95 protein-coding genes, 4 tRNA genes and 1 pseudogene (2 of these 100 cut by a window edge) are annotated in these 115,343 nt (G+C 41.7%); 35 read left to right on the top strand and 65 right to left on the bottom strand.

Annotated features, from left to right (window positions below; genetic code table 11):
* The 8 genes from DWW52_RS03975 to DWW52_RS03940 form a co-directional block, all read left to right on the top strand.
* On the top strand, positions 1-282 hold the end of the coding sequence (locus DWW52_RS03975; RefSeq protein WP_118714147.1) for a sodium-translocating pyrophosphatase. 1,902 nt of this gene lie to the left of the window's left edge; only the last 282 of its 2,184 coding nucleotides appear in the window; its start codon lies off the left edge, out of view; its stop codon occupies positions 280-282.
* Between the two features lie 247 nt (positions 283-529).
* On the top strand, positions 530-727 hold the full coding sequence (locus tag DWW52_RS03970) for an HU family DNA-binding protein (RefSeq protein ID WP_118714146.1): 198 nt from the start codon (positions 530-532) through the stop codon (positions 725-727).
* A 42-nt stretch (positions 728-769) separates the two neighbouring features.
* Positions 770-3,136 (top strand): TonB-dependent receptor, encoded by a 2,367-nt coding sequence (locus tag DWW52_RS03965; RefSeq protein ID WP_118714145.1) that lies wholly within the window; start codon positions 770-772, stop codon positions 3,134-3,136.
* Positions 3,137-3,193: 57 nt separating this feature from the next.
* On the top strand, positions 3,194-4,252 hold the full coding sequence (locus DWW52_RS03960; protein ID WP_118714144.1) for a sensor histidine kinase: 1,059 nt from the start codon (positions 3,194-3,196) through the stop codon (positions 4,250-4,252).
* Entirely contained in the window at positions 4,249-5,307 is a 1,059-nt protein-coding gene (locus tag DWW52_RS03955; protein WP_118714143.1) for a sensor histidine kinase, read from the top strand. Before DWW52_RS03960 ends, DWW52_RS03955 begins: the two co-directional genes overlap by 4 nt.
* Positions 5,304-6,011 (top strand): LytTR family DNA-binding domain-containing protein, encoded by a 708-nt coding sequence (locus tag DWW52_RS03950; protein ID WP_118714142.1) that lies wholly within the window; start codon positions 5,304-5,306, stop codon positions 6,009-6,011. The genes DWW52_RS03955 and DWW52_RS03950 overlap by 4 nt, the downstream gene beginning before the upstream one ends.
* Positions 6,012-6,089: 78 nt before the next feature.
* Positions 6,090-6,692 (top strand): nitroreductase family protein, encoded by a 603-nt coding sequence (locus DWW52_RS03945; protein ID WP_118714141.1) that lies wholly within the window; start codon positions 6,090-6,092, stop codon positions 6,690-6,692.
* A 229-nt stretch (positions 6,693-6,921) separates the two neighbouring features.
* Positions 6,922-7,488, top strand: coding sequence for a hypothetical protein (locus DWW52_RS03940; protein ID WP_118714140.1), 567 nt, complete (start codon positions 6,922-6,924; stop codon positions 7,486-7,488).
* 66 nt (positions 7,489-7,554) lie between these two features.
* Here the strand turns inward: DWW52_RS03940 and ftcD are convergent, their stop codons facing one another.
* The 8 genes from ftcD to purH all read right to left on the bottom strand — a co-directional run bounded on the left by ftcD (position 7,555) and on the right by purH (position 17,968).
* A complete protein-coding gene (gene ftcD / locus DWW52_RS03935; RefSeq protein ID WP_199691949.1) occupies positions 7,555-9,255 on the bottom strand; it encodes a glutamate formimidoyltransferase in 1,701 nt (566 codons plus the stop codon).
* 185 nt (positions 9,256-9,440) lie between these two features.
* A complete protein-coding gene (gene hutI, locus DWW52_RS03930; RefSeq protein WP_118714139.1) occupies positions 9,441-10,694 on the bottom strand; it encodes an imidazolonepropionase in 1,254 nt (417 codons plus the stop codon).
* An 83-nt stretch (positions 10,695-10,777) separates the two neighbouring features.
* Positions 10,778-12,202 carry a rod shape-determining protein RodA gene (rodA, locus tag DWW52_RS03925; RefSeq protein WP_118714138.1) on the bottom strand — a complete coding sequence of 475 codons (1,425 nt, stop codon included), beginning with the start codon at positions 12,200-12,202 and terminating at the stop codon, positions 10,778-10,780.
* A complete protein-coding gene (mrdA, locus tag DWW52_RS03920) occupies positions 12,195-14,036 on the bottom strand; it encodes a penicillin-binding protein 2 (RefSeq protein WP_118714137.1) in 1,842 nt (613 codons plus the stop codon). The genes rodA and mrdA overlap by 8 nt, the downstream gene beginning before the upstream one ends.
* 33 nt (positions 14,037-14,069) lie before the next feature.
* A complete protein-coding gene (locus tag DWW52_RS03915; RefSeq protein ID WP_118714136.1) occupies positions 14,070-14,576 on the bottom strand; it encodes a rod shape-determining protein MreD in 507 nt (168 codons plus the stop codon).
* The gene (mreC, locus tag DWW52_RS03910) at positions 14,569-15,396 is read right to left on the bottom strand and encodes a rod shape-determining protein MreC (protein WP_118714135.1); all 828 of its coding nucleotides are present in this window, start codon (positions 15,394-15,396) and stop codon (positions 14,569-14,571) included. Before mreC ends, DWW52_RS03915 begins: the two co-directional genes overlap by 8 nt.
* A gap of 4 nt (positions 15,397-15,400) precedes the next feature.
* Entirely contained in the window at positions 15,401-16,423 is a 1,023-nt protein-coding gene (locus tag DWW52_RS03905) for a rod shape-determining protein (protein WP_118714134.1), read from the bottom strand.
* 6 nt (positions 16,424-16,429) lie between these two features.
* On the bottom strand, positions 16,430-17,968 hold the full coding sequence (gene purH, locus DWW52_RS03900; protein WP_118714133.1) for a bifunctional phosphoribosylaminoimidazolecarboxamide formyltransferase/IMP cyclohydrolase: 1,539 nt from the start codon (positions 17,966-17,968) through the stop codon (positions 16,430-16,432).
* A 201-nt stretch (positions 17,969-18,169) separates the two neighbouring features.
* On the opposite strand from purH, the gene DWW52_RS03895 reads away from it, so the two are divergent.
* Positions 18,170-18,634: a hypothetical protein gene (locus DWW52_RS03895; RefSeq protein WP_118714132.1), complete on the top strand. Its 465-nt coding sequence runs from the start codon at positions 18,170-18,172 to the stop codon at positions 18,632-18,634.
* A gap of 354 nt (positions 18,635-18,988) precedes the next feature.
* Here DWW52_RS03895 and DWW52_RS03890 read toward each other — a convergent pair whose 3' ends face one another.
* Positions 18,989-20,263 carry an outer membrane beta-barrel protein gene (locus tag DWW52_RS03890; RefSeq protein ID WP_118714131.1) on the bottom strand — a complete coding sequence of 425 codons (1,275 nt, stop codon included), beginning with the start codon at positions 20,261-20,263 and terminating at the stop codon, positions 18,989-18,991.
* Positions 20,256-20,789, bottom strand: coding sequence for an RNA polymerase sigma factor (locus DWW52_RS03885; RefSeq protein ID WP_118714130.1), 534 nt, complete (start codon positions 20,787-20,789; stop codon positions 20,256-20,258). The genes DWW52_RS03890 and DWW52_RS03885 overlap by 8 nt, the downstream gene beginning before the upstream one ends.
* A gap of 192 nt (positions 20,790-20,981) precedes the next feature.
* Here DWW52_RS03885 and DWW52_RS03880 point away from each other — a divergent pair, with 192 nt between their 5' ends.
* Positions 20,982-21,719, top strand: coding sequence for a hypothetical protein (locus tag DWW52_RS03880; protein WP_148315324.1), 738 nt, complete (start codon positions 20,982-20,984; stop codon positions 21,717-21,719).
* 246 nt (positions 21,720-21,965) lie between these two features.
* Here the strand turns inward: DWW52_RS03880 and DWW52_RS03875 are convergent, their stop codons facing one another.
* Entirely contained in the window at positions 21,966-23,747 is a 1,782-nt protein-coding gene (locus tag DWW52_RS03875) for an aminopeptidase P family protein (protein ID WP_118714128.1), read from the bottom strand.
* A 650-nt stretch (positions 23,748-24,397) separates the two neighbouring features.
* Here DWW52_RS03875 and DWW52_RS03870 point away from each other — a divergent pair.
* Positions 24,398-24,835: a helix-turn-helix domain-containing protein gene (locus DWW52_RS03870; protein ID WP_118714127.1), complete on the top strand. Its 438-nt coding sequence runs from the start codon at positions 24,398-24,400 to the stop codon at positions 24,833-24,835.
* Positions 24,836-24,957: 122 nt separating this feature from the next.
* Here DWW52_RS03870 and DWW52_RS03865 read toward each other — a convergent pair whose 3' ends face one another.
* From DWW52_RS03865 to DWW52_RS03820, 10 genes are all read right to left on the bottom strand, one after another.
* Entirely contained in the window at positions 24,958-25,863 is a 906-nt protein-coding gene (locus tag DWW52_RS03865) for a dihydroorotate dehydrogenase (RefSeq protein WP_118714126.1), read from the bottom strand.
* Complete coding sequence (locus DWW52_RS03860; protein WP_118714125.1) at positions 25,851-26,612, bottom strand: dihydroorotate dehydrogenase electron transfer subunit; 762 nt, start codon at positions 26,610-26,612, stop codon at positions 25,851-25,853. Before DWW52_RS03860 ends, DWW52_RS03865 begins: the two co-directional genes overlap by 13 nt.
* A 29-nt stretch (positions 26,613-26,641) precedes the next feature.
* On the bottom strand, positions 26,642-29,404 hold the full coding sequence (gene uvrA, locus DWW52_RS03855) for an excinuclease ABC subunit UvrA (RefSeq protein WP_118714124.1): 2,763 nt from the start codon (positions 29,402-29,404) through the stop codon (positions 26,642-26,644).
* A gap of 564 nt (positions 29,405-29,968) precedes the next feature.
* Positions 29,969-30,409 carry a 50S ribosomal protein L9 gene (gene rplI, locus DWW52_RS03850; protein WP_118714123.1) on the bottom strand — a complete coding sequence of 147 codons (441 nt, stop codon included), beginning with the start codon at positions 30,407-30,409 and terminating at the stop codon, positions 29,969-29,971.
* 21 nt (positions 30,410-30,430) lie between these two features.
* Positions 30,431-30,700 carry a 30S ribosomal protein S18 gene (gene rpsR / locus DWW52_RS03845; RefSeq protein WP_118714122.1) on the bottom strand — a complete coding sequence of 90 codons (270 nt, stop codon included), beginning with the start codon at positions 30,698-30,700 and terminating at the stop codon, positions 30,431-30,433.
* A 3-nt stretch (positions 30,701-30,703) separates the two neighbouring features.
* Positions 30,704-31,051, bottom strand: coding sequence for a 30S ribosomal protein S6 (gene rpsF / locus DWW52_RS03840; protein WP_199691956.1), 348 nt, complete (start codon positions 31,049-31,051; stop codon positions 30,704-30,706).
* A 166-nt stretch (positions 31,052-31,217) separates the two neighbouring features.
* Positions 31,218-32,255, bottom strand: coding sequence for an endolytic transglycosylase MltG (mltG, locus tag DWW52_RS03835; protein ID WP_118714121.1), 1,038 nt, complete (start codon positions 32,253-32,255; stop codon positions 31,218-31,220).
* A 12-nt stretch (positions 32,256-32,267) separates the two neighbouring features.
* On the bottom strand, positions 32,268-33,314 hold the full coding sequence (locus tag DWW52_RS03830) for a nucleoid-associated protein (protein WP_118714120.1): 1,047 nt from the start codon (positions 33,312-33,314) through the stop codon (positions 32,268-32,270).
* Positions 33,315-33,319: 5 nt separating this feature from the next.
* Entirely contained in the window at positions 33,320-34,924 is a 1,605-nt protein-coding gene (locus tag DWW52_RS03825) for a DUF3078 domain-containing protein (protein ID WP_233556684.1), read from the bottom strand.
* 9 nt (positions 34,925-34,933) lie between these two features.
* Positions 34,934-35,743: an SDR family oxidoreductase gene (locus DWW52_RS03820; protein ID WP_118714118.1), complete on the bottom strand. Its 810-nt coding sequence runs from the start codon at positions 35,741-35,743 to the stop codon at positions 34,934-34,936.
* Positions 35,744-36,103: 360 nt separating this feature from the next.
* On the opposite strand from DWW52_RS03820, the gene DWW52_RS03815 reads away from it, so the two are divergent.
* Positions 36,104-36,523 (top strand): hypothetical protein, encoded by a 420-nt coding sequence (locus tag DWW52_RS03815; protein WP_118714117.1) that lies wholly within the window; start codon positions 36,104-36,106, stop codon positions 36,521-36,523.
* A 205-nt stretch (positions 36,524-36,728) separates the two neighbouring features.
* Here DWW52_RS03815 and DWW52_RS03810 read toward each other — a convergent pair whose 3' ends face one another.
* From DWW52_RS03810 to DWW52_RS03800, 3 genes are all read right to left on the bottom strand, one after another.
* Positions 36,729-37,952 (bottom strand): tetratricopeptide repeat protein, encoded by a 1,224-nt coding sequence (locus tag DWW52_RS03810; RefSeq protein WP_118714116.1) that lies wholly within the window; start codon positions 37,950-37,952, stop codon positions 36,729-36,731.
* Positions 37,953-37,995: 43 nt separating this feature from the next.
* The gene (gene gyrA, locus DWW52_RS03805; protein ID WP_118714115.1) at positions 37,996-40,518 is read right to left on the bottom strand and encodes a DNA gyrase subunit A; all 2,523 of its coding nucleotides are present in this window, start codon (positions 40,516-40,518) and stop codon (positions 37,996-37,998) included.
* Between the two features lie 195 nt (positions 40,519-40,713).
* Positions 40,714-41,475: an MBL fold metallo-hydrolase gene (locus tag DWW52_RS03800; RefSeq protein ID WP_118714114.1), complete on the bottom strand. Its 762-nt coding sequence runs from the start codon at positions 41,473-41,475 to the stop codon at positions 40,714-40,716.
* A 121-nt stretch (positions 41,476-41,596) separates the two neighbouring features.
* On the opposite strand from DWW52_RS03800, the gene DWW52_RS03795 reads away from it, so the two are divergent.
* Positions 41,597-42,304, top strand: coding sequence for an SAM-dependent methyltransferase (locus tag DWW52_RS03795; RefSeq protein WP_199691948.1), 708 nt, complete (start codon positions 41,597-41,599; stop codon positions 42,302-42,304).
* A 14-nt stretch (positions 42,305-42,318) separates the two neighbouring features.
* Positions 42,319-43,128 carry a bifunctional hydroxymethylpyrimidine kinase/phosphomethylpyrimidine kinase gene (gene thiD / locus DWW52_RS03790; protein WP_118714113.1) on the top strand — a complete coding sequence of 270 codons (810 nt, stop codon included), beginning with the start codon at positions 42,319-42,321 and terminating at the stop codon, positions 43,126-43,128.
* Positions 43,129-43,184: 56 nt separating this feature from the next.
* On the opposite strand, the gene DWW52_RS03785 is transcribed toward thiD, so the two are convergent.
* The 3 genes from DWW52_RS03785 to DWW52_RS03775 form a co-directional block, all read right to left on the bottom strand.
* Positions 43,185-43,769 carry an alpha/beta hydrolase gene (locus tag DWW52_RS03785; protein WP_118714112.1) on the bottom strand — a complete coding sequence of 195 codons (585 nt, stop codon included), beginning with the start codon at positions 43,767-43,769 and terminating at the stop codon, positions 43,185-43,187.
* 175 nt (positions 43,770-43,944) lie between these two features.
* Positions 43,945-44,493: an NADH peroxidase gene (locus tag DWW52_RS03780; RefSeq protein WP_118714111.1), complete on the bottom strand. Its 549-nt coding sequence runs from the start codon at positions 44,491-44,493 to the stop codon at positions 43,945-43,947.
* An 11-nt stretch (positions 44,494-44,504) separates the two neighbouring features.
* Positions 44,505-44,948, bottom strand: a complete 444-nt coding sequence (locus tag DWW52_RS03775) for a Fur family transcriptional regulator (RefSeq protein ID WP_118714110.1) — start codon at positions 44,946-44,948, stop codon at positions 44,505-44,507.
* 177 nt (positions 44,949-45,125) lie between these two features.
* On the opposite strand from DWW52_RS03775, the gene DWW52_RS20990 reads away from it, so the two are divergent.
* From DWW52_RS20990 to DWW52_RS03755, 4 genes are all read left to right on the top strand, one after another.
* Complete coding sequence (locus DWW52_RS20990; RefSeq protein ID WP_118714109.1) at positions 45,126-45,446, top strand: hypothetical protein; 321 nt, start codon at positions 45,126-45,128, stop codon at positions 45,444-45,446.
* Between the two features lie 65 nt (positions 45,447-45,511).
* Positions 45,512-47,647, top strand: a complete 2,136-nt coding sequence (locus DWW52_RS03765; RefSeq protein ID WP_118714108.1) for a TonB-dependent receptor — start codon at positions 45,512-45,514, stop codon at positions 47,645-47,647.
* Positions 47,648-47,664: 17 nt separating this feature from the next.
* Positions 47,665-48,327 (top strand): hypothetical protein, encoded by a 663-nt coding sequence (locus DWW52_RS03760; protein WP_118714107.1) that lies wholly within the window; start codon positions 47,665-47,667, stop codon positions 48,325-48,327.
* A gap of 252 nt (positions 48,328-48,579) precedes the next feature.
* Positions 48,580-49,236 (top strand): superoxide dismutase, encoded by a 657-nt coding sequence (locus DWW52_RS03755; protein WP_305036203.1) that lies wholly within the window; start codon positions 48,580-48,582, stop codon positions 49,234-49,236.
* Positions 49,237-49,276: 40 nt separating this feature from the next.
* Here the strand turns inward: DWW52_RS03755 and DWW52_RS03750 are convergent, their stop codons facing one another.
* Genes DWW52_RS03750 through DWW52_RS03725 form a run of 6 tightly spaced genes read right to left on the bottom strand, consistent with a single transcriptional unit; the run spans position 49,277 to position 54,919 of the window.
* A complete protein-coding gene (locus DWW52_RS03750; protein ID WP_118714106.1) occupies positions 49,277-51,448 on the bottom strand; it encodes a S46 family peptidase in 2,172 nt (723 codons plus the stop codon).
* 29 nt (positions 51,449-51,477) lie between these two features.
* Positions 51,478-52,059 carry a Maf-like protein gene (locus DWW52_RS03745; protein ID WP_118714105.1) on the bottom strand — a complete coding sequence of 194 codons (582 nt, stop codon included), beginning with the start codon at positions 52,057-52,059 and terminating at the stop codon, positions 51,478-51,480.
* 7 nt (positions 52,060-52,066) lie between these two features.
* On the bottom strand, positions 52,067-52,999 hold the full coding sequence (locus DWW52_RS03740) for a geranylgeranylglycerol-phosphate geranylgeranyltransferase (protein ID WP_118714104.1): 933 nt from the start codon (positions 52,997-52,999) through the stop codon (positions 52,067-52,069).
* A 46-nt stretch (positions 53,000-53,045) separates the two neighbouring features.
* Complete coding sequence (locus tag DWW52_RS03735) at positions 53,046-53,573, bottom strand: HAD family hydrolase (RefSeq protein ID WP_118714103.1); 528 nt, start codon at positions 53,571-53,573, stop codon at positions 53,046-53,048.
* Between the two features lie 21 nt (positions 53,574-53,594).
* Positions 53,595-54,440, bottom strand: a complete 846-nt coding sequence (locus DWW52_RS03730) for a Rossmann-like and DUF2520 domain-containing protein (RefSeq protein ID WP_118714102.1) — start codon at positions 54,438-54,440, stop codon at positions 53,595-53,597.
* Positions 54,440-54,919, bottom strand: a complete 480-nt coding sequence (locus DWW52_RS03725; RefSeq protein ID WP_118714101.1) for a hypothetical protein — start codon at positions 54,917-54,919, stop codon at positions 54,440-54,442. The genes DWW52_RS03730 and DWW52_RS03725 overlap by 1 nt, the downstream gene beginning before the upstream one ends.
* A 334-nt stretch (positions 54,920-55,253) precedes the next feature.
* Between DWW52_RS03725 and DWW52_RS03720 the strand changes: the two genes are divergently transcribed.
* From DWW52_RS03720 to DWW52_RS03695, 6 genes are all read left to right on the top strand, one after another.
* Entirely contained in the window at positions 55,254-56,060 is an 807-nt protein-coding gene (locus tag DWW52_RS03720) for an aminotransferase class IV (protein ID WP_233556682.1), read from the top strand.
* Between the two features lie 109 nt (positions 56,061-56,169).
* On the top strand, positions 56,170-57,537 hold the full coding sequence (locus DWW52_RS03715; RefSeq protein WP_118714100.1) for a serine hydrolase: 1,368 nt from the start codon (positions 56,170-56,172) through the stop codon (positions 57,535-57,537).
* Positions 57,538-57,540: 3 nt separating this feature from the next.
* A complete protein-coding gene (locus DWW52_RS03710) occupies positions 57,541-58,662 on the top strand; it encodes a glycerate kinase (protein WP_118714099.1) in 1,122 nt (373 codons plus the stop codon).
* A gap of 120 nt (positions 58,663-58,782) precedes the next feature.
* Positions 58,783-59,856: a butyrate kinase gene (gene buk / locus DWW52_RS03705; RefSeq protein WP_118714098.1), complete on the top strand. Its 1,074-nt coding sequence runs from the start codon at positions 58,783-58,785 to the stop codon at positions 59,854-59,856.
* Positions 59,857-60,089: 233 nt separating this feature from the next.
* The gene (locus tag DWW52_RS03700; RefSeq protein WP_233556680.1) at positions 60,090-61,394 is read left to right on the top strand and encodes a hypothetical protein; all 1,305 of its coding nucleotides are present in this window, start codon (positions 60,090-60,092) and stop codon (positions 61,392-61,394) included.
* Positions 61,395-61,477: 83 nt separating this feature from the next.
* A complete protein-coding gene (locus DWW52_RS03695) occupies positions 61,478-62,509 on the top strand; it encodes an endonuclease/exonuclease/phosphatase family protein (protein WP_118714096.1) in 1,032 nt (343 codons plus the stop codon).
* A gap of 22 nt (positions 62,510-62,531) precedes the next feature.
* On the opposite strand, the gene DWW52_RS03690 is transcribed toward DWW52_RS03695, so the two are convergent.
* The 6 genes from DWW52_RS03690 to DWW52_RS03665 form a co-directional block, all read right to left on the bottom strand.
* Positions 62,532-63,674 (bottom strand): M20 family metallopeptidase, encoded by a 1,143-nt coding sequence (locus DWW52_RS03690; RefSeq protein WP_118714095.1) that lies wholly within the window; start codon positions 63,672-63,674, stop codon positions 62,532-62,534.
* Between the two features lie 53 nt (positions 63,675-63,727).
* A complete protein-coding gene (xpt, locus tag DWW52_RS03685; protein WP_118714094.1) occupies positions 63,728-64,294 on the bottom strand; it encodes a xanthine phosphoribosyltransferase in 567 nt (188 codons plus the stop codon).
* Between the two features lie 60 nt (positions 64,295-64,354).
* Positions 64,355-65,860 carry a PQQ-binding-like beta-propeller repeat protein gene (locus DWW52_RS03680; protein WP_118714093.1) on the bottom strand — a complete coding sequence of 502 codons (1,506 nt, stop codon included), beginning with the start codon at positions 65,858-65,860 and terminating at the stop codon, positions 64,355-64,357.
* Between the two features lie 221 nt (positions 65,861-66,081).
* Positions 66,082-69,771, bottom strand: coding sequence for a phosphoribosylformylglycinamidine synthase (gene purL, locus DWW52_RS03675; protein ID WP_118714092.1), 3,690 nt, complete (start codon positions 69,769-69,771; stop codon positions 66,082-66,084).
* Between the two features lie 92 nt (positions 69,772-69,863).
* Complete coding sequence (locus DWW52_RS03670; protein ID WP_118714091.1) at positions 69,864-71,177, bottom strand: MATE family efflux transporter; 1,314 nt, start codon at positions 71,175-71,177, stop codon at positions 69,864-69,866.
* The gene (locus DWW52_RS03665) at positions 71,174-74,626 is read right to left on the bottom strand and encodes an AAA family ATPase (RefSeq protein WP_118714090.1); all 3,453 of its coding nucleotides are present in this window, start codon (positions 74,624-74,626) and stop codon (positions 71,174-71,176) included. Before DWW52_RS03665 ends, DWW52_RS03670 begins: the two co-directional genes overlap by 4 nt.
* A 98-nt stretch (positions 74,627-74,724) precedes the next feature.
* Between DWW52_RS03665 and DWW52_RS03660 the strand changes: the two genes are divergently transcribed.
* Positions 74,725-75,027 (top strand): Dabb family protein, encoded by a 303-nt coding sequence (locus tag DWW52_RS03660; RefSeq protein WP_118714089.1) that lies wholly within the window; start codon positions 74,725-74,727, stop codon positions 75,025-75,027.
* A 49-nt stretch (positions 75,028-75,076) separates the two neighbouring features.
* Here DWW52_RS03660 and DWW52_RS03655 read toward each other — a convergent pair whose 3' ends face one another.
* The 4 genes from DWW52_RS03655 to DWW52_RS03640 form a co-directional block, all read right to left on the bottom strand.
* A complete protein-coding gene (locus DWW52_RS03655) occupies positions 75,077-75,964 on the bottom strand; it encodes a HEPN domain-containing protein (RefSeq protein ID WP_118714304.1) in 888 nt (295 codons plus the stop codon).
* Positions 75,965-76,304: 340 nt separating this feature from the next.
* Positions 76,305-76,377: transfer RNA gene (locus DWW52_RS03650), tRNA-Gly, on the bottom strand.
* Between the two features lie 11 nt (positions 76,378-76,388).
* Positions 76,389-76,461 (bottom strand) — tRNA-Gly (locus tag DWW52_RS03645).
* A gap of 188 nt (positions 76,462-76,649) precedes the next feature.
* On the bottom strand, positions 76,650-77,009 hold the full coding sequence (locus tag DWW52_RS03640) for a hypothetical protein (protein ID WP_118714088.1): 360 nt from the start codon (positions 77,007-77,009) through the stop codon (positions 76,650-76,652).
* 202 nt (positions 77,010-77,211) lie between these two features.
* Here DWW52_RS03640 and DWW52_RS03635 point away from each other — a divergent pair, with 202 nt between their 5' ends.
* From DWW52_RS03635 to DWW52_RS21350, 3 genes and pseudogenes are all read left to right on the top strand, one after another.
* On the top strand, positions 77,212-77,724 hold the full coding sequence (locus DWW52_RS03635) for a gamma carbonic anhydrase family protein (RefSeq protein ID WP_118714303.1): 513 nt from the start codon (positions 77,212-77,214) through the stop codon (positions 77,722-77,724).
* Between the two features lie 61 nt (positions 77,725-77,785).
* Complete coding sequence (rpe, locus tag DWW52_RS03630; protein WP_199691947.1) at positions 77,786-78,442, top strand: ribulose-phosphate 3-epimerase; 657 nt, start codon at positions 77,786-77,788, stop codon at positions 78,440-78,442.
* A gap of 109 nt (positions 78,443-78,551) precedes the next feature.
* Positions 78,552-79,211 (top strand): annotated as a pseudogene (locus tag DWW52_RS21350) (cell division ATP-binding protein FtsE); the annotation flags it as partial.
* Between the two features lie 437 nt (positions 79,212-79,648).
* Here DWW52_RS21350 and DWW52_RS03620 read toward each other — a convergent pair.
* Positions 79,649-80,107 (bottom strand): SPOR domain-containing protein, encoded by a 459-nt coding sequence (locus DWW52_RS03620; RefSeq protein ID WP_118714086.1) that lies wholly within the window; start codon positions 80,105-80,107, stop codon positions 79,649-79,651.
* A 272-nt stretch (positions 80,108-80,379) separates the two neighbouring features.
* Between DWW52_RS03620 and DWW52_RS03615 the strand changes: the two genes are divergently transcribed.
* Positions 80,380-80,931 carry an RNA polymerase sigma-70 factor gene (locus tag DWW52_RS03615; RefSeq protein ID WP_118714085.1) on the top strand — a complete coding sequence of 184 codons (552 nt, stop codon included), beginning with the start codon at positions 80,380-80,382 and terminating at the stop codon, positions 80,929-80,931.
* 17 nt (positions 80,932-80,948) lie between these two features.
* On the opposite strand, the gene DWW52_RS03610 is transcribed toward DWW52_RS03615, so the two are convergent.
* The 16 genes from DWW52_RS03610 to DWW52_RS03535 form a co-directional block, all read right to left on the bottom strand.
* Complete coding sequence (locus DWW52_RS03610) at positions 80,949-83,279, bottom strand: TonB-dependent receptor domain-containing protein (protein ID WP_158582473.1); 2,331 nt, start codon at positions 83,277-83,279, stop codon at positions 80,949-80,951.
* Positions 83,280-83,304: 25 nt separating this feature from the next.
* Positions 83,305-84,696 (bottom strand): thioredoxin-like domain-containing protein, encoded by a 1,392-nt coding sequence (locus DWW52_RS03605; protein ID WP_118714083.1) that lies wholly within the window; start codon positions 84,694-84,696, stop codon positions 83,305-83,307.
* Between the two features lie 36 nt (positions 84,697-84,732).
* A complete protein-coding gene (locus DWW52_RS03600) occupies positions 84,733-85,623 on the bottom strand; it encodes a retropepsin-like aspartic protease (protein WP_118714082.1) in 891 nt (296 codons plus the stop codon).
* Between the two features lie 62 nt (positions 85,624-85,685).
* Positions 85,686-89,051, bottom strand: coding sequence for a hypothetical protein (locus DWW52_RS03595; RefSeq protein ID WP_118714081.1), 3,366 nt, complete (start codon positions 89,049-89,051; stop codon positions 85,686-85,688).
* Positions 89,052-89,083: 32 nt separating this feature from the next.
* On the bottom strand, positions 89,084-89,515 hold the full coding sequence (locus DWW52_RS03590; protein WP_148315323.1) for a hypothetical protein: 432 nt from the start codon (positions 89,513-89,515) through the stop codon (positions 89,084-89,086).
* Between the two features lie 45 nt (positions 89,516-89,560).
* On the bottom strand, positions 89,561-89,908 hold the full coding sequence (locus DWW52_RS03585; protein WP_118714079.1) for a hypothetical protein: 348 nt from the start codon (positions 89,906-89,908) through the stop codon (positions 89,561-89,563).
* Positions 89,909-89,919: 11 nt separating this feature from the next.
* Entirely contained in the window at positions 89,920-90,360 is a 441-nt protein-coding gene (locus DWW52_RS03580; protein WP_118714078.1) for a hypothetical protein, read from the bottom strand.
* Between the two features lie 25 nt (positions 90,361-90,385).
* The gene (locus tag DWW52_RS21340) at positions 90,386-91,462 is read right to left on the bottom strand and encodes a redoxin domain-containing protein (protein ID WP_118714077.1); all 1,077 of its coding nucleotides are present in this window, start codon (positions 91,460-91,462) and stop codon (positions 90,386-90,388) included.
* A gap of 155 nt (positions 91,463-91,617) precedes the next feature.
* Positions 91,618-93,189 (bottom strand): PKD-like family lipoprotein, encoded by a 1,572-nt coding sequence (locus tag DWW52_RS03570; RefSeq protein WP_118714076.1) that lies wholly within the window; start codon positions 93,187-93,189, stop codon positions 91,618-91,620.
* A 13-nt stretch (positions 93,190-93,202) separates the two neighbouring features.
* Entirely contained in the window at positions 93,203-94,021 is an 819-nt protein-coding gene (locus DWW52_RS03565; RefSeq protein ID WP_118714075.1) for a DUF4843 domain-containing protein, read from the bottom strand.
* 12 nt (positions 94,022-94,033) lie between these two features.
* Positions 94,034-95,518, bottom strand: coding sequence for a RagB/SusD family nutrient uptake outer membrane protein (locus tag DWW52_RS03560; protein ID WP_118714074.1), 1,485 nt, complete (start codon positions 95,516-95,518; stop codon positions 94,034-94,036).
* A gap of 12 nt (positions 95,519-95,530) precedes the next feature.
* Complete coding sequence (locus tag DWW52_RS03555) at positions 95,531-98,857, bottom strand: SusC/RagA family TonB-linked outer membrane protein (protein ID WP_118714073.1); 3,327 nt, start codon at positions 98,855-98,857, stop codon at positions 95,531-95,533.
* Positions 98,858-98,944: 87 nt separating this feature from the next.
* Entirely contained in the window at positions 98,945-100,111 is a 1,167-nt protein-coding gene (locus DWW52_RS03550) for a FecR family protein (RefSeq protein WP_158582472.1), read from the bottom strand.
* Positions 100,112-100,391: 280 nt separating this feature from the next.
* A complete protein-coding gene (locus DWW52_RS03545) occupies positions 100,392-100,616 on the bottom strand; it encodes a hypothetical protein (protein ID WP_118714071.1) in 225 nt (74 codons plus the stop codon).
* Between the two features lie 5 nt (positions 100,617-100,621).
* On the bottom strand, positions 100,622-101,068 hold the full coding sequence (locus DWW52_RS03540) for a DUF3990 domain-containing protein (protein ID WP_370449476.1): 447 nt from the start codon (positions 101,066-101,068) through the stop codon (positions 100,622-100,624).
* Between the two features lie 20 nt (positions 101,069-101,088).
* Positions 101,089-101,310 carry a DUF3791 domain-containing protein gene (locus tag DWW52_RS03535; RefSeq protein WP_118714069.1) on the bottom strand — a complete coding sequence of 74 codons (222 nt, stop codon included), beginning with the start codon at positions 101,308-101,310 and terminating at the stop codon, positions 101,089-101,091.
* Between the two features lie 375 nt (positions 101,311-101,685).
* Between DWW52_RS03535 and DWW52_RS03530 the strand changes: the two genes are divergently transcribed.
* The 5 genes from DWW52_RS03530 (at position 101,686) to DWW52_RS03510 (ending at position 107,606) form a co-directional block, all read left to right on the top strand.
* Positions 101,686-104,235 (top strand): prolyl oligopeptidase family serine peptidase, encoded by a 2,550-nt coding sequence (locus DWW52_RS03530; protein WP_199691946.1) that lies wholly within the window; start codon positions 101,686-101,688, stop codon positions 104,233-104,235.
* Positions 104,236-104,312: 77 nt separating this feature from the next.
* Positions 104,313-104,780 carry a CYTH domain-containing protein gene (locus DWW52_RS03525; RefSeq protein ID WP_118714068.1) on the top strand — a complete coding sequence of 156 codons (468 nt, stop codon included), beginning with the start codon at positions 104,313-104,315 and terminating at the stop codon, positions 104,778-104,780.
* A 34-nt stretch (positions 104,781-104,814) separates the two neighbouring features.
* The gene (locus DWW52_RS03520) at positions 104,815-105,261 is read left to right on the top strand and encodes a hypothetical protein (RefSeq protein WP_118714067.1); all 447 of its coding nucleotides are present in this window, start codon (positions 104,815-104,817) and stop codon (positions 105,259-105,261) included.
* A gap of 71 nt (positions 105,262-105,332) precedes the next feature.
* Positions 105,333-107,363 carry a transketolase family protein gene (locus tag DWW52_RS03515; protein WP_370449475.1) on the top strand — a complete coding sequence of 677 codons (2,031 nt, stop codon included), beginning with the start codon at positions 105,333-105,335 and terminating at the stop codon, positions 107,361-107,363.
* A gap of 170 nt (positions 107,364-107,533) precedes the next feature.
* A tRNA-Met gene (locus DWW52_RS03510) sits at positions 107,534-107,606 on the top strand.
* 38 nt (positions 107,607-107,644) lie between these two features.
* On the opposite strand, the gene DWW52_RS03505 is transcribed toward DWW52_RS03510, so the two are convergent.
* Together DWW52_RS03505 and DWW52_RS03500 are read right to left on the bottom strand one after the other, a co-directional pair.
* Positions 107,645-108,613, bottom strand: coding sequence for a hypothetical protein (locus DWW52_RS03505; protein ID WP_118714065.1), 969 nt, complete (start codon positions 108,611-108,613; stop codon positions 107,645-107,647).
* 166 nt (positions 108,614-108,779) lie between these two features.
* A tRNA-Met gene (locus DWW52_RS03500) sits at positions 108,780-108,852 on the bottom strand.
* Positions 108,853-109,051: 199 nt separating this feature from the next.
* On the opposite strand from DWW52_RS03500, the gene DWW52_RS03495 reads away from it, so the two are divergent.
* On the top strand, positions 109,052-110,449 hold the full coding sequence (locus DWW52_RS03495) for a DUF5723 family protein (protein ID WP_233556678.1): 1,398 nt from the start codon (positions 109,052-109,054) through the stop codon (positions 110,447-110,449).
* Between the two features lie 143 nt (positions 110,450-110,592).
* Here DWW52_RS03495 and DWW52_RS03490 read toward each other — a convergent pair whose 3' ends face one another.
* From DWW52_RS03490 to DWW52_RS03480, 3 genes are all read right to left on the bottom strand, one after another.
* Positions 110,593-113,778, bottom strand: coding sequence for an exodeoxyribonuclease V subunit beta (locus DWW52_RS03490; protein WP_118714063.1), 3,186 nt, complete (start codon positions 113,776-113,778; stop codon positions 110,593-110,595).
* A 112-nt stretch (positions 113,779-113,890) separates the two neighbouring features.
* Positions 113,891-115,048 (bottom strand): iron-containing alcohol dehydrogenase, encoded by a 1,158-nt coding sequence (locus DWW52_RS03485; RefSeq protein ID WP_118714062.1) that lies wholly within the window; start codon positions 115,046-115,048, stop codon positions 113,891-113,893.
* Between the two features lie 13 nt (positions 115,049-115,061).
* A protein-coding gene (locus DWW52_RS03480) for a DUF6340 family protein (protein ID WP_148315322.1) crosses the window boundary here: on the bottom strand, positions 115,062-115,343 show its 3' end. It continues 702 nt past the right edge of the window; the window shows 282 of its 984 coding nt (coding positions 703-984); its start codon lies off the right edge, out of view — the gene reads right to left on this strand; the stop codon is at positions 115,062-115,064.

Here is a 115,343-nt window from a genome sequence, read left to right as displayed (position 1 = left end):
TCCGGCGTGATTGGTTTGCTTGCAGGAGGTTTGGGTACGGGTTTCGTACTGGCTATTTTCATGGCCAACGCTGGTGGGGCATGGGATAACGCTAAAAAGTATATTGAAGAAGGCAATCTGGGCGGGAAAGGCTCTGATAATCACAAGGCCACGGTGATTGGTGATACAGTGGGTGATCCGTTTAAAGATACGTCCGGTCCGAGCTTGAACATCCTGATCAAGTTGATGAGTATGGTGGCTATCGTGATGGCAGGAGTAACTTGCGCATACAGTCTTTTGTAGAATTTCATACGATAAATAGTAGAGCGAGTGTCTAACAAGTCAATTTACATAGAACTACCACCCTTAACCCCTCCTTACAAAGGAAGGGAAAACGTTTGGTAATCAACACTGCCCTACATATATTCTTTTTTATCAAGTAGTAGTAATGCCCGGTTTCGTATGCAAAACCGGGCATTTCGTATATTCTTTTCCCAGAGCTTTCTGCGGAAACCTACCTTTGGCATGTAATCATTAAAACAAATCAGTTATGAATAAGACAGAGGTTATATCACGGGTTGCGGAAATGACGGGAATTGATCCTATCGCTTGCACGAAAGTATTGGATGCGTTTGAAGAAGTCTTAAGTAAAGAATTGGCCCGTAAAGGGTGGAAAAACGAGATATTTGAAACGGTTTTCAAAATCATGAGTAACGTCAAGAATAAAAGGAACACGCAACAGGAGTAGGAATCGGAAAGATATGTTTCATCAATAATAAAAATCAAATATATGAAGTGTGGAATAAAAAAATGGAGTGTGTTCTTTGTTCTTTTGTGTTTGTCTGTGAACGTGATCGGGCAAAAGAATAACAAGATTTTGACTCAGGTTGTACGAGGTTTTGTCGTGGATGCGGCTTCGGGTTATCCGGTGGCTTATGCGACAGTGAATTTGGTGGATAAACCTGAAATCGGGTCTGTGACAGATAGTTTGGGACGTTTTGTTATTAAAAACGTCCCGATAGGGCGACATAATATACAGGCTTCTTTCGTGGGATACGAGCCGACTATTTTCCGGGAAATACTGGTAACGTCCTCGAAAGAAGTCAGTTTGAATATTCCATTGAAAGAAAGTATTAAAGAGCTGGATGAAGTTATGGTGCGACCGCAATTGAATAAAGAGCAACCGTTAAACAAGATGGTGACCACGGGAGCCCGGATGTTTAGCGTGGAGGAGGCAAGTCGTTATGCCGGAGGAATGGATGATCCGGCACGTTTGGCAAGTTCTTTCGCTGGAATCTCGCCTAGCATGTCGACAAACGGGATATCTATTCATGGAAATGCCCCGCATCTGCTACAATGGAAATTGGAAGACGTGGAGATACCGAACCCCAATCACTTCGCGGATTTGTCCATTCTTGGTGGAGGTATATTGTCGGGATTAAGCAATCATGTACTGGGCAATTCGGATTTCTTCACGGGTGCTTTCCCCGCCGAGTATGACAATGCCGTATCGGGCGTTTTCGATATGAAATTGCGGAACGGGAATAACCGGAAGATTGAAAATACTTTCCAGTTGGGTTTACTAGGGATAGACTTTGCCTCGGAAGGCCCATTGACACGGCGACACAATTCTTCTTACATTTTTAATTACCGTTACTCCACCACGGGGTTGTTGGGAGAACTGGGGATGATGGATATCGACGGAACGTTGGATTACCAAGATTTGAATTTCAAGTTTAATATGCCTACACGCAAGGCGGGTGTGTTCTCGGTTTGGGGAACGGGCTTGGTTGATAAATCGAAAGGGGATTTCGAGGAGGATACCGATAAATGGGAAACCACGGGTGATATGACGAAATCAAACACGAGCCAGTATATGGGAGCAGGCGGTATAAGTCATCGCTATTTCTTTAACAACGAGACTCAACTGAAAACGACGTTGGCCGTGACCTATTTCCGGCACGAGGGAACGATAGATAGTTATGACTGGAATCTGAAGTCGGCTCCTTATCTCGATCTGAACCGGAGCAATACGAATTTGATATTCACTACTGCACTGACCCGGAAGTTTAGTGCCAAATTTTCGAATAAAACAGGATTTACTTATACGAAGATGTATTACAACATGGATATGAACTTGGCCCCGCATCTGACGCAACCCTTGGAGTTAATTTCCGAGGGGAAGGGCAACACGGATCTGATTTCCGCTTACACGAGTTCATCTATCGGATTAAGTGATCAGGTGACGTTGAATGTGGGGATTAACGCACAAATACTGACATTGAATAATAGCTGGATGCTCGAACCCCGTGCAGGTGTTAAGTGGCAGGCCTCGCCGAAAAGCTCTTTCGCTCTCGCTTACGGGTTGCATAGCCGGATGGAGAAAATGGACGTGTATTTCGTGAAGACGCAAGGCACGGGCGATCGTTCCGTGAATAAAGACCTGGATTTCACGAAAGCTCATCATGTGATGTTATCTTACGGATTCAAGGTGTCGGACAACGTGAACGTGAAGATAGAACCTTATTTTCAATACTTGTATGATGTTCCGGTTATTGCAGACAGTTCTTATTCCGTGCAGAACAGGCGTGATTTTTACGTGGAAGATGCTTTGGTAAACCGGGGTAAGGGACGTAATATCGGGGTGGATCTCACGCTGGAACGCTATCTGAACAAGGGACTTTATTACATGGTGACAGCCTCTATCTTTGATTCGAGATATTACGGCGGTGATCGGAAGTGGCGTAACACGTTGTACAACCGGAATTATATTGTCAACCTGCTGGGAGGTAAGGAATGGATGGTCGGTCGGGATAAACAGAACATGTTCAGCGTGAACTTGAAGATGACGATACAGGGCGGTGATCGTTACGCTCCGGTAGACGAGGCAGCCACGCTGCTTGATCCGGATAGGGTGGTGCAACACGATGAAACCAAGGCTTTTTCCCGACAATTCTCTCCCATGTTTATCACAAATTTATCGGTGGGATACAAGATTAACCGGAAAAGAGTGTCGCACGAATTCGCTATCAAGAGCCTGAACACGACTGGATGCAAGGAATATTACGGTCACGAGTACAATTTCAAGACTAACCGGATAAAACCTATCCGTGGAGCCACATCCTTGCCGAATATCAGTTATAAGTTGGAATTTTAAGCCGGGCTAAGAATAAAGATCGTACATTTGTATTATTGAAAAAAGCACACACACGGGATGTTTAAGATCAACTTGAGGGGACAAACCTTTCTTTATAATCTTTTGGTGAATTCAAAATTGCGGGTATGGCGGCACGTCCTGTTTGTCGTGGCGCTGACTGCCATATCTTTCAACCAGACCTATGTTATTTTTCAACAGGACGTCACGGAACTTGGGACAGACTTGTACTGGATAACTCTTTGTAACCTGGCCTCCTATCTGGTTGTAGCTTATTTGAATATCTATCTGTTGATACCCCGGTATCTTATGCGGAAAAGATACCTGCTTTACACAATCGTGTTGTTCGTTATCGTGTTTGTACTCATGTGTTTGCTGACGATTATCGAGGAGGGGGTACGTGTCATGTTGGGTCAGGATGTATCCTATTTTCTCAATCCGGTATTTATCCTGAATTACGTGTCTTCTTTTGCCACGATTGTTTTGTGCCTGCTTGGAGGAGCGATCACGATTGCGTTAAAACATTGGACGATAGATAATAAACGAGTGAACCAGTTGGAGAGGATACATATTCAATCGGAAGTGGAACAATTGAAAGCGCAGGTGAATCCTCAATTGCTGTTCAATATACTGAATCGCACGGCTGTCTTGGCTCGTGGCGAACCGGATGAAGCTTCCGGAATGTTGTTGAAGTTGAGCCAGATATTAAGATACCAACTTTACGATTGCAGCCGGAAAGCGGTGTTGTTGAAGGCTGAGATTAATTTTCTGACAAACTATCTGGCCTTGGAACAATTGTACTCGAAACGTATCCGGTATTCGGTTTCCGCGGAAGGAGAGGTTGACCGGACTTTCGTGCCCCCCTTGTTGTTTATCCCTTTCGTGCAGCAGGCTGTTGTTCATGTTTACGGGCAGGATACGTTTACCGCTATCGATCTCCAATTTCGGGTCGAGAATAGCCGGATACATTTTGTTTGTAGCTTTGATAACGGGAATTTGCCGGATCAGAATGATTTTTCGAGCATCAGACAGCGATTGGAATTATTGTACGGGGATAACTATTCCCTGTCAATATCCAAAAGGATTATTATGTTGAAACTTAATATGCTAAAACTATGAGTAATCTTGTTGATAGTCGTGTCCCAGATTTCCTGCTGGCTCCCCGCTTCAAGTTCGCGAGACACTTCCTGTTGTTATTGACTCTTTTCTGTATCACGATCAGTATATTTGCCAACCAGTCGGGAGAACTTGTACTAACACTGGAACGCTTTTACGGGTGGCTTTATTATTTCGTGATCACGAGTGCTATTATTTATTTCAATTTGTACGTATTGGCCCCTCGTTTCCTGATCAGGGGACAAATATTGAGTTATTTGATTTCGGTCGCATGTTTGATTTTGTTGTCACTTTGTCTTATCGTGGTATTGCAGAGTTGGTTTCACGATGTTGGCGGAACGTACGAGGAGGGTAACCTGTATATCATATTGAACGTGCTGGCATCAATGGTCTCTTTGAGCTTATTGATATTTGGAACGTCGGCCCTGCTACTATTTAAATACTGGATCGGTTACAACCAGCGGATTGATGAGCTGGCTTCTTCCACGTTACAATCGGAGTTAAAGTTCCTGAAAAAACAGATCAACCCGCATTTTCTGTTCAACATGTTGAATAATGCGAACGTGTTGCTCCGAAAGAACCCGGAAGAGGCTTCACGGGTGCTTTTCAAGCTTGAAGATATGTTGCGTTACCAGATCAACGATAGTGCGAAGGAACAGGTATTATTAGACTCTGAAATCCGTTTCCTGAATGATTTCCTGAACTTGGAAAAAATACGACGGGATAAGTTCGAATACGTTATTTCAAAAGAGGGCAATATCAGCGAGGTGTGGCTTCCACCGCTTCTGTTTATCCCTTTCGTGGAGAACGCGGTGAAACACAACGTGGATAGTGAAAATTCCTCCTACGTTTATCTCGGTTTCAAGGTATGGGACAAAAATCTGGAATTTCAATGTATAAATTCAAAACCCGTGATCGCCTCGAAGAAGAATGAAGTAGGTGGATTGGGACTAAAGAATATAAAACGTAGATTAGAACTATTATTTCCGGAACATTACACGCTGGATATAAGAGAAGACGAGACAAGTTATACCGTATATTTACACTTGACATTATGAATTGTATTATTGTAGATGATGAACCTTTAGCGCGTGAAGCGATAGAAATACTAGTAAAAGATACTAGCCAACTAAATTTGCTCGGTATGTTTAATAACGCTCTTTCCGCATCAAAATTCATGGAAGAACATCCGGTAGATTTGATCTTTCTCGATATTCAGATGCCGGGAATTTCCGGGATCGAGTTTGCCAGAACGATATCCAAAAGAACGTTGGTGATTTTCACGACAGCATACACGGAATATGCTTTAGATAGTTACGAGGTGGACGCTATCGACTATTTGATAAAGCCCGTTGATCCGGACCGTTTCATGAAGGCGGTCAACAAGGCAACTTCTTATCATTCTCTATTATTAACCGGGGAGAAAGAGAATATCGAACCGGTTAACGCGGAATATTTCTTCGTGAAATCAGAGAGGAGGTATTTTAGAATTTATTACAAGGATATCTTGTTTATCGAGGGGCTGAAAGATTACGTGATTATTCAATTGGCTGATCAACGTGTGATTACTCGTATGAACTTAAAGAATATATTCGAGTTGTTACCCAAGCATGATTTCCTGCGGGTGAATAAATCGTATATCGTGAATACTATACATATAGATTCTTTTGACAACAATGATATCTTTATCAGAACGCATGAAATCGCCATTGGCAACACTTACCGGGATGCTTTTTTCGATGCCTTTATGAAAATGGGATAAGCTTATCTTTAAAAAGGTGGTGGGAAGTAACTATCTTTGAAAAAATGCGTATATTATAAAAATTAAATTTATAGCATAATGGAAAGAAAATTGAAAGAAGCATTAGCACATAGAAGAAGTTATTACTCTCTTACCAATAAATCTTCGATTTCCGATCGTGAAATCGAGGACATCGTGAAATTCGCCGTGAAGCATGTTCCTTCAGCCTTTAATTCCCAGTCCACGAGATTGGTCCTTTTGCTGGGAGAGCAACACGTGAAATTATGGAATATTGTTAAGGATACCCTACGGAAAATTGTTTCCCAAGAAGCTTTTAAAGCCACTGAAAACAAGATCGACAAATCGTTTTTAGCGGGGTACGGAACAGTTCTTTTCTTTGAGGATCAAACAATTGTAAAGGGTTTACAGAAGGCATTTCCTCTTTATCAAGAGAAGTTTCCGGTATGGTCAGAGCAAACTTCTGCCATGCATCAACTAGCCGTGTGGACCATGTTGGAAGATGCCGGTTTTGGGGCTTCTTTACAACATTATAATCCATTAATTGACGAGGCGGTCATTCGTGAATGGAAATTACCGGAGAATTGGATATTGAATGCACAAATGCCTTTCGGGGTTCCCTTGCACGAACCGGATATGAAGGAATTCAGACCGATCGAGGATAGAATTCGGATTTTTAAGTAAGTCAATTATATAGAAGGTATTCACAAGATTATTTGCGTGAAAAACCACTACTCCCTCCAACTCCCTTAGACAAGGATAGAGCTGATCACCAGACAGTTTCTCCTCCTGTGTAAAGAGGGGGTGAGGGGGCGTGGATGTATGCTGATTTATAGAACATTCTTATTTTGTGTATACCCGCTACATAACAATATTTTTATTAGCTTTGCATAGAATATGAATAGCAAAGCGCATGCGTGTAATTAATTGTTTCGTAATCATTTGCCTGTTATTTGTGGTAAATGCTTGTAGTGATAGTGGTGATAGTATTCCGAAGACCGGGGATTATTTTGTAAGAGCGAATCCTTGGCTTTTCTATTTCGTGGACGGGGAGGGGAATGACCTGTTATCTTTAAAACAAGGGAGTGTGTTACCTATGGTTTACGAGGAGAAAGGTGGGAAGCCGCAAATTGTTCCGGAAAATGTAGATGAAGATAAGTCATACAGTTACAAGGGCAATCAACATACAGTAGGATATGATTCTCGTGTTGGAAAGCATTTTTGGACAACAAGTATTTCAGGTAATCAAGGATACGTGGATAAGAAACTTTACGTCGTGTTCAACGAGACAGAAATAGACTCTATTCAGGTGAAATTTAAATTTTATCGGGAGGGATGTGTCGGCGGAGATGGTATCTGTGTAGATATTGTTCGTTTGGATTACAATAATACCACCGTGATCAAAAATGATGATTACGTGTCGGGAAAAGGAATTTGGATTACACGTGAGGCTGGGAAAGTTTCGGTGACGACAAAATAACTGAAATAGAATAAACAAAAAAAACGATCTTCTGAGGAAGATCGTTTTTTTTGTTTATTCTATATATCAAATCTTGGAATTCACGATATTCAAAATATCCGTTTCCAGTTGTTTAGCCATTTCAACAACTTTTTCACCTCTGGCGATGATGTCGTTAGCATATTCCTTGTCATCCAAGCCGGCAGCGTTGATTTTTACATTCAGGAAAGCACCGATTACACCGGAACGAGCAGCCAATGCACCAACCCCGGCATCGGTTACTGAATTCGGATTACCGATTTCGGCCATCGCTTTCACTACTTCCATACACTCGTAGCAAAGCATCATGGTCTTGAACGGAACTTCCGTCGCAAACTTGGTTGCATCTTGGATAGCCTGGTGACGAGCGGCTTTTTCTTCCTCGCTCTTCTTTGGTAATCCGAAAGCATCCATGATACGGTTGAAAGCGTTGGTATCCTCGTCAACCATTTTGATCAATTCAACTTGATAAGCTTTTCCTCTTTCAGCCCAATTGCTGAATTCTTCCCAACGTTCATCCCAACCGCGTTTGTGAGAGGAGAGATTGGCTACCATCGTTGCCAATGAAGAGGCTAATGCTCCCATGTAAGCGGAAATAGAACCACCTCCAGGTGCGGGAGATTCGGAAGCTGTTTCGTCAGCAAATTCACGGAGATTCATGTCAATCAAGAATTTCTTGCCTTGATTCATTTCATCTTCCAGGATATACTCGATAATTTTCTTTCTGGGTTCAAAAGGATAAAGTTCGTCTAGACCTAAGGATTTCACGGCGATCTTGATCAACTCTTTATCAGAAACTCCGGTAGAACGTTGTTGTTTGCGCAAGAAATAACGTCCGGCATCCAACATGGCTTTTAACGGAATTACTCCCACCAACTCAGAACCAGTTACGCGGATTCCGCGATCCTGTGCTTTGCGACAAACTTCATCAAAAGCTTCATGCACGGAGGTAACGGAAATATCTGTTAAGTTCATGGAAATCTGAGCGATTCCATATTCTTCGATAAACCAACCGATGGCTTTTACTGATTTCAGTGTTCCCGGAATCATCACGTTCTTTCCCTTCTCGTCTTTCACGATCTTCCCGGTAATAGGGTTACCTTCTCTTTTGGCTCTTCCTCTTTCGCGTACATCGAAAGCGATAGCATTAGCACGACGGGTAGAGGTACTATTCAAGTTTACATTATAAGCAACCAAGAAGTTACGGGCTCCCACGGCAGTTGCTCCCGTTTTAGCCGTCCACTCGTTCAATTCACGAGGCCCGAAATCCGGGTGCCATTGCTCGCTGCTCAAACGTTCGCCTAAAGCCTCATATTCTCCGGCACGACAAGTTGCCAAGTTTTTCCTTTCTGGAGTGAAGGCTGCATTTTCATAGCAATACACGGGGATATTCAATTCTTCACCGATACGTTTAGCCAAAGCACGGGCGTATTCTACGGTTTCTTCCATGGTGATGTTAGACACCGGAACCAAAGGACACACGTCTGTTGCTCCAAAACGGGGGTGTGCTCCTTTATGTTTTTTCATGTCAATCAATTCAGATGCTTTCTTCACGGCACGGAAGGCTGCTTCGCAAACCTCTTCCGGGGTACCGACCATGGTTACCACCGTGCGGTTCGTTGCTTTTCCCGGGTCCACGTCAATCAAACTAACCCCTTCAACAGCCTTGATTTCTGCTGTAATCTGATCTATAATGTGCATATCGTTCCCTTCACTGAAATTCGGAACGCATTCTATTAATTTTTTCATATCTATTATTAAGTTGTAATTTGACAAAGTAAATAAAGTAAATCCCCCACGATCTTTCAATTCGGACCGCCAATTTCGTAATCACTAAATCACAAAATCGTAAATCACAGAATCACTATGGGTACCTTATCCGGTAAGCTTTCCGGATCCATATTTTTTTGTAATGTGAATAGGGCATAGCTTCCTTAAATTTGTTCCCCGTTCAGGAATACGGTTTCAACCAGATCGCTTCCGTAAGCGTAAGGCAGATACTCGATTCCCGTGATAGGAATGGTGATATAAAAATTTGCTTTCTTACCCACGGCAATACTTCCCAGTTCATCTTCCACACCCATGGCGTATGCCGTGTTTATTGTTGTCGCGTTGATAACCTCTTCGGGGAGCATTTTGTAATTAACACATCCGAGAGACATCACGAATTTCATATTTCCGGAAGGAGAGGAGCCTGGGTTAAAATCTGAGGCCAGAGCAACAGGCAATCCGGCGTTAATCATTTTACGCACGGGAGAATAAGGCATATTCAGGAAGAAAGCTGCCCCCGGCAGAACGGTCGGCATGGTTTCGCTTCCTTTCAACGCGGCAATCTCTTCATCCCCGACATATTCAAGGTGATCGACGGAGAGAGCGTTATATTTCACCCCGACTTGTATACCACCCGAGTAGTCCAGCTCGTTTGCGTGTATCTTCGCACGTAATCCGTATTTCATTCCTGCGTTCAGCATCCTGTCCGTGTCTTCCACCGTGAAGAATCCTTTATCGCAGAACACGTCTATATAATCGGCCAAATCTTCACCTGCCACGGCTGGAATCATTTCGTTAATGATCAGATCCACGTATTCGGTCTGACGTCCTCTATATTCCAGTGGAACGGCATGTGCACCGAGGAACGTGGCTTTAATTGTCAAGGGTGTTTCTTCTTTTAATCGTCTGATAACCCGTAACATTTTGAGCTCGCTTTCAGTATCCAGCCCGTAACCGCTCTTGATCTCCACGGCTCCGGTTCCTAGGGAAGCGATTTCCTGCAAACGCCCGTAAGCAGAATCATATAACTCTTCTTCCGAAGCTTTACGGATACGTTCCGATGAGTTCAGGATTCCACCGCCTCTTTTGGCGATTTCCTCGTAAGAAAGTCCTTTAATTTTATCAATATATTCTATTTCACGACTTCCGGCGTACACCAGATGCGTGTGGGAATCACAATAAGCGGGGAGAACCAAGCGGCCCGTGGCGTCAATCTCTTGCACGGTATCCGTTCCCTCGTATATCGCCTCCTGATTCAATTCGCTCATTTTACCGAATGCTTCAATACGATCTCCGTCGATTAAGAGGTAAGCATCGTCGATTGTTCCCAATTTTGCCATGTCGGCTCCAGCCACCCATTTACGCGGTTCATCCTCAACCTGAACGAGTTGCTTGATGTTTATAATTAATGTCTTCATCCTTATCGTGTTTAATTCATTTGGGAACGAATGTATTAAAATCCTTGAAAATCCACAAGGAAAGCGTTCAGAAAGTTTTCCGATTATCTGAATACTTGTAAACGATTGGCATCCAGTCTTAAAAATATGAATATAAGTATGGTAAAAGACCATAGGGATGATCCCCCGTAACTGAAAAAGGGGAGTGGTATACCAATCACTGGTGCCATACCTATAGTCATCCCGATATTGATAGCCAGATGAAAAAATAGGATAGAGGCTACCCCGTAACCGTATATCCGGGAAAAACTGGAGCGTTGACGTTCTGCCAACTTGATAATTCGTAAAATAAATGCCAATAATAGCACGATCACGAATGTACTTCCGATAAATCCCCACTCTTCGCCGACAGTACAGAAAATAAAGTCGGTACTTTGTTCCGGAACGAAATTCAATTTGGTCTGCGTACCTTCCAGAAATCCCTTTCCGAAGAATCCCCCGGAACCAATAGCAATTTTAGATTGAGTAACATTGTACCCGGTTCCCTTGGGATCCACCTTTATACCCAATAATTCATTGATACGGTCTTGTTGATGGGGTTGAAGATGATCAAAAGCGTAAGTCACGGAAGGAGCGGCACCCACGCAAAGCCACGAGATAGCCAGCAACGTTATCATGTGCTTCATTTTTCGCTTGTAAATAGGAAATATAGCCGCGATACTGGTGATTGCGTAAACAATCAACAACATGTAGTAATCGGATATAGATAAATGGAAAATCCATTTTATACCTTCAAAAAGGGCAAATCCACCCCCGATAAACAAGATTATCTGGAACAACTCCCGGATATCATGTCTGTAATAATAAAACGCGATTAACGTTCCCCCGATGATCACGAGTAAAACCGTGAAAGGGGAGTATAATAACGCCATGATAAATATGGCGGCGGCAACAAAACAAAGCAATAGTATTGATCCGTGCAGGCCTTCCCGAAAAAGTACAAGGATAAAACTGCTATATACCAGGGCTGACCCCGTATCGTTTTGCAATATGATCAATCCCGCCGGAAGAGCCAGGATCACGCCTATTGTCACGAGACTGGAGAAACGCATCACCTTAAAATTGTGGCGACTCATGACGTAAGCAATGGCCAGGTTGGTCGCGAATTTGGCAAACTCGGCGGGTTGTATCCGGAAATCCCCGACTTCAAACCAGGAACGGGCTCCCTTGGTTTCCGTACCAAAAAACAAGACGGCTATCAACAGGAATATCATGATGCCATAAATCACCATCGAGAAAGTCGTGAAGAATTTACTGTCCGTGAGCAGAACCAGAAAGGCAAGCACGAATGCGGCCCCGATCCAGATCAACTGTTTTCCGTATTTTTGGGATATATCAAAGATACTACTGTGATTTTCATCGTAAACGGCGGCATAAATATTCAACCATCCGATTAGCACGAGCAGCATGTATAATAGGATGGATATCCAATCAATATTGGCAAGTAAGTTATTGGATCTGCTATTCATTGCTCTCTTCTTTTACTTTGTTGGGTATAATATCTATCAAGCTCGCTTCGAACATTTCCTTTTCGAGCGGTTTCTTTTTATCTGAAATCTTCCCTTTCAGATATTTCTCGATCAGCAAACCGGCAATAGGAGCGGCATAACGTGATCCCCATACTCCTTTTTCAACATACACGATTAAGGCGATTTTGGGATTTTCCACGGGTGCGAAGGCGATAAACACGGAGTGATCATCACCATGCGGGTTCTGTACCGTACCCGTTTTTCCCGCTATTGTGATAGAATCCACTTGTGCCCGTCGTCCGGTACCTCCTTTAATAACCATTTGCATCCCTTCGATAATCGGGTCGAAATGTTTCCGGTCAATAGGAATAACGTGCTTCTCGATCCGGTTGGCAACCAAATCTTCGGTAGGCCTTACAATATGAGGAGTCATGTAATATCCTCGATTAGCCAGGATGACGGCCAAATTGGCCATTTGAATCGGCGTGATCATCAATTCTCCCTGACCGATTGAAAGAGATATCATGTAAGAGGGATACCACTTTTGGGTTTTAAACACTTTATCGTAATATTCTTGCGTGGGGATAGAACCTGGAACCTCAAAGAAATCCGGACATATTTTGCTGCCGAATCCAAAGGATGTTACATATTTCCGCCATTCCCCGTACGCGTTCCGGACAGTTTTATATTCGGGTAATTCCAGTATTCGTTTGAATACATTCGCGTAGTAAGGATTACATGAATTCTCTATAGATTGCAATAAATTAACCGGAGAACTATGATGGTGGCATTTCATGAATTTTCCTCCCACGATAATAGCTCCCCCGTTACACGTGCATGTCGTTTGTAGGGATATGGCTTTTGTTTGTAATCCGATCAGGGCTTGTACGGTCTTGAAGATAGACCCCGGAGGATACTGGGCCTGCGTCGTTCTGTCAAACAGTGGTCTCAACGGATCATTCGTTAATTTCGCGTAATTTTTTCCCCGATCCAAACCGACCATTAATTGTGGGTCATAACCGGGACTCGACATTTTTACCAGAATCTCACCCGTGCTGGGTTCAATGGCGACAATCCCCCCCGTTTTATTACGCATCAACTCGTAGGCATATTCTTGCAGATCAACATCCAAGGTTGTATGTAAATCTTCTCCCACGATAGCTTCTTCATCGTATGCCCCGTCCGCGAATGAACCTTTAATCCGGTTCTTATTGTCTACCAGCACGATTCGTTTCCCCTTTGTACCGCGAAGATGCTTCTCGTACGTTTTCTCCAGACCACTTATCCCGATATAATCGCCCATGGCATAACAAGTATCCTGTGCTATTTGATCCGCATTTACCTCGCTGATATAACCGAACACGTCGGCAGAGTGGTTTACATTATATTTTCGTAACGTTCTGGTTTGTATGTAAAAACCGGGATAACGATAAAGTTTTTCTTGAAGGACAGCGTACTTGTTACCCGGAATTTGCGAAACCAGTATGGAAGGTTTAAAAGTCGAGTAGGTCCGACAACGTTGGATACTCTTGTCCAGTGCTTCTCGCGTGATTTCAAGAATCGAAACTAATTCCAGCGTGTCGAATGTTTTTACCTGATTAGGTATAATCATTAGGTCGTAAGCTGCCTGATTATCTACTAGGAGTTTATTATTCCGATCATATATTAACCCCCGTGCCGGATATTCAGTTTCCGTGCGCTGGGAATTATTTTCAGCCAAGATTTTATATTTGTCGGATACCACCTGATAAGTAAACAATCGTAGAATGAATACGACGCATACACTAATCATGATCCCTGATATGATCCCTTGTCTATATCCGAATTTATTCATTTCAAAAGTCTGTTATTTGATTCGAATCCACGGTTACTTCTGCGCTCTTTTGATCCCGATGAAATAATAAAGCAACATGAACAACATGGAGATAAAAGTACTTAAAATAATCCGGATCATCGTGATAAGTATATCTCTAAAAGTAAAGGCCTCTGCAAAAATGAGTACCACGTTAAATAACAGCGTGGACATGAAAGAATATTTAAGAAACCATCTGAAATCCGTCAGTCCTTGTACTCCGTGAGCGTCTTCCAATTCTTCCCGGGTAGAGGTTAGTTGCAGCAGTCGGGGACGAATGTATGCTACAAAAGTTGAAGCGGCCGCGTGTATACCAACCGTGTTATCAGCAAAGTCCATAAGCAGACCAAGCAAGAACCCGAACAACAAGAGTGGTACACCTTTCAACTTGTAAGGAAGAAGGAATATGGCGAGAATATAAATATTCAAGTAAAAATAGGAGCCAAGGTGGATGTTATCCACGATCACGATCTGCAAGAGAGATAGTATCAACAAATGAATGAGATAATTTATATTATTCATGATAGTTTATGGCTTCTAATCCTGTTTGCTCGTTTTTCTTGTTGTTTAATATGACATACACGTAATCCAGACGTTTAAAATCAACAGCCAGCCGGACTTTTATTTTCAAGAAGTTTGCCGTCTCTTTGTCGACAGATTCAACATAGCCCACCGTAATCCCTTCCGGGAATATTTTTGAAAGACCGGATGTGACAATCGTGTCCCCTTCGTTTACTTCCACGTGATAAGGAATATCATTCAAGTAAGAGTAACGGTAATCAACTCCATCCCATTGTAAGGAACCGTAATAGCTATTCTTTTTTATTTTAGCCGAAATACGGGAGTCCACGTTAATGAGCGGGATCACGATAGCAAACTGGCCACTCAAATCCTGTACTAATCCAACAATACCGTCAGGACTGCAAACGCCCATTTCCTTCCAGATTCCATTTTTAAGCCCGCGATCCAGCGTTAAATAATTCTTGGTCCGATTGAATGTCGCATTAACCAACTTTGCCCCGATATATTCGTATACGGGTATACTGTCCTGCATGAAAGTGCCTTGGACAATCGTATCCCGTGATAGTTCGTATTGCTCTAAACGGTTTTTCAACAAAATATTCTCGTTTGCTAAAGATTCATTGGTCTCTTTCAAACGAAAATAATTTTTCACGTCGGTAGCAATTGCCGATATGTTACCGAATAGTATAGAGGCGCTTTCTGAGAAAATTGCTCTCTGATATTCGTTGTGGCGAATGATCAGAGAGAAACTTACGATTTCCAGTAATATAAAAATTATAGTAAAGTGATACTTTAATATCAGTTTTATAATCTCTTTCACATCACTATCTTATAAGGAATGAGAACTTATCTACGTTCTTTAACGCAATTCCCGTACCTCTGGCCACGGCCCGTAACGGGTCTTCTGCTATATGGAATGGAATATTCAATTTATCTGACAGACGTTTATCCAAACCGCGAAGCAATGCACCACCTCCGGCCAGGTATATTCCCTTATTCACGATATCGGCATACAGTTCCGGTGGCGTTTGTTCCAACGCGGCCAGAATAGCAATCTCAATCTTTGAAATTGATTTTTCGATACAGTGGGCAATCTCCTGGTAGGATACGGGTACTTCCACCGGAAGAGAGGTCATCTGGTTCGGTCCCTGTACCACGAAATCTGCAGGCGGCTCGTCTAGTTCGGATAGAGCAGAACCCACGTGAATCTTGATTTCCTCCGCCGTACGCTCACCGATCTTGATGTTATGCTGGTGTCTCATGTATTCCTGGATATCATCCGTCAAATCATCACCCGCGATACGGATAGATTTATTCGTAACGATACCACCCAAAGAAATCACGGCAATCTCTGTTGTACCACCACCTATATCCACGATCATGTTTCCTTCCGGGGCTTCCACGTCCAAGCCGATACCCAAAGCGGCAGCCATCGGTTCGTAAATCATATAAACGTCACGTCCCCCGGCATGCTCTGCCGAGTCACGAACGGCACGTAATTCGACCTCGGTACTTCCGGAAGGTATACAAACCACGATCCGCAAAGAAGGAGAGAAGAACTTGCTTTTCCCGTTGGCCATCTTTATCATTCCCCGGATCATCTGTTCGGCAGCGTTAAAGTCCGCGATAACACCATCCCGGAGAGGACGTATGGTTTTAATATACTCGTGTGTCTTACCCTGCATCTGGCGCGCTTTCTCGCCGATGGCAATTACTTTTTCCGTTTTTTTGTCGACTGCAACAATGGAAGGCTCATTCACAACCATTTTATCATTCATGATAATGATCGTGTTCGCCGTTCCCAAGTCGATCGCTATATCTTGTGTTAAAAAAGAAAACAATCCCATATTCAATTAATGTTTGAAGTGTCTCATTCCTGTGAAAATCATCGCAATATTGTACTTGTTCGCCGCGTCAATCGAATCCTGATCATGGATAGACCCACCCGGTTGAATGATCGCGGTGATACCGGCCTTGTGGGCGGCTTCAACACAATCGGCGAAAGGGAAGAAGGCATCCGATGCCATCACGCTACCGGCAATACGCTCGCCGCCTTGACGAATCGCGTTCTCCAAAGCCCAGATCCGACTGACCTGTCCGGGACCGACTCCCGTGGTACATTTGTCTTTTGCAATCGCAATAGCGTTAGATTTAGTATGCTTCACAACTTTCCACGCGAACAACAAATCTTCCAGTTCTTTTTCTGTCGGACGACGATTAGTCACGTATTTTAATTCCCCGTCAAGCAATTGCAGGTCCATATCCTGTATCAATAGCCCTCCCAAAACGGTCTTGGCTTTTGGTGCGGTGTAATCCCGTTTACTAATATTGGACACCTGTAATAATCTCAAATTTTTCTTTTTCGAGAAGATCGCCAACGCTTCTTCCGAGAAGGAAGGAGCGACAATTACCTCCAAGAAAACGGGAGACATGATTTCAGCCGTGGCCTTATCAATTTCCCGGTTGGCAGCAACAATTCCGCCGTAAATAGAAACTGGGTCTGCGTCATAGGCTTTCTTGAAAGCTTCCGCCAGAGTGGCAGCACTACCCACACCGCAAGGATTAGCATGTTTGGCAGCCACCACCGTCGGTTCTTCGAATTCTTTCAACGTCTCCAACGCACCGTCGGTATCCCCGATATTATTATAAGATAATTCTTTTCCATGTAATTGAACCGCACCCGTCAACGTTCCCTCTGTTTCCTGTACTTGGGCGTAGAACGTGGCAGACTGGTGAGGATTTTCCCCGTAACGAAGGTCCTGTTTTTTCTCGAAAGTAAGCGTCAGGGTCTTCGGAGATTGAATGTTCAATCGTTTAGAGAAATAGTTGGCTATTAGAGCATCGTAGTGTGACGTATGAATAAACACTTTCGCGGCCAATAGCTCTTTAGTTTCGAGTGAAGTGTCTCCTTGTGCTCGAATTTCCTCGATAACTCTCGAATAATCTTCCGGATCGGTAATCACCGTCACGAAAGGATAGTTCTTCGCGGCAGCACGAATCATGGTCGGCCCGCCGATATCAATATTTTCTATAATTTCTTCGTGTGAAACTCCTTCTTTAAGGATAGTTTCCTTAAAAGGGTATAGATTACAAACGACCATGTCGATCGGTTCGATTCCTAACTCGGTCATTTGCTGTTTATGCTTTTCGTTGTCTCGTATCGCTAAGATACCTCCCTCTACATTCGGGTGGAGAGTCTTTACTCTACCGTCAAAACACTCTGGGAATTGGGTTAAATCTGAAATATCTTTTACCTGTATTCCCTCTTCTTTCAATTTCTTAGAGGTTCCTCCGGTAGAAATAATTTCCCAACCCATAGAATTTAGCGATTTAGCAAAATCAACAATCCCACTTTTGTCAAATACACTGATTAATGCTCTTTTCGTTCTCATCCGGATATTTAATTTTATATTGTTCCAAACGTAATATTACTTGCAGACAAAGGTAAAAAAAGAATACTATTTTTTTACACAAAAAATAATTTCATGTAATATTTTTCTTGCGATCGTTTCCGAATGTCCAAAAAAAGAGTATATTTGGTAAAAATTTGAATCTTTCACAAGGGTGTTTGTCACCGTTTATTTATTGATATTATGAGCGATAACGGGCTTGATTTGATCATTTACTTGGCATTGACTATTGGAGCGAGTGCTATTGGCTTTTTTAAATCTTCGAAAGAGAAGAAAGCAAAAGCCACACCACCTATATTTCATTATCCGGAAGAAGAGAATGAAGATTTGGAAGACGACGTGATTATCACGCGGGAACCAGAAATGACATTCCCATCCGTGCTGCCTATTGATGATGCGCTTTCCGAGAAAATGAAGAAAGAAAAAGAGGTAAGTATAGAAGGGTTCGGGAAAACAGACGAAGAACGTTATGCCATGTTAGAAAAATTACAGCAAGCCAGAAGAGGACGGGAGAAGAAGACAACCGTTATCTTTAAAGATGACGAGGAAACGTCTAACGAGCAACCAAAAGAAAATGGTTTTAGCGATTTTGAATTCGATATCCGTAAAGCTATTATTTCCAGTGAAATTTTGAATCGCAAATACTAGGCCGGTCTAAATATCCTTTAATAAGCTTTCCGCCTCACCGATTTTCTTGCCTTTCGGTTGAATTTACATTCTATCCCCATGAGTCTCCGGTAATCTAACTGTTGTTTGGGGAGGAGCTACCTTTTCTCTTGCTCATGAACACAACAAGTACATAACAACAACAATGTATAAACGACGACGAGGGTATATGTTCCGTTGTTATTGTATATGGATACCTTTAATGTTCATGGGCAACCGTAAGTATAGCCAAGGGATGTGTCATTTCGTGGATAGGCCTCGATAAATCGAATTTCGGTAATAGCCTAAATCCAATATTTAATCGGATTCTTGTGAAGTTGAAAACAAGTTTTGATCTTAGAAGTTTATCCCGATACCCGTGGAGAATGTGAACGAGTAAGGTTTGAAATCAATAAACTCGCTTTTGCTCAAAGATTGCAAGTAGTATTTGAATCCGGGTTCCAATTTTATTGCAATCGACTTGGTGATCGGGTATTCTATCCCGAAACCGATGTTTGTGCTGATATTAAAAGTTCTGATATCCTCCGCTTCGCCCATAAACTCTTTTTTCCCGTTATAATTCACGTACGTGTGGTTGCGCACCATGAAACTGGCTCCGAATCCACCAAGAACGCTGAATCTTACTTTATTGTCATTCAGGTGATAACGGAAAATCAGAGGGATTTCGATGGCATCAAACTGTTGTTCAATACTTCCTTCTTTATCTTGCTCTCCTTTCAACGAAATAAAGTTTTCCGGGGTGGAAACCGTCGCGGTGGCTTTATTTTTCACGCTTCCCAGTGGGGTATAGGCGTGTGTATTGGCATTATAGGAAACCATATCGCCACTCGGCACGTAGACTTGCGCGTCATCCGTTTTTTGTCCCAGGCGGGAGTACCCCAATCCTGTCTCGATAGAGATTCGTTTTGTAGGTTTTACGGCAAAAGTCAACCCTCCACCTATGTTAAGAATACCGCTCATCTGACTGCTTTCGTATTGAGCGGAACGGGTATTGGAGCCACTGGTGCGATAATTACCCGATGAATATCCCGGTGAAATATACCCGCCGACACTAAATATCTTAGCTTCATTCTCGGATTTTACCTTAGTTGTCTTGACAGGGGTACTACTTTTTCCCTCAAGAAGTTCCGTGTATTTTCTTTGATTCTCAATGGCACTCTGGTTAACCAATGGTATAAATTCGGAGCGAATGGCGTTGTTTTTCAAATCACCTTCCGGCTGCTCGTTTTCCAACCCTTCCCATACCGACGTTGACGTGGGCACCGGGACAAGATTTTTATTTGAATATTGTACGATTCTCTTTTTAATTTCTGGTATTGAATGAGAAGTTGAAGTAAATGCTAGTATCTTATTGCTATCTTGATTATTGTCAAAATTCAATGCCACGATAGAGGAGGGGGTATAAATATTAGCGTGCTGGTTTTGCATGAAATATCCCACGCAGAATAATAGAAGCACGGCGGCGGCGACACCGCTATACGTGTAAATTCGCCTCATGCGTCTCTGTTTCATCGCGAAATGGGAATTTATGCCTTCCCACACTCGTGACGGAGGTTCAACGGAAACTTGTTCCAAGGCGTTTTTAAATAGTTTTTCTATCTTCTCACTCATCTCTCAAATATGCATTTATCTTCTTCTTCAAAATATCCTTTGCCCGTGCCAGGTTAGACTTCGATGTACCGTCGGATATACCCAACAACGCTGCTATTTCCTTGTGTTGCATGTCTTCCATGACGTACAGGTTAAATACCAACTTGTATTTCTCCGGTAATTGATTGACAAATTCAAACAGCACCTCAGGAGGTATACTCAGATCATCATCAATATCATCTTCGTCCGCTATCTCCGGGACTTCCTCGACAACTTGTACAGTACGATTTTTCCTGAATTTCTCCAATGCCGTGTTGATAAAAATACGCTTCATCCAGCCTTCAAATGAGCCTTTACTCTTGTATTGTCCGATCGACTCTAGCACCTTTATAAAACCATCCTGCAAATTATCTTCAGCCTCTTCGCGTGATTTGGAGTATTGAATACATACGGCAAACATTTTAGCCGAGAACATGTGATAAAGTTGTTCTCCCGCTTTTCTGTCTCCTTTCTTGCATCGCTCTACTATTTTGTCCAAATTACACATCGATAACTATTGGTTAGATGCACCGTTTTATAAATGGTTGCGTTCACTGCGCAAAAAAATAAAAAAAAATCATTATCAACTAAAAAGCTGTCGTTTTTTTTGCATAGTATTATTTTTTTGCGAATCTTCGCAGTAAAATTACATAAAGTGGTGCGTAATCACGAATATTTTGAAACTATAAAACAACTAAAAATGAAAACAATTTTAAATTTAAAGCAGTATGTGGTTTTGCTGATCGCGGCTTTTGCGATGACATCATGTTTGGATAGCGAGGATGATCCGTTTACAATAGGTGGAACTGGATATATTCAACAAGTCGTAATCACAGAAGGAGAAGATGGAAAAGCAACATCAAGTGAATTTACACCCGTTATCCTAGTAATGGGAAATGAAGTTATAAATTCTTGCTCAGGAACATTCCCCTCAGGCAATAAATTTACAATGACCCAAACGACTGGCAATCCGTATTATTGGATTACAAATACCTCTTTAGTTATGCCGTCTTCAACAATCCCAAGTGGTACTTTTACAATAAGTGCTTCTAATCAAGAAGGAGAAGGTGCAACGTTTCCTGTATCTATAAATAATACTACTGAAATGAAAACGAGGCTGGTAGGTAACATCCAATTGGAGAGTAATACTATCAAAGCTGAATTTAATAAGGTAGAAAATGCAACAAATTATTGGATCATCTTGAAACAAAAAAAATCTGATTCTTACTTTGAATCTGTTGCTATTATAGCAAGCTATTCAGAGTCTCAACTTGCAACAACAAGAGCTGTAACTATAGATGAAAATACTTACGCGTCAAAAGTTAGTAATTTGACAGCAGGAACCTACTATTTAACAATAGCCGCGACTATAAATTCTTCTTCGCAAATCCTTTTATATCAAGAAAGTGATAAAACTGCAGTCTTTGAGAAAAAATAAAATACTTGCTTAAAATTATAAATAAAAAGAACGCTATCTGATAGCGTTCTTTTTATTTAAAAGAGTTCTAATTGAAATCCATAAGTGATAAGGGAGAAATAAGGAAATACGTATGTAGTACAAATGTTTAATCTACAGTCCAAAGCCGTTCTATCAAACGGGTATTCCACGTAGGCGAAACGGCTGTGATCTGTTTATGTAGCCTTATCTGTATGGGAACTCTTCCTTAACAGTAACAGAACTCTGTTACAATATGGCTTTCGTTTTATCCCGTAGCCAAGTTTTCACCTGTTCTTCCAAATAAGGAGAAACCTCTTGATAAACCCGCTCGTTATAAGCGTTCAACCAACTAATTTCCTCTTTAGTCAACAATTCAACCAACAGGGCAGAGGTATCAAAATAACAAAGGGTTATTGTTTCAAACTGGTAAAATTCACCGAACTCGTTTATCGCTTTCGGTTGACAGACGATCAGGTTCTCGTGGCGGATGCCATGCGAACCTTCCCGATACAATCCGGGCTCGTTCGAGGTCACCATACCCGGTAACATTTCCTGATTTTTTAAATCCGGCCGGATAGATTGAGGGCCTTCGTGTACATTTAAGAAATGGCCGACGCCATGCCCGGTTCCATGCCCGAAATTCCTCAGATTCATATACAAAGGCAACCTTGCAACCACGTCAATGTTACATCCCTTGGAACCTTTCGGGAAATACAGCATACTCAGATCAATCATTCCTTTCAACACGAGCGTGTAATCTTCTTTTTCTAAAGAAGTTAATTCTCCTAAAGGCATCGTTCGGGTAATGTCTGTCGTGCCATGCATGTATTGAGCACCGGAATCAACCAGATACAAACCTTTCGGGTGTATATCCGATTGTTGTTCGGGTGTTGCGGAGTAGTGCGGTAGTGCTGCATTTTTCCCGTAAGCAGAAATGCAACCGAAACTATCTGAAATATACTCTTTGTCTTCCGCACGGAATTTGGTTAACTGTTCCGCTGCCTCAATTTCTGTAATCGTTTGAGTCGACAACTTGTTTTCCAGCCAATAATAGAATTTTGTCAAGGCAACACCGTCTTTACGGCAAGCTAATCTGAATCCTTCTAATTCTATTTCATTCTTCACGGATTTCATCAATGGAATCGGGGATTCTATCTCTCGTACGTTGAATTTCTTTGCCAGATAATTAAAAACGGCATAGTTGCAGGTATTAGTATCCACCAAATACCTGTTATCTTTGTCCTGTTCATCCAAGAAGAGGAACAAGTGGTGATAATCGTGTAATTCAATCCCGTCCGCTTCCAGTTGTCCGGCGACCTCACGAGACACTTTATCCAGTTTTATAAAAAGGTGTGCCTTGCTTTCCTCCACGATAGCATAGGATATTGCAACCGGATTGTAAGAAATATCATTACAACGAATATTGTATAACCAGGCTATTTCATCCAGACAGCTGAACAACATGGCATTTCCTTGATTACGTCGGATGAACTCTCTTACCTTGGCTATTTTACTGGCAGCCGTTTCCCCGGCATATTTCGTATCCAGACGAATCAATTTTCCCATGGGGAAAGCCGGACGATCCAGCCACATTTCTCCCAACAAATCAGTTTGTTCCTGAATTGATATATTTTTAGGGGCTAACGTGTTTTTCAAATTACGTACATCACTAACGGACATACAGAAACCATCTATACCCACTTTCGTGTTCGGTTCCAACACTTCGGCCAACCATTGAGGATAATCTACAGCTCCGGGAATCCGTAATTTATGAAGTTTTATGCCGGACCCGGCCAATTCCAGTTCTGCTTGGATAAAATAACGGGTATCAGTCCACAGGCCGGCATCGTTTGCCGTCACGACGACTGTTCCAAATGATCCTGTAAAGCCGGAGATCCATTTCCTCTGTTGCCACGGGGCGGGAAGATATTCACTGTTATGAGGGTCTGTTCCGGATATAATGTAAGCCGCAATATTTTCACGATCCATAATGCGTCTCAATTCTCTTAAATTTTCGGGTATATTCATGGTTTAATTTTTTAGTTCTTCAAATGTAAAGTTTTTAAAGGAGATTACAAAATAGAAAAATATTACATTTGTAAAGTGGAATGAATGAGAAACGAGGATTACAAATGTAACACGATAAAATCGCAAGGGGAGGGGTGTTCTACACAAATGTAATAATTACATTTGGAAATGAGTCGGGATAAAATTGTACATTAACAAATAGAAACATTTAATTCTAAATCATTTATTTCCAGTATATAATAATGTATATTGTATTGTAATTGTTTAAGTATATCCTAATCATAACGTGAATCTTTCATGATAATTCGAGTGAATAAATGTGAAAATGATATATTATGTTATTGAAAACCATGCTATTATGTGTCATTATTTGAAGTTTAAATAACACATAAGAAACAACGTTTTCTATATAGTAACATGCAGTAAATAAACATTTTAGTAAAAACAAAACTATTGTTTATTATTTTAAGAGGCATTTTTATTGCAAACATCTTGATAGCGAGCGTTTTACAGTTCTAAACAATAACATTACAAATGACCACGTCTTTCTCGTGTTACATCTGTAATTCTCGCATATTACAAATGTAATTTTGAATTCTCGAATCGAATCATTACATTTGTAAATTCAAGATTTACAATATAACATACTTATGCAAGAACGTTTAAACCAAATTATCGAGAAAAAGGGATTAACTGCCACCAAATTTGCAGCTATGATTGGTGTGAATGCCTCGACAATATCTCATATTCTTGCTGGCAGAAATAAACCGGGGTTTGATATTATAAGTAATATTGCGAAAGCTTACCCGGATATTAGTCTGAATTGGTTGATCACGGGTAATGGCTCGATGGATGATTCAACCGTAGAGAAAGAAAAAAAAACTCCGGTACAGGAACCGACGTTATTTAACTTGGATGAAAATTCCGAGAAACAAGTGACTCCAGTTATTCCGGAAAAAAGTAGTATAATTTCAGAGGAAGACGATCAGGTAAAAATGATCAAGACTCTCCCGAAAACATCGAAGAAGATCAAACGAATTATTTTGTTTTTTGAAGACGGGAGTTTTGAAGATTACGAGAAAGAATAAAAAGAGGCCGCTCGAAACCGTTATTTGGCGATAGGCCTCTTTTTTGAATCTTTATCAGAATTTTTTTCAAATATCCAATTCTCGCTGAGTTGTTTTACGACATGAAACACTCCCTTTTTCTTTTATATCAGTCCGATGATGTCCTTGACAGATTTGAATCCGTTTTGATTCAGGTATTCGTTTATCCCGTCAACAACTTTCACGGAAATCGTCGGGTCGATAAAATTGGCCGTACCGATTTGGATGGCTGATGCCCCGGCCAACAAGAACTCGATCGCGTCATTCGCGCAACTGATTCCTCCTAAGCCGACAACCGGAATTTTAACCGCTTTAGCAACCTGCCACACCATACGAAGAGCAACCGGTTTCACGCAAGGACCGCTTAATCCCCCGGTAATCGTGCTTAATACCGGTTTACGGGTTTTGACATTAATTGCCATCCCCATTAGCGTGTTGATCAAAGACACGGAATCCGCACCAGAGGCTTCTGCCGCCAAGGCAATTTCCTGTATACTCGTGACGTTAGGGGATAACTTGACCATTAAATGCTTCTTGTATACTTTCCTAACTTCCGTTACGACTTCCGAGGCTGAAGCACAGCTAGTTCCGAATGCCATACCACCTTCTTTCACGTTCGGGCAGGATATATTCAATTCTATAGCGGGAATATGGTCCAACGCGTTGATTTTCTCTGCGGTTGTGACGTAATCAGCCACGGTAGAACCGGAAACGTTTACCAGAATATTACTTTTTATATCTTTAATCGTCGGGTAGATATGCTCGATGAAGTAGTCAACTCCTTTATTCTGTAATCCCACGGCGTTCAACATCCCGGCCGGGGTTTCGGCCATGCGGGGATAAGGATTACCTTCCCGGTGTTTGAGAGTCGTACCTTTCACTATAAATCCACCGAGACGTTCCAGATCAATAAAATCCTGAAATTCAGTTCCGTACCCGAAAGTCCCGGAAGCGGTTAACACGGGGTTCTTTAATGATAAACCGTTGATATTTATACTTAAATCTGCCATTTTAATTCTTTTATATTAAAAACAGGACCTTCCGTACACACGCACTTGTGACCTTCCTTCGTGTCAGTGACACAACACAGGCAAGCTCCGATTCCGCATGCCATGGTATTTTCCAGGGAGACTTCACAATCAATATTATTTTGGGCCGCGTAACTTGCAACCGCTTTCATCATAACCTCCGGCCCGCAGCAAAAGATATGGTCGAACTTTTCATTCAGCACGGAATGTTGCGTGACATAACCTTTCTCCCCAAAAGAACCGTCTTCCGTGGTATAGTATACCTCGGCGTATTTTTCAAATTCTTCTCTCCGAAGGATATCCTTATCTGTCCGGGTCCCGATTAATACCACGGGCGACAAGCCGTTAGCTTTCATGATCCGTGATAAATGTAACATCGGGGCCACGCCGCACCCCCCGCCGATCAGTAAAGGCCTGCCGGAGTCGGGTATAGAGAAATGATTCCCAAGAGGCAGCATCACGTTTACCTTGTTTCCGGGTTGCAATTCTCCCAACGTCGAAGTGCCGCAGCCCACGATCTTGATAAACAGGTAGAGCAATCCACGTGTCTCGTCCACGTCATGCACGGAAATAGGTCTTCTTAAAAAAGTCGAAGGGGAATGATCCACCCGTACATTCACGAATTGCCCCGGTTGTATATCCGGGAGTTCATCCGAATGTAACACCAGTAACAGGGTGTCCTGGTTCAATCTTTTGTTTTCTGTGACTGTGAAATCTATTAGCTTCTTCATATTTTAGTGTTTCCAAATAAGCGTGTTCATTATTTCTGATCCCGTAATTTTTCCGCGAGATATTTACCCGTGTAGGATTTCTTACACTTGACCAGCGCTTCGGGAGTTCCCTCGAAAACAAGGTACCCGCCTTCACTTCCCCCTTCCGGGCCTAAATCAATAATGTTGTCGGCACACTTGATCACGTCCATGTTATGCTCGATGATCAATACCGTGTGTCCCCGGTCTATCAAGGCATTCAGCGAATCCATCAGTTTGTGGATATCGTGAAAATGCAGTCCGGTAGTCGGTTCGTCAAACACGAAAAGAGTCGGTTCCGCGTTTTCCTGACTCAAGTGATAGGCCAGTTTAACACGTTGACTTTCACCTCCGCTTAACGTGCTGGATGCCTGACCCAGTTTGATATATCCTAACCCGACATCCACTAGTTTCTGCAACTTGCTGACGATGCTTCGTTCACTGTGACTTGTCCCGGAAGAAAAGAATTCAACTGCTTGATTCACGGTCATTTCCAGGATATCGTATATGTTTTGATCCTTGTATTTGACTTCCAGCACTTCATCCTTGAAGCGCTTGCCTTTACAATGTTCACATTCCAGGTAAACATCCGCCATGAATTGCATCTCTACCTTGATAATCCCTTCACCCTGACACTCTTCGCAACGTCCTCCCGGAACATTGAATGAGAAATGTGCCGGCTTGAAATTATTTAACTTGGACAACTTCTCGTCCGCGTATATTTTACGAATGTCATCCCACGCTTTCAAGTAGGTGACCGGGTTGGAACGAGAGGATTTACCTATAGGATTTTGATCTATAAATTCCACTCCATGCAACAAATCAACGTCCCCGCTCAACTGGTTAAAGCTTCCCGTGCGATCGGAATAATCCCCGTAGTATTTTTTCAAGGCGGGAACCAAGATCGTTTTTATCAGCGTGCTTTTACCGGAACCACTGACCCCGGTAACGGCCGTCATGACTCCTAGGGGAATTTTAACGTCTATATTCTTCAGGTTATTTTCCGTTGCCCCGGTGAGAAGCAAGTAACGGTTTGATTTTCTTCTCGTTGTCGGGACAGGAATATTCTTTTTGCCATATATGTAATCTGCCGTGAGAGTGTCGGCCTTTTTCAGGTCTTTCAATGTTCCCTGGTAAACAATTTCTCCTCCCAATCTTCCCGCCAGTGGACCGACATCAATGATTTCATCGGCCGCATTGATCAGGTCTTCATCATGTTCCACGACAACAACCGTGTTCCCGATATCCCGGAGACGATGTAGCACTTGTATCAACCGATCCGTGTCCCTGGAATGAAGCCCGATACTCGGTTCATCCAGAATATACAGAGAGCCGACCAAGGCTGAACCTAACGAGGTCGCCAGGTTGATTCGTTGGGATTCCCCCCCGGAAAGAGAAGAAGATAAACGATTGAGTGTCAAGTATCCCAACCCGACATCCAACAAGAAGTTTATCCGGTTATGGATATCGGGAAGCACCCGTGCCGCGATAACCTTGTCGTGATCGGATAATTGTAAGTTATCGAAATATTCTTTCAGTTCCGTGATCGGCATATCCACCAATTCGGTGATGGACCGTCCGTTTATCTTCACGTAGGTAGCTTCTTCTTTCAGGCGAGTACCGTGACATACGGGACATTTGGTTTTACCCGTATAACGTGCAATCATCACTCGGTTTTGTATTTTGAATTTCTTGGATTCCAAATACTCGAAGAACGCGTAAATGCCGCTTTCGCTGTTCCAGAGAAGATCTTTCTCTTTCGTTGTTAGTTCATAATAGGGTTTGTGAACCGGGAAGTCTATCTTGTGAGCGTTCTGAACGAAATAGTGTTTCCATTCACTCATCTTTTCGCCCCGCCAACACATGACCGCGTCATCGTAAACACTTAAAGATTTGTTCGGTACAACCAAATCCTCGTCTATTCCTAATATTTTTCCGTATCCTTCACACTTGGGACAGGCACCTATCGGGGAGTTAAAGCTGAACGTGTTGATTGTCGGGATCTGAAATGTGATTCCGTCGGCCTCGAATTTATTGGAGAACGAACGAACCACACCGTCCAATTCAATATAACATGTACCTTCACCCTCGTAAATGGCTGTCTCGATAGAATCTTTTATACGAGAAACCGTGTCTTTTTCATCATTTACACGTGTCCGGTCAACCACTAGAAACACCTCTTTCGAGAGATCAAGTGGAATATTTTTCTCCAGTAAATCGGAGATTCGTATAAATTCGTTCCCGTATTTTATCCGGGAAAATCCCTGACTGATCAAGAGGGGAAGATTATCAGTAGTGGCCTCAACCAGTTTGGCCATGATGATCACCGTCTGATCGGTATGTCCTTCCAGAACGTAGTGACTGATGTCATCCACGCTATGGCGTTTGACCTCTTCTCCCGAAATAGGGGAATAAGTTTTACCGATCCGGGCGTATAATAATTTGATATAATCGTAAAGTTCCGTGGAGGTCCCGACCGTAGAACGCGGGTTTGAAGTGTTCACTTTTTGCTCGATAGCCACGGCGGGAGGAATACCTTTAATATAGTCACATTCCGGTTTGTTCAGCCTGCCGAGAAATTGGCGGGCGTAAGAAGATAAACTTTCCACGTAACGCCGTTGTCCCTCTGCGTATAAAGTATCGAAAGCCAATGATGATTTGCCGCTTCCGGAAACCCCGGTAATGACAACAAACTGGTTTAACTTGATATTCAGATCTATATTTTTCAGGTTGTGGACCCGTACACCTTTCAACTCTATGCTCTGCTTGCTCATGTTTTTTTCCTTCCCAAAATATGTACAAAGGTACCGATTTTCATGCAATATCCCAAGACTTCGTTCAAATTCACGAAATTCGCCTTTGGCGAGTTGCAAGTTACAGGTTGCAGGTTACTATCCCCTCCGGCTCCCCCTTACACGAGGCTGCTGAAAAAGTCCCATTACCTTGACTACCACCCCTAGCCCCTCCTTACACAGGAGGGGAAACCGCTTGGTAATCAGCTCTCCCCCTGTGTAAGGGGGAGCCGGAGGGGGTAGTTATTTATCACAATAGATAACCTGCAACTTGCCGAGGGCAAATGCAACCTGTAACTTACTAAAGGCCTTGGCTTACATATTCTTCGTTATCTTTTCGTTATACTTTCGTTAAAACTAGCTCTATAGGAACGAAGAGATAACGAAGAGATAACAAAGACATAACGAAAAGATGTAAGCCTTGGCCAAACGAAAGAAGGAGCGAGTTCCGGGGGGAAAAAATAAAAAAGCACCCTTGCGAGGGGTGCTTTAGCGTTTGGAATATGTTTGGAAATACGTTTAAGTCTTGTTTATGACTCGTTTTAATTATTCGGAAATTACTTCGAACTCAACGTCAACTTTCACTTCTCTGTGAAGTTTGATAAGAGCGGTGTAAGTTCCAACCTCTTTTACATCTTTCAGCATGATCTTCTTGCGGTCGATATCGAATCCTTTCTCTTTCAGACTTTCAGAAATCATAATGCTGTTTACTGAACCGAAGATCTTACCGGTAGAGCTGGTTTTAGCCCCGATAGTAAGTTTCACTTCAGCCAATTGTGCTGCTAATTCTTCAGCTTCAGCTCTCAATTTAGCTTCTTTGTGAGCTCTTTGTTTCAAATTCTCTGCAACGACTTTTCTTGCAGAAGGTGTTGCTAAAATAGCATAACCTTGAGGGATAAGGTAGTTACGACCGTAACCTTGTTTTACATCAACGATGTCATCCTTATGTCCTAAGTTTGCTATATCTGTCAATAATATTATCTCCATTTGTGTCCTCCTTCCTTAAAATTATTTCATCAAGTCGGTTAAGTAGGGCAACAAAGCAAGATGTCTTGCTCTTTTCACGGCAGTTGCTACTTTCTTTTGGAACTTAACAGAAGTTCCGGTAATTCTTCTGGGAAGAATCTTACCTTGTTCGTTCAAGAATTTCTTTAAAAATTCCGGATCTTTGTAGTCGATAAATTTGATTTTCGCTTTTTTGAATCGACAGTACTTTTTCTTTTTGATTTCAACCGTTGGGGGGGTTAAATATCTAATTTCGCTTTCGTTCTGTGCCATGGCTTATTTCTCCTCTTGTTTTACTTGATTTTTAGCTCTTCTTTTCAATGCATACTCGTAAGCATACTTGTCTAATCTGAACGTCAAGAAACGAATCACTTTTTCGTCGCGTCTGTAAGAAGTTTCCAGTTTGTCAACTAGAGTACCTTCTCCTTCGAATTGGAACAAGTGATAAAAACCTGTCGTTTTCTTTTGGATTGGATAAGCCAGCTTGCGTAGACCCCAAGCTTCCTCGTGCTCGATATTACCTCCATTCTCGGTAATAACAGCCTTGAATTTTTCTACCGCTTCCTTTACCTGTATTTCAGATAAAACGGGAGTTGTGATGAAAACGGTTTCGTAATGATTCAACATAACTGATTGTTTATTAATACATTAATGTAAATAAATTTTATTTATCGCCCGCAAAGTTACGATTTTACTTCGGAATTACAAAAAAATCTTCAATTTATTCGTCTGTGGCGAGTTACAAGTTGACAGATTACAAGTTGTAAGTTATTTTGTATTCTACATTCGATCATTTCCAAATCTTGCGTTTATTCAGCTCCTGGTGATACTCTCGGGCATAGATGTTGTGTTGGCGGAGTGTTTTCGAAAAGTTGTGATAACCCGAAAAATCACTCTTGGCGCAGAAGAATAGATAATCGTGCTTCTGGTAGTTTAACACGCTGTCAATCACTTTGATTGAGGCCATGCGAATAGGGCCGGGGGGAAGTCCGGCATACATGTAAGTATTGTAAGGAGAATCTATTTTCAAGTAACGATCTAGAATTCGGCTAATCGTGAAATCACCCAACACGTATTTCAGCGTGGGACAGGCGTCCAGTTTGATTCCCCGGTTCAACCGATTCACGTAAACCCCCGCGATGACAGGGTATTCTTCCGGTTTGACGGTCTCTTCTTCAATAATAGAAGCTAACGTGATGACTTCTTCCGGCGATAACCCCATGGCCGTGGCTTTGGCCATTCGATTTTCATTCCAGAAGCGATCATATTCTTTCTTCATACGTTTCAACAGATCGAGGGCCGAAGTATTCCAGTATATCTGGTAGGTATTGGGAATAAACATGGCCATAATCGTGCAGGAATCGAATCCCAGGTTAGCGAGCACGTCGGTATCTTTTAGTAAAGTCAACAATTCATTCTTCGAAACGGCTAATTCTTCGGTCGCTTTTGTCGCAAACTCTTCCAGCGTGCGCATATTGTTGAACGTGAAAATCACGGGATACTGGTTCCCGGCTCGGAGCATGTTGATCAGTTCATTATTATTCATCCCGTCCCGGATTTTGTATCTTCCGGGTCTTACCTGGGAAACAAAGCGTTTTAACTTCGCCACGCCACTGAGGGTGTGTATGCTTTTAATATACCCCTGCCTTCGCAACGTTTCAAACACCCGGGACACGCTATTCGCTGAATCCCGCACGTATACAATCCCGTCATCATTCACGGTTGTGTTGGGAGCCAGAATATAATAGTAGCCCAAGCCTCCAGCCGCGATTACAATCACGACCAGCAATACTAGGGCGATAATTATTCTCCTGATCTTTTTACTCATAGAACCGGAATGTTAGTTTTCTTCTCTGAAATATAGTTTGTAAAAATTCATATCTCGCTCGGCATCATAACCTTTCTCTATATATTTCTTTTGCCCGTGAATGTAGACATGAAAATTTTTATCCAGTTTCAGGATGTGCTTGAAGTATTTTTTCTCGTCCTTTACCGCACTGCTTGATACATCAAACTGATCCTTCAGGGCAAGCTCGTTCTTTTCCTCGTAATAGTTCTTGAAATTCTCGAAAGCATTAATCACTTGTGGGTCCGAGACAACTTCTTCCTTGAACAGACTCTCGTTGAACGTGTCGGCCTTTTTAAAATAGTCGAGCGAACGATTGAGCATGTCGATCTGATCCGCTTTAGGGATATCATTCTCCTGATTATATACCTCTTGCACGAAGTCTTTGCAGAGTTTTAGATAGTTGGAAGTCTGGAAATAGTTGTCCTCGCACTGTTCCAGTCCCAAGAAATCCGTTGTCCAGTAAACAGCCTCCGTGGAGTTCGTTTTATCCAGAATACTTACCCGGTAACCGTTTTCGCTTTCAATATTGAAGACAAGACATGCTTTATCCAGTTTCTTGATATTAATCCCGGACTCGCTCTCCAGCTGATAGCTGTTCTCGTTCATGATGATTTTCAAAAAGGTATCTTTTGTTTCCGACTTGAAAATGCCGATAGCATCACAGGGGCCTTCTTCCAACACGCAGTCCTTGAAATGTACCATGTACAATTCCCCGGCTTTGATGTTGGGGTGATTGGATTGATCGAACAAGTGTTGTGCTATATTCAACGAGGCCTCGTAAAAATTCGTGTTATCCTCGAAAATAGAATTTACCGCGTTATAGATCAAGTTGTGGAACAGGTTATCCTCGATGGGAGCGAAGCGGTAATATGCATCCTTTTTAAAAGGAGCCAAAAAATAGCTTTTCAGCAAATTATGAACATCCATGTCATCCGGCAAAAAACAAGACTCGGAAAGACGTAATTTCCCGTCCTCGTATTTATTACCAATATCATGGATCACGATATTATTTATTTCACAAGTATCAAAATTCATCATATTGTTTAAAATCTAAAGTATATTCCTAAATTAAGTGTCTCTTTCATTTGTATCTTTTTCGAATCATTCTGATTATATACGGCATTGGCGTAGACAGAGGTCTGCATGAAATAATTTATCTTGAAAGTCAATGTCAGACGCCAGTCTAGCGTTAATTTCTCCGGTTGCTCGTAATAACTGGAGAATATTATCAGGTGATTGTCTAGTTTCAAAAAATTGAAAAAATCATGCTGGTTCTTCAACTCAATTTTAGCACCGGCATCACTTTTGATTTTTTTGCCTTTTTCCAAGCCGTAACGACTGGGTTCCACCAGGTTCGTATCCCGCATATAAATCCATTGTCCGGCAATAGGAGAAAGGTATAATGAAATATTATTCCGTGGCTTGAAATCCAAACCCAGTGACAAGGTGAAATTTCCGGGAGTCAAGAACGTGGCAATCACTTTTTTATCTTTGGGGTTATTGTAACTCTTGAACAACACCGTATTCATGTCAAACTGGGTAGCATAATTCCAGTGTCTGAAAGCCTTCATTCCCAGCTTGGATTGGATTTCCAACTTGTCCTCGTTTTTGCTCAGATCTTCACTACCGCTTTTTAAAGCACCCACTCGATAACGGAATGAATTTTCCCATGTCGTATTTTTCTTTTTATAAGTGATAAAGTACTTTATATCAGAGAGTATAGATAACGAGTTTTCTCCACCGCTTGCCCAATTGCTACTGATGTATCCCTGTCCGAACGAAAGGGTTACATCGGAATAATACATCCAGTGTCTTTTCGTTAACTTCCCGACGTTCATTTCCGCCAGCACGAAATAGATCGAGTCGGATGCTTCCAAGCGACACTCTTCTTTTATTTCTTTGGGTTGCGTGTACTTCTTGTATTGATAGACATTTTCGTCCAGGAAGAATTTTAACTGATTACCTCGTGGCATTACTTTTACCCAAGTCCCGATAGTATCACCGATAAAATTCTCCGCCATAAAACGGTAATATTGTGTCCTCCCGGTATTGAGCCATAGATTTTTAGGGTGGTTCGAGGCGGATAACAAGGTGATTTGCACGGAATCCCGACTTTTTTCTTTCAACCATTGGTAATTAACATCCCGATCCATGAAGGAGAGGAGAGTCTTCAAATTCTGGTTCAATAATTCATCGTGCCGCGTCGTATCTTCTGGGTGTCTGATATAAAACTCTGCACTATCTCTTTTAATACGCTCCTCAATTTTCCGGATAGCTTCCTCCTTGGCCTGTACGGTCTCAAAATAATGCCTCACGTAGTTTAGCATATATTTGATATGCTCGTTTTCAGCATAATCGCTCAAGGTGTTGATAGCCCGGTATAACTCGTAATATTTTGCCCGTTCTTTTTTCAAATTATCCAAAGCGTAACGAACGGCCGGATCGTCAATATGTTGATTTTTATAAGTCCGGAAAATATATTTTAGCCGAGGACACACTCGGTTAAGGGAGTCCACGCGATTATGTTTTAAAGGTAAAATGTATGAATTCTGTACTTCCGGCATCACACGAACATGTGTTCTCTTTTGCGCGAAAAGAGAATTAAATGATAGTAGAGATACAAGAATAACAAGTACAAGATTTCTCATGTGCTCTATTTATTTAAACGGTGAATCCGGTTCTTTGGCCATGTGACTGTAAGCAAGTTTATCCAATAGACTGGGAAACCATTTACTCAGAAATACAGATATTTTTCCTTCTACCAGAGTCATCACGATCTCTCGTTTGCGCTTCACAACACCATTTACAATGATTTGGGCACATCTTTCCGCACTCATCATATTGCTTTCAACCCGCGGGCTTTCTCCTTGTTGGTGTCCGTCGGCAACCAAAGCTGTCTTTCGTATATTAGATGCAGTGAATCCCGGTGCGGCAACGAGAACATGCAGTCCTTTTTTCAGATTTTCAACCCGTAACGTGTTCAGGAAACCACGTACGGCAAATTTACTGGCAGAATAACCGGTTCTTCCCGGCAATCCCAAGAACCCGGCAACAGAAATAATCCCGACCAAACTCCCTTTGGATTGCAACAAGTAGGGAATCGCAAATTTCGTACAATAAACTGTTCCCCAAAAATTTACATCCATAAGACGACGAATAACATCCAGTTCCAAATCCTCAAATATGGCCCGCATGGATATTCCCGCATTATTCACGAGAACATCAATCTTTCCAAACTTTTCAACCGTCTTATCTATCAAGTTCTTACAATCCGATTCTTGGGTTACATCCGTTTGAACGGAAAGGCTTTCAACTCCCTGAGATTTTAAATCCGTTTCAATCTTCAGCAATTCATCCAAATTCCGGGCACCCATGGCAATTTTCGCTCCACGTTTTGCAAATTCATAAACTAACGCTTTACCAATACCAGAAGAGGCTCCCGTAATAATCACCACTTTATTATGCATGAATAATTTTCTTAGATTAATGAAGTTTTGTTTTGTAACCTACAAATATAGTAACTTTGCAGGATCAAGGAAAGAAAATGGAGGCTTTTTAGCGAGAAAAGGAAATTATTACCCACCCACAAATAATAGCGATGAGCTATGTTAACAAGAAAAAAAAAGATATATTCCAATAATATTGTCACAAAATATACTATACAGGCTTACTTTCACATTTTTATTTTGTACCTTTGAAAATGTATATACAAATAATTAACAAGCCTTGCGCAAGACAATTTATCGACCCTAGAATCAAATATTTAGATTAAAAAGACTGTACTAAAGAGTCTTTCTGCTTACAAATAGATTATAAATTAATCGCTTATGAAAGTTAAGTTAATATTTAGCATGGTAGTAATTACTAGTTTTGTTCTCACATTCAATATGTGTAAAGAAGATAATCGGCAATTAGGTTGTGGTGAAGAAGTTGGTCTTGAAGAGAATTATATAAATATTACAGCAAAGGATAGTTTATATTCTTTCAAAGTCAAAAATGGTATTTGGTGGATCACGTCATTAAAAACTATTGTAGGACAAGATACTTTATATCCACAATTAGAAGTAGACAGTATGCGTAATCCAATTAAAGGAGATTGGTATTCAATTAAACGATCTTCTCATCAACTTATTATTCATGTTGATGAAAATCAATATGAATACCCCCGGCAATTATTTGTAGGTTTACAATCTGGAAATTGTTTTGATGGGATTTGGGTAGAACAAAGTATGAAAAAAGATAGATAACGGGATTGGATTGTAGTTTTAGTAGAACAATATATATGTCTTATAATTTATATTATGATAAGGATTATATTTTAAAACAATAATAATCAATAGATTTGAAAAACACACCATTTATACATGTCTCTCCTGTATGAAATTATACCACAATAAAAAAAGAAGAAAGGATTTTTCCTTTCTTCTTTTATCTTAGATATAGTTTACAAGATTACAAACTATTCAAAGTTGCCATTGTTGCGTCATATTTCTCTTGATAAGTTTTGTTCTTAGTTCTTAAACGGAAATACAACTCTTTCAACGTGGTCAACGTGTTTTTATCTTTTGGATTCAATTCTAACGCTTTTTCAAAATAAGGAATAACAGCTTCGTATTGTTCCATAACTTTATCTAGAGCCGCGTTATATTCTTTAGCATCCACGATGTCCTGTACAACCTTGTGAGCCTCAATAACCCGGTTCAAGTGAATGTTACCCAGATTGTATTGAGCAAAGAAATCTCCCGGATTCAAATCCAACGTCTTGATATACATTTCTTCGGCTTTTTCCGGCTGATTCATTTTCTCGTACAAAGATCCTTTAGCCCGATAGTATTCGGATTTAGTAGGTTCTTGTTTGATCGCGGCATCCAGGAATTCTTCTGCTTTAGCAGGGGTATCCCCCATCAAATAATAGTTGATCAATTCAACCAACATATAATTATCATCCGGATACAATTTGTGACCTTCGTGCAAGAAGTTAACCGCTTCTTCTTGTTTTGCTTTCCCGGTAACAGAATCTCCAGCCTCGTTAGCAGCCCGACTTTGTCCTAAAAGGATATTAGCTACCATGGCATAAATCTTTCCGGCTTCGTAATTCAATTCCAAGGATTTTTTGTAGAATTTGATCGCTTCATCCAAATCTCCGGCTTTATGAGCAGCAACCCCGGCATTATAGATAACCGTCGTGTCCACTTTCTGTGTTCCTAGCGGAGAAGCATTGATTTCTAATACGCGTTTGAAATTGTTTACAGCATCTTTGAAATCCTTAATGTCATCTGTTTTCATTCCTTGATTATAACAGACAACACCTTGATTCGTAAAGTCAATAACCAAGTTAGCATACTGAGTTTTCAGATCTTTCTCGAATTTCTTCTTGGCGTCCAACTGAATAACTTTTTGATAAGAATCCCATGCCACGGATAAGGGATCTTTAGCCAGCTTTTTATAATTCTCATCCTGAGTTTCAAAGATAGCTTGATAGATTTGTCCTCTCACGAAATAAGCCTTATCCCAATTCACGCAATTTTCATGCTTGATAGCTTCATCTATCAGTTCTTTCGCTTTATCTAGCTTTCCCTGCGTGAAAAAGCTAACAGCCGATGTTACTTTCCCCTTTTGCGCGAAAGAGATATTCACGCAAAGCAGAAGGGCAATGATAAAAGGTAGTTTTTTCATACGTTAAAAATTTGTGTTCCAATTAGATATCATGTGTAAATAATTATTCTTCATTATTCGATTCTCCGGCTTCTGATGCTTCAGCCCCCTCCCGTCCTTCTTCCGGAAGATTCTCTTCTTCCTTGGAAGCAGACACTTTAGCGACGGCAGCAATAGCATCATCATTTCTCAGGTTAATCAATCTAACTCCCTGCGTGTTACGTCCCATAACTCTTAACGTGCTGACATCCAAACGGATCGTTAAACCTGATTTGTTTATAATCATCAAGTTATCTTCATCGGTAACGTCAAGCAGGGCTATTAAATTTCCGGTCTTATCGGTCATATTGATCGTCTTAACCCCTTTACCTCCCCGGTTCGTGATACGATAATCTTCCACGCTGGAACGTTTACCGTATCCATTCTCGGATACAACTAACACGTCTGATTTCCCAGATTCAACACAAATCATGCCAATTACCTCGTCTCCCTCGTTAACAAGCGTAATACCTTTCACGCCGGAAGCCGTTCTACCCATCGGACGCACTTTTTCTTCCGGGAAACGGATGGCTTTACCGGATTTTATAGCGATCATAATATCACTCTCTCCGTTTGTCATCTTGGCATCCAGAAGTTGATCACCATCCTTGATCGTGATCGCGTTCACTCCATTTGCTCTCGGACGGGAATAAGCCTCCAACGTCGTTTTCTTGACAATACCTTGTTTAGAACATAACACGATATAATTACTATTAATATAGTCATTATCTCTCAAATCAAGCGTGTTGATATATGCTTTTACCTTATCATCCGGTTCTATATTCAACAAGTTCTGGATTGCTCTTCCTTTGGATTGTTTTGATCCTTCGGGAATTTCCCATACTTTCAACCAGAAGCATTTTCCTTTTTCCGTGAAGAATAACATGGTATTATGCATCGTGGCCATGATCATGTGTTCTAGGAAATCCTCGTCACGTGTGGCCGATCCCTTGGAACCAACTCCTCCTCTGTTTTGAACTTTATATTCTGACAACGGGGTCCGTTTGATGTATCCCATATGAGAAATCGTGATCACCATTTCTTCGTCAGCGTAGAAATCTTCGGGATTGAATTCTTCAGAAGCATAAACGATGTCTGTTTTACGCTCGTCGCTATATTGAGCTTTTACCTGAATCAATTCATCCTTTATAATTTGCATCCTCAATTCCAAGCTAGCTAAGATATCCTTCAAATGCTCGATCAATTTCATTATATCGTCATACTCGGCTCTCAGTTTATCCTGCTCCAGACCCGTCAATTGACGCAATCTCATCTCTACAATAGCACGAGCTTGAATTTCAGTCAAGGAGAAACGTTCAATTAAATTGTTCTTCGCTTCTTCCGGTGTTTTGGAAGCGCGAATAATCCGGATTACCTCGTCGATATGGTCGCTGGCAATGATTAAACCTTCCAGGATGTGTGCCCTGTCCTCGGCTTGTTTTAATTCAAACTGCGTCCGGCGAACAATCACGTCATGCCGATGTTCCACGAAAAGGCGAATCAAATCTTTCAGATTCAACAACCGTGGTCTTCCGCCAACCAGGGCGATATTATTCACCCCGAATGAAGTTTGAAGTGCCGTATGTTTTAATAATGTGTTCAGGACGACATTAGCGATCGCGTCTTTCTTCAAATCAATAACGATACGCATACCGCTACGATCGGACTCGTCGTTAATATTGGAAATACCCTCTATCTTCTTGTCATTCACCAAATCCGCGATACGGGAAATTAATTCCGCCTTATTTACCATATACGGGATCTCGTGTACGATAATTTTTTCCCTGCCGTGAGGTGTGGTTTCAATGGATGTTTTTGAACGGATAACGACACGTCCTCTTCCCGTGTGGTAAGCTTCCTTCACGCCGCTATAACCGTAAATTGTACCTCCTGTCGGGAAATCCGGGGCTTTGATGATCCGGATCAACTCGTCGATTTCAATATCGTTGTCATCAATATACGCGCAAATGGCATCAATCGTGTCCCCTATATTGTGAGGCGCCATGTTTGTTGCCATACCAACGGCAATACCGGATGCACCGTTTACAAGTAACAAGGGTATTCTTGTCGGCAATACGCTAGGTTCTTTCAATGATTCGTCAAAGTTCGGGATCATATCTACCGTGTCTTTGTCCAAATCAGCTAAAGTATCTTCCGTAACTTTCATTAAACGAGCCTCGGTATAACGCATTGCTGCCGGACTATCACCGTCCACCGAACCGAAGTTTCCCTGCCCGTCAACCAAGGGATAACGTAAAGACCAACTCTGAGCCATACGAACCATCGCCATGTAAACCGAGCTATCCCCGTGCGGGTGGTACTTTCCGAGTACCTCTCCCACGATTCTCGCTGACTTTTTGAATGGTTTACCAGAGGTAACTCCCAATTCACTCATTCCAAACAAAACCCTTCTCTGTACCGGTTTCAAACCGTCCCTAACATCAGGCAATGCACGCGACACAATCACCGACATTGAATAATCAATGTACGAAGATTTCATCTCCTCCTCGATGTTGATCTTGATAATTTTTTCTCCGACGTTTTCCATTTATAATATTAAATTACTCTATTAACGCATTATCTGACAGGGATTTAATTTAAATTTCACCCCTATCATGCTAAAATCCCACAAATGTAATAAAAACAGTGGATTAACGGAAATTTTAAACCTTTTTTTATTCGTGTGTTTCCACTTCTTCAATGCTTATTTAACAAAATAAGCCCCGGACCCGGTAATAAGATTTTAAAATTCAAATGTTAACATGTCGTATGCCAACTTTACATTCTCCGGCAATTCCAAAGAAACCTGCTCGTGCAGTCCCATTTGATGCCCGATATGCGTGATATACGCTTGCTTCACGTTTAATCGTTGTACGACCTGAATCGCTTGATTCAATGTAAAATGAGATAAATGAATCTCTTTGCGTAAGGCGTTAATCACCATGTATTCCACTCCTTCCAGTTTTTTCATACTCTCCTCCGAAATGAAATTTGCATCCGTGACATAAGCAAAATTACCAATCCGGAAAGCGGATACCGGAAGCCTGTAATGCATAACCGTCACCGGGATCACCTCGATATCATCAATATGGAAAGGGGCCTCGTCGATCACGTGAATATTCATCTCCGGAACTCCGGGATACCTGAACTCGGCAAAAGCATAATCATAGTCTTTATAAATAACATCCTTGGTACGTTGGTTGCAGTAGATATCCACTTCTCCATTTTTCACCCAGTTGAATGCCCGGATATCATCCAGCCCCCCGATGTGATCCTTATGTTCATGCGTCAACAGTAAGGCGGTTACATCTTTCACCCCGGCCCGTAGCATTTGCGTGCGGAAATCGGGACCAGCATCTATAATTAATTTTTTCTCCCCGATATCAATCATGGCCGAACACCTCAAACGTTTATCATGTTCATCGGTTGACCGACAAACTTCACAATCACACGCGATAACGGGAACACCTTGCGAGGTTCCACTCCCTAAAATTGTTACTTTCATTCGTTGAAAACTGCTTATATATTACTTCCCGATAAGAAAACTCTGTACGGGATGCTTTATGTGCATTGCAAAATTAATAAGATTCGGAATAATCCAGTATATTTGCCGCAAACATTTTATTATGGGAAAACTATATTTAATCCCCAATCTTCTTGGGGAAACAGCGATAGGTGGGGTTATCCCCGAAGATGTGGTTCATATTATAAAGAATATCAAGGTGTTCGCGACTGAAAACGTGAAAAACACGCGTCGTTATCTGAAAAAGATAGAGAAATCGATCAATATCGATGAACTTACTTTTCTGGACTTGAATGAACATTCGGACATTAAGGATATAGAGACTTACGTTCCTTACCTTGCGGATCAGGATGTGGGGATCATCTCCGAGGCCGGATGTCCCGGCATTGCCGATCCGGGAGCCGAATTAGTGGCTCTGGCACATAAACATAATTACCAGGTTATCCCCTTGGTTGGGCCTTCTTCTATCCTATTGGCACTTATTGCATCCGGGGCCAACGGTCAGAATTTCTCGTTCAATGGTTATTTGCCGGTTACCCGACCGGAGCGGATCAAGGCCTTGAAAGTTTTCGAGAAACAATCAGCAGTAGAAAATCGCACCCAGTTGTTTATCGAGACTCCTTACCGAAACCTGCAATTGTTCGAAGACATTATTTCCGCTCTATCTCCCACGACCCGGCTCACGATAGCCTGTGATATCACGACAGAAAACGAATATATAAAAACCATGTCAATAAAAGATTGGAAACACGTAAAACCGGACATAAACAAACGTCCGGCTATTTTTGTGCTTTATGCCCGATCTTTCTAATTAATAGAAAAACGATGAAGACTTATAAAAGAGTTTTATCCATTGCCGGATCAGATAGTGGTGGCGGTGCAGGAATACAGGCGGATTTAAAATCAATTTCCGCTTGCGGATGTTTTGCCATGACCGCGATAACTGCCGTCACGGCGCAAAACACGTTGGGAGTGAAAGCGATTGAGCCGCTCCCCGTTCAGGTTATCGAAGCCCAAATTCGGGCCTGCCTGGATGATATCGGTGCTGACACGGTGAAAATCGGGATGTTACATTCCGTGGAAGTCATCCAGACAATAACCCGCGTACTTGCGGATTACCCGATCAAACATATCGTGGTAGACCCCGTCATGGTGGCCACATCTGGAGATTTATTGGTGCAGAAAGAGGCGATTATAGTCCTCCAGAAAGAACTTTTCCCGCTGGCCACGTTAATCACCCCGAATATTTACGAGATTGAGATTTTATCCGGTAAGAAGATACAAACACAAGAAGATTTGTATCTCGCAATTCCCGCTTTAAAAAAGGTCGGGGCTCGTAATGTGTTACTGAAAGCGGGGCATCTGGAATGCGAGGAAATAACAGATGTTTTAATTGATTGCACGAACGATCAGGAATACCGCTACCCCTCGAAGAAGATCGACACTCCAAACACGCATGGTACGGGGTGCTCCTTGTCTTCCGCTATCGCCGCTTATCTGGCTCACGACCTCCCCTTGGAGCAAGCCGTGGCCGCCGCATTACAATACCTGCACGGGGCTATCGAGACGGCCGCCGAATACCGGATCGGACACGGTCATGGTGCCATCCATCACTTTTATCAATGGTGGGAATAAAATAAAAGACCGCCGCTAGTACTAGCGGCGGTCTTTTCAAATATATAGTGTGGTTGTCAATGTGTTTTAAACCAACGGAAAACGTTACGTACCGTTTTGTCCAACACGAGTGGATCATCAAAATACTGGGCATGGGAAACAGAACCTTCCCATATAGCGAGTTTCTCTTCAGCACAGATCGTATCGTACACACGTCTTGCCGATTGATACCCTTGCTCGTTTTCTCCCCCGTGAATGACAATCGTGGGGACTTTTACCCGGGAAGCCTCTTTCCGTTTGTAACATCCGGCCACGAGGGCAATCGCTTTTAAGCGTTTTTCAGCTTCCGTACTTGCCAAGACTTCATTGGTCCCGTTACATATACCCATGGCATACATTTTATTCGGGTCCACTTCATCCTTCAAACTCAAATAATCAATAGCCGCCTTCACATTTTGAGTTTCTTCCAGTCCCAAAACAACAAAACCATAATTTGCCAAACGCGTGGCGTATTGTAATAATACAGGGATTGTTGAAGTATTTTTAGGTCCTAAAACTAGGATCGCTGGTTTTTTACCTTTTTCCTGAGGATTACACAACCAACCTCTACTGTCTATGCCTTTATCTGATAAAGTGACGTCTTCGCATCTATAAGTTCTCATACAAATTTCCGTGTTAAGTTCTAATTTGTTTGTATTACGAGAAGATAAGAAGCAAAGTTACGCTAATCAAGTATAAAAATTGAAATAAAATATTAATCAACAACAGATCAATGATTTGCAATGATCCATTGTTGATTAATTAGAAGTACTACTTATGATTTATAAGGTACTTTGATTATTTGAAATAGCGATTATACAATCCCTCGAAACCTTTACCGTGACGCGCTTCGTCCTTGCACATCTCATGCACGGTGTCATGAATCGCATCCAAATCTAATTTTTTAGCCAGCGTGGCGATACGTTTTTTGTCCTCGCAAGCCCCGGCTTCTGCTTCCATACGTTTTTTCAAATTCGTCTTGGTATCCCACACGCATTCACCCAGAAGTTCTGCAAATTTAGAAGCGTGTTCCGCTTCTTCCCAAGCATAACGTTTGAATGCTTCCGCAATTTCAGGATATCCCTCGCGATCAGCTTGACGACTCATTGCCAAATACATACCGACTTCCGTACATTCTCCGTTAAAATGAGCTCTTAGTCCTTCAAGAACTTCCGGATCAACACCTTTAGCAACTCCAATACGATGTTCATCAACGAAAGTCAAAGCTCCTTCAGTTTCAACCAATTCCTTGAATTTACTCTTCGGTTGTTTGCATTGAGGACAAAATTCCGGGGCTTCATCTCCTTCATGAACGTAACCGCATACTGTACAGATAAATTTTTTCATAACGCACTTTTTTAATGTAATAATAATATGTTTTTTCCTTTTCCCTCGGCGCATTTTTTACAATACCCCTTGTAATAAAGGTGAATTTCAGTGATAGTCAACTCCCCCACGCCTTCCAGTTGTATTGCCTCTTGGTTCTCTATCGGGAGATCGTACACGCACCCGCATCCCAAACACATGAAATGGGCGTGACTTGTCGTGTCAATATCAAAACGCACGTTTTTCTCGTCAATTACAAGCGCTTTTACGGCTCCTTGTTCCGTGAACAATTTCAACGTATTGTACACGGTTGTTTTTGACAACGTGGGAATCGTCGGATATAAAGCATTGTAAATCTCGTCAGCCGTGGGATGAATCCGGTTAGCTATCAAGAAATCCATGATAGCCATTCGCTGCATTGACGGCTTGATGTTATATTTCAGCAAATACTCTCTCGTATCTTGAACTGTATTCATTGTTTATTTGTAATTGTTACAATTTTATATCGAGTGCAAATATCGTTATCTTTTTTATAAATGCAACACTCACTTCCTTTTTTCGAGAAAATTTAGAACTGTTCTAATTAGAGAATCTATCTGATTTTTTTTGTCTAACCCGGTATATACCAATCCAATATTTTATAGATTTGCACCATGTTTTTTATAGGACCATCTACGAACATATTTGTTTACTTGCTTGTTTCTGCATTCTTCGTGATATGTTTTTATTCACAAAACGAAACAAAGCTCCCGGATGCACTTCCTGGATACGAGACTGTTGCGACCTATAAAGTGAACGAAAACGAGGTCTATTATAGTTACCGGACTACGGAAAAAAAAGACACGGCTTCTAAAAAAGAACTTCCCCGCGTAAGTGTAAAAAATGATCCGTCAAATATCAGACGATATACTTGTTTCATATACAAAGATCCCAATCTCTCTATAACAGCCCTTCGGGCTCCCCCGGTAGTTTGATTCAGAGCCACATACTTTCACAAAGTGTAGAATAAAACAGTATATTTTAATCAAAAACAACATCCATGCGGATAATATATAGCACGTTGCTATTGACTTTTATGTCCGGTTGTTTATTTGCACAACGGTCGCAGACCGTACAGACAAATGATTCAACGTTCAATGTCATCAAGCAATTAAAAGAAGTCGTTATCACGGCAGAGAAAAGAGAATTGTCTATCAGCGAGATTCCCATAGCCCTTAGCGTGATCAGTGGTAAAAACCTGTTGAACGAGAACAACCCGGACCTCCGAAACTTATCGGGAATTGTCCCTAATTTTTACATGCAGGAAGGCGGGCTAAAACTTTCAACCCCACTCTACGTCCGCGGAATCGGAACTGTATCGGGAACTCCTCCCGTGGGATTATATGTTGACGGTGTACCGATCTTTGATAAAAACGCTTTTATCTTTGATCTTTACGACATCAAACAGATCGAAGTGTTGCGAGGTCCGCAAACAACCTTGTATGGGCGAAACAGTATTATCGGATTAATAAATATCCGAACCAACCCACCTGCCACGAAATTTTCATTACAGGCAAAAGCCGGGTATTCCAGCTATAATTCACAAAATTATATGGTTATGGCGAACCTTCCCATCGAAAAAATTTTGTATAACAAACTGTCATTTGCCTATAACCGTACCGACGGCTATTTTAAAAATGACTTTACCGGGGGTAAACCAAACAAATCCGATTCGTACGACATCCGCTACCAGGCAAGCGTATTCACGGATGCCTCTTGGAAAATCGCTTTCGGCGTGAATTACAATCATAGCTTTGATGACGGTTACGCCTACCATGCCATTGATTCACTGAAAGTACATCGTTATCGGGTAAATTACAATGCGGACGCCTCCTACAAACGGGATTTATTGTCTGCCAACGTGAATGTACAAAAGCATTTTTCGCGAACCACGTTAAACTGGATAACTTCTTACGCGTGGTCCAAAGACAAGCAGGAACTCGATGCCGATTTCACGTATCACGATGTATTCCAGAACGGTAAAGAGTCCAATCAAGACCTGATCACGCAGGAAATCAACTATCAATCCACACAGGGAGAAAAAATGGATTGGACGATCGGGAGCTTCGGGTTCTACAAGGATTTGACGAACGACTATTTGGCAACTTTCGGAACAGAACGTCACCTGTTGCTTCCCTTGGACTTGGATCAAGCCGCGTATTATAACAATACTTCGACTTGGGGAATTGCCGGGTACGGGCAAATCACGCTGAAAAACCTTCTACCGGGATTGTTCGTCTCGGCCGGGATCAGGTATGATTACGAGAAAGCCTCCCTTACCTACCGGGATAGCCTGTTATTTCACGGGGCCAGTAAATTGGAAGGCTATCATGATTGGGACGAAGACCACTCGTACGCATCCTGGTTACCCAAGTTTTCCATTTTACAAAAATGGAACGAAATGTTATCAACTTACGTGAATGTTTCCAAAGGTTACAAAGCCGGGGGATACAACATTATTTCTAATGAGATGACCACTCAAATCGTGAAACTGGACTACAGCAAAGAATCTTTGTGGAATTACGAGATCGGAGCCAAATATTTTAGTCCTAACGGACGTTTTAACATGAACGGGGCTCTTTTCTATATTGACTGGAAAGATCAGCAGATTTTCGTGATGGAAATGATGGGTCCGATCATTAAGAATGCGGGAGATGCACGAAGCCTAGGGGCAGAAATCGACCTGAGCTGGGAATGTATGCCACAATTGATTTACTTCCTCTCTTCCGGTTACAGTAACTCGGAATATTACCATCATCTAACGAAAGAATACGAGGGTAATAAGATAGTGATGGCCCCGGAATTCACGATGAACACGGGATTCGCATATTCCAAGAATGTAAGATCATCTTTGTTTAAAACTTTCATGGCGAATACATCAGTCACCGGTTTCGGAACCCAATATTTCGACGAGGCGAACACGATGAAGCAAAAACCTTATTTCTTATGGAATTTAGATTTGAGTGTTTCCGGCAAACATATAGACTTCCACGTGTGGGGGAAGAACATTCTTGACAAGGCATTCTTCTGTTATATGTTCAACAGTCCGGTTGGTAGGAATTTGCCGGAATACTTGCAGTCGGGACAATCCGGAGCACCATCTCGCTTTGGAGCTTCAATAACTATAAAATTATAATTTTAATAATACGCGATATGAAAAACAAATTAATTTACTTAGTAGCCGTGCTATTGACGGTATGTACATGTTATTCTTGTAGTGATGATGATGATAAAGACACGGAAGATTTAACCGGGACTTGGAAATATGAAAATTGCCATCTAGTATTTGATTATCAAGATGCAAACATTCAATTGCCGGAAGGCGTCGATCTGGGTTTTATTAATCCGGCATTAAGTGGACTGACGGCAGTTCCTGCAAATCTCGCAGCCGGATTCTTGAAAGAGATTGCAAATGATAAAATGAGTGATTATTTCACCGGTATCAAGTTTGTCTCGAATTCGGAACTTGAGATTATGATGACCATGGACGGAAAAGCAGCCTCTTTAAAGGCAGCCTACGTCGTACAAAACAATGTAATCGGGGTCACGATTGATAAAGATGCTCTTGAAAAAATTGCACAAAAAGAAATTAACATTCCGGAAATCAGCTTGATATATAAATTTGAAGACGGAAATTTGATTATGTACTTGAATAAAGTCGCTGTTCAGGGAATGCTTCAAACGATGTTGCCCATGCTTGTAAATCAAATTAAGCCGGATGCCACACCCGCAGAGATTGCAGGTATTACCGCCTATGTCACGGGAGTAATGAATAAAACAAATACGCTTGAATTCGGGGTTATTTTAAAACGGTAGAAATAAGCCGGAAAGTAAAATTTAAAACACCCCAAAAAGTCCGATAATGATTTTTTGGGGTGTTTTAGATTCGTTGTCACCCCCAAAAAAGGACTCCTCCCTCCTGTATTCACGATAATAATCTTTACTTTCCTATCCGAAAAAAAGAAAATCATATTTTTTGTCTAAAAATGAAACCTCTTTTTACATTTTGTCGTATCTATCTAATAGAATTAGTAAATTTAAAACAGTTTAATTTTAAAACATAAGGATATGAAAACAGAAGAGTACAAAGATCTAGACGTGCTAATGTCATCGGATATTATAAATGCAAGAGGTGAAGACAACAAATTTAAATTACCTCCTCTCCCCTATAAAGAAAACGCATTAGAGCCTTATATTAGTGAGAGAACCATTCAATACCACTATGGCAAACATCTTGCCACTTATATCACGAACATGAATAACTTGATCACCGGAACCGAATTCGAGAAAATGTGCTTGGAAGGTATCGTGATGAAATCCGAAGGTGGTATATTCAACAATGCGGCACAAACTTACAACCATATATTCTATTTCGAGGCTTTCCAAGCTCACAACGCAACGAAAGTTACCCCAACGGGAAAAGTGAAAGAATTAATTGATAAATCATTCGGTAGCTTTGACGCCTTCAAAGAAGCTTTTGCTAAAGCAGCCACTACCTTATTTGGTTCAGGATGGGCCTGGTTGGTTGTTGACAAGAGCGGTAAACTGGAAATCGTGCAAACTGGTAACGCTGATACGCCACTGAAACATGGTAAAAAACCAATTTTAACGATTGACGTTTGGGAACATGCCTACTACTTGGATACTCAAAACGCAAGACCGAAATACATCGAAAATTACTGGAATATTGTAAACTGGGACATCGTAAACAAACGATTAGGATAAAAGAAAATCGGGAGCTTTGCTCCCGATTTTTCTTTATTATTTATCGAATGATTTCCATTTCATCAATCAGGTGTTGAGCACCCGCATATTTGTCTATGATAAAAAGAACGTAGCGAATGTCAACAGCGATATTCCGACAGATTTCCGGGCTATATTGCATATCCGACATCACTCCTTCCCAAGCACGGTCGAAGTTCAGACCTATCAGATTGCCTTCCGCATCCAACACCGGACTACCGGAATTTCCTCCCGTGGTATGATTTGTCGCGATAAAACAAACTGGCACTTCCCCGTCTTGCGTGTAAGGTCCGAAATCACGATTCTTGTACAAATCCCTTAATTTCTGGGGAACATCATAATCGTAGATATTCGGGTTATCTTTTTCCATAATACCTTTCAAGGTGGTATAATGCGTGTAATACACGGCGTCAGTAGCATGGTATCCGGCCACTTTCCCGTAAGCAATTCTCAAGGTTGAATTGGCATCCGGATAGAAAGTCTTGTCGGGTTGCATGTCCATCAATCCGGCCATCCACAAACGATTCAAAGATTTTAGTTCATTCTCGATCTTGCTTAATTCCGGACGAATTTTCTCTGAATACAACGTGTAAATACCCGTTGATAATATTATAACCGGGTCTTTTTCTAATTTTTCGATTGATTTAGCCGATAAATGATCAATAAACGATAATAGCTGTTCTTTATTCGTGAAAAGTGATTTCTTGAATATATCCGCGGCGAAACGGTCGTACGCGTTATTCTTGGCGTATTTCGGACTAAGGCGTACAACGGAAGGAATCCACTGATCACCTACTTCCTCGTTATTATACAACTTCAACATTTCCGTCAAAATCTGTTGGTCCGTCGCCACGTCATAATCTTTGTAGAAAGCCTCCACGTAATCTTTCAAAGACTGTTTCAGCTTATCCTTGTCTTCAAATTTATCATAGTTTTCCAAAGCCTGTTCGATCCCACGGGCAAACTTGATAACTTCAGCTCCTCCCAACCCGGCCTCGGAAGCATAGGCTGCAGCCAGTATATATTCCCGGCGGGCATCATATAACCCTTTAAAACGATCGGTCAAACCGATATATTTTGTTTTCCCGTTGCTTTTTGCCCAGTTTTCAAAATTCCTTTCCAGAATTCTCTTGTTGTCAGCCGTGCTGAAACGATCCAATCCTTTAATTTCTCCCTGCCATTTTTTCCACGCGTTTGCCACGCTTGCCGCTTTCGCCGCATATTTGATGCGCAATAATTCATCCGATTCCATGGCAGCGTTAATCACATCAAGTTTCGCTGTCCGGATTTTAATCTTGTGCGGGTCCTCTACCGAGGCGATTTGATCAATAGCATAAGAGGTCAAATATTCATTTGTCGTTCCCGGATAGCCGAAGACCATGGTAAAATCACCTTCCTGTACCCCCCGTGCTGAAATCTTGAAAAACTTAGCCGGTTTGTAAGGTACATTACTTCCGGAAATCGCTGCCGGTTCATTGTCCGCTCCGGCATATATCCGAAGCACGGAGAAGTCTCCCGTGTGGCGCGGCCATGTCCAGTTATCCGTGTCGCCCCCGAACTTACCGATGGCGGAATTAGGAGCCCCAACCAAACGTACATCCCGAAAAATTTTGAACACGGACAGGAAATACTGGTTCCCGTTAAAATACGGTTTAATGTTTGCTTTCAAGTTCGTACCTTTGACTGCTTCAGCTTCTAATTTACGGCATATATCTTTTATTATTTTGGCACGCTCAGCCTCCGGCATCTCGTCCTTCACGGCTGCATTGATTTTATCCGTCACGTCTTCCATACGCACCAGAATAGAGGCCGTGATATTAGGATTAGTTAATTCATCCTTTTGAGTTTTAGCCCAGAAGCCATCTCTCAAATAGTTATGTTCCAAGCTGGAATGCGCTTGAATCATCCCGAACGAGCAGTGATGATTGGTGATCACTAGCCCCTGATCACTCACGATTTCTCCCGTGCAGAAATGATGAAACGGGGAATCTTCTCTTCCCAGCCCGATCACGGCGTCTTTCAATGATGCCTGATTGATATCGTAGATATCTTCTGCCGTCAATTTAAAACCGGCTTTTTGCATGTCTTCTATGTTGTATTTCTTCAACAACATCGGAATCCACATTCCCTCGTCTGCCAAACTCGGCAAGGCTATCAGAATGAAAGCCAAAAAGCATAATGCAATTTTTCTCATTTACTGGTATTTTAAAATGTTATTTATTATTAGAATTGTAATTTTCGCAATGTTTCATATAATTTCTGCACGGGTAATCCCATCACGTTATAGAATGATCCCTCTATGCGTTCGATCCCAATGTACCCGATCCATTCCTGGATACCGTAAGCCCCTGCCTTATCAAAAGGTTTATATGTATCCACGTAAAACTCTATTTCTTCGATAGATAATGTTTTAAAAAATACGTTTGTCAATGCCGAAAAGGAATGTTGTTCCGTGCGGGTTGTCACGCTTACTCCCGTGATAACCAAATGACGGTTTCCAGATAACTCCTGCAACATACGGATCGCATCGGTACGATCTACGGGCTTACCTAAAATCTTATCGTGAATGCAAACTACCGTGTCAGCTGTCACCAACACCTCGTCAGGCTTCAACTCCCCCCGGAATGCTTCCGCTTTCACCCGCGATAAATATTCCGGTACTTTTTCTAAAGCCAATTCACGAGGATACGTTTCCTCGATATCTTTTAGCCTGATTTCAAAAGTAAACCCTGCATCTTTCATTAACTGCTGTCTTCGTGGCGACGCGGATGCCAATATTAATTTATAGTTTTTAATTGAATACATTTCCCTATTATTCACATAGTTTACAGAACACGCTCACCCCTATACACAAAACCATGATTAACCGGATCATCCGTAATTGGAATTTCATCCGGTCGTTTTTTAATACCGAGTAACCATACACTAGATACGGGATAATCAGAGCGATAACAAAATAGCTCCATATTACCGGAGTACAAATAAAGCCTACCAGTAAAAAAGCGATCAAAGAAAGAATTGCGACGGCTATCAGGGCGATAATGATCTTCCGGGTTGTCGGGATTCCGTACTTCACGGGCAGGGTGACAATATCATCAGCCCGATCACCATTAATACTGTATATATCTTTGTTTATTTCATAGATCAACATGTTGATAAAAAGGAAGAACGAGAAGCATAACGTCCAGTTAAAAACGTATGCAAAGCCCACGTGAGTCTTCAACACGACTTCCGAATAAACATCACTTAGTAATGGGATTTCAAAGGTAATCACCGTAAGCGGTATCAACCCGGCTAAAACGGCCACGACCAGATTTCCCCACAAAAAACGTTTTTTGATCCGAGAAGAATAAAACCATAATATCAAGGATATCAGTAAAAATAGCAACACGATCTCACCGTGATTCACTTTCCATGCGAGATAAGCGGCTATTCCAACGGCCACAACATTCAGAATCGAATGAAGGGTAATGGCTGCCCGACGACTGATCGTTTTACCCACGATTACGGGTCTGTTACCGGAAATCCGGTCTGCTTTCGTGTCGAAATAATCATTTATCACGTAAGCGGCTGAAACTAGACAACATACCGCAATTACCAAAAGAGAGAAATCCCCGTCCGGCATTTGTAAGGTGAACCCCGCCTTGTCCAACACGGGCTGGATGACAAAAAAGCGCATGGCATACATCGTGAATGCCGTGAACGCTATTGTTCTGAGTCGTATTAACTTGAAAATTTCCAACATCTGATATTATTTCATTTTCAAATTCTTAGATTTTAGAATCCCACGATTACATACATTTCACGTAACAGTGAGTATCCATCCATTCGCCTTTGGCTTTTAGCACCTGAGCGACAACATCCCGCACACAACCGAGTCCTCCCGGCGTGTCTGAAATGTAACGTGAAATGGCTTTTATTTCCTCGCACGCATCCGAGGGACACACGGGCATACCCACGATTTGCATGACATTGTAGTCCGGTATATCATCCCCCATGTACATCACGTTCTCCGGATCAAGATTATATTTTTGAAGAAACTCGTTCAAGGCTTCCACTTTATTGGCAACCCCAAGATACACGTCCTTCACGCCTAGTTTTTCAAAACGTTCCCGAACTCCTGGAGCCTGTCCCCCTGAAATAATACAAACCGGATAACCTTTCTTGGTACAATACATCATGGCGTAACCATCTTTCGTACAAGATGTACGTACCAAATCACCCTCTGAAGTGATATTCATTTCGTGACGGGAAAACACTCCATCCACATCAAATGCGAATGCTTCAACCTTTTTTAATTCTTCCTTGAACAACTTCATACTATATCTTTTTTATCTAGTTTACCACAATGTGGGCATATCAATTATTTCTATCGGGGGGATCTTTTGTTCTTCCGTATCTTCTTTATCCTGAGATTCCCGGATAGCCTCCGATAACATCGTGTATATTTTCAATAACTCTTTATCTCCTTTCAGCATGTTTTTGTGCATACTCATGATACTTTCATCCCCTCGTCTGGCCGGTCCCGTCTGGGCTTCTTCCGGACTTAATAGCATCACCTTGTGGGCTGTCTCGAAAATTAACGGACGCAACATCGAGAAAGGTAATCCACTATTTTCTAACAATTTTCCGGCCACACTATACAAATAATTCGGGAAATTACAAGCGAAGACTGCGGCCAGATGCAATTCTTTACGCTGGGCAGAATTGATTTCGTATATTTTATCCGATAACTTTTCTGCCATTCTTTTTATTCTACTCAGCACGGAAGCGCTATTCCCTTCAATACACAAGGGGATTTCCCTGAAATCCAATTCCCTTTTCTTGGAAAAAGTCTGTATAGGGTAAAGTACCCCGTAGTGCCGAGCGAAAGACTTGAAAACATCTATAGACTGACTTCCGGAAGTGTGCAAAATCAACGCATCATCTTTCATTCTAATCGTCTTAACAATAGAAGGTAGCACGTCATCACTTACACTATATATATAAACATCTCCATCCGGGTAAATTTCGTTGATTTCTGCCGTGTATGAAATACCGGTCTTCATTCCCAGTTGCCGAGCCGCATCAAGCGTCCGACTGTATATCTGGCACAAATTCTCTCCCGCTTTCAAGAGAGCGGCAGCTAAATGATGAGCGACGTTTCCGGCCCCGATCAATATGATTTTATCTTGTTGTTCCATCATTAATAAGCGATATTTTTAGGAGGTAACACACCACTTTTAATAGCTTCCAAAAGTCGTTCACAAGCATTGCATATATCTTCATAGAAAACCTCGGAAATTAAAACCAGCTTACCGTCTGCCATCTGTAAATGTTTATATCCTTTGGTATTCTCCGCTTGATTCAACAGGATCAAATCGTTTCCCGGGATAAAAGTGTGCGTCATTTGGTTGCGAAGTTTATCATACAAGAAACAATTGTCATTCAACAAACGATAACGCCCCCCGAATAGTTTTTTCACGCCTAACGAAAAACGTTTGGCAGACTGTCCTTTGGCTTTCATGGGTTTGTTGTCCAAGAAACTTCCCAAAACTTCAATAGCTTGTCCCATAATAACAAATTGCATGTATGACAATCCCACTCCTTGCAATTTAGCAATCTCATTTACAACGACTTCTTTTAGGAAATGCTCTATTCGTTCTATTTGTTCTCGTGTTTCCATATATCAGCCAAAAGTAGCGTAAATTATCGAAAGTTACAAGACATATCAGGGCAAACGCTTCAAAACGCTTTGCCCTTCAAGTCAAAAGTTTGTAAAGTTCATAAAGTCTGTAAAGTTAATGGACCCTACGGGCGCTTTGTCCACGATAGCTAAGCTGTCGGTAAGCCTCGTCCGAAGGACACTCGTTACTTTATGGACTTTAGATGCCAAGGCATGACTTTATGGACTTTACGGACTAGTACGAAAGCGTTTTGACGCATTTGCCTTAATCTTCCGACAAATTTTCTGAACATTTCCGGGAATATAATCGTTTTAAAACATAAATTCGCGATCCATGAAAGGAGATAAACACATGATGCTATTTAATAATAAACCGATTGATAATAAAGAATATTCTGAAGAAATATTAAATCAGGGACTCAGTATTTACGAGGTATGTCGAGTTTTTAGAGGGAAGGTTATATTTCTGAATGATAATCTATTGAGACTTGATAATTCAATCAAAAAATCAAGTCTTGACATTAATCTGAAGTCTTTGCATGTGGAAGACAAGTTAAACCGGTTGATTCAACTTGAAAATATCAAAGAAGGTAATATAAAATACGTACTTCGGATCACCTCTTCCGGCATTGATGAATACGTGTACCAGATAAAACATTCTTATCCCGCCGAAGAGGCTTACCAACACGGAGTTGACACGGTAACCTGCCGAGCCATGCGAGAAAATGCAGAAGTTAAATACATCAATTCCGGTTTACGAGAAATGACGAATCAGATTTTACAGGAAAAAGGTGTTTACGAGGTTTTACTGATCGACGAGGACGAATGTATCACAGAAGGTTCTCGCTCTAACGTATTCTTTATCCGGGATAACACGTTGTATACGGCTCCTCTTCCCTATGTATTACCCGGAACCAGCCGAAAACGGGTACTAAATATCTGCCAGGAAGACAAGCTCAACGTTATCGAGAAATGTGTGAATTATAAAGATATCGCGACTTATGAAGCGGCCTTTATCACGGGAACTTCCCCACTGGTGTTACCCATTGCCCGAATTGATGGAATTGCCTTTAATCCGCATCATCCGTTGCTGATGAAAGTTATGGAACGTTACTTCGATTTACTGAGTAAGAATTTTTAAGGGTGTTTTACATGCAATTATTTTGAAAGCACACACTTTTTTATTAATATTGCCCACGTAATGTTCTTTTGTCATAGAATATTACGTTTTTTTCTTTTAATTGCATGTAATGAAATACACGATATTAGTTATACTATTCTTTCTAATCATCAGTTTTAAACCCTGGAAATCTTACACGGAAGAGATTCAGGTAGAAGAAGATATTCCTCAAGACACGCTTACCGTGGCCATTCACGATTTGTTCAATAATGAATATTCAGATCTTATTGAAACAAAACGTTTAGATCAAACCATTGAACGTTTTATGAATCAATGGGAAATAAAAGGAGCTTCTTTGGCAATCATGAAAGATGGCAAGTTGATTTACAGTAAAGGTTACGGTTATGCCGACGAGGAAAATGACGTGAAGACCGACGTGAATCATATTTTCCGGATTGCTTCTGTCTCCAAGTTAATCACGGCGGCAGGGATCATGAAACTGGTTGAAAACGGGAAACTATCTTTAGAGGATAAAGTTTTCGGTGAAGATGGAATATTGAACGACACGACACTTTATGCTCCAATAAAAGACAAGCGGACAAAAAGCATCACCGTGGAAAACCTGTTGCGTCATCAAGGCGGTTTTACCAATCGTATGGGTGATCCCATGTTCTGCCCGGTAGATATCGCAAAAAAAATGGATGTCCCCGCTCCTGCAGACCTGAACACGACAATCAAATTTGTTTTATCCCGACAGCTCGGCTTCACCCCAGGGACAAGTACAAGTTATTCTAACGTGGGTTATGCCATTTTATCCAAGATTATAGAAGAAGTAACAGGAGAAGATTACGAGCATTTTATTCAAGATAACGTGTTATTTCCTGCGGGATGTTACGATATGCATCTGGCCCATAATCTTTACGAAGATCGTTACCAGAACGAAGTGAGATATTACGAACAAGCTGATGCCGATCTGATTCGTTCATGTGATGGCAAAGACACGCTAGTATATCGTTGTAATGGTGGAAACAATATAGAAGGACTTTACGGAGCCGGAGGTTGGGTTGCCTCTCCTACCGAGTTATTACGCTTTCTTTCGGCGATTGACGGCGACGATCTATACCCGGATATACTTTGTAAAGAAAGCGTGGAAACCATGACGAAATGCGAGAAAAACGCCCTGCCCATCGGTTGGATGAACACGAATGCCCGGGGAGATTGGTGGCGTTCTGGAACTTTAGCGGGTACAAGTGCCATGTTAAAGCATCAACAGAATGGTTTTAGTTGGGCATTTGTCACGAACACGAGTAATTGGACTGGTCCCCGCTTTCCGCATAAGATAGAGGATATGATGGCCCGGGCCATGGATCGGGTGAAAGAATGGCCAGACAGGAATTTATTCGACCCGGATTATTGCAAAGCATTTGAAGACGCGAAGAAGCTATTGGCAAACGAAAAAAGTATTACCTCGACATCTGTGTATCCCGATAACATCTGATGTATGATTTTACTCGATCGTGATATTATTTTAGCTCCCAATGCATTTAAAGGTAGCTTGAATGCATTTGAGTTTTGTAAAATTTTATCTACCGAACTTGAAGAATGCGGACTCCACACAATTTCTCTTCCCATGGGGGATGGCGGTGACGGTACGGCCGAAATTATAGCCTACTATCTAAAAGCCGCTCCGATCAAAATATCTACCCGGGATGCACTTGGACGTGAACGCCTTGCTTCATATTATTTAAAAGGCGATACGGCGATAATAGAACTGGCGGAAGCCTGTGGCTTGAAACATCTAAAAAGAGAAGAATACGACATCTTAAACACGAATACGGGCGGATTTGGCATACTGATCAACCACGCGATTTCACAGGGAGCAAAAAAACTCATTCTATGTGTCGGGGGAAGTGCCAGCGTAGATGGAGGAACAGGAGCACTTCGGGAAATGGGTTTGACAATTGTAAAAGAACAAGAGATTTACAGGAACGATGTTCTAGATATTAAAGATATTAACACGAGGGTCTTACAGCAACGGTTTAAAGATATCCACATGACTATATTATGCGATGTTGACAATCCGCTTTGTGGCCCGGAAGGAGCTGCCGCCGTATTTGGTCCACAAAAAGGAGCGTCACAAGAACAAGTTGTCATGTTGGAACAACAATTATGCAAGTGGGCCAATCTATTAAAAGTACATACCGGGCAAGAACTCCTTCAATTAAAGCATGGTGGTGCTGCAGGAGGAATAACCGCAGCCATGTTCGCCCTGTTAGGAGCCCGTCTTGTTTCCGGTTCCGAATATTGCCTTTCTCTCTCCCATTTTCATGACCATCTCCCTCATGCCGGGGTCGTGATTACCGGAGAAGGCAAAATTGATGTACAGTCACTCTATGGCAAGATTCCGGGAACGATTGCCTCCTTGTGCCGGGAGCAAAAAATCCCGGTTTACGCCGTGGTTGGATTAGCGGAAAAACAGGCCATTCCTTTCTTTGACAAAGTATTTACAATGACCCAATATGCCCGTACCGTGCATGATTCTATTGCAAATGCCCCAGATTATCTGAAAATCATAGCTCAAGCCATAATTGACACTCTTTATTCATCCGCTTATTCGGATTGATTCTCTATAAGAAATAAATTATCACTTTTTCTTTGAGTTTTGCTTACAATTTATAAATTTTGCAGCCTCAAAACGTGCGAAAAAGAATAATTATTAATATTAAAAATAACAATTAACACTATGTCATTTAAAATTCTTGCGATTAACCCCGGTTCAACATCTACAAAAATCGCTATCTTTGAAGACGAGACCGAGAAGTTTGTAAAGAACATCAAGCATTCTGCAGAAGAAATCGCTAAATTCGAAAACGTGGCTTCACAATTCCAATTCCGGAAAGACATCATCCTATCCGAGTTGAAAAATGCCGGTTTCGATATTAACGAAATCAATGCTATTGTTGGAAGAGGAGGTTTAGTTAAACCTATCGAATCCGGTGTATATGAGGTGAATGAAGCGTTGATAAATGATTTAAACAATCCTCCTCTTGGTGAACACGCTTCTAATTTAGGCGGGTTGATCGCAAACGATATCGCAAAGTCTTTAAACAATGGTACAAAAGCATATATCGCTGACCCTGTTGTAGTTGACGAATTGCAAGATGTTGCACGTTTGACGGGACATCCGGAGTTTACCCGGGTATCCATTTTCCACGCTTTAAATCAAAAAGCTATCGCCCGTACCTACGCGAAGGAACTCGGAAAGAAATACGAGGACATTAATTTGATTATCGCCCATTTGGGGGGTGGTGTTTCTGTCGGTGCACATGATCACGGTCGGGTAATTGACGTGAACAACGCTTTGGACGGAGACGGTCCATTCTCTCCGGAACGTTCGGGAGCCCTCCCTACCGGACAATTGGTAAAACTTTGTTTCAGCGGTAAAAAGACAGAAGCAGAAATAAAGAAAATGTTGAAAGGTGAAGGTGGTCTGGTGGCTTATCTGGGAACAAACGACGCTTACGAGGTGGAAATGAAAGCCATAAAAGATCCGAAATATAAATTGGTACAAGATGCCATGTCATACCAGGTAGGTAAAGCTATCGGTGAAATGGCTGCCGTGTTGAAAGGTAAGGTAGACGGAATCCTGTTAACAGGAGGTATCGCACACAACCCCTTCCTCGTAGATTACGTGAAAGAAATGGTCGGTTTCATCGCCCCAGTGAAAGTATATCCGGGTGAAGATGAAATGAGAGCCTTAGCCATGAACGGATTAATGGTTCTTCGTGGAGAACTCTCCGGAAAAATTTACAAGTAATATAAGTTAGGATTAGACAGTAAATTGAAAGTCCGGGATCATTAATTCCCGGACTTTTTCAAAATAGGTTGACGAATTGTTCCATTATTCGTAATTTTGCATAAATTAAAAACCAAAACAATAAAATGAAAATTTCTATTTACTTCCTTAAAACGTTAAGTTTAGCATTTGCGTTTATGTTTTATAACAATTGTTGGGCAAAAGAGCCTGCTCCACAAGAACAAAAGGCGAAAATGAGTAAAGCAGAAAAAAAGGTTCAAAAAAAAGCAGAGACTTTTTTCTCTGATTACTTAGCTGGTAAAGTAAAAAAATTTGATGATAAGACCTCGATTAAACAATCTGAGGTGAAACAAATGCAGCATATTGTTTGGGAAGCATGGAAAAATGCTAACAATAATTTTGCAGAACAAAAATTAATTGATCTTGGGAAATTAGCAAGAGGGAAATCAGGACATTGGAATCTTCCGGCCGATCTGGAACCCAATGCTGTCATGCCCTATTATTGGGGAAGTAAAGGTGAGACGGCCCCCGAGGACGGTTATTCTTTATACTTGTACACGCACGGATCGGGAGATAAAAGTAGCGAATGGAAGACGGGACTTGCCATATGCCAGAAATTTGATGATGCTCCATCCATCTACTTTATACCGCAAATTCCCAATATGGGAGATTATTATCGCTGGTGGCAGAAGGCCAAACAATTTGCTTGGGAAAAAATGTTACGTTTAGCCTTTGTTTCCGGGAAGGTTAACCCGAACAAAGTATATTTCTTCGGAATATCCGAGGGTGGATACGGTAGTCAGCGTCTGGCCTCATTTTACGCCGATTATCTGGCAGGAGCCGGCCCCATGGCAGGTGGTGAACCCTTAAAAAATGCACCTGCTGAGAATTGTCGGAATATTGCTTTTTCTTTACGGACCGGAGCGCTCGACAGAGGATTTTACCGGAATAAACTCACGCAATACGTGAAAAATGAATTCGACCGGTTAGAGAAATTGAATCCGGGAAGTTTCATCCATAGCGTTGAACTGATCCCCGGTATGGGGCATGGTATTGATTATCACCCCACTACCCCCTGGTTGAAACAATATACCCGTAATCCCTATCCGAAAACGGTAAGTTGGGAAAATTTCGAGATGGATGGAATATATCGTAAGGGATTTTACAACCTGTTCGTTACGGAACGTTCGAATGATGATACAAAATCCAGAACCTATTACGAATTAGATATAAAGGGAAATAATATTGATCTTAAAGTTGATCTTGTAACTTACAAACCGACTGAAATAGATCCGAATTGGGGAATAGAATTAGCATTCGAAAAGAGCTATCAACCAGCAACAAAGGGAAAAGTAATGATTTATCTATGCGAAGAGTTAGTAAATTTGGATAAAGAAATCACGTTAACAGTTAACGGCAAAGAAGTTTTCAAGGGAAAAGTAAAACCGGAACTCAAACATATCGTGAATAGTTGTGCAGCATTCTTTGATCCCGAGAGACTTTATCCGGCAGCAATAGAAGTTGATCTTACGAAATAAAATACTTCACAATAGGCTATCGAAATCAAACGATAGCCTATTTTCAATTTACACGTTAAGCAAACAAACCTAAACTCCTGCCCATGAAGAAAATCATTCTATTCCTTTGCCTACTGACGGGAACTATTACAGCTCAAAATACCAATAAGGGAAAATTCACTGTTCTCCAATGGAATATCTGGCAGGAAGGAACCATTATTCCGGGTGGTTACGATGCAATTGTAAATGAAATCGTTCGTCTAAAACCGGATTTCGTAACTTTCAGCGAGGTTCGTAACTACCACAACACCCGTTTTTGCGACCGGATCGTGCAATCCCTGAAAGAAAAAGGTGAAACTTATTATTCTTTTTACAGTTACGATAGCGGACTTTTAAGTCGGCATCCGATCACGGATTCTACCACCGTTTTTCCAGAAAAAAACGATCACGGAAGTATTTACAGAATGACTTCTCACATTGACGGGCATAAGATCGCAATCTACACGGCACATTTGGATTACTTGAACGATGCTTATTATAACGTGCGCGGTTACGATGGCTCTACCTGGAAACCCATCCCCATCCCTCAAACCGTGTTAGAAGTATTAAAAGTTAATGATGCTTCTTTACGGGATGATGCGATCCGTGAATTTATTGCAACCGCAAAAAAAGATATTGCCGAAGGTACAATAGTCATCCTCGGGGGAGATTTCAACGAACCCTCTCATTTGGACTGGATTCGGGAGACAAAAGACCTTTACGACCACAACGGTTTAATTATCCCGTGGACGGTGACATTAATCCTAGATAATAACGGTTTTATTGACACGTACCGTACTCTTTACCCCAACGTGCTGGATTATCCCGGCTTTACTTTTCCTGCTGATAACCCTCTAAGACCGGTAGAGAAACTAACATGGACACCAAATGCAGATGAAAGAGAACGTATTGATTACGTGTTTTATTACCCTCATAAGAACCTGGAATTGGAAGATGCCATTATCTTTGGTCCCAAGGGAAGTATCGTCAAAAGTCAACGTCTGGAAGAAACCTCGAAAGATCTATTTTTAAAACCTGAAGGAACTTGGCCCACGGATCACAAAGGTTTACTAGTCACATTCAAACTTGTAAAATAAATCGGGAGGATTAGCCTGAAATTTACCATCTCAGGCAATTCTCAACCATTAACATGATCCCCGTTTTCATCGCACGTTCATCCGGAGATAATTTGGGATTATGCAACGGGGGTAGGCTTTCCTGTTCCGGCGGACAGACTCCCAATACCCAAAAAGCACCGGGAATCTTTTCCAGATAAATTGCAAAATCTTCTCCCAATGTAAGATGATTCATCGTGATCACCTTAGTTTCACCGAAAAGTTCCGTGGCATTTTTCACTACAAATTTCGTCAATTGCTCGTCGTTTACGAGTACCGGTAATCCGTTCCATGTCTTATCCATCGTGAATGTACATCCGTATAAGGCACAGATTTCCTTGGATTTTTCTTCTATCAACTCAAATATTCGATAACGTAAAGCATTATCATGCGTGCGAACAGTCCCTAATACTTCCACCTTATCGGGAATCACGTTATTACATGTTCCACCGTGCACCGAAGTAATCGAGAGTACGGCCGGTACCAAGGGATCCCTGAATTTCGTGATCAGGGTCTGGTAAAACTGAATCAGGCAGGCCGTGGCTAATATCGGATCTGATCCCGCGTGAGGCATAGCTGCATGAGTTCCCTTCCCTTCCACAGAAAATATAATATTATCCGAAGAAGCAAAAAAAGCTCCCGGACGAATTCCGATAGTTCCGGTCGGTAAATTGGGAAAAATATGTTGTCCGAATATAGCTTGAGGCACAGGTGCTTTCAACAATTCGGGAAGTAATAAACGTGCCCCGCCGGGACGTTTCTCTTCACTCGGTTGGAACACGATCTTCACGGTTCCTTGCAATTCCTCTTCACGGGATTTAAGCACGATTGCAGCCCCTAGAACCATAGCCATGTGCATGTCATGACCGCAGGCATGCATCATCCCCTCGTTACATGAACTATAAGCTAATCCGGTTTCCTCTTTAACCTTTAAAGCATCCATATCAGCCCGAATAGCAACACACTTCTGCCCTTTTCCAAGGATAGCAATAATACCTGTCCCTACAACCTGATAAGGTATTTTATATTTATCCCAAACCCCCGTGATATAGCGTTGGGTTTCTACTTCCTGCATCGCAAATTCCGGATACTGGTGAAAATGACGCCTGAATTCAACGGCTAGCGGATAGATTTCTTCTACGGTCATATCATTATTCCTTTATATGTATCAGCACATTTGATAATATTGCAGTAAGAATATTATCTTATTTTTATCTGACAATTATCCAAACTGTCAATAATAGCCAAGGATTCAACATGAATTCCACGTTCCCTTAAAACTTCACCCCCGTGTTGGAATGCTTTTTCTATAATAAATCCCATCCCCACGAGTTGAGCACCTGCCTGTTGAATCAAATCAATGATCCCGTTCGCGGCATTTCCGTTCGCCAAAAAATCATCAATAAAAAGTACTCTATCTTCCTTACTCAAAAAATCTTTACTGATACAAACATTATATTCCCGGTCTTTTGTAAAAGATCGGATAGTTGTTGAAATCATGTTTTCCATCGTCTTCGGTTGCTTTTTCTTCGCGAAGACCACCGGTAATTCCAAAAGATACCCCACCATGATTGCCGGGGCAATACCACTAGCCTCGATCGTCATAACTTTATTGAAATCCTTGTTAGCAAAACGACGCACGAATTCAACCCCGATTGACTTCATCAGGATCGGGTCCATTTGATGATTAATAAAACTATCCACTTTTAAAATGCCACCTTCAAAGCATTTACCATCCTGTAAGATTCTTTTTTTGAGCAAATCCATATTCTGCCTGTACTTTTAACACTCCGGCAAAAGTACGAATAATAATTAGAAAATAGGAAATTAACGGACAACTTCATCCAGATCAACAATCACAATCTTATTATCTTGGGCATCATACAATTTATTTTCCACCCGTACTGCATTCTGACTTATCCGAAGATGTGCCCAGAATTCTCCTGAAGGATCAATAACAATAGATTCCTCCCCGCTGGCGATAAAATGATATCCCTTGTAAGTCAAATAAGACACGTGATATTCTTCTGGTTGAAGAATTTTTATACCCGTACCTACGCACAAAATATTCTGTTTCGCGGTAAGGATATAATAGTTCGTGCTATCCCGTTCGTGCAAACTTTTAAATTTAGAATTCTCTCGAACAAACGTAGACTCTCCGACAAAACACGTGGAGACATCTTTATCTTCCGGAAGCTGTATTTTAATTCCTTCCGTTGTATTTTGCAAAGAAGATTTTATCAAACATTGATCGAATAAAACACACAAAGAATCTTGCCATACTTGCACATGATTTACTTTACCTAAATCATGCGGGTACGCGGTAAAATATTTCTGGAGTCCGCTCTTTTTATCAAATGCAGCAATATAAGGTGTTCCCCATTTTTTTTTAACACCCCCTCTTACCGTACCCGATCCTTGATTGACCATATAGAGAGTACTATCTTGCGAGAACAACAGAGACTCCCCGGTAGATTTTCTAGGTAATCCCCGCACCCAAAGAACCTTTCCGGCATGATCCAGACAAAACAGTCGGTCACATGAAGCTATATATATCTTCTCTCCCTCCACGTATATATTAGAAATAAATCCTTGCATGAATTCTTCCTCTCCTTTCGGGAAAGGTAATTCTTTCACGAAAATTTCATGCCGCCAGCCGGTCCCGTTCTTCATATTTATCGTGTACAGGGCATCGGCTGCCACGAGAATCACCGAATCATTCAATTCCCGCATGTCAGCCCAACTATATTTCGAATATATCTTTCTTTCCCATTCTTTCTTTCCCGTTCGTAAATTCAACCCTTCCAATTTAGATGCATCGGCAGACATATAATTACTCTTATATCCCATGGCAATTCCTAATTTCAAATGCACGTAAGTAATCATATTCCTATTATCCCACAGTTCGGTTCCTTTCGTACGATCAAAACAACGGGTCTTGAATTCTGATTTCAGCAACAAAGCATTCCCGAGCGGGGCCAGTTCTTCATACTCGTTATTAATATTTTCCCGCCACAAGGTTCTCTCTTTATCCGTATCCCAAACTAAAAGCGTTCCTTTATTTCGAGGATAACCGCCTTTAGAAAAATATTTCAATTGAACAAAAAGCGAATGCGTGATCGAGTCGGGATACAAATACCGGATTTGCCCGTCTAAAATAATTTCTTTTCCCGGAATATTCTCCTGACGCTGATAATTCCGTCCCACGATTCGGGCAACCGTCTCATTCCCGACATCTTTCTTTCCACGGGACTGTGCAAATACCTCCGGATAAATGATCAACAACATTCCCAACAATGCGAGAATCTTTGTCAAATGTGGCCCTGTAACCATAACTCTGAGTATTAAAGTTAATATCACTTTATGCCATCAATCTAACATATCTCCCGTGATAACTCCTTTCATTTTCATATCGAATTGATTATAATATAACAAAGATATAATAATGATTCTAAAAAAACAACCTATATAAGTTGTTTCCCTGTCCCCGAAATACAACAAGAGGATGAAAGTTTACTTTTCATCCTCTTGTTCAGGTTGGTGAGATCTATTGTTTATTTATGCTTTTCGATCCATAAACGAGCATTTACAAATGCTTCAATCCACGGACTGACTTCATCAGCTTCACGGCCTTCCGGGTAATATGCCCAGTTCCACGGTTGTAATGAACGTTCCAAGTGAGGCATCATAGCCAAATGACGACCGTCCTTGCTACAAATAGCTGCCGTGGCAAAAGGTGATCCGTTCGGGTTGGCCGGGTATGTATCATGAGTATATCGTATCGGAATATTATATTCGTCTTGATCGTAAGGCAGATAGAACTGTCCTTCTGCATGGGCGATCCATATTCCTAACCGAGAACCTGCCAATGACTTCAACATCACGGAATTATTCTCGACCACGTCAACACTTATAAATTCGGATTCCAATTTGTGAGAGTTATTATGCAACATCTTCGCTTTCTCACAATGCTCCGGGTACACCAGATCAAGTTCCACCATCAACTGGCAACCATTACAAATACCCAAACTCAAAGTATCCTCCCGTTTGTAGAAATTCTCCAAGGCTAACCGGGCCTTTTCGTTATATTTGAATGCTCCGGCCCATCCCTTAGCGGAACCAAGTACATCCGAGTTAGAGAATCCACCCACGAAAACGATCAAATTCACATCTTCCAGTGTTTCCCGACCGGAAACAAGATCCGTCATGTGAACATCTTTCACGTCGAAACCGGCCAAATGCATTGCCCATGCAGTTTCACGCTCGCATTGACATCCCTTTTCCCGGATGATAGCCGCTCTCACGCCCGAAGGCTTCGTACGATTTATATCCAAACCGAATTGAGCACGCTTCCCGGTAAAAGAAGGAGCAAACTTGAATTTCAGATCGTGATGTTTATAGTTCTTGTATCTTTCAAGAGCCAATTCACTACCACTCTGGCGGCGATCCAACAAATAAGAGGTCTTGAACCACAAATCTCTCAAAGAAGGAATATCCAAGTTCAAAGTCTTGTTATCTTTCTTTATATTCATCTTCCCTGCTTTACCCAAACGTCCCAAGAAGTTATAAGCAACTCCCGCTTCGTCAAGAATAGCAGCTACTTTCTTGCAATCTTTAATTTGAATAAGCACACCCGGATTCTCTGCAAAAAGAATCTTTACCCAATCTTTCTCGGCCAGATACGAGAAGTCGATATCCAATCCCAAACGATTGTCGGCAAAACACATTTCCAACAACGTGGTAATCATACCCCCTGCGGAAATATCATGTCCTGCCAGAACATAACCTTCCTCCACCAAACGTTGTATCGTGGTAAAAGCATTAGCAAAATAATCTGCATCCTTTACATCCGGAGTCACTTTGCCTACACGGTTTAAAATCTGGGCAAAACTGGAACCTCCCAATTGCAATTTATCAAAAGAAAAATCGACATACACGATTTCGGTGTCTGTATCCGGTTTTAAGACGGGAGAAACGATTTTCTTCACGTCAGTAACCTCTCCCACGGTAGATATAATCACCGTCCCAGGGGCATAAACCTTATCCTTACCATACTTTTGTGTCATGGAAAGAGAGTCTTTACCCGTGGGAATGTTAACACCCAACTCAATCGCAAAATCACTAGCAGCTTTTACAGCCTCATACAAACGGGCGTCTTCACCCGCATTCTTGCAAGGCCACATCCAGTTAGCTGATAAAGAAACTCCTTTCAATCCTTGTTCAATTGGGGCCCATACCAAATTCGTCAACGCTTCCGCGATAGCTAACCTAGAACCACAAGCCGGGTTTGCCAATGCAGCCACCGGAGCATGTCCGATAGAAGTGGCGATTCCTCTCTCTCCGTGATAATCTAATGCAACAGCCCCTAAATCGTTCAACGGCAACTGTAATGGTCCTGCACATTGTTGGCGAGCCACACGACCGGACACGGAACGATCGACTTTATTCGTCAACCAATCCTTACAAGCCACGGCTTCAATCTGCAACACCTGCTCGATATACTCCTCTATTTTATCTTCACTATATTCAATATCCGTAAAATGCTCTTTTACTGTTTTATCTTCCATAATCGTCTTCGGGGGATTACCGAACATATCGGTCATTTCCAAATCAATCGGTTTCTCTCCCGTTCTCCCGTCTTCGAAAACGAAACGATGATCCCCGGTTGTTTCTCCGATCACGTACATCGGGGCTCGCTCGCGATCTGCCACCCGTTGCAAGGTTTCTACATCTTTTGCTTTCATCACGAGTCCCATACGTTCTTGTGACTCGTTCCCGACGATTTCTTTATCCGACAACGTGGGATCCCCGATAGGCAATTTCTCCAGATGAATCAATCCCCCGGTCTCCTCTACCAACTCGGACAAACAGTTCAAGTGACCTCCTGCCCCGTGATCATGAATAGAAACAATCGGATTCATGTCACTTTCAGCCATAGAACGAATAGCATTGCATACCCGACGTTGCATTTCCGGGTTAGAACGCTGCACGGCATTCAACTCGATTGCATTGGCAAACATTCCGGTATCCACGGAAGAAACTGCGCCTCCGCCCATTCCGATGCGATAATTATCACCACCCAATAACACCACTTGCTCGCCCACTTCCGGGGTGTGTTTCATCGCTTGTTCTTTATTTCCGAAACCAATACCTCCCGCTTGCATGATCACTTTATCATACCCGTAAGTTTTCTCGTGTTCTTCATGTTCAAAGGTCAGAATTGAACCCACGATCAGAGGTTGACCGAATTTATTTCCGAAATCGGAAGCCCCGTTAGAAGCCTTGATCAGGATATCCTCCGGAGTCTGGTACAACCATTTTCGCGGATCAATAGCAGACTCCCAAGGACGATCTGCATCCAGACGTGGATACGAAGTCATGTACACGGCCGTTCCGGCTAACGGAAGAGAAGCCTGTCCTCCCGCGATACGGTCACGAATCTCACCACCGGAGCCAGTTGCGGCCCCGTTAAAAGGTTCTACCGTCGTTGGGAAATTATGCGTTTCCGCTTTCAAAGAGATAACCGTATTGATATTTTTCTGTGTGTAAAAATCCGGTTTATCCTGTGATACCGGGGCAAATTGCACGCTAGCCGGTCCTTCGATGAAAGCGCAATTATCTTTATATGCTGAAACAATCCGGTTCGGGTTTGTTTTCGACGTTTTCTTGATCATGGCAAAAAGCGATTCTTCTTGCTCCTCCCCGTCAATAATAAATCTACCGTTAAAAATCTTATGACGGCAATGTTCGGAATTTACCTGTGAAAAACCGAATACTTCCGAATCCGTCAACCGACGGTTCAATTTTTTACTCAATCCCTCCAGGTAGGAAATCTCTTCCTCGTTCAACGCCAAGCCCTCCTGTTGGTTATATGCCCGGATATCCTCGATATACACGATTGGATCCGGTTTTTTATCAATTGTAAACGTGTCCTGATCCAGCCCTTTATACAATGCTTGAAGCATCGGATCAAAAGCCGCTTTCTCACTTTCCACACGAGTAAACTCTTCAATTCTCAGAATCCCGGAAATTCCCATATTTTGAGTAATTTCCACGGCATTAGTACTCCACGGGGTAATCATTTCCCGACGGGGTCCCACGAAAAAACTCTCCAATGAATCGCTTTGTACCTTCTTAGCGTCACTGAACAACCATTCCAATTTACTTACATCTAAAGGATTTTCCGCTTCTTTATAGTGTACGGCATACACTGTTGCATCTTTCTGATAGAATACTATAGCCATGTGCTTTATTTGTTTATTTTCAACTACACGTATTTGCACCGCGAATATAATAAAAAGCGGGCAAATAACCGTATTTGATTTTAGATTTCAAATTATTGATTTATTTTTTCTAAATACTCTCGCGTGAAGATTCGACGACTCCAAAATGTTTGCATGACCCCGCGTAAAGCTAGATAAACCAGAAAGGCTAACCATAACATATGATTATTGGTTGCGCCTGAAAAAACGTAATATATCAGGAAAAAGCTCCCGGAAGCAACAAGCATGGCCCATAGCATATACCGTGTTGCCGTGGCTCCGATAAGAATACCATCCCAGAGAAAAGCCGCGAATCCGGCCAAAGGAATAGCCAATACCCAGTAGAAATAGTGGCTTGCGGTTTGAATCACGACCTTGTCATTCGTCAACAAGCCAAGAAAACCCTCTCCACCAATCATATACAACAACGTGAATAACAAAGACAATCCGACGCCCCACCCGAATAAAGCCCGTACGGCACGACGCAAACGAACCAAATCGCAAGCCCCGACATAACGCCCCGATAACGCTTCCCCGGCATAAGCAAACCCGTCCATGATATAAGAGAACAACGTGAACAACTGCATGAGCAACGTGTTAACGGCCAGAATCACATCTCCTTGTCTTGCCCCGGTTGAAGTAAAAAATGTAGTCACCCCGATCAAACAAAGCGTGCGTAAAAAAATATCCCGGTTCACGGCAAAAAAACGCCGCATGGCAAGCAACTGAAGACTTCCTCGCAAATGAATATATTTTCTCAAATCTTTGAAATTGAAGAACCAAAGCCCGATAGCCATTAAGACCCCGCTATACTGCGCGACCACGGTTCCCCATGCAACACCTTCAACCTTCATTCCCAGCAAAAAAACAAAACAAGAACTACATGCAATGTTAATCACGTTCATTATAATCGCTATATACATCGGGTAACGGGAATTCTGCATCCCGATAAACCATCCCGTGAAACCGTACTGGGCCAATACAGCCGGAGCCCCCCAAATACAAATCCGGAAATAAGTAACCGCATATTGCTCGACTTCGACACTCGTATCCAACAGGCGAAAAGCCAATCGCTCGATAGGATACTGTAACATCAACATGGCTAACGCCGAAATCAATCCCACGCTCACGGCTTGAACCAACACCCGAACCTCCGCTTCGGGATCTTTTCGCCCGTAGGCTTGCGAGGTCAACCCGCTAGTACCCATTCGTAAAAAGCCAAAATTCCAATATAGAATATTGAACAACAATCCTCCCACTGCAATAGCACCAATAAAAGCGGTTGCCCCCAAGTGTCCGACAATCGTCACATCAACCAATCCCAACAAGGGAACGGTAATATTTGACACGATAGAAGGAATAGCAAGACGAAGTATTCTACGATTCATTGCTTGTACCCGATTGTATTCCGTTCTGATATCATACTATCCAACAGGGTTGGAGTAAACATTTCCACGTCCTGCATCGTGATCGAATGCTTGTGCTCCGTGTCGCCAATCTTCCCGTTTTTAGCCAAACGCTGCACCCGGTTCCGGATCATCATTTCAGCCACCAACTTCACTAACCGTGCGCTGGCATGGCTACGTTTCTTATTCGTCACGATATAAGATATAAATTGCTTCATGTGCTGTTGGGCCGTCCGGGTCATTCGTGTATGATCCGTCGCTAGATCACGTTTCAATATCTCCATCAATTGATCTTCCGTATAATCCTCAAAAACAAGAATATTAATCATATCCGAAACCTTTTCTACTTCATCATTGATAATCTGACGAGGCGGGTCTTGCTTGGCATATATCACGTTATAGGCACCCGGTTGTGTTGCCAGTTGATTCACCAGTATAGCCCTTACCCGATCCCGGAATCCGGGAATCTCGTTCAAACTGCTTGAATCTTCATCAAAGAAGAAAAGTCCCCCCTTAGATTGCAACAATGCCATCCCGATACTCTGAACGGCATCTTCCTCCGTGAGTCCGATCAAGCGTTCCACTTTAAAGCTCGTCACCACCCCCTTATCAACAATCCCCATCGCTTTGTAAATACGGGCAATAATGCGGGCAACCGTTCCTTTACCCATTCCGGAATTACCCGTGAAACACCATTGTAAAGACAAACGCGTGTTCAACTTAATGCCTTGTTGGTTATAATGGCGGGCTAAATTAACAAAATCATGAATTTGTTTTTTCATCTTCGCCTGCCCGACCATGTGATCCAAATCCTTCAATGCCGCCGCGATCTCCTTTTCATCAAACGTATCTTTGTAAGAATTCGGCAATTCTGAAGTTGCAGCCGGAATATCGGCAGCCATCAACGTCGTGATTTCCTTGCGGGTTAATTCCCGCTCCTTCCTGATCTTCATCGTGCGAGCAGATAGGTTATGAATGGCTTTATCTACCATCTTCTCGACAAAAAGAGCGTTTCCAAAATATTTATCCCGCTCCTCGCACACCTGAGTCACCAATGCATTGAAAGCCTCCTTTGCTTTCGGATGTAACGTGTAATTTTTCTCCGCGATTTTTTGAACAGCAATCTCCATTAACTCGTCCGGCGTGTAATCCGCGAAATGAAAATGGTACGGGAAAAGAGTCTTCACTTTCGGATTACTTGCTAACGCTTTTTCCATTTCATCCGGATCACCACTCAAAATAACAATTGTATCCCCGTTATCCGTGGGTGACAACTGGGAAAATATAACCCCCAATGCAGCCGCTCCCACGTTATCCTGGAATAAAGTATGCGCGTCTTCCAAGAAAAGAATACCTCCCCTGGCCTGCTCAAAAATATACATGGCAATCTGTTGAGGCGGAATAGAACCGTCCCCGACAATCTCCCCACGACTTCGGACAATCACGTTGGAAGTCTCCAGTATACCAGCCGACTCGAATATTTCCCCAAGCATTCGGGCTACCGTGGTCTTTCCGGTTCCCCGATTCCCGGTAAACAACATATGTAACGGGGGAACAACATCCGCGTAACCGTGTTTTTGTCTTTCCCGAATAAAATAGACATAATTAATATAGCTTATTAAACTATTTTTCAATTCATTCGACCCGATCATTTCATTGAACAGATCAAGAGATTTATTCGGATCCGGTTCTTCAAAAGTCTCGATATCATCCGCTTGAATCAACATCATATCTTCTTTCGAACGAGTCCCGTCATGACTTGTCATCAAGCGTTTAGCCATACGGGAAGCGGCATCCTCCAAACGATCCTCGATAAACCGACCGTTGGAAAAGCCGGAATCTTTCACCGTGCAGCAATCTTTCAACATATCGAAAAACTTGTCTTCAGCTTCAGGAGTAAACTTGAATTGTCTTTTTATCAACATCTGTCGGGTAATATCCATCAACTCATCGGCCGTATAGTCATCAAAAACGAACTGATTCGGGAAACACTTCTTCATCCCGGGAATCCCGCTCGCCAATGCTTGCAGATCCGTGCTATCCCCTGCCATGATCACTAATAATGCCGGCTGTTCCTGTTCTAATATATTCAACAACGTGTTGAATATCCGGATAGCCGGATCATTGGGGTCATTTGTCGGGTAAAGTTCATCGGCATCTTCAATAAAGAGAACTCCCCCCAGACATTTCGTGACAGCTTCCCGAATTAATTGCTCTTCCATCGTGTAACCCGGACGAGTAAAATCTTCCCTTCGATATTGATGTACTTTACCATTCGCCAAGACTCCCAAATGATAAAAAATCTTTCCAGTAATCTCCGCGACCGTATGTTTTCCCGTTCCCGGATTTCCCATAAACACCATATTCATCAGGGGCAATTTGTCGCTAAACCCGTTTTCCTGACGCATTTTCACGAACTCGGCCAACTCGTAGATTCTCGTGATTTCTTCTTTTACCCGGCGTAATCCCACCAGTTGATACAAACTGGACAAAGCCTCTTCCTTATCCTGAGGTGCAATTTCCGCCGATGTTGAAGTATCTTTGGACACCCCGTTTACAATGGCAAGCTCATCCGAAAAATCGTATGGAATATCCTGATCTCCGATGACAAATTTTAATTGCATGACAGATTGGTCAAAACATAATAATTCAACCTTATACTCCCCTTCCGTCCAAAAATTCTCTAATCCCGCTCCCAGATCTATTGCGAAACAAAGCAAACGTTTCCCGTCACGATTCGGAATATAATAATTCCCTTTTGCCACACGGCTTGCCTTCATTCTTCCGTTCGTGTCGAATATATTGATAATGAATTCGTATGTCCACTCGTGAGCCAAATAATTTTCCGCGACAAGATAAAAACGGACATCCGTCAATCCCTCCATGGCCAATGCCCGGTAAGAATGAGGACGTTGCACGTCGGGAGCTTCCTCCACGCATTTATCAAAACCAACATCCAACAGCTTGAAATAATCCCGGAAATAATCATGCGGTTCCAGAAAATGAATTTCATCCGACAAACCGGCCTCCCCATTTATTACGATCTGTGCCCGGTACACGCCTTCCCGAAACGTGAAATCCGTGAAGTCTTCTGCCGAGAATGTAGTGGTAAAATGGAAAAGGGACTCCGTTTCCGGAATGACAATCTTTCCCCCTTTTTGTGCCACCGCGACCGGTTGTTTGCCGTTCATGTAAAACAAAACGGCAACGATCTCAGCCTCCCAAGATTTCTCATCAAATTGCTTGTTAATAAACTCCGTATCCACGAACAACGTTTCTACCTCGTTCAAACGAAAGACTGTACGATAATGCTTATCTCCCGCGAAATCAATCACCTCACTGGAACTTGTTTGGATACTTTTGAACTTGAAATTTATATTAGAAGCAGCTTTACTAACCGCTGTTTTTGTGCTTTTGGATTTACCTGCCATAATCAGTTTGAATTTTAGATTCACGATTTCAGATTCAAAAATAGCTTTATTTTTTTCTAATAACTATTTTTGCATCACTTAATTTTAAATCAAAAAGCATGCTAAAACATATCGTGATGTGGAAACTCAAGGAGTTTGCCGAAGGAAAGACAAAAGCCGAAAACGCTAAAATCATGAAAGAAAGCCTAGAGCGATTAGTCGGGATCGTACCGGAGATAAAATCGTTACAAGTCGGTATAAACGAAAAAGTGTCAGAAATGGCCTATGACGCCGTGTTAATCTCCACGTTTGAAGATGCAGAGGCTCTCGCTCGCTACAAAGTACATCCCGAACACGTTAAAGTAAGCGATTATTGCAAGAAAATCCGGGAGAGCCGGGTGTTCGTTGATTTTCAAGAATAGAATTAAGAAGAGCGAAGGGTGTTGTTGAAAAAGAGTTTTCCCCTTATTTTTATTCAATTATAGCACCATATTCAGCAATTTTTCCCGTGCAAAGTTGATAAGTCATATCTTTCAGTACTTCAGCACGGGAAATAAGGTATTTCAACTGTTCGGAAGTAATCTTGAAATCTTTATTATAGCGAGCTTCGATATACGAACGACACAAAAGCTCGAAACACTCTTTTTCAAAGTCCGTATTCCGTGGAAAAACATTGGTCAAATCCATGGAAAAACGTTTGACCATTCCCGCAAGTTCATTGATCTTATGATTCTTCGGACGATAATTTGTATAGACGAGTAAAATACAATTGTAGAATTTTTCACAAACTTGATGCAAAAGAAAAGCAGAAACATTAGGAAGTCCATCCGAAAACTCTTCTTTCGCCAACTTTAAAAATCTCTCTCCATATGGAAAGACCGCCTCAAATTCCTCTTGCGCAATATCTCTGATTTCTTTAAAACTCAACTGGCGAGGCTTAACCAAAGAACATTTACCACTATCATAAAGCATAATACCCTCTTTCACAATGTCAGTAAAGAAATACTGGCTTATTTCAAGATTATTATTGATGGTATTGATATGTTCTACAACAAATTGCGGAGAAGCATGACGGCGATTTTCAAAAGCCTTATGATATTTTGACACTACTCTCCGTAACCTTTCCTCCACTTTTCTAACCGTCGAGGTTGAAACAATGACTAGAATATCATAATCACTTTGATAACACGTTCTCACGCCAAACTCTATTTTACTATCCCATAAAACATAATTACCCCGCGCATAACTCCCGTACAAAATAATCATCTGACAATGCTCCACGTGATGCCGGATTAAACCCAGCAACATGGTTAATTCTTCTTGAGTTCGCTTGGGTAAACGTTTTATTGATCTTTTCATCATCATCCATATTAAGTCATTTTACAAAAATACGAGTTTTATCGAAGCAACCCTAAGATAAGTTATAATTTATTGCATAACACGCCACTCCCATTCTAAAAACCCAATCCAATCCTATGGTAATAATACCGTAATCCTACCCCTCCTTTGAAGCTGGAACGAAGCTTCGCCAGAGCTTCTCCATTCCCAGCTATTCGAGCCACGGCGAAGCTTGGGAAAAGCAACGAAGGAAGGGTATTATTACCATAGGATTACCCTAGGTTCACCTTGGGATCACCTATAATCATTCCGTAAAATTTGAAATAAAAAAAAACGCACCAGTTTTTGGTGCGTTCAAGAGAGCGAAAAACGGGGCTCGAACCCGCGACCCCGACCTTGGGAAGGTCGTGCTCTACCAACTGAGCTACTTTCGCATTTAAAAGCGAGCGAAAAACGGGACTCGAACCCGCGACCCTAACCTTGGCAAGGTTATGCTCTACCAACTGAGCTATTTTCGCATGAACTATTCTTTTCAAGAACTCTGCAGAGGATTGCCCCCAAATGCGATTGCAAAAGTAACACCTTTTTTCAAAAAGCAAAAAAAAAGGCCGATTTTTTTTAATGAAATCAGCCAAAATTTTCAGAAACGCACATAAGCCGTTATTCGTTTTCTCATACGTTATCGTGGGAAACTAAAAGATATCAATCAGTTAAACAATTCATCCAACGTATCGCCGGCTTCATCCAACATTTCGTCCCATTGCTTGGCAAATTCCTTACTTTTGAATTTAGCCGTTTGTTTCTTCAATTCCTTTTTCAACTTCCGATACTCTTTCTTCTCCTCTTTAGTCATATCTTTCAGGACCTTCTCCCCTTTCTTCGTTATATTCTGGAACTTCTTGGCAACCTCTTTCCACTCGTCAGCAGAATAAGACGAGGCGTTATCCACGACCTCCTTGGTCAAATCCTTCATATCGTCCACGTAATCCTGCGCCGTGTAACCTTTGCAGGAAACCCAAATAACCGACAGGCACAAAAAACAGCCCCATAAAAATTTACTTCTCATAATCTGGTTGCGTATAAAATGTTACTTATATATCGGGTACAAATATAGAAAACATCTCCGGAACTTATATCCCAAAAAGATAAACCTTCTCCTTGTTTTCTGTCATATATTTCGTAATTTCGACACGTTAAAAAAATTACAAACCGAAAATCGAGAATTGATATTCATTTTCAATTTTCAATTTTCAATTTTCAATTATATCATGGCAATAATCAGAGAATTAAATGGACATACCCCAAAATTCGGGAAGAATTGTTTTTTAGCTGAAAATGCCGCCATTATCGGCGAAGTTGAGATGGGTGACGATTGTAGTATATGGTATGGAGCCGTTTTACGAGGTGATGTACATTATATAAAAATGGGTAATAAAGTAAATGTTCAGGATAACGCGACAATACACGCAACTTATCAGAAATCCCCGACCAATATCGGGAACAACGTTTCTATCGCCCACAACGCCGTGGTTCACGGCTGCACGATTCATGACAACGTGTTGATCGGGATGGGCGCCATCGTGCTCGATAACGCCGTGATTGAAAGCAATTCGATCGTGGCCGCCGGAAGCGTCGTAACCAAAGGAACGGTCGTGGAATCCGGTTGGGTATATGCCGGGGCTCCCGCTAAAAAACTAAAACAAATGGGACCGGAACTATTGCGTGACGAGGTGGAGAGAATCGTGAATTCTTACTCCATGTATGCAAGCTGGTACAAATAACAATTGAAAATGGAGAATGAAAAATTCTCCATTCTAAATTTTAAATTCTAAATTTCAAAAAATGAGTATTATAGTATCTCCCTCTCTTTTGTCTGCGGACTTTTTACACTTGTCAAAGGACATTGAAATGGTTAATCAAAGTCAAGCGGATTGGTTCCACTTGGATATCATGGACGGAGTATTTGTTCCTAATATATCCTATGGTCTTCCAGTCGTATCACAGATAAAAAAAATGGCAACCAAACCCTTGGACGTTCATTTGATGATCGTGCAGCCGGAACGTTACGTGGAAGCGTTTCACAAGGCCGGTGCCGATATACTGACCGTGCATTACGAGGCATGCACCCATCTCCACCGGACTATCCAGCAAATTAAAGCGGCGGGAATGAAAGCCGGGGTGTCTCTGAATCCCCATACTCCCGTCATGCTTTTGGAAGATGTTATCCGGGATATTGACGTGGTTTTATTAATGAGCGTGAACCCGGGATTCGGGGGACAATCGTTCATCGAACAAACGATCAATAAAGTAATCAAACTAAAGAAATTAATCACCGATTCAAATGCGAACACGCTTATCGAGATCGACGGGGGTGTCAATTTTGAAACCGGGAAACGCTTGGTTGAAGCCGGGGCTGATGCTCTAGTGGCAGGTAGTTTCGTGTTCAATTCTCCCGACCCGGCAGAAAACATCAAGGGCCTGAAAGAATTGAAAATGTAGTATTGAGAATGATTGGGTGGATTATATAAAAGAGTGTGAGAACTGTGCGAGGAAATCATTTAATCCGAAATCATAAATCAAAAAATCAATAAGATCTAAAATTAATAAGGTGGAAGCAATTATAAAACTGGAAAACGCCGTCATTCGACAACAAAAAAACACCATTCTCAAGGATGTCTCTTTAGAGATAGCCGAGGGAGAATTTGTTTACTTGATCGGTAAAGTCGGAAGTGGAAAAACCTCTTTACTCAAAACATTATATGCAGAACTTCCCCTTGCCTATGGTAAAGGAGAAGTTGTCGGCTACCCGTTGAGCAAGATCAAAAAATCTCAAATCGCTTATTTGCGACGTAAATGCGGCATCGTGTTCCAAGATTTTAAATTACTGACAGACAGAAACGTTTACGCGAACCTTGAATTCGTTTTAAAGGCCACGGGCTGGAAAGACAAAAAGGCAATCAAGGAAAGAATCAATGAAGTTTTAGAAAAAGTTGAACTACCGGATAAACGGGATAAATTCCCACACCAATTATCCGGGGGCGAACAACAACGCATCGTTTTAGCCCGGGCACTACTGAATGCCCCTCCTATTATTTTGGCCGACGAACCTACCGGGAATATAGATCCGGAAACCTCCTATCGGTTGGTGGAATTATTGAAAGATATTTGTGACAGTGGAAAAACGGTTGTTATCGCCACTCATCAATATGACTTGATCGAACGCTTTCCTGGAAGAGTATTCCGTTGCGAGAACGGTATTGTCCGAGAAGATTTCTCGTTCGCCGAGAAACAGGCTGCTAAAAATAAAGTCATCAATGACGGGCTGAAAAGTGAATTCGTGGATGTCGGGAGTCCGGCCATCGCGGAACCTGTAGAAGAGCCACTGGAAACTTTCGAAGAAATCGTTTCGACCGACACCGAAACGGGAAACACGATAATAGAAGTGACAACTTCCGAAATCCAGATAGAGGAACCGGTAAATGAAGAAATGGCAACTATCGAAACGACTATTTTAGTTGAGGAAGAAAACCTCATTGCCGAGGAACTTCCATGTGAAAAAGAGCCTGAAGAAGAAGACAAACCGGAAGACGAGAAATCCAAGAAAAAGGATGATGACGGACCGGATATCGTTGGTTTTGAATTAATTTGACACATAAAAAGGTCGACTGGCAGCAGTCGACCTTTTTATTTTATCTATCCCGTATTTTACTTTTTCTTGGAAATCAATAACCAAGCGTCAGCAAACTCTGGAAAGCGTTCACGAACTTTCATCAATTCCGTACGAGCAGGAGCTTCCTCGTCAAACCCGGCAATACTTACCCGGCTCATCCCAGCATCATTCTTCATGATAATGCTAGTATACCCCATTCCGTTCAGTTTTTCCCGTAACTTCAACGCGTTGTCCACGTTGGCAAAACTTCCAACGATCACGTTAAAACGTTTCATAACGTCCCCGTGAGTCATGGTCACGTTCTCTTCCCTCGAAACAACAGGTTTTGTATTTTCGGTCTTTTTGGGATTTTGTGCCGTTGTTGTTTGCACGTTCTCTTTCACTACTACCGATTCTGTCTCCTCTTCCTCAAAAGGTGGTGCGTAGACACGCTTGTTCGTACCGCAACTGACAGTAATTAATGCCAATAAAATTACAGATACAATAATTTTCATTTTCCCAATTTTTAATGTTATCAATCTTATATTTTGAAAAAGCAAAATTAATGATAATAATGAGACTTGGATACGTTATAAAAGATTTTTTTAAACGAACGATTAATGATTGCGAAATAGTTGATTTAGTTATGATAAGACAAAATAGCGGCTAAACAGTCTTTCTTGCTGTGAATAAAAATTTTAAATAAAACATAATTTGATGCGAAATTATTTATTTATAACCTATATTTGCGAGATCATTAATCGTTGGTTTAAAGATAGTCATTTACATGGAAAGACAGTTAACAACAGATTATTTTTGGGATCAAGATAACAACCAAGCCTTTCGCTATTTATATGATAAATATGCGGCTACATTGCGTTATTTTGCGGCCAAATATGTAGATGACGATGATACCATTGAAGACGTGATTCAAGATGCATTTCTTAATCTTTGGGAGAAACGGAACGAATTTAAAACGGAAAACACCATAAAAGCGTACCTATATAAAATCGTACGTAGTTTCTCGGTCGATACTATCCGTCGTAGAAACATCGCCAACCGATATGCCGAGAAAATAATTCTAGAAAAAGACGATCAAGAATTCTTTCTTGAAAACATCGTCGAATCCGAAGTCTTTCAAATGATCCAAGCCGTCTTCAACGAACTATCCCCCGCTTGTCGAGAAGTTTACCAACTCAGCCTTCACGGAAAATCGCATGAAGAGATTTCCCAATTATTGAACATCTCCGTGAACACCGTGAAAAAGCACAAAAACAACGCCAACCATTACATGCGAGAGAGATTGAAGCATGTACTTTCTTTCTTGGTGTATATATAATTCAATTCTGTATATCTCTATTCTTTCACTCTATCTGCATTCTTTATTCCCCGGTCACTTTCCTTTACTCGGTCACGTAAACGACCAAAATTATAAACGAACGTGAATGTCACCCACCGACCTCTCCATTGTTCATCTTTACTATAGTAAAATGCATCCGTCTCTTTCACGTTTTCCACGTTGATACGTTTCCACAAAAACTTGTCAATGTCAACCAAAAAACAAAACTTTTGATTAAAAGTATATTCTCCCCTTAAAGTACTTGTCATGAGATATCGAAATTTCGTATCCTGCACAGATGTTGAAATCGGACGAATATTACCGATAATACCGATCGTTGCCTTTTTAAATAACGTGACATAAGCCCCTGCGGCCGATTTGAAATTCCAAAGAGGGAAATCATTTCTAGTTATAGAATAATACGTGTATTTCGCCTCTCCCGTATACCATATTTGGAGTTTATCAGGGATTTTGTATTCAAAATTCATATCAAAAGAAAGCATTTCCGAACGATTCATATTCCCGTAAGTAGTCACAAGCGCACCTACTTCATTCGTGTAATCATAAGGATAGATTGCGTTACCGGAATGTTTATACTTTACCGAAAAAACTAAACTTGCCCTACGCATGTAAAAAAGATACTTCATCGAGAGGAACTGGGATATTTCGGGCTCCAAATCCGGATTACCGACTTTCCAATGCGAAGGATCGGAGCGATCCACGAAGGGATTCAAATAATGAATATCCGGCCGAAAAGAAGGAACCGAATATAATATTGAAAACGTGGATTTCCGGCTTAATATAAATATAACAGAAGCACTAGGCGTTACATCAAAGAAATTTTTCCGTATGTTCTTGTTCTTCGGATCAAATTGCATATCGTTTATCGTTTTTTCGAAGCTCACTTCTACTCTTAAATTTATTTTGGCTGTAGAAAAAGAATAACTAGCCCGAAATGACGGAACATATTGATTATAATCCAATTCTTCATCACTACGATACCGTCGGGTAATAAATTTAGCCGTCAAGAAATACGAATGTTTTTCGTTAATCGGGTTTGTAAAATCCATCCCTAGGGTATGTTCTGCTAAACGCAGTCTATTCACCATCACCCCACAGGAATCCTCTATCCCCAAAAATCCAGTTAATTCTTGCTCGTATCGTTTCTTATCTCGATTATTTTCCATACCGTACGTGGTTGTGAAAAGTCTCCCTTCTTTATTCCGAAATGACTTTTGGTAATTGATTTTTCCTTTCCACCGCTCCTCCCTGTTGATATTTCTATTATCAAAAGAATAAGATTGCTCCTCACAATTCTCGGCATTCCATATCATGGTATTCCCTTCTTGAAACTCCCTTTCCCGGTAATAATTGTATTGCCCGGAAAAAGTAAGTAAATCCCGCTCCGTGAAATCGTAACTTGCATTTAATTGGAACTTATGCGAATCATCTTTCGACCAAGTTGCCAATTCCGATTCCGTTCTGTGTATTATATCCTCCCTGTAATTTACAACCGTCGTCCTATCTGTTAATTTCGAGTAATAAGTGTATCCCGGTTGATAATTCATGTTATATACCAATTTCCCGATTTTTGAAGTTATGCCCATATCCGGTTCAATCAAATCTTTACCAAAATCAAACATAATATTCCCGACAACACCGTCTGGTAAGCTTCCCTTTGTCACGATATTAATCACGGCTGTTTTATCACTATATTGTCCGTGTGGAGAGGTGATCAATTCGACTTGTTTCATTTTATCACCTCGTAACAGCCGGGTAACGTATTGATTGGCTTCTGAAAGAAAAAGACTCTTTTTCCCGTTAATCGTGATTACGAAATTTGTTTCTCCCATCACTTGCAATTGTTTCGTTTTCATATCCATACTGACAAACGGAAGTTTTTCCAGAATCTCCAGGGCAACAGATGTTTTAGCTGTTGAATCCTGTTCTACATCATACACGATTCGATCTGTTTTCGTAACTAGCATTGATTTATCTCTCGTCACGGACACTTCATCCAAAAGAATTCCTTCTTTCAAATGGAGTACTCCTAAATTATTCTGTCCTTCTCCGACAGAAACTTCCCGATTGAAGATTTCATACCCCACGCATGAAACCTTCAATTTATATTCCCCTCTCTTCACGGTAACCATAACAAAATATCCTTTATCATCACTTACTCCATAAGCAGCAACTTTCAAATCCTTATCCAACAGAACGACATGAGCCTGTGATACAAACTTCCCTTCTATTGTTTTTACCTGCCCGGTCACATTTTCAGTCTCCTGTCCCACGACTTGATGATTAACAAGAAAAAAGACTATAAATAATAAGATACTTATTTTCATCTGTATTTGAGTATTCATACGCTATTTACATGACTTCAAGTAACGAGTCTATTTTATCCCGAATTTCTTCACTATCCGGTCTTGGTGCATTCCGATCCACCAAATTTCCTTGTCGATCAAATAACAGATAATGTGGGATTCCGGTTATATTCAATGTTTTCGTAAATGATGGATTTACTAATAAATAACTAACATTCGAATCTATTTTTTCTTGCTTGCAAGCCTCTATCCAGGAAGAGTAATTTTTATCCTTGGAAATATAAACAAACACAATATCTTTCCCCTCATACTCCTCATGTAACATTCTGGAAGCCGGTAAACATTTTCGACAAGGCTCACACCAAGAAGCCCAAAAATCGACGTAGATTACCTTTCCTTCATGTTGTTTAATTATATCGGCAAATTTGATGATTGAGGAATCCTGTCTTACCAAAATATCGCTAGCGCTATTCTTTGCCAGTTTATTCATGTAAATCACGTCTCCAATATCATTTTTTAAAAGCTCGTTTTCACAATCTGTATCAAAATCGATTCTTGTCAAGTTCAAATCATGTTTATCCATCATTTGGCGATAAATAGAATAAAGCAGATAATCTTTGACTTGCCCTTTAAAGTTATTCTTCACCGATAAATATTCTTCCATCAATTCTGGCTTCTTATGAGTCTCTCTCATAACTAAAAAATTATTATAACTACGGCATCCTATCCTAAAGGCAAGGGAAAACAAAAGATTATCATCCTGATAAAGATGTTTATAATTCAATAGTTGTTCTTCCAATTTCGGAAGCACATCCATATCTATTTGCTTCTCAAGAGAACGATTATATATAAACAATAAATTCTCTAATTTTTCAATTATGAAAATATTCTGACATATTTCTTTAAATACATTCGAAACAGGATGTTTTTCGTGATATTCGTCTAATATCAATTTCTTCTTTTCATAAAGCTCTTGAGTATAATCCATTAAACGCCCTTCTCTACATAGTTGCATTTGTTTCCTTAGTTCTTCTGGGAAATAATATCCCCGTGGATATAGCTTTTCCATTAGATAATGAAAGAATCGAGTTTCATTTTGACTTACGCTATCCAAACATATAAATTGAGCCACTTGATTATTAATATCTATGACATATTCAAAACTATCCCGACACCAAAACACTTCATCATTACCTTGGTGTATTTCAATAAAATAGAAATTATTAGATAACACCAATTCTTCCGGAATTGTTAAATATATACTCGGCTCTCTCAGTTGACTATAAATTGCGAAATCAACTTTGTCATTTTTATGCTTTGAGTTGATTATCTTGATATAATTTTTCCGTTTCAGAGGATTATCGATTAACTGAAACCCTTGTAATATGATAGCTATTGCTCCAATAATAATTATATTACGATTCTTTGAAATGTTCATGATATTCTACTTAGTGCTTCATATTTTATACTTCTATCACGGTTTTAAATACACGGTATTATTCTTCATGTCAATATACATTTGAGAGTATTCTCGTGCGTAACATAAAGCAATAGCTCCATTGATACTTGAAAAATCGTGATGCTTTTTTCGATCTGATAAAGTAAATACCCCTTTAAATATAGGAATATTGGAATGGTTAATCGAATCATTCTCAAATGGAATTTTCTTTACAGAGGTCAACCTTATGCTATCAGTCTTCGAGGACTCATTTTCTTTATTTACAACAATTTTCTGTTTATTCATCAAAGACTTTGCCATTCGCAGATAAATAGAAGTTGTACTTCCATCTTGAAACAACACTTGAGGAAGTCCAGTATCAATCATCAAATGATCAATAATAATATCTTTAAAAGATACAGAAGAAATCATTGTTCCATCTTTGTACTCAAAAGGAATTTTCACACTATTATTAAAATCAAATGCAAGCTCTTTGCTCGAAACAACAAGATTACCATTTTCAAAATCAAATAACCAATTGAATTGATGTATTATATCCGTTCCAATAATCGTTAATGTATTATTTGCAGGAACACTAAACGCAATTGCTTCTTCCGATCGTAATTTTCCAATCTTTACATGAGTATTCTTTCCTATTTTTGATAGAATCGGTTTTTCTTGAAGATAAGGGAACCAAGTATAAACACTATCAGATGAAAATTTTAACCCTACCTTATCCACGTCTTTTGCTGACAAAGTGGAAGCAACAGAACCCGTATCAAATATTCCGTCTATTTCGATCCCATTTATTACAAGAGGGACAATAATATGCCCCACTTTATCGTGAGTAATCTCAATTGTACTATCTATTGTATTACAACTCAACAGTAAAATCATATTAAAAAAGATCCACCACTCTTTTCTCATAAAACTTAAATTTATATTATTATCAAACTATAAAATACAACTGAAACTAAACAAAGTATTCATCATTTCTTTACCCACTTCACCGCATCCGCAAAAATCAATTGCCCGGGGAAAACACCTTTATCATGCAAAACTAGCTTAACTTTCCCCTTGGCTAACGAATAAATACCCAGCTGAATCCAACTACATTGCGGCATTTGTTGTTGAAAAGAATATTCTTCCTTTCGTCCGAGATTGTCTGATAAATGGATACATTGTTGTCCATTTCGGAGAAACGACATCACAATATCCGCACGATAATCTCCCTGTTCTAACGTGTAATAATAGGCCACTGAATCCGCTTGCCTTTGGTACCTGAAATCCAGATCTAACTTATATATAGATAACTCATACTCTCCTTGTTCCGGAATTTCCGTTTTCCATTCCGCCCGGGCTTGACTGTTTTTTATCTTTTTACCTAAAAAACTCCGTACGGGAAAACCGTAAGCATCTATATAAACGGAACTGATCCATCCCGGGGCATTGTCGGTCAAAAAATCAACCCCACGATCTTCTACAATCATGTTATCCTGCAATAATTTCCCTAACAAGGATTCTTTCGTTTCCGAAGCGAGAACATGAAATCCCCGATCCTCGTTGTCCACGACAATCTCTCCTGAAGACGGCAAAAAGCAAGAGGGGTTCAACTTTTCCCGTCCCTCATGAACAACCGCTTCTTGGGGATATTCCATAAAATTACGGATATAATTACCCGGGATATTCCGCGCCAAATTAGTTTGCAAAATCACGCCTCTTACACAATGAGGCAACGGGAAATAAATCCGGGAACATTCACCGGCCCGGATCATAAAATCCCCTACATTCAACAAATCTCTTGAATCATCGCCTTTATCCGTGTACGCGGAAATAATTCCGTTCACGTCTGAAGAATTCCATACGCTAAAAGCAAGCATCGGCTCCTCGTTTCCCACCCCCATGTATTGTTCAATATCCTGTATATAAAATGCGGCAAGTCCATGTTGGTCATACAATTCTCTGGTTGTCTCAACAAGATCGAAATCGAATTCACGTTTAAATTCTTCCGACAGACATTCGAAAGCTACGCAAGAAAAAGAATTTCTGGACCGGAAGTTTTTCATAAAAACAGCGAAACTATCTTGATTTACTTTTATATTGATCTGTTTTCTCAAATAAGCGGCTTTTAACTTGAAAATGGCATTTAAATCACAGGACTTTTCCGTCTCTTTCAACACATCTCGCAAACTTCGCGAAGAGAGAGCCCGTATCGCTTTATGTTCTCCGTTTTCCCCAATCTTGTATAACTCCCACTGTATATCGACTTGATTATTTGCTTGCATTCCCGTCATAATTCGATCAATACCCGGGAAATTCTCAGAATAAGTATAACCGCTAAAATCAGTAAACATGGGAAGAATCGAAGCCGGATTTTTTATAATTTCCGGTGTTACTTGCTGTCCGGCGAGAAAATCTGGTAATGTCATTTTTTTCAACACGCTAATTTCTTCCCCAACATTCGCCGTACAAAAATTACGGATCGCTTCACTTTCGATCTCAGCCCTGGAACGTCCGGAAACGTTTTTTTCTCTTTTATCCGCATACTCCTTCAAAGGAAGATAATCTGATTGATCACAACAGTTTTCCAGTTTAAAAATCAATTCCGGTTGAACTCGCTCACTCCTTTTCCTATTTTCACCGCGATAAGCGCAAAAACTAACCGGAATTTCAATGAAAGCCAATTTATGAAAAGGATAAACTTCTCCGGTTAGCTTTTCAAAATATGTTTTAGCCTCACCAAGCCCTTGTACGAGTCCTTCTCTCGTCGCCTCAAGAGAAGAAAACAAAGCTCCTTTTTCATCAAAATAATACAATTCGAAACGAGTACTGTCAATCGTAATCTCACGTTTATTATATATGCCCATGCACAATGTTAATCCCGGCAACCCATGAGCATTATCAAAACGGGTTCCATAACCCGTTTGTGAAGCCTCCCCTTGAGATATAACGGTATAACTTGGATCATGGATAACGGTTAACACGTAATCCGTAAAATACCTGTCGGCAAATTGTAATGACACGGGAGATGTCTGAAACTCCACTGTCGGATACCATAAACATTCGGGAGTTAACAACGTGTATTCATCATCTACCAAAGCTGTATGTTTCCCGTATCTCAAAATATTAATACTCCATTGTGTCGCGTAATACTCCTGATCCGGAATATCTAAATAACAAACTCTCTCGTCTATTTCCCCGGTATAACGAATCACGAATTCTTTCGTCTCACCCGGATTCAAAGAATGGTGTAATGATATGACAAAATCTTTTCGAGTAAAATTCACGTTAGTTTCTCCCGTCTTTATGTCATCAACATACAAGCCGGGATTCAGGAAAAGAAAAAATTCACTTATTTTTTCCCGGTACGGATTACGGATAGTCAGCGTGTCATTCACGATCATCCGAGTTCTATGTTGGTTATACACGATATGCTGACGGGTAATTTCCATGCGTTTTCGTGCTGCATATTCCATGTATAATTTCACGAATTCCTGTCTTTTCTGCCGGTCTTTTTCAAAATGGCTATAATAAGTTCCCCCTATCCAGATCCCTGCAATCAACACGATAAATCCTATCAATTGTATCCATCGTTTACTTCCGGGGTCATTCGGTAAACGTTTCAACCTAACTACTGATAAAAACATGAAGGCAATGCCTAACATGGCAAATGCGATTCGTTGAGCCAAGTAAGGGAAAAATCCCACGTGTTTTCCCGTAGCATCTGAGAACACATTAGGTTGCGAAATCGCCAGATAGTCCAAACTACCATATAAATAATCCGTCAAAACAAAAACATTAAAAAAGATATATCCTATCAAGCACAATAATGCCATGGGCCATATTTTTATCGTGACGGTTATCCACAAAGTTATCCCTACCAGAAACAGTAAAGAAGGGAGAGTTAATGTCATGAAATAAAATACATACGGGAAAAAAACAGGGGACGATTGCATTGAAAATTGATGGAATCCCCATGTAATCACGATAACCAGCACGTTCAACACCACGAAACTCCCAACAACAGCAAGTAATTTTCCCATCGCATAATCACCATTTCCATGAGAACGTGTACTTAGCAATTCAAACGAATCTAAAGAACGATCTCTCCGGATAAAATCACCTGCTATAAAGATGATAAAAATCCCTTGAATAAAATTGAAAAGAAAAGCACTCACAAAAGGGACCGAACAAGATAATGCTTTTAGAAAATGAATAGGAATGTCTACTTGTATAAACCATTGGGCTGCCAGACTCCCCACCACCAATAAAACCACGAGAAAAATGAATAACCAATTTCTCCTCAACACTTTTGCCTCATAGTGACTGATTAATAATATTTGATTGATATTCATAATTCTCGTGTTTTATACGTAAAATATAATCTTTATTTAGAACGCTTTTTCCGAACCAACCAAACCCCACTCAACAAGACAAAAATTCCCACGCAGGTATACCACCACACGTGGAGAGAACGATCTATATTTCTTTTCATCACGACATCGGATGATGAGTTTACAATTCGATCTCTAAATTCAACTTCTGTCGATATGGTCTCGTACCCTTCTTTAGAAAAAATCAAAAAATATCTCCCATAATCCTCTACCCAAATTCTTTGAACAGAACCATATCCTGTAGTTTCTGCCTCTCCTTCAAATAAAAAGTTATGCAAACTATCATATACAGCCACATGTGGCTGCTCTATTGGATTATTTTCTTCATCCATAACCCGGATCATAATCTTACGTTTTACCGCATCCTTGGCCATTATCAAGGAACAGCAACACATAGTACATAGAATTAATAATAATAATTTCATTGGATCATTTTTATATATAATATTTATTCAAAAATTGTCCTCATATCATCCTTGACCTGGCCATTTACCAGGTAATGTGATTGTCAAATAAAGCATTTTAGTATTATAATCTAAAATAAAACTTGTTTTAGGTTTGGGATCCAAAAAATGAGTTGGATTTTGAACGAATACATCACAATGATTTATTGGAGATACTGTAAAATAAGCTTCTCCATTTTCTTTAGTTGAATTAATATGCCATCCTTTTCCAGCTTCATATACCTTCACTTCAATACCTTTAAGAGGAATTCCGTCCACATCTAAGATCGTGATACAAACATTATAATCTTTTGCAATAAATGCTCCTGATGTCATAAATAATAACATCACATAAATCCCTATTATTCTATTCATAAATCTATTTTTCAATGATTCATATTAGATTTAACATACCTTGATCTACATAAAATCCTGATTAACAAAGCAACCACAAGAATTGTTATCCACCACAATGAAATCTCTGTTTTCTTTTCCATCGTAACATAAGGGAAAGTATTAGCAACTCTGTTTCTATATTCAATTTCAACCTCTTGAGTTTTATAGCCTTTTTTACTAAAAGTCAAATAAAATTTTCCGAAGTTATTTATTGGAATCATTTTAACAATCCCAGATTCTAAATCTGGTAAAATCATTTCATCCAAAACATGATGAGTACAATCACTTATCACCACTTTCAACTCTAATACAGGTTTCTGATCTCTATCTGTAACTTTGATTGGTAATTCTCTTGGCCAAGCCTGTCCCTCTATTGTTGAAAACAAAAAGAAAGAAAGAGCTAATACCAAAAAAATCATTGAAAGCTTCATGACAATTCGTTTGTTTAATTAATCATTATCTACCAATCTGCATTTCTATACCTTCTATGCTCGGATTCGTATCCAAAACCACCCCATCCGGAGAAATCAAGTATAGTGTTGGCAAAAATTCCACCTTATAATCATCGGCGGTATCACTTCCGTTTATCTCCTTATCTACAAGCAATTGTTTCCACATCGGTTGATCCTCTTCAAGGGCTTTTAACCAATCCGCTTTCTTTTGATCACAGGAAATAGCGACCACTTCCACGCCTAATTCTTGTAAACGTGAATATTCTTTCTTCAATTCCTTGATTTTCATTCGACACGGTTTACACCAAGATGCCCAGAAATCCAGCAGTACATATTTCCCCTTATAATCTGCCAATTTCACTTTTTTTCCATTCACGTCAGGCAAAGTGAAATCCGGTGCTTTTCCTGTTAATTGCTTCGAACGAGCCTCCTCGTATTTTTTCGTGACCTCGTCTCTTGCCTCGGAAGCAGTTCCCTCTCCCATCGCCTCTATTGCCCGGGTAAATAATTTGAAGTCATAACCTAATACCCACATATTATCCCGGACTAACGTTGCCGCAATATCCTCTCCTTTAAACGCACCTACCATGTTCACGAGTAAATCATTTCCCTTTTTCCACAAGCGTTCGTTTTCTTTCCGCAATTTTTCCATCCCCTCTTCATCCTTAGTTTGTTCCATCTGTCTCTGCAAATCAAACATGGCTTTCGTGTTCTTTTCTATTTCTTTCAAATGCTCGTTCAACCGGGATTGAACACCTTCTTGTTCTGCTGAAATTTGATAGTCATCCCCGACTTTTTCCAATTGATATTTCCCAACTTCAGGAAAGAAATAGATTCGTCCGCCTCGATTCCCCATATTAAAATAAAGCAAACGATTCTCCGCTTTCCCTTTCAAAACAAAACTTCCGTCAGCCTTCACTTCACCCCGGGCAAGCGTGTCCGCACCTTTTCCTTCTTGAGAAAGCAGGTAAACTTCATTTACTTTATTATCCTCAGGTACGGTTCCTTGAAGAATATAAGAATCCGAAGGTGTACATGCAAGACACACGACACCCAATAAAATACTATTTATTGTTTTCATGTTTTAAACCGTTATATGATGAGGGTGTCTAACAAGCCAATTTACATAGAACTACCACCCCTACCCCCTCCAGCTCCCCCTGTGTAAGGGGGAGCTGGAGGGGGTAGTTGTTTTGTAGGAAAAAGACTTGTTAGACACATCCATCATCCTATTAATTAAAAAGAATTGGGAAAACCTGTATAACTTGTCATTGTCATAGAGTGATCCACGTAATGCATCTTCACCACTTTCCCCTCTCCTTCCAGTACTCGAACCGGTTTTCCATAAGGTTTACCTCCTAGAATTTCATATAAATACACTTTATATTTTCCATCCTTGTGAGTTGCAAATACCAGATAATCAAAATTATCATCCGTTTCAGTATCCCCAGTCCAGTAACGATTACTTATATAAGTGATTTCTTCCCCTGTCGCCATGTCTGTCGGGTTAAGCGGTTCTTCTGTATTTTGTTCTAAATCATACATGTATAACTGGTTATTATTCACGAAATACAGCATTTTAGCCGTCAACTCATTCATAGCGAATAAATTCGCCCCATTCAATTTTGAAGAAGCCGCAACTTCCGTAACTTTTTCAATCGGATTATAAGGGTCTCTATTCAACACCATTTGATAGATATAATGTTTCCCGGCCGTATTTTCATCTTCAAACAGGGCATACCCCGTGTGAAAATAGTTATGTCCGAAGAATTTCAAATGATGGGTTATCCCGTTAGGTTTATTGGGTTTTTCGTTATTATCTTTATCTAAATCACTATAAGTATGCAATCCCCCGTTAAAATCCAAATACAAGAAACGTCCTTTCAACTCGTCTAAATAATAAAAACAATTTTTAGCAAACACGCCATTCCGGTTAGGCTTGGTATCCTCTTCCTCGTTCACCATGGCCGGGAAACCGAATTTTCCCGTTCCTAATAAATCCCAAACAGCAGCTTGAGTTGAAAAATACGCACCTTGATCAGACAAATATCCCACTCCATACGCGTTACGCCACACGTAATACGGCTTTTCCTCGGGAGCATCCCCACTAAGGAACATGGTATTGTGCGTGTAGATCGTACTCATGTCTTCGATATTGGATATCCGAACATCGTTCTCCGTGCAAACCGTCAAAGCCTTCGTGATCACGTGTTCAGCCGTTGCATCATCAATGAAACAATACCCGGGATCCAAGCCCAAACTGACCGGAGCGGCAGGCATACGTTCCCCATCCATTTTTAAGAAAATATCATTTACCACACTATTATCCGGGACATGCAGATCAACATCCGTCGAATTACCCATATCTTTCAACAAGTAAAAACCTTCCGAAAATTTAGTTGTCACACTCAATGACATCACCTCATAAGTCTCCAGTTGATTACTCTTGTTTGTTACCCGTAATGTCAGGTCATAATACCCCTGTTTAATATTTACCGGGAAATCCAAAATACGCTCTGTTCCTATCGTGTCCAACACGATTTCTATCTTATTAGATGTCGTACCGGAACCTTTAGTAAGATTCAACGTCCATAAATAGTCAAAATCACTTTCCCCTCCCGAAGCCGTAACTGTCGGCTCCAAATGAAGTACATCTTGATAGGAAGTTTTCGTGTAACTTTTCTCCAGCCCTTCCGTCTTGATTGTACTAATCTCGTGATAATCATAGTTTCCCTTGTCATCGTAACATGCCGAGGCAAGCAGAACGAACAAGCAAATTGACAGTATATTATAAATTCTCTTTCTCATAATTCATACATCATTAAAATTCATAACGAGTAAATTTAACTAACGCTCCTTCAGTTTCTCCCGGTTCCGGAGCTTCCCGGAGTGGTCCTTCTCCCCGAGCGGCTCTTGCATCATTTTCCTCTGCTAATTTCCGCGTGAAGAAATAAAACCAGTAATCCGTCGTCCCCATATCAACACTATTCGGATCACCCACCAACGAGTAAAAAAAGTCATCATTCATCTTGATTCCCATGTCTGCCGTGGCATCAATCATGAACTGGTGTTTTACTTTTCCATATTTCCCGGCAAAATAATAGCTTGCGTATGTATTCCAATATCGCGGTTGTGTTAATATATCAGCTATGGTTATTACCTTTTCCTGATATACCTCATACCCGGAGACGAAATTCTCATTATGACCAATCCGAATGCATAATGTTACCTCTTGTTGCTTCAAAGAAGGATCACGTTTCAACACAATCGGAAAACGGGCCTCATTTTTCCCAGCGGGAATCTTATAATGTGCAGAAACAAGCGGATCATCAAATGCAATATAGTGTTTTCCGGCAACAGCCTGCTCATTCTCACCTTTCTTCACCTGTTCCAACGTAAACGGACGATCATAATTCTCTATATATCCCATTGTTTCCACTTCCAACCAAACAGTATCCAGCACTTTCGTTTCCACGTCATAAACAAACGTACGAGGAATCACGGTGTCCGACATCGTGTAAGGTTCATACACGAAATTCAATCGATTTTCAGAAGCATTATACACCTCCATATCATCTTCACAGGCGAACAATCCGAAAACCGGTAATAGCCACAGAATATATTTCTTCATTTTTTTCATAACTTTCTACTTTTAATTTGCATTCACTTCCGTACTTGGTAAGGGTACGATATAATCCAGTTCACTAACCTCCCGATCTGTCTTCCACAACATATTCTTCACCCCCAAACGTTTATACATGTAGAACATCTGGCCTTCTCCAAAAAATTCTCTACGATATTCCCGCATGATTTCAGCTGTCACTTGATCCTGTTGCAAAGGTGTCGCATCCACGTTTCTCGCCTTCATATAAGGAATATACAGAGCATTTGCTTCATTTATACTTGGAGCTGCTTCAATAGCGATTAAATACATTTCAGACAAGCGAATTAACGGGACGACCTGCTTTTGTGAAGCCAATACTTCCATATCCGTGTTTGTGGTGGACGAGGGTTGATCATACTTTTTCAGTACAGGTTTAATATTTCCTTGATTGTCCGGGAGTCGATTCCATATTTGAACCCGATTGTTCACGGCTGTAGACTGACCGGCAAATAAATCATTATTAAATTGTTTTTCTGTAAGATAAATCACTTTAGGATCTGATCGGTCAAATAACCTTCCGATATTATCTTCAATTTCATAATTACTTAAAGCCAAAATACACTCTGAAGGTAATGCGAAATTACTATTGCTAATATCCCCGGCCCCAGCCAATTCAAGTACTTTTTTCCCGTTTTTATCTACCGCATCAATCACTTCTTTAGCCGCGGCATAAGCCTCGGTTTTCTTTCCCATATACATATACAATCTTGCCCGCATTGCTTTCACCGCATAATAATTGAAACGGAACCGACGGAACCCTAAAAATTCATCATCCAACTCTACCTTATAATTTTTGGTATCATAAAAATTATCGAGTTCTTGAAAGGTATACTCAAACACCGGATCGTGATCTTTAAGCAATGCTTCTGCTGCATCAAGATCAGCAAGTATCAGGTTTGTGAAATCATTATACGAGTAATACGGTATAGGAGCCGTGGATACGGTCTTAGCGTAAGGTAACGATACCTGTTTGGTACCATTCTGTGGCATCTGTCCAAACAATCGCAAGATATCCAGATGACAAAAAGCTCGAACGGCTAATGCTTCCGCCTCCACAAGAGCACGAATATCTTCATTCACGATTACATGTTTATATTCAGGAACATTCTTTAATATAATATTCGCCTGGGATATCGTGTTATACATTTCCGCGTAGATCGTGGACATCAATGTCTTCGGATAATCATTTTCGTATTTAAAATCTTTGAGTTCTTGCTCGTTTCTGTAATTACTCTCCGAATAGGTCCAATGCTGTGCCATATACTCGATATCCGTAAGAATCAATTTTAATCCATACAAATTCTTTGAATTCAATTTGATATAACAAGCTGTCAAAGCATTTTTAAACCCATCAACCGACTTGAACATATCCTTTTCATCGGTCTGCGCCTCCGGCTTCACGTCCAACCAATCATTACAAGAGGTTAGTGATAAAGTCGCGAATAGTGTTATATACAGTATAAATTTTCTCATAATATCATTTGTTTAGAACATTACTGAAAGAGTTAGAGTCAATCGACGAGCAAACGGATAAGAAGTTCCTCTCTCTCGTTTGATGGAAGAGATATAGAAAATATCCGACATATTAGCCCCTATATTAAGTGTCTCTATTTTCCATCTGTCACGCAAGAAATCAGAACGGAAGCGATACTCCACGCTGGCACTCTGGAATTGGAATACATTATCATCCATCACGAAACGAGAAGTTGCCTTCGTCGAGGAAGAACCATATCCCTTATACGGTTTCACGTCTCCGGGATTTTGCCATCTCTTTTTCAACACCCGGCTATCAACATTATTTAAATTTATATAACTCGATGTTACTTCCACTTTATTAAGCAAAGTCTCGTTATATTGTTGTCCCCCCCATTGATAAGCAAACGAAAGGTTCACGGAAAGATCTTTCCATGCAAAATAAGTACTCAGATTTCCCCTGTATTTGGGTTCGTCCACACCAAAATAACGCTTGTCCGAAGGATTCCATTTATCCGTGATATTCCCGTTCTTATCTAGGAATATTTCATAACCCGTACTCGGATCAATCCCCAATGAAGGTACAGCCCAAATAGAATTCTGCGCGTAACCTTCATATAATAACGAATTTATCTCCACGTCTTTCGCTTTATAAAGCTCACTTTGTCGTTTGATAGCCTCTGAAAGTTTCGTGATTTTATTTTTCGTATATGCCAGTTTTCCTGTTACCGACCAGATAATATTTCGGTGTGTATCACGCATTAAATAACCGCTAAGCATCACTTCGTATCCGGTATTCTTCACCTCTCCCACGTTGTCCACGTAAGAACTGAACCCGTTTGCTGACGGCAAGTCCATTTGTGATAACAAATTAGATGTCTTCTTGCTGTATAGATCAAAAGAAGCTGACAAACGACCGTCAAAAAGCCCAACTTCAATACCCCCGTTCAATTGTTTTGTCACCTGCCATTTCAACTTCTCGTTACCCAATCCCATCAACTCGGATCCGTTCCAAATAATATAACGTTTTCCCGTGTAACTTTGGAAAGTCGATAATGCCTGATAAGAAGAAAATTGTTGCGATCCGGTTTCTCCGTACGATCCGCGAATCCGGAAATTATTCACGATATCTTGTTTCTCCATGAATTTCTCGTTATGTAGATTCCATCCGATACCGGCACTCCAGAACGGTGCAAATTTATTTTTCGTACCGAACAACGATGATCCGTCCACGCGGAAAGACAAGTCCATGTAATAACGATTATCGTAAATATAGTTGACATTTCCCGTGAACCCTACCCGGCGTGACAATTCTTCCGTACCGGAGGGAACCCCGTTTTTCTCGTATTGCAAAGCATTCCCGATAAAATCCAACTTTTTGTCGGGAAATCCTTCCACGATAAACGTGTAATTGTGATTTTTTTCTTGTGCTATCGAATAATCAAACCCGGCATATACTTGATGCTTGTCCAAAAATGTTTTCGAATAGCTCAACGTCACGTTGGCATCAATATTAATGTCTTCACCCGTACCGTAAGTATATCTTCCCTTGCGAAAATAACTGTCACTATCCGTAGATGATGCAAATGATGTGTGATCCGCTGGCTCAAACTTATCAGACGTGTTCGTCTGTTTCTGTAATCCTAATTGAGCGCGTAAACGTAAATCACTATTAATACTCCACTCTATAGAGAAATTATTCGTGATCAACGTGTATTTGTCCTCGTCTTTCCCGTTCAATCGAGAATTGTAAAGTGGATTATATTGCTTCTCGCCCTTTATCGAGTATTCTTTAATATACTCCCCGTTTTCATCTTTTATCCGGTAATACGGGTTCATCTTAGCGTAATCGGAAAATGTACCATATTTACTCTCTACACCCTTGTTTATGTCTATTCCTGTCTGATTTTTAAAGATCACATTTTTCACCGAGTAAGACAAGGTTACACTACCGCTAAAAGTATTTCTTTCAGATCCTTTCATGGCTCCCATTACCGAGTTATAAGAAAGACTTGTACCCCAACGGAACGCCTCGTTTCCTCCTTCCAAACGCAAATTGTACTTCTGCCCGACTCCGGTACGTATGGGTTGACTCAGCCAATGCGTGTTCACCCCTTTCAAAACCTCCGAGTACAATTCATTGTACCTCTCCTTCAATGCCCTGTCTCTCACAACATCTTCTTTATCATCATACAAACCGACAATACGTTCCAATTCCAATTTATCGCGAGCATTCAACAAATCATAAGAAGAAAGGTCAGGCATTTCAATATTTATTCCTCCCTGCGCGAAAATTCTTAACTTACCGGGCTTGGGAGTTTTCGTCGTCACCACGATCACACCGTTAGCCCCCCGTGAACCATAAATAGCAGTAGCAGAAGCATCTTTCAAGATATTGATATTCTCAATTTCTTCATCATTGAAGTCCATCAATTTTTGTAACGAAATCTCGAATCCATCCATGATTACCAGCGGAGCATTCAATTGCTTTGATGCTTGATTGTTCAATTCATCCACGGTTACGGGCAAAGAGGAATTACCCCGGATATTGATTTCCGGTATCACATTCGGATTACTACCCAAGGCATTATTCGCGACAACGTTAATCGAGGGATCAATATTACGCAAGGTGGCAAGCAAATTCTGTCCTTTATACATCTTTAGCTCTTTAGCCGAAACAGAAGTAACTGCTCCCGTATAACTCTCTTTCGATTTGGTAAAAATACCCGTTACAACCACATCTTCCAGAGTTTCGGTATCTTCAGCCAGCTTCACATCTATCTTCGTTCTTGAACCGATAGCAATCTCTTGCGTTTTCATTCCCACGAACGAGAATACCAGAACTTGATCACCGCTTCCGGGTATTTCCAACTTGTATTCCCCGTCAGGACTTGTTGCTGTTCCCAAGGTGGTTCCCTTAATCATCACCGTAACCCCCGGTAACACATTTCCTTGTTCATCCGTGACTTTACCCGTGATCGTTTTTACCTTCGCTTCCTCTTGCTTTGCATCCTGTTTACGAATAATAATCGTCTTCCCGTTAATCTCGTATCCAAGATTCGTACCTTTCAAGCATTCCGCAAGAATCTGCGCAACCGTCGCATCTTTAAAAGTAACATCCCTCCGGGTAAACGCTTCCAGATTCACATCCCGGTAAACGAAATCATAATCCGAACTTTTACGTATTTCACTAATGATCTCCTTTAAAGAAGCATTTTCCAGCGTAAACGAGATTTTTTTCTCTTGCGAATACGCATCCAGACTAAATTGAGTTGTGAAAATCAAGAAAAGGAAGAATAAAAACCGCCTCTTCCCAACGACATTAGAAATTTTCTTCATAATTTTGTTTTTTGAATTCAACAATTCTCCACATCCTGTTAGCAGCAGGATGTAAATGCAAAAAGTAGTGTTAACAGCGCTACTTTTTTATCTTACTATAACCGTGTTATCTTTTATATCAAATTGAACCTCTCCGGTTCTGCTTATTAATTCTAACACTTGAGAAAAAGCTTCATGCTTTTTCATGTTTAACGAGAACTTGAACGACCGTAATTCATCCCGACTATAAAACACATCAATGTTATACCACCGACTCAAATCCGTCAGTATCTTTTCCAAGGGACAATCATCATACACGAGTCGTCCGTCCGCCCATGCCAGATATAAATCAACATTAACATCCCGGACTTGTAGTCCCAGTGTCGATTTATTAAATACGGCCTGCCTGTTAGGAACAAGTTTCACACTTTTCCCTTTTGCCAGTATCGTCACACTTCCACTAGCCAACGTTGTTTGAATATCGCTCTCATCTTTGTAGGCCCGAACTCCAAAAGTTGTCCCTGTTACCAACACCTTCACATCCCCGGCCATCACGACAAAAGGACGTTCAGCATTCTTACGGACTTTAAAATAAGCCTCTCCGGTCAAATGTACCCGACGTTCATTACCTTGGAATTTCACTGGAAAACTTAAAGTTGATTCAGAATTCAAGTAAATAATCGTACTATCCGACAAGGTTAATAGATATTCTCCTCCCCGGGGAATTTCCAATGTATGAAAAACCTCTGTTGTATCCGGAGAATCAATGTCCCGATATCTTAAAGAACTCGCACTAAATAACAATAAACTATCATTCTTAGCCAGATCAGAACGTAACATTTCATCTTCCAGATTTACTTTACGACCATCCGGCAATATCAAGATCGCACGGGAACCGGGAAGTTGTAAATCATTTTTAACCACCGGGAGCATTTCTCGCCGATTCTCTTTCCCCGAATAATAAAAGATTCCCCACGTGCTTATTAATAAAGCTATAGCCGCGGCATAAGCAAACCATTTTACTTTTCGATCCGGACGTCTGTTCTCCACTTTCTGTTGAAGCATTTGCCATCCCTTCTCTTCTTCCTCTTCCGTTTTTACAAAACGAAATATACTTTTCTCAACGTGTTCATTGGATAACATACGTTGGAAAAGAGCCTCGTGGCTCAGGGAACCAGCTCTCCATTCGCTCAGTTCCCTCTCCTGTGCATCATCCGTCATTCCCTGAATATGCAGGAAAATTAATCGGGCTATATGTTCTTCTCTACTTAACATCTTTTCGGTTTTAATACTAAAGCGATTTAAGTGGCATTTGGTGTAATAAAAAAAACAACTTTTTTTCATTTATTTTTCAGGCTAGAGATAATTCGTCTTTCATTCCAAGTAAAAAAAGGAATGTATACCATTGATAAAAACCAAATTACACAACATCAAAAGAAAATAGAACAAGAGAAAAAACTTGTTCTACTATTCGTTAAAATCATTCTTGGTCAAATATTATTCACGCCTCCTAATCCCACGTACGGAGATTTTAAAACTCAAAGATATACAAAAATTATCCCATGGAACCTGTTGCAAGTTCATTCTCCAGCAACGAATAGACATATAATGAACTCTGAAAATATAATCCTGTTTGAGGATCACGTAATTTGGCATAAGTATCAGAGGCATAAAGAACATCCAAGGCCTCAATTGCAGACATGTGATAATTATTAACAAGTAACTCTGCCAGATCTGTAGTCAAAGCCTCTTTCATATATTCAAATTCTTCACGATTCATCTCTATTAAATTTTTGAAAGAAATGCAATTGCTTTTTGAGTACCGAAAAAGTATTGATAGGTAATACCTTTCATATACTTTAAACGGTTCAAGAACTCAGAACGATCAATATTTCCATCCTTTAGTTTACGAATTTGTAATCCGACTTTATCATTAGCTATCGGACCGTAAACGATATCATACTTTATTTTTACATCTACTCCATCTCTATTGGCAAAAACAAAATCAGCCCACTCTTCAGAATATTCTGTAAAAATTTTTACATGTAATGAATTGTTGGTCATCACGCTTTCGTCAAATTCAAATTTTGAAACAATAGCTTCTCCTCCCAATGTCAACATTTTAAAACGGGCCATTTCAGTTGCTTGCATTTCATTCTCGGACAGATAAAAACCTTTCCCAAAGTCTTTATTAGATTTCGACATCTCCAATTCAATCTTTTCAATTGGCATATTCGAACCGTGGTAAAGAATCATAAGGCACCTCCCACTCTACGACAAAACATGGCAACACTATTAACTGCTTCATCAAAATCCAACGTGTGTATAATACCATAATTTTCCTCTATAAAAGTAACTCCTTTATGAATTCGAATATAACGATAAGCCTGAACATCAGTTAAATTAAACTTCTTGGCGAACTCATTAACCAATGCTATGATGTACTCCAATATATCTCGAACATTATATTTCATATCATATACTTTTATTAAAAACAAGCAGTCTTATTGCAAAGATAAGCATAATTTTTATATGCCAGTACAGAGACAAAAAAATAAACAAAACAACATGTTTTTCTCCCTACCATCGCTTACATCTCTTCGTTATCTCTGGCTTATAGCTTCCTTATCTCTTCGTTCTATAGAAGGTTGGTTTAAGCATGGTATAACGAAAAGATAACGAAGACATGTAAGATTATCTATTGATTATCCATGAATTACAAACAACGATAACTCATCAACAAAAAAGTAATCCATTCAAAATAACCCGCGTGCCCAATTAAGTTGGGGTTATTAAAATATAATCCATATTTTTGCGGGAATGAATTCAAATTAATTAAACACGATAAAATGAAACACTTATTATTTTTATTCCTGTTCGTCTGCACCATTCAACTAAATGGCCAGACGGTCAAAAAGTGGATGGGGCTACCTCCCGTTCCGGTAGAGTTTCCGGCTTTCGGGAACGTGAAAAACGTTGAAAACAAGACATTTTCACAGGCAGATCTATTGACTCTTTCGACCTTTAATATCGAGAACTTCACCCCTTCGGTAGGCTCACGGGAATTGCAATACCATTCACTGACCTGGGAAACCGCAAACGTGACCGATGACATCGTTATTTCCAAAGGTGGGAATGACTCCCCAGCTATCGGACTGAATGCGGTTTACGCGGCCAACACGCAATGGATAAGCGGGAAGCTACAATTCTCTTTTTACGGGAATGCCGAAGTTTACGTGGACGGCGTGAAGGTGATCACGTATACAAGTCACAAGGGAACGGAAGCCGTTAATCAAGAATGTACCGTACAATGGGTTCCGGGTAAACACACGATCATCGTGAAAAGCCTGTTAACAAAAGATAGTGACAAACTATTTTCCGCTCAATTCATTGCTAATCCCGAATTTAAAGATGTTCCGGTAGAATTCACCCTATCACCCAAACGGGGAAAAAACATCCTCGACGTACTAAACGGTCCCCGGGTAGGCGGTTTACAAGTCTCTCCCAGCGGGAAATACCTGATCATGACCGAAGGCGAGATCATCAAAGGTAAAAGCAGCTCTATGACAAACGTGTACAGAATCACCGATAAAGAAATCGTGTACACGTTCTACGGGGACAATGCCAGTAATCTGACTTGGATTCCGGGTGAAGACAAACTATCCTACCTGTTAAAAGAAGGAACGGGGAACTCGTTATATACCTATGATATCGAGCAAAAAAGTCTGAAACGCCTGTTCAAAGCCGATCAATCCATCAGTTCGTTCACCTGGTCCCCGGATCGCAGTTACCTCGTGTATTACAAAAATGAAAATTATAACGCCAAGGAATGGGAATTGCGCAAACTAGACGGGATTGAAGACCGCCAGGCTTACTACCGGAATCGTTATTTCCTGTGTAAATATGATATGAACACCGGGATTCATACCCGCCTGACCTGGGGGAATTACACCACTTCCATCATGGATATCAGTCATAACGGAGATCAGATCCTTATCAGCACGGGCTACCCGGATTATAACGAATACCCCTACAGAAAGCAATCCATCTATCTCCTGAACGCGCGCACGAATCAGGTCGACACGCTTTGGAAAGACCGGTTGGTAGGCATTCAATGCGCTTTCTCTCCCGATGACGCTCAATTAGTAATCAGTGGTGCGGCTGACGCTTTCGGGAAAATAGGCGTGAACATCGCCAAAGGACAAATCGTGAACGGGTACGACACCCAACTCTATATCTATGATCTGAAATCCAAGAACGTGACCCCGATCACGAAAGACTTCAATCCCTCCGTGTCAAATTACGTGTGGCACAAAGACGGTAACATATACATCATAGCCGGGGATACCGATTATATTCACCTGTTCCGCTACGGGAAAGACGGGAAAATCTCGAAAATCAAATGCCCGGGAGACTTGGTACAAAGAATCAGCCTGGCTCAAAACGGGAATATCGGGGTATACACCGCTTCCGATGAAAGTTATCCGACCCGGGTGTACACGTTGAATTTAACCGACCTCGACGCCAAGGAATGGGCGAACCCGCAAGGGGAACAATACAAGAATATTGTTTTCGGACAAGTAAAAGACTGGGATTACAACTACAAGAAAGGCACCACGATTGACGGGCGTTATTACTTACCTGCCGATTTCGATCCGAACAAAAAATACCCGATGATCGTCTACTATTACGGGGGAACCTCTCCGGTTGAAAGAACCTTCGGGGGAAGATGGCCATTTAACCTGTACGCCGCGAATGGGTATGTCGTTTACGTGATGCAACCCTCTGGTACCACCGGGTTCGGGCAGGAATTCTCGGCCCGTCACCAGAATAACTGGGGAATAATCACGGCCGATGAAATCATTGCTTGTACCAAGGCTTTCCTGAAAGCGCATCCTTTCGTGGATGCTAAACGCGTGGGATGCATGGGTGCATCTTATGGCGGATTTACCACCATGTACCTGCAAACCCGCACGGACATCTTTGCCTGTGCCATATCACACGCCGGAATCTCTTCTATTTCCAGCTACTGGGGTGAAGGTTACTGGGGATACAGTTACAGCACCAACGCTTCCGCTCACTCGTTCCCGTGGAACCGCAAGGATATTTACGTCGATCAAAGCCCGTTATTCAACGCTGACAAGGTCAAAACACCCATGCTTCTGTTACACGGGACCGCCGACGTGAACGTTCCCACGGGTGAAAGCATCCAGTTTTACACGGCCCTGAAACTTTTGGGCAAAGATGTAGAACTCGTACTGATCAAGAATGCCGATCATGCCGTGGTTGACTATAATCAACGTATTATCTGGGGTAACACGATCATGGCTTATTTCGCCAAATACCTGAAAGGTCAACCTGCCTGGTGGGAGAACATGTACAAGGATAAAAACCTATAAAACGTAGAATTCAAAATGTAGAATTTAGAAACTGTATTCATTCTAAATTCTACATTTCAAATTCAAAATTAAACATCATGGCACAAGAAATAGAACGTAAATTCTTGATAAAAGGAGATTTTAAGTCAGATTCATTCCAATCAACCCGCGTCACGCAAGGATACCTCTCCTCTGTTCCGGAAAGAACCGTACGCATACGGGTAAAGGGTAATAAGGGATTCATCACGATCAAAGGTAAAAACAGCAAGTCCGGAATCAGCCGTTTCGAGTGGGAAAAAGAGATTCCCGTCAACGAGGCCGAAGAGTTACTAAAACTATGCGAACCGGGAATCATAGACAAAACCCGCTACCTCGTGAAATCCGGCAAACACACGATAGAAGTGGACGAATTTCACGGGGAAAACGAGGGGCTAGTAATTGCTGAAATCGAATTACAAAATGAGAACGAATCATTCATAAAACCGACGTGGTTAAGTTCGGAAGTTACCGGAGAGACAAAATATTACAACGCCATGTTAGCACAAAATCCTTACTCGAAATGGTAGCTATATCTTATTAATTTATAAAACAAAAGAACTTATGAAGCTATCAAATACGAATGCCAAAATTTTACTTGTCGAAGCAAATCGCATCATTGAAAAATACGCAGACTCAGATGCGACTAAAATAGTTGAAAAAAAGGATTTTAATTTCATGTGTTATCCCCCTAATTGCGGATTCTCTGATGCGGAAAAAATAGAACTTGGCAAACTAGACAATAACGAAGCTTTGAAAAGTGCCTTGAGAAAACTATTCGCAAATAATTCTGCAACAGTTCTATTTCATTTATTTAACATTATCGATGAAACGGGAGACCCACAAGGAGAAAACAGCGCATGGACCGGTGTAAAAATGATTGACTTAGAGCCTAATAAAGATCTGGAACCTGCCGAGGATTTTCTACACGACATGTTTTTTGATACCTATTGGGATTGGAGAGAAAAAAGAGGTGAAAAAGGATGGAAATTAGATACGTATGAAGATTAGTTCTTTTGTATTTCCAAGAGAAAAGCATACCTTTGCCGAAAATTTAAAATTTTCATCAAAAAAATATAGGCATGGAGAAGATCCTTAATCGAGCAGCGGACAACATCCGCATCCTTTCAGCTTCTATGGTTGAAAAAGCAAAATCAGGTCATCCGGGCGGAGCTATGGGTGGTGCTGATTACATTAACGTGTTGTATTCCCAATTCTTAAATTTTGATCCGGATGATATGACCTGGGCTAACCGGGACCGTTTTTTCATGGATCCGGGACACATGTCACCGATGCTGTATTCCATGCTAAGCCTGATCGGCACGTACAGCATGGAAGATTTGAAAAACTTCCGTCAATGGGGTAGCGTGACACCCGGACACCCCGAAGTAGACCCGAAACGGGGTGTCGAGAACACATCCGGCCCTCTCGGTCAGGGACATGCCATGGCTGTTGGTGCCGCTATTGCCGAACGGTTCCTAGTAGCCCGTTTCGGTGAATGGATGGCACACAAAACGTACGCTTTTATCTCTGACGGGGGTATTCAGGAAGAAATCTCTCAAGGTGCCGGACGTATTGCCGGAACATTGGGATTATCCAACCTGATCATGTTCTACGATGCCAACGATGTTCAGTTGTCAACCCGCGTGAATGAAGTAACATGCGAGGACACGGCTGCCAAATACCAGGCTTGGGGCTGGAACGTGATCACGATCAACGGAAACAACGCCAACGAGATCATCAAAGCGTTACAGGCCGCTAACGCCGAGAAAGAACGTCCTACCCTGATCATCGGTAAGACATTGATGGGAAAAGGTGCCATGGGGGCTAACGGGGAAGACTTCTCCAACAAAGTGTCCACTCACGGGCAACCGTTAACCGGTGCCGGTGCTTCTATCGAAAAAACCATCGAAAACTTGAGTGGAGACCCGCAGAATCCATTCACGATATTCCCGGAAGTAGCCGAGTTCTACGCGAAAATACTCGATGAAAAACGGGCTTACGCTAAAGCTAAAAAGGTAGAGCAAGCCGCTTGGGAAAAAGCGAACCCGGAACTAGCTGCAAAATTGCACAAGTTCTTGTCCGGCAAAGCTCCCGAAATTGATTATAAAGCTATCCAACATAAAGCAAACATCGCCACGCGTGCCGCTTCGGCTGACGTGTTAGTTGCACTGGCACAGCAAGTAGAGAACATGATCGTCTCTTCTGCCGACCTGAGTAACTCCGATAAAACAGACGGATTCATCAAAGGTGGAGCCCGTGACCTGGTGAAAGGAGACTTCAGCGGGGCCTTCTTACAAGCCGGGGTTGCCGAGTTGACCATGGCTGTTATCTGTAACGGAATCGCTCTTCACGGGGGTATCTTCGTGGCCTGCGGAACCTTCTTCGTGTTCTCCGATTACATGAAACCTGCCGTACGTTTGGCCGCCCTGATGGAAGTTCCGGTGAAATACGTTTGGTCGCATGATGCGTTCCGCGTGGGAGAAGACGGTCCCACCCATCAACCGATCGAGCACGAGGCTCAATTGCGTTTGATGGAAAAACTGGAAAATCACTCCGGAAAAATGAGCTTGTTGGCTTTACGCCCAGCTGATGCAGCGGAAACTTCTGTTGCTTGGAAGATGGCCATGGAAAACACTACCACTCCAACCGCATTAATCCTCTCTAGACAAAATATCACCGACCTCCCCGGCAAAGATCGTTACGACGAAGCTTTACAGGCAGAAAAAGGGGCTTACGTGGTATGCAAGACCGGAGAGAACCCGGACGTGATCCTAGTTGCTTCCGGTTCGGAAGTATCCACGCTGGTTGAAGGGGCAAAACTTCTTCAGGAACGTAAAGGTATCACGGCTCAAATCGTATCCGTCATTTCTGAAGGTCTATTCCGTCATCAATCCCAGGCTTACCAAGAACAAGTTATTCCGGCCAATAAACCGAAATACGGGTTGACCGCGGGCCTATCCGTAACTCTGGAAGGTTTGGTTGGATGCAACGGTCGTATTCACGGTGTAAACCACTTCGGATACTCCGCTCCTGCCAAAGTACTGGACGAGAAATTCGGATTTACCGGAGAATGCGTATTCAACGAAGTATGTGAATTATTAGGGAAATAGCATTCCAAATTACTAGATATCAAGCGGGAATGACGATTGTCATTCCCGCTTCTTTTTAGCCCCGTGGCAGCTAATTTTATTTATTCTAAAAAAAAGATCGAAATACTTGCACGTACTATATAAATACACTATCTTTGCACACGCAAAACGGTAATAGTTTTGACTAACATTGCGGGATGGAGCAGTTGGTAGCTCGTTGGGCTCATAACCCAAAGGTCGTCTGTTCGAGTCAGGCTCCCGCTACAAAAAAAGGATCGATTCTCTCGATCCTTTTTTCATTGTTAATTTATAACGTTCTTTACACCCCCGGTAAATAAATCCAGAATAAACGCTTTCTTATCTTGAATAAACAATACGGACTGTCCATTATTTAACCAGCAAGCAGGTCTTCCGATAACATCATATTCTTTCTGTTTCCCTGTTTCTTGATCCACCAGATAGCATTTATTGGATAAACAGTAAATATACTTATCTTTAGTCCATAAACACCCCCAAACAAAATCACAATCTTTCATTATTATCTCACTTGTTTTAGTAATAATATTGTAAAGTCGTAATTCACTTTCACTTGTCTCGCCTGTAAAATACGTGTACCTATATATAAATCGATCACAGGAGGGACTCCAAGCATACACGAATGTATTCTTCGTTGGCACTTTTGTTTTTATAATCTTGTTATCTCTCAGAGAAATCAACACGGTTTTTCCGAAAGGCATTTCCTTGTACGTTAACAATTCCCCGTTAGGTGATACTGTAATAGAAGTACAATTCATATTACCTTTTGACACTTTCCTCTCTCGCGAATCGTGCAATTTTCTACTGAAGACAGCAGGTTCCATCCCTTTATGGGATGAAATATAGTACGATTCCTGATTTACGCTAGAATATTCCAACAAATACTCGTTCGAAGAAGATGTCCCGTTCGGCTCCATCGTTTTCGTGAAAACATTCACTATATACTGTTGGGACAAACCACCATATTTTGACAAAAAAAGAATCCGTTGATTATCAATCCAGTTCAATGAAGTTTTATATTGCGAATCAAAATCCAACACAGAAGAATTAGTAATCTGAGACAACGTATCTTTCTGTAGATCATAAAGAAAAATATCTTGGACATGCCCCATATAACATATAAATGCAACAAAATTACCGTCAGGGGACACTTGCCCCTCACCCACTTTCGTAATTTGACCATTCACTTGAATACTCGTGAGAATCAAAATAAACAGAAACAATTTTTTCACCATAACTCAAACCATTTAACACGGATAAAAATAAGAAAAATACTACATCTCACGTTATTCTGTATGCATTTTTTAATATGGTATTACACCTTCACGAAGGTATATCAAATTATAAAAGCTTGCATTAAGGAAATAGAAAAAGGATCGATTTTCACCGATCCTTTGCCTGTAGCGGGAGCCTGACTCGAACAGACGACCTTTGGGTTATGAGCCCAACGAGCTACCAACTGCTCCATCCCGCAATGTTAGTCAAAACTTGTTCTGTTTTGCGAGTGCAAAGATAGAGCATGTTTTTCATATTTCCAAATAATGGAGAGACAAATATTCTTTTATTTCATTAAATCGGAACAAAGAATTAATAATATTCCTTGGCTATTCTAAAAAAAAACATCAATTTTGTAGCTTGTAAATATCAATTCAGATGTATTAATGACACGATTTATGAAAAAAAGTTTTACCTTTTTGAAAGTTAGCTGCATGGCCATGCTGTTAACCGTTATCGGGGTTTCCGAGGGGTTCGCACAGGGGCTTCGTACTTCCTATTTCATGGACAACGTCCCGGCACGCCTCAAAATGAACCCGGCGTTGCAACCTGCCAGAGGTTATTTTAACATCCCTGCGGTCGGGGCTATCGGTTTATCCGCTTCTTCCAACAAGTTGAGCGTACAGGATTTTATCGATATCATCGAGAACGAGAATGATTTCTTGAATAGCGACAAGTTTATCAATCGCCTCGACACGAAGAACACGATGAATATAGACCTGACCACGGACGTGATCTCTTTCGGTTTTTACAGTGGCAAGGGCTTCTGGACCGTGAATCTGGGGGCGCGGGCTATCGTCAGTGCCTCGATTCCGAAAACGATGTTCGAGTTCGCCCGTTATGCGAATATCGACCCGGAACTCGGAGACGGTCAGTTGAAATTGGATTACGATATCAAGAACATGGAGCTTCACGCGGATGTCTTCACCGAAATCGGTCTGGGATACTCCCGCCCCGTGACCCGCGACCTGACGATCGGCGGACGGGCAAAATTGCTGGTAGGTATCGGTAACCTTGACGCGAAGATCGACCAGATCCAGGCGAAGATAAACACGGAAGATATCATGAGCTACCAATCCTGGAAAGTGAAGACGAAAGGACGCCTGGAAACTTCCATGAAAGGGCTTGAATTTAGCCATAATGAAGACGGCGGGTATATCGATGACATTGATTTCGATTCTCCCGGCGTGTCCGGCTACGGGTTCGGAATCGACCTGGGAGCAAGCTACAACCTGTTCAACTGCATCAACGTTTCGGCTGCGATCCTGGACCTAGGTTTCATCAAGTGGACGAAATCATCGACCACCATTGCCACGACCAACAGCGAGCATGATTACGGTGATTTTGTCAGCTTCGATCCGGAACACCCGGAAGATACTTACGTGGCAGGAGACGTGTTCGACTTTGATTTGCTTCAACTCCAAACGGAAGAGAAGAGCAAAAGCCGTAGAACCAGCCTGCGTTCAACCCTGAACCTCGGTGCCGAATACATGATCCTGAATAATAAACTAGGCTTCGGAGTGTTGTCGTCCACGCAGTTCACGAAACCCAAGTCTTACTCGGAGTTGACGCTTTCCGCTAACTATCGCCCGAAAAACTGGTTCGGCGCAACGTTAAGTTATTCTTTCCTGCACAGTGAATTCAAGACGCTGGGTATCGGACTGAAAATGGGTCCCGTGTTCATCGGTTCGGACTACCTGATGACCAAAGCCCCGAAAGAAGCCAACCGCCTGAACGCCTATCTCGGCGTTAGCGTTCCTCTCGGCAGGAAAAGAGCGGATTATAGGAATAATTGAAAATAGCCTCCGGCGATTTTCAAATTACAAATTAGCAGGTTGCAAGTTGCAGGTTAATCCCTCGCACTGGCAACCGCTTTTTTTATTCTAAATTTTTAGTTTTCTTGCCCCAAAGTCCTCGGGCTTTATAAGCGTCATAAATTTTATAAACTAATGACCTTTCCCAGCGTCACGTACCAGATATATCCCGTGACGTCGGTATATCCCATTTGGCGCAAGGTTTTACAGTAGAAACCCACCTGACGGAGGTAGGACTTTTCTTCCACACGACCAAACTTGTAATCAACGATGATCGCTTTATTGCCGTCGATCATCACACGATCAGGACGGGCTTTCCCGGAGACACGGAAGAGAATATCACGCTCGTTCACCACCTTGTAGGTTCCCCCGAACCAGTCCGAAGGGATGGTACTATTCAAGTAAGTCACCACCTGCTCCCCGTAAGTATCTCGCTCGGAGAGGGTGAGCAAGCCGGAACGATACATGTCATCGACGGCTCCTGCCACGTCGTCAATGGTCTCGATACGACGGAATATCTCGTGTAATATTTTCCCCTCGTCAATGGCGGAAACCCGCGTCACTTCGGGATCGGTGTAATCCTCATATTTGTAGCGGACACTTACCCGCTCGTTCAGCTCATGGATCGGGTATTCCGACAGGCTCAACGTGTTGTTTGCGGTAGGCTGCGATTTCTTCTCAAGCACGGGCTTCTCTCCGACCCGCAGGTGCAAGTTCCCGGAATCCCATCCCGGCATGTCGCTCACTTCCAACACCTGGAAGAGAAAGGCCCCGATGTCCGAGGGCTTGCCCTCTTTCGTCACCTTAGGAGCATACGGCAGGACGTAAAGTTCCCGTTCCGCCCGCGTGAAAGCGACGTAAAGCAGATTCAGGTTATCCACGTAGGCTTTCACGTGCTCGACGAGATAATCTTCCCGAAAATGACTGTCCGCCAGCCTGGCGGAATAGTTCAGCGGGGCATATTCGAGATCGCGGAATCCCTCCTCCCGGTTGCGACACCAGATGCGCCGCCCGTGCCGGATGTCGTCCAAGTCCCAAGCGCAGAACGGAATTATAACCGTCTTGAATTCCAGTCCCTTGGACTTGTGAATCGTGAGGATGCGCACCGCATCAACTTCCTCGGAAGTGGAAAGCACCTTTTTATCGCGTTCCTTTTCCCACCATTCGAGGAAAACGGGGATACTGTTGGTGTTATTCTTCTCGTAATCGAAAAGGATATCTTGGAAAGCGATCAGGTAGGGCAATTCCTCCGCCCTGCCCCGCAACCCGAAAGCATCAATGATGTTTTCCGATATCTCGAAGAGAGAACTGGAGGTCAACCGCCCCGGCTCTCGCAACAACGGGATGTCGAGCGCATCGAGAAAACTCTCGTCCCGGCTGCCTGCATTGAAAAGGGCATCGTCACCGGATGTGTTTTCCCCCTTGACGAACGAGCGGTAGTTGTAGAGCAACACGGTACGGTTCACCGCATCGTACGGTTCTACCATATAGCGCAAAACGTTGACGATTAACTCCACATAAGGCGACGAGGAGACATACAGCGAATCGTTGGATATGAAAGGTACTGGGAAGGGAATACCCTCCCGCTTGTTATATTCTATCAGGTAATCGGCAACGAACGCACCCTCCTTCCCGTTCCGCACGAGGATCACGCAGTCTTTGAGCTCTCCGCCCCGGCGGATCGTGTCATTCACGATATCCACGACCGACTCCATGATCTCCCCGGCGCTCTCCTCCTCCTGTTTCTCACCACCAAAACGAATCTCCACGTACCCGTTCCCCGGTCGGCTGACGAGCTGTTCCGGTTGGTGGTAGGCCTCGGTAATCGAACGGGAATAAGCATTTTCCTCGCCGCATTCCCGATCGTACAACTCTTTCAGTTGTACGGCCGCCAAGGAGAAGAAGCGGTTGTTGAATTCCACGACCTCCTTGCAACTGCGCCAGTTGTGTTCCAAAATTACATTGTCGATACCAAACGTGGAGAGATCTCGTTCCACGCCCTCAGCCAGCAAACGCCAGTCACCGTTACGCCAACGATAGATGCTTTGCTTGACATCACCCACGATCAAGGCCCGCCCACCTTCGGAAAGAGTGTTCACGACCAACGGCAGGAAATTGCCCCATTGCATGGTCGAGGTGTCCTGAAACTCGTCGATCATGATATGTTTGTAAAAATTTCCCGTTTTCTCGAACAGAAACGAGGTGTCGTTCCCGGCGATCAGCATGTTGAGCAGGCGGGTCGTGTCACTCAATAGCATCAGTCCCTTCTCATCGCAATAATCCCGTACTTCCCCGTAAAGATCGTTGAGAATCCCTAGCTGGTAGAGGTTTTTCGAGAGAAGTCCCGCCGACACGTAATCCCGCAGGTTCTCGTCGTAATATTCCGTGCTTTCCCGCAACCACGCGTTAAGGGTCGGGTAAACACTCTCTATGCCCGACCGGATGGCCGGGTCGTGTTTCTTCGTCACCCACTCGTCCGGATTGTCGATCGCCCGGCGGGTCGTGTCCGTGATCTTATCAAGGTTCTTGTCCCGCAATTTATAGAAATAGAAGATGAAACTCCGTTTGCCTCCCTTGAAGTCCTCCGCGTGCAAGCCGCTTTCCTCTATCAACTGGCAACCTAGCCGCCCGTATTCCTCCATGCGCTTCTCGAAGCGGGAAACCACGCCTTGTAGGAAGAGCTTGTAGACTTTCAAGAAACCGCGGTCGTTGAATCTCTCCCGCACATCTTGGTCGAAAAGCATGTAGCTCTCGCCGAAGAGTTCTTTCCCCAATTCGGCGATCTTGCCCTTCACGCTCCACGTCTTGGCGTCTTCCACGCTGTCGTTCATCAACTCGGTGATCCACGCACCCAATTCCTTGTCCCTGTTCATGCGCTGCATCACCTGGTCGACGGCTCGCTGCAACACGTAATCGCTGTCGAGCTCGACGTTGTAACCGGGGAATATCCCCAACTCGCGGGTAAACGCCTTGATCACGCGCTGGAAGAAACGGTCGATCGTGGTAACCGAGAGCCGACCGTAATCGTGCAGAATCAAGGTACGCAATACGCCCGCCCGTTCCCGTACCTGCTCGGCCGTCAGCTTCAAGGTACGCTGGATTTCATCGCGGTAATCGCTCTTCTGTCCTTCCGCCAGCTTGTTGAGTTCCCGTACGATACGGGATTTCATCTCTTCGGTCGCCTTGTTCGTGAAGGTGACGGCCAGCACGTTCTTGTACTCCGTCGGGGAGTTAAAAACGATCTTGAAGTATTCCATGGTCAAGGCGAAAGTCTTCCCCGCACCCGCGGAAGCCCGGTATACACGCAGCATAGGATTAATTTAGAATTTAAAATGTAGTATGTAGAATAAAAATGTAGAATCCAGAATGTAACACGGGGATGCTTTTTCCCATTTTACATTCTAAATTCTACATTCTAAATTATTAAAGTCTTGAGGTTAATATACTTCTCACGTTGTCGATGTTGACATCGTCGATACCACCGAGGGCGAAGTCTCCCCGTTCGCGGAAACGTTTCTCGATACGGTCGATGGTGTCGATACCCACGCCGTAGTCGGAAAGGCGGGTCTTCACGCCCAATTCGTTGAAGAATTGTTCCGTGCGGGCAATGGCCTGATCGGCGGCATCGGGTTGTTGTGTGTCAATATTCCACACCCGTGAGGCGTATTGCAATAGTTTCTCACGGCGTTTGAGCTTGGTAGCGTTCATCACACCCGGCAGGACGATGGCCAGCGTGATGCCATGATCCAACCCGTTGAAGGCGGTCAACTCGTGGCCGATGTGGTGGGTAGACCAGTCCTGAGTCACGCCGCAAGCGATAAGCCCGTTCAATCCCATGGTAGCAGCCCACATGAAGTTCGCCCGGTCGTCGTAATTCGGTTGTTCGGCATGGATCAGCTTCGGGCCTAGCTCGATCAAGGTTTTCAGGATAGATTCAGAGAAACGATCCTGTATTTCAGATTGTTCCGGGAAGGTGTAATATTGTTCCATCACGTGAACGAAAGTATCCACCACTCCGTTAGCCACTTGACGCATGGGTAACGAGTAGGTCACCACGGGATCAAGCACGGAGAATTTCGGGAAGACGTGACGAGAATTGAATGCCAGTTTCTCCAGCGTGGATTGACGGGTGATCACTCCCCCGCTATTCATTTCAGATCCCGTGGCCGGAAGTGTCAATACGGTTCCGAGCGGGAGGGCGGCGTTCACTCGGGCGCCTTTGGCCACGATGTCCCAGGGTTCGTTGCCTTCGAAACAGGTAGCAGCGGCGATAAACTTGGTACCATCAATGACGGAACCGCCACCAACGGCAAGAAGGAATCCCACGTTCTCCTGCTTTGCCAGTTCCACGGCACGCATCAGGGTCTCGTATTTCGGGTTCGGTTCGATACCACCGAATTCCACGATATCAAATCCTTTCAAGGCATCCATGACCTGATCGTACACGCCATTTTTCTTGATACTCCCACCCCCGTAGGTCATCATCACTTTCATTCCCTTGGGAATCCACTTTGCTATCTCGGCAATCTTTCCTTTCCCGAAAAGTATTTTCACGGGATTGTAATAATCGAAATTTCTCATGCTTTAATGTCGTTTATATTTGTTCCATAATTTTGGTTTCGTCCTTGATCCGCTTGTCAAGGCGGTCAATGTACGTTTTGATGTATACGGACAATTTGTCATTCGCGTTACTTTGTCCTAGGGTTTTCAGCGCCGCTTCGAGCAACGCCTTGGCGCCCGAAAAGTTGCCTTCCTGCTCATAGAGCCAGGCCAGGTTGACCGCGGCCTTGGCTGCCACCTTAGGTTTCAGGTTCAAAGCCGCACTCCATATCCGGCGAGCCTCGTCCGTGTCCTCTTTATCGAAGTAATAAAATCC

The organism is Odoribacter sp. AF15-53 (assembly GCF_003479425.1).
Lineage (GTDB): Bacteria > Bacteroidota > Bacteroidia > Bacteroidales > Marinifilaceae > Butyricimonas.
Note: the sequence above shows the minus strand (reverse complement) of the source record. Positions and strands in the feature narration are given on the sequence as shown.

What these genes read in the sequence shown, in the direction of transcription:
- DWW52_RS03970 (WP_118714146.1), top strand. Translation starts at nt 530, where the DNA reads ATGAATAAGACAGAGGTTATATCACGGGTTGCGGAAATGACGGGAATT.
- DWW52_RS03965 (WP_118714145.1), top strand. Translation starts at nt 770, where the DNA reads ATGAAGTGTGGAATAAAAAAATGGAGTGTGTTCTTTGTTCTTTTGTGT.
- DWW52_RS03960 (WP_118714144.1), top strand. Translation starts at nt 3,194, where the DNA reads ATGTTTAAGATCAACTTGAGGGGACAAACCTTTCTTTATAATCTTTTG.
- DWW52_RS03955 (WP_118714143.1), top strand. Translation starts at nt 4,249, where the DNA reads ATGAGTAATCTTGTTGATAGTCGTGTCCCAGATTTCCTGCTGGCTCCC.
- DWW52_RS03950 (WP_118714142.1), top strand. Translation starts at nt 5,304, where the DNA reads ATGAATTGTATTATTGTAGATGATGAACCTTTAGCGCGTGAAGCGATA.
- DWW52_RS03945 (WP_118714141.1), top strand. Translation starts at nt 6,090, where the DNA reads ATGGAAAGAAAATTGAAAGAAGCATTAGCACATAGAAGAAGTTATTAC.
- DWW52_RS03940 (WP_118714140.1), top strand. Translation starts at nt 6,922, where the DNA reads ATGCGTGTAATTAATTGTTTCGTAATCATTTGCCTGTTATTTGTGGTA.
- ftcD (WP_199691949.1), bottom strand. Translation starts at nt 9,255, where the DNA reads ATGAAAAAATTAATAGAATGCGTTCCGAATTTCAGTGAAGGGAACGAT.
- hutI (WP_118714139.1), bottom strand. Translation starts at nt 10,694, where the DNA reads ATGAAGACATTAATTATAAACATCAAGCAACTCGTTCAGGTTGAGGAT.
- rodA (WP_118714138.1), bottom strand. Translation starts at nt 12,202, where the DNA reads ATGAATAGCAGATCCAATAACTTACTTGCCAATATTGATTGGATATCC.
- mrdA (WP_118714137.1), bottom strand. Translation starts at nt 14,036, where the DNA reads ATGAATAAATTCGGATATAGACAAGGGATCATATCAGGGATCATGATT.
- DWW52_RS03915 (WP_118714136.1), bottom strand. Translation starts at nt 14,576, where the DNA reads ATGAATAATATAAATTATCTCATTCATTTGTTGATACTATCTCTCTTG.
- DWW52_RS03905 (WP_118714134.1), bottom strand. Translation starts at nt 16,423, where the DNA reads ATGGGATTGTTTTCTTTTTTAACACAAGATATAGCGATCGACTTGGGA.
- purH (WP_118714133.1), bottom strand. Translation starts at nt 17,968, where the DNA reads ATGAGAACGAAAAGAGCATTAATCAGTGTATTTGACAAAAGTGGGATT.
- DWW52_RS03895 (WP_118714132.1), top strand. Translation starts at nt 18,170, where the DNA reads ATGAGCGATAACGGGCTTGATTTGATCATTTACTTGGCATTGACTATT.
- DWW52_RS03890 (WP_118714131.1), bottom strand. Translation starts at nt 20,263, where the DNA reads ATGAGTGAGAAGATAGAAAAACTATTTAAAAACGCCTTGGAACAAGTT.
- DWW52_RS03885 (WP_118714130.1), bottom strand. Translation starts at nt 20,789, where the DNA reads ATGTGTAATTTGGACAAAATAGTAGAGCGATGCAAGAAAGGAGACAGA.
- DWW52_RS03880 (WP_148315324.1), top strand. Translation starts at nt 20,982, where the DNA reads ATGAAAACAATTTTAAATTTAAAGCAGTATGTGGTTTTGCTGATCGCG.
- DWW52_RS03875 (WP_118714128.1), bottom strand. Translation starts at nt 23,747, where the DNA reads ATGAATATACCCGAAAATTTAAGAGAATTGAGACGCATTATGGATCGT.
- DWW52_RS03870 (WP_118714127.1), top strand. Translation starts at nt 24,398, where the DNA reads ATGCAAGAACGTTTAAACCAAATTATCGAGAAAAAGGGATTAACTGCC.
- DWW52_RS03865 (WP_118714126.1), bottom strand. Translation starts at nt 25,863, where the DNA reads ATGGCAGATTTAAGTATAAATATCAACGGTTTATCATTAAAGAACCCC.
- DWW52_RS03860 (WP_118714125.1), bottom strand. Translation starts at nt 26,612, where the DNA reads ATGAAGAAGCTAATAGATTTCACAGTCACAGAAAACAAAAGATTGAAC.
- uvrA (WP_118714124.1), bottom strand. Translation starts at nt 29,404, where the DNA reads ATGAGCAAGCAGAGCATAGAGTTGAAAGGTGTACGGGTCCACAACCTG.
- rplI (WP_118714123.1), bottom strand. Translation starts at nt 30,409, where the DNA reads ATGGAGATAATATTATTGACAGATATAGCAAACTTAGGACATAAGGAT.
- rpsR (WP_118714122.1), bottom strand. Translation starts at nt 30,700, where the DNA reads ATGGCACAGAACGAAAGCGAAATTAGATATTTAACCCCCCCAACGGTT.
- mltG (WP_118714121.1), bottom strand. Translation starts at nt 32,255, where the DNA reads ATGAGTAAAAAGATCAGGAGAATAATTATCGCCCTAGTATTGCTGGTC.
- DWW52_RS03830 (WP_118714120.1), bottom strand. Translation starts at nt 33,314, where the DNA reads ATGATGAATTTTGATACTTGTGAAATAAATAATATCGTGATCCATGAT.
- DWW52_RS03825 (WP_233556684.1), bottom strand. Translation starts at nt 34,924, where the DNA reads ATGAGAAATCTTGTACTTGTTATTCTTGTATCTCTACTATCATTTAAT.
- DWW52_RS03820 (WP_118714118.1), bottom strand. Translation starts at nt 35,743, where the DNA reads ATGCATAATAAAGTGGTGATTATTACGGGAGCCTCTTCTGGTATTGGT.
- DWW52_RS03815 (WP_118714117.1), top strand. Translation starts at nt 36,104, where the DNA reads ATGAAAGTTAAGTTAATATTTAGCATGGTAGTAATTACTAGTTTTGTT.
- DWW52_RS03810 (WP_118714116.1), bottom strand. Translation starts at nt 37,952, where the DNA reads ATGAAAAAACTACCTTTTATCATTGCCCTTCTGCTTTGCGTGAATATC.
- gyrA (WP_118714115.1), bottom strand. Translation starts at nt 40,518, where the DNA reads ATGGAAAACGTCGGAGAAAAAATTATCAAGATCAACATCGAGGAGGAG.
- DWW52_RS03800 (WP_118714114.1), bottom strand. Translation starts at nt 41,475, where the DNA reads ATGAAAGTAACAATTTTAGGGAGTGGAACCTCGCAAGGTGTTCCCGTT.
- DWW52_RS03795 (WP_199691948.1), top strand. Translation starts at nt 41,597, where the DNA reads ATGGGAAAACTATATTTAATCCCCAATCTTCTTGGGGAAACAGCGATA.
- thiD (WP_118714113.1), top strand. Translation starts at nt 42,319, where the DNA reads ATGAAGACTTATAAAAGAGTTTTATCCATTGCCGGATCAGATAGTGGT.
- DWW52_RS03785 (WP_118714112.1), bottom strand. Translation starts at nt 43,769, where the DNA reads ATGAGAACTTATAGATGCGAAGACGTCACTTTATCAGATAAAGGCATA.
- DWW52_RS03780 (WP_118714111.1), bottom strand. Translation starts at nt 44,493, where the DNA reads ATGAAAAAATTTATCTGTACAGTATGCGGTTACGTTCATGAAGGAGAT.
- DWW52_RS03775 (WP_118714110.1), bottom strand. Translation starts at nt 44,948, where the DNA reads ATGAATACAGTTCAAGATACGAGAGAGTATTTGCTGAAATATAACATC.
- DWW52_RS20990 (WP_118714109.1), top strand. Translation starts at nt 45,126, where the DNA reads ATGTTTTTTATAGGACCATCTACGAACATATTTGTTTACTTGCTTGTT.
- DWW52_RS03765 (WP_118714108.1), top strand. Translation starts at nt 45,512, where the DNA reads ATGCGGATAATATATAGCACGTTGCTATTGACTTTTATGTCCGGTTGT.
- DWW52_RS03760 (WP_118714107.1), top strand. Translation starts at nt 47,665, where the DNA reads ATGAAAAACAAATTAATTTACTTAGTAGCCGTGCTATTGACGGTATGT.
- DWW52_RS03755 (WP_305036203.1), top strand. Translation starts at nt 48,580, where the DNA reads ATGAAAACAGAAGAGTACAAAGATCTAGACGTGCTAATGTCATCGGAT.
- DWW52_RS03750 (WP_118714106.1), bottom strand. Translation starts at nt 51,448, where the DNA reads ATGAGAAAAATTGCATTATGCTTTTTGGCTTTCATTCTGATAGCCTTG.
- DWW52_RS03745 (WP_118714105.1), bottom strand. Translation starts at nt 52,059, where the DNA reads ATGTATTCAATTAAAAACTATAAATTAATATTGGCATCCGCGTCGCCA.
- DWW52_RS03740 (WP_118714104.1), bottom strand. Translation starts at nt 52,999, where the DNA reads ATGTTGGAAATTTTCAAGTTAATACGACTCAGAACAATAGCGTTCACG.
- DWW52_RS03735 (WP_118714103.1), bottom strand. Translation starts at nt 53,573, where the DNA reads ATGAAGTTGTTCAAGGAAGAATTAAAAAAGGTTGAAGCATTCGCATTT.
- DWW52_RS03730 (WP_118714102.1), bottom strand. Translation starts at nt 54,440, where the DNA reads ATGATGGAACAACAAGATAAAATCATATTGATCGGGGCCGGAAACGTC.
- DWW52_RS03725 (WP_118714101.1), bottom strand. Translation starts at nt 54,919, where the DNA reads ATGGAAACACGAGAACAAATAGAACGAATAGAGCATTTCCTAAAAGAA.
- DWW52_RS03720 (WP_233556682.1), top strand. Translation starts at nt 55,254, where the DNA reads ATGAAAGGAGATAAACACATGATGCTATTTAATAATAAACCGATTGAT.
- DWW52_RS03715 (WP_118714100.1), top strand. Translation starts at nt 56,170, where the DNA reads ATGAAATACACGATATTAGTTATACTATTCTTTCTAATCATCAGTTTT.
- DWW52_RS03710 (WP_118714099.1), top strand. Translation starts at nt 57,541, where the DNA reads ATGATTTTACTCGATCGTGATATTATTTTAGCTCCCAATGCATTTAAA.
- buk (WP_118714098.1), top strand. Translation starts at nt 58,783, where the DNA reads ATGTCATTTAAAATTCTTGCGATTAACCCCGGTTCAACATCTACAAAA.
- DWW52_RS03700 (WP_233556680.1), top strand. Translation starts at nt 60,090, where the DNA reads ATGAGTAAAGCAGAAAAAAAGGTTCAAAAAAAAGCAGAGACTTTTTTC.
- DWW52_RS03695 (WP_118714096.1), top strand. Translation starts at nt 61,478, where the DNA reads ATGAAGAAAATCATTCTATTCCTTTGCCTACTGACGGGAACTATTACA.
- DWW52_RS03690 (WP_118714095.1), bottom strand. Translation starts at nt 63,674, where the DNA reads ATGACCGTAGAAGAAATCTATCCGCTAGCCGTTGAATTCAGGCGTCAT.
- xpt (WP_118714094.1), bottom strand. Translation starts at nt 64,294, where the DNA reads ATGGATTTGCTCAAAAAAAGAATCTTACAGGATGGTAAATGCTTTGAA.
- DWW52_RS03680 (WP_118714093.1), bottom strand. Translation starts at nt 65,860, where the DNA reads ATGGTTACAGGGCCACATTTGACAAAGATTCTCGCATTGTTGGGAATG.
- purL (WP_118714092.1), bottom strand. Translation starts at nt 69,771, where the DNA reads ATGGCTATAGTATTCTATCAGAAAGATGCAACAGTGTATGCCGTACAC.
- DWW52_RS03670 (WP_118714091.1), bottom strand. Translation starts at nt 71,177, where the DNA reads ATGAATCGTAGAATACTTCGTCTTGCTATTCCTTCTATCGTGTCAAAT.
- DWW52_RS03665 (WP_118714090.1), bottom strand. Translation starts at nt 74,626, where the DNA reads ATGGCAGGTAAATCCAAAAGCACAAAAACAGCGGTTAGTAAAGCTGCT.
- DWW52_RS03660 (WP_118714089.1), top strand. Translation starts at nt 74,725, where the DNA reads ATGCTAAAACATATCGTGATGTGGAAACTCAAGGAGTTTGCCGAAGGA.
- DWW52_RS03655 (WP_118714304.1), bottom strand. Translation starts at nt 75,964, where the DNA reads ATGAAAAGATCAATAAAACGTTTACCCAAGCGAACTCAAGAAGAATTA.
- DWW52_RS03640 (WP_118714088.1), bottom strand. Translation starts at nt 77,009, where the DNA reads ATGAGAAGTAAATTTTTATGGGGCTGTTTTTTGTGCCTGTCGGTTATT.
- DWW52_RS03635 (WP_118714303.1), top strand. Translation starts at nt 77,212, where the DNA reads ATGGCAATAATCAGAGAATTAAATGGACATACCCCAAAATTCGGGAAG.
- rpe (WP_199691947.1), top strand. Translation starts at nt 77,786, where the DNA reads ATGAGTATTATAGTATCTCCCTCTCTTTTGTCTGCGGACTTTTTACAC.
- DWW52_RS03620 (WP_118714086.1), bottom strand. Translation starts at nt 80,107, where the DNA reads ATGAAAATTATTGTATCTGTAATTTTATTGGCATTAATTACTGTCAGT.
- DWW52_RS03615 (WP_118714085.1), top strand. Translation starts at nt 80,380, where the DNA reads ATGGAAAGACAGTTAACAACAGATTATTTTTGGGATCAAGATAACAAC.
- DWW52_RS03610 (WP_158582473.1), bottom strand. Translation starts at nt 83,279, where the DNA reads ATGAAAATAAGTATCTTATTATTTATAGTCTTTTTTCTTGTTAATCAT.
- DWW52_RS03605 (WP_118714083.1), bottom strand. Translation starts at nt 84,696, where the DNA reads ATGAACATTTCAAAGAATCGTAATATAATTATTATTGGAGCAATAGCT.
- DWW52_RS03600 (WP_118714082.1), bottom strand. Translation starts at nt 85,623, where the DNA reads ATGAGAAAAGAGTGGTGGATCTTTTTTAATATGATTTTACTGTTGAGT.
- DWW52_RS03595 (WP_118714081.1), bottom strand. Translation starts at nt 89,051, where the DNA reads ATGAATATCAATCAAATATTATTAATCAGTCACTATGAGGCAAAAGTG.
- DWW52_RS03590 (WP_148315323.1), bottom strand. Translation starts at nt 89,515, where the DNA reads ATGAAATTATTATTATTAATTCTATGTACTATGTGTTGCTGTTCCTTG.
- DWW52_RS03585 (WP_118714079.1), bottom strand. Translation starts at nt 89,908, where the DNA reads ATGAATAGAATAATAGGGATTTATGTGATGTTATTATTTATGACATCA.
- DWW52_RS03580 (WP_118714078.1), bottom strand. Translation starts at nt 90,360, where the DNA reads ATGAAGCTTTCAATGATTTTTTTGGTATTAGCTCTTTCTTTCTTTTTG.
- DWW52_RS21340 (WP_118714077.1), bottom strand. Translation starts at nt 91,462, where the DNA reads ATGAAAACAATAAATAGTATTTTATTGGGTGTCGTGTGTCTTGCATGT.
- DWW52_RS03570 (WP_118714076.1), bottom strand. Translation starts at nt 93,189, where the DNA reads ATGAGAAAGAGAATTTATAATATACTGTCAATTTGCTTGTTCGTTCTG.
- DWW52_RS03565 (WP_118714075.1), bottom strand. Translation starts at nt 94,021, where the DNA reads ATGAAAAAAATGAAGAAATATATTCTGTGGCTATTACCGGTTTTCGGA.
- DWW52_RS03560 (WP_118714074.1), bottom strand. Translation starts at nt 95,518, where the DNA reads ATGAGAAAATTTATACTGTATATAACACTATTCGCGACTTTATCACTA.
- DWW52_RS03555 (WP_118714073.1), bottom strand. Translation starts at nt 98,857, where the DNA reads ATGAAGAAAATTTCTAATGTCGTTGGGAAGAGGCGGTTTTTATTCTTC.
- DWW52_RS03550 (WP_158582472.1), bottom strand. Translation starts at nt 100,111, where the DNA reads ATGTTAAGTAGAGAAGAACATATAGCCCGATTAATTTTCCTGCATATT.
- DWW52_RS03545 (WP_118714071.1), bottom strand. Translation starts at nt 100,616, where the DNA reads ATGAATCGTGAAGAATTTGAATATATGAAAGAGGCTTTGACTACAGAT.
- DWW52_RS03540 (WP_370449476.1), bottom strand. Translation starts at nt 101,068, where the DNA reads ATGCCAATTGAAAAGATTGAATTGGAGATGTCGAAATCTAATAAAGAC.
- DWW52_RS03535 (WP_118714069.1), bottom strand. Translation starts at nt 101,310, where the DNA reads ATGAAATATAATGTTCGAGATATATTGGAGTACATCATAGCATTGGTT.
- DWW52_RS03530 (WP_199691946.1), top strand. Translation starts at nt 101,686, where the DNA reads ATGAAACACTTATTATTTTTATTCCTGTTCGTCTGCACCATTCAACTA.
- DWW52_RS03525 (WP_118714068.1), top strand. Translation starts at nt 104,313, where the DNA reads ATGGCACAAGAAATAGAACGTAAATTCTTGATAAAAGGAGATTTTAAG.
- DWW52_RS03520 (WP_118714067.1), top strand. Translation starts at nt 104,815, where the DNA reads ATGAAGCTATCAAATACGAATGCCAAAATTTTACTTGTCGAAGCAAAT.
- DWW52_RS03515 (WP_370449475.1), top strand. Translation starts at nt 105,333, where the DNA reads ATGGAGAAGATCCTTAATCGAGCAGCGGACAACATCCGCATCCTTTCA.
- DWW52_RS03505 (WP_118714065.1), bottom strand. Translation starts at nt 108,613, where the DNA reads ATGGTGAAAAAATTGTTTCTGTTTATTTTGATTCTCACGAGTATTCAA.
- DWW52_RS03495 (WP_233556678.1), top strand. Translation starts at nt 109,052, where the DNA reads ATGAAAAAAAGTTTTACCTTTTTGAAAGTTAGCTGCATGGCCATGCTG.
- DWW52_RS03490 (WP_118714063.1), bottom strand. Translation starts at nt 113,778, where the DNA reads ATGCTGCGTGTATACCGGGCTTCCGCGGGTGCGGGGAAGACTTTCGCC.
- DWW52_RS03485 (WP_118714062.1), bottom strand. Translation starts at nt 115,048, where the DNA reads ATGAGAAATTTCGATTATTACAATCCCGTGAAAATACTTTTCGGGAAA.